We start from the raw sequence: 115,343 nt of genomic DNA on the forward strand, positions 1-115,343 counted from the left end.
CTTCAGGGAACGTATCCAGCACGAGCTGATCATCTATCGCAGCTGCGACATGGTAATCGCCACGACGCCGGTGCAGCTCGATGTTCTGATCGAGGATTATGGCCTGAAGCGCAAGCACATCCACATGATCCCGCCGGGTTATGATGACAACCGTTTCTTCCCAGTTTCCGATGCGACGCGGCAGATGATCCGCCAGCGCTTCGGTTTCGAGGGCAAGACGGTGCTGGCGCTTGGACGCCTCGCCACCAACAAGGGTTACGACCTGCTGATCGACGGTTTCTCCGTTCTTGCCGAGCGAGAACCGGAAGCCCGGCTGCATCTGGCGGTCGGCGGCGAGAATATGGACGAGCAGGAAACCACGATCCTCAACCAGCTGAAGGAGCGGGTGAGAGCGCTCGGTCTCGAAGACAAGGTGGCCTTTTCCGGCTACGTCACGGATGAGGACCTGCCGGACATTTATCGCGCCGCCGATCTCTTCGTGCTCTCAAGCCGTTATGAACCCTTTGGCATGACGGCGATCGAGGCGATGGCGAGCGGTACGCCCACCGTCGTCACCACCCATGGCGGATTGTTCCGGGCCATCAGCTATGGCCGCCATGCGCTGTTTGCCGATCCTTTCGACAAGGAAGACCTTGGCATCACCATGATGAAGCCGTTCAAACATGAGCGGCTTTACGGGCGGCTCTCCCGCATGGGGGCGCATAAGGCGCGCAGCCTGTTCACATGGACCGGCATCGCCCAGCAGCTTCTCGCCCTTGTGGAAGGCAGGACCATGATGCCGGTTCTGGAAGAAGCCGATTGGGCCGAACCATGGAATGATGGCGATTGAGACCGCTTCGCCTTTTTTCCACAGATCTCGACGGAACCGTCGTCGGCGATAACGACGCCACGCGCCGGTTCCGCGATTTCTGGTATTCGTTGCCGAACGGTCAACGTCCCCTTCTGGTTTTCAACAGCGGCAGGCTGATCGACGACCAGCTTGCGCTGCTCGAAGAGGTGCCACTGCCGCAGCCCGACTATATCATCGGCGGCGTCGGCACCATGCTGCACGCGAAAGAGCGTGGCGAGCTCGAAAGCGCCTATAAAACCTCTCTCGGCACCGGTTTCGATCCGCAGAGGATCATCGACGTGATGGCCGGCGTGCCTGGCGTGACGATGCAGGAGGAGCGCTATCAGCACGGCCTGAAATCCAGCTGGTTCCTGCATGGCGCTGATGATGCGGCGCTTGGCGAGATCGAAGCAGCGCTTGTGGCGGCCGATATCGATGCCCGCATCGTCTATTCCAGCGACCGCGATCTCGACATATTGCCAAAGGCCGCTGACAAGGGTGCGGCGCTTGCATGGTTATGTGGACAATTGCGCATCGGCCTCGACGAATCAGCGGTCGCGGGCGATACTGGCAATGATCGGGCGATGTTCGAACTGAATGATATTCGCGGCGTGATCGTGGGCAATGCATTGCCGGAGCTTGTCTCACTGGCGGGCCGCGGCAATCGCTTCTTCCAGGCGCGTGCGACGGAAGCCGATGGCGTGATCGAAGGTCTCCGACATTGGGGATTAAATCCCGACAGGCGCAATATCGGCAATTATTCATAGCGGTTTTGCGTTTCAGGACCTGAAAGCAGACAAAACCGCGATTGCCGCAATCGGCTGTTTGCCCGGGAAGCTGCCCGGTCGAAGCCCTGTTCGCACATCTTCCGTATTTTTTCCGGGCCTGCAGGCTTCATCAGCATGAAGACAGTAGTGGGTTATGGGTGATGAGGGATTGGCGGAATTTACGGAGTATCTATATTAGCAATTATCATTAGCGGGCAAAGAAGGACCTATTCGGATTGAAGATTTTGAATCGATTGGCGACAGATGTTGGCTTGATGTTGCGCAGACCGCCGCGACAGCAATATGCGGCACTGTGCTATCGATTGTCCAAGAAGAATCCGGGACCGGAAGTGTTGCTGCTGACCAGCCGGGATACGGGACGTTGGGTCATTCCCAAGGGCTGGCCTATGGCCAACAAGAAGGCCCATGCCGTGGCCGAGCAGGAAGCCTATGAGGAAGCCGGCGTCAAAGGCACGGTGGAAAAGGCGCCTTTCGGTTATTACGAATATGAGAAAAAGCTGAACAGCGGCGTCAATGTGCCGTGCAGGGTTCAGGTGCATCTGCTCGAAGTCTCGGAGATGCAGGAAAGCTTTCCCGAGAAGGAATCGAGGCGGCTGGAATGGGTCAGCCCCCAGGAGGCGGGAAAACGTGTCAACGAGCCGGAACTGAAAGCACTGATGCTCGCTTTCGACAAGCGGATGACGCATTCGAAATAGTGCGACCGCCCTTGACATGGCAATGAGCAGTTTGTTTTTCCAACCTGGCCTTTATCGTCTTTCCTTTTGGAAAGATGTGCGAGATGTAACAGTCTTTCTGTAAAATTGCCTTCAACCTGCGACGCTGCCGGACGAAAGGGAATGCTGGCAAACGAGGTGTGAATGGCAATCAAGCCGCCATTGAACATGAAACAAACGCTCGATAAGGATCTCGACAAGATTACCCGTGTCGAGGAAGCGACGCTGCACGTCACGCAGCAGCTCGCCGGCCTTGGCGCAGGGTTCATGTTCGTTGTTCTGGCGGCCATCTTCGCCGACGTCTTCGTCACCGGCACCGCGGGTTCGGTCATAATTATCGCCGCCGTCGCCATCGGCGCGTATATGGCGATCAACATCGGTGCGAACGACGTTACGAACAATGTCGGCCCGGCGGTGGGCGCCAAGGCCATGCCGCTTGCCGCCGCCCTCATCATCGCCGCCATCTGCGAGATTGCCGGGGCGCTTATAACTGGCGGCAACGTCGTCGAGACCATTTCCAGCGGCATCATCAACATCGGCACCATTCCCGACAGGACCGCCTTTTCATGGGCCATGCTCTCGGCGCTTCTCGCCGCCGGCCTTCTCGTCAATGTCTCGACATGGACAAGGGCGCCGATTTCCACCACCCATACGGTGGTGGGCGGGGTTGCGGGCGCTGGAATGGCGGCCTATGGAGCGAAGGCGGTCGACTGGCTTTCGCTCGGCAGCATCGCCTTCGCATGGGTGCTGGCACCCTTCATCAGCGCCATCATCGCCGTCGCCATCCTTGCTTTCATCAAGGAATTCATCATTTACCGCGAGGACAAGCTCGCCGCCGCCCGGCTGTGGGTACCGGTTCTCATCGGTTTGATGGCGGGCGTCTTCATGGCCTACCTCATCTGGGTCGGATTGCGGCAGCTGATGCATGTGTCGCTTGGCCATGCCAGCCTCATGGGGCTTGTGACCGGGCTCGTGGTCTGGCGGCTCTGCGTGCCGATCATCCGAAAACAATCGGAGGGATTGGAAAACCGCAACCAGTCGCTTCGGACGCTGTTCCAGTGGCCGCTGGTTCTCGCCGCCGGCCTGATGTCCTTCGCTCATGGGGCGAATGACGTTTCGAACGCCATCGGTCCGGTCGTGGCCATCGTGCGGGCCCTGCATGACGAGGCGGTGCAGACATCCGCCCGTGCGCCGCTATGGGTAATGCTGGTCGGCGCCTTCGGGCTTTCCTGCGGCATTCTTCTTTATGGCCCGCGCCTCATCCGCCTCGTCGGCGAGCAGATCACCAAGCTCAATCCGATGCGCGCCTTCTGCGTTTCCGTGGCCACGGCGCTCACCGTGCTCATTGCCTCGCGCTTCGGTCTGCCGGTCAGCACCACCCACACGGCAATCGGCGCGGTGTTCGGCGTTGGTTTCTTCCGCGAATGGTACACGCAATCGTCGCGGCGGCGACAGGAACTTGTTCAGGCTGGTGACGGTAGGCCCCGCCGATCCGAAAGATATGTCGACAATCCTTCCGAGATACGCCGCCGTTATCTCGTCCGCCGCTCCCACTTCATGACGATCATCGCCGCCTGGCTGGTCACCGTTCCTTCCAGTGCAACGCTTGCGGCGCTGCTCTACTGGCTCATGTCCTCTCTCTTTCTCTGAACCTGAAACAGAACCCCATGCGCGCAAATTTCCGGATGCAACGCCTTTATATCGAAGCCAGCCTTGCCGAAGGCGTCGCACAGGAGGCAACAGCCGAACAATTCAACTATCTCGCCAATGTGCTGCGCATGACCGACGGTGCGGAAATCCTTTTGTTCAACGGTCGCGATGGCGAATGGAAAGCGAAACTCGCGTTTCCGAGCCGCAAGAAGATCGTTCTCGTCCCCATCGAGCAGACACGGCCCCAGCCGAACGCCCCGGACCTGCATTATCTTTTCGCGCCGCTGAAAACCGGGCGCATGGATTATCTGGTGCAGAAGGCGGTGGAGATGGGCGCCGGGCTGTTGCAGCCGGTGATGACGCAGCATGTTCAGGGCAAGATCCACAATACCGAAAAACTGCGCGCCAACGCTATCGAAGCCGCCGAGCAGTGCGGCATACTGTCCCTTCCCGAGGTAGCCGAGCCGGTGAAACTGAAGGACATGCTCGAGACCTGGCCCCACGACCGGCGCATCGTCTATTGCGACGAAGGCGATGCGGGGCAAAATCCGCTGCCGATCCTGCAAGCCGTGACGGAGCGCAAACTTGCCCTGCTGGTCGGTCCGGAAGGCGGATTTTCCGAGGAAGAAAGGGAGCTTCTGCGCGGCCTTGCCTTCGTTACCCCCATTCCGCTCGGGCCGCGCATCCTGAGGGCCGATACGGCCGCCGTCGCCGCGCTCGCGGTCATTCAGGCGGCGATCGGCGACTGGAATTGAACGGCCCCGTTGCGCTTCATGCATCTTTAAAAGAAATTCATTTGCCAGCGGATACGATCCGGCCCTATCTGCCAATCATATGCCTCGCCGCAACAGAGACGTCATAACAAGGTAAGCCATGGCACGCGACACGACCGACCAGACCCCCCTCTCCTCCGTCACGGAGCTTACAGACTATCTGGCGGGCGGTTGCAAAGCTGAAGCCGACTTCCGCATCGGCACCGAGCACGAAAAATTCGCGTTTTTCCGAGAGGATAACAGTCCCGTCCCCTATTTCGGCGAGGCCAGCATTTCCGCGCTCTTGAAGGGCATGCAGGAAAAGCTCGGCTGGGAGCCGATCATGGACGCCGGGAACATCATCGGCCTTGGCGAGCAGCACGGCATGGGCGCCATCTCCATCGAGCCGGGCGGCCAGTTCGAGCTATCGGGCGCGCCGCTCGAAAACCTGCACCAGACGTGCAAGGAATCCAACCAGCATCTGGCGATGCTGCGCGAAGTAGCCGAGCCCATGGACATCCGTTTCCTCGGCATCGGCGGCAGCCCGCTGTGGAGCTATGACGAGACGCCGCGCATGCCGAAATCGCGCTACGCGATCATGACGCGCTATATGCCGAAGGTCGGGACCAAGGGTCTCGACATGATGTACCGCACCTGCACCATTCAGGTTAATCTCGACTTCTCCTCTGAAGCGGACATGCGCCGGAAGATGCGCGTTTCCATGAAGCTGCAATCGCTGGCAACCGCGCTTTTTGCCTCGTCGCCCTTTACCGAGGGCAAGCCGAACGGTCTTCTTTCCTGGCGCGGCGATATCTGGCGCGACACCGACAATCGCCGCGCGGGCGTGCTGCCCTTCACCTTCAACGATGATTTCGGCTTCAAGGATTATGTCGAATGGGCGCTTGATGTGCCGATGTATTTCATCGTGCGCGACGGCAAATATCACGATTGCACCCATGTCACCTTCCGTCAGTTCATGAATGGGGCTCTGAAGGGCGAAATCGCCGCATGGGAGCCGACCATGGGCGACTGGACGAACCACCTCTCCACGCTTTTCCCCGATGTCCGCCTGAAGCGTTTCCTCGAAATGCGCGGTGCGGATGGCGGCCCGTGGAGACGCATCTGCGCCCTTCCCGCTTTCTGGGTCGGTCTTCTTTACGATGACGAGGCGTTGACCGCTGCCGATGCGCTGACCGCCGGCTGGAGCTTCGATGAGGTGATCGCGCTTCGCAACGCTGTGCCGGCCAAGGGGCTCAATGCCGAGATTTCCGGCAAGCCGCTTCTCGGCATTGCCCGCGAGGTTCTCGACATTTCCCGCACCGGCCTCAAAAACCGCAAGCGGCTGAATGGCGAAGGTCAGGACGAGACCGTGTTCCTCTCGTCGCTGGACGAGGTGCTGGCCAAGAAGACCACGCTCGCGGAAGACCTGCTTGCGCTTTATCACGGCCGCTGGGGCGGCTCGGTGCTACCCGTCTTCGAAGAATATCAATATTGAGGTATTGGTGCTGAAGCTGCACCACAATTAAAAAAGCCCGGCGCGGCCGAGGGGGCCTGACACCGGGCAAAGGCAGGGCTATTGGCAAATCACCCTGCGGGGAAAACCTTGCGGCTGGAAGCCACGTCCGGCAGCTGGAGGTCTGCCGGAGGCGGAATTTCAAAGCGTCTTGAAGCGCGTGACCGCACGTTTGCGCGCGGCCCGGGTGAGATGTGCCGTCGGATCTTCCAACAGGCCGGTATTGAGAGCATCGCTGACATCCGACCGCGCCAGACCGATATCGGCAAGAAGACGGTCATCAAGTTCCGTGAGACCATTGGCCACGATACGATTGTAGATGCGCTGCACGAAGGTTTTAACGCCGGAAACACCCAGCACAGCGGCGCGACGCCAGGCGTCCCCCGGCCGTGCGGTTACAAGTTCCAGTTCCATTCTCCGTTCTGCCGTGCGCATGATACTTATCCTTTCGTAACGGCACGAGGCGGCACCGCCCCCGACGCACCACGCGCGAGAAGCTGCCTTGGGTTAGGGCCCGACATCCCGTCGGCCCGGGTTGATCCTGATTTGCTTGGTGTCAAAATGTCGCAAGACTATTGATCAGTCCAACGAATGTTTCTAATGTGAGACATCAATCATTCTGATGGATCACTATCCATGTCCGCACCTCTCGACATAGACCAGCTGCATACCTTCATCGCCATCGTCGATACGGGCAGCTTTACCAAAGCCGCTGACCGCGTTTTCAAGACGCAATCCGCCGTCTCCATGCAGATGCGGCGGCTGGAAGAGCGCATCGGCAAGCAGCTTTTCGCCAAGGACGGGCGTGGCAACCGTCTGACGGCGGAGGGTGAAAAACTGATGAATTACGCCCGGCGTATCATCCGTCTGAATAATGAGGCGATCGCCGCCTTCGACGACAACCGGCTGGAAGGCACGCTACGCATCGGCACCCCTGACGATTACGCCGACCGCTACATGCCTGAAATCATCGGGCGCTTCGCAAAGACCCACCCGAATGTCGAGCTTTATATCGTCTGCGAACCCTCAGCCAGCCTTGCCGAAAAAATGAACCGCGGCGATCTCGATATCGCGCTTGTTACCCATAATCCGCGCGCCCGTTCCTCCGATGTGGTGCGCACCGAACCGCTCTGCTGGGTCGCCTCCGCCAACCACCCGCTGAAGGACGATGCACCCGTGCCGCTCGCCGTCGGGCGGCGCGACTGCCACTGGCGTCAGCTTGCCTGTTCGGCGCTCGATGCCGATGGGCGGGACTATCAGGTGCTGTTCACGAGCTGGTCCTCGACCGTCGTCGCCGCCGCCGTGCTGGCCGGCATGGCCGTCTCGGTCCTGCCTGAATCGGCGCTGCGCACCGGCATGAAGGTTCTGACCGCCGCCGACGGTTTCCCGCCCCTGCCGCCAGTGCAGATCGGCCTGATGAAAAGGCCGGGCCTCTCACCGTCACTGGTGAATGCCATTACAGACCACATCACAGCCTGCCTCGACAACATCTCACCGATGGCCGTGGTTGACGAGATGGATAGCGACGTGAAGACGTTCCCCAAGATGCCGCGCCTGCGCGCCGGGCATATGCTGCCGGGATGGTGACTCTCTTGAAGGCCGGGCAAACCCGGCCTTTCTCACCTACCGTGCTCGCAACGTTGCGACCGCCAGCAGCGTGTCGCCGCTGATACCCGCCGAGCCGCTGCCGTTGAACAGCGTCATGATGGGATCGGCGACGTTCTGCTGGTTGTCGTACATGATGGTGAAGCGGGCGATCAGCTTCTTGACCTTATCCGGATCCTGAAAATCCTTGATGTCGAAATATTTCTTCATCATCGCCACCTGGGTATCGACGCCCGCATTGCCGAGTTCATCGGGAATGCCGAAGGTGGTCTTGATGAAGTTCTGGATCGCAGTATCGGCAAGGATCGAATAATAGGACGTCGTCCCCGCCGCCATGCGCTTGAAATAGAGCGCCAGTCGCACACCGGCGTTTTCTTCACCCGCCTGCGTTTCCAGCGTCTGGGTCAGATAATTGTCGAGCGTTTCATAAAGTCCGCGCCGTGTCTGGATCAGGCTGCGGTCTTCATGAAGGAGTTTGCCCTCCTTGTCGAAATTGAATGCGGTGACGAGGCGGCGGAAGACCGGGTCCATCTCCTTGTTGACGTAGCTGTTCTTGTCATCGAGGTCGGACGTGAAGATTTTCTGCAGCTGTTCCTTGGTCACGCTTTTGGGATCGATACCGAGCGATTCCATCGCGAATTTGGTCAGGCGATCATTGGCGAGGAATTCACTCAGCGTCTTGATCTTCTGCATCTCGCCCGAGAAATATTTTGCCTCGGTCGTTGCCGCTTCCTTGTCCTTGTCGGTGCCGAAAGCCGATTTCTTCTTGATGTAGTCGGCTGACATGGTCTGCAGCTCGATTTCGGACTGCGCCAGAATGGGTGTGCCGACCGAACCGTCCTTGGCGAAGTTGAAGAGTTCGGCAAGCTTTACATACCGGTCGTCCTTCAGCGTATAAACGTAGCTCTTCTTGTCCTGAAGGTCGCTGGTCAGCACCTTCTTGATATCGGAGATGTTCACCTTGGCAGGATCGAGACCGACGGCTTTCAGCGCATAGGTATAGACGGCATTGGTTCCAAGAAAATCATTGACGCTTCTAACATTGCCAATACTACTCTTGAACAGCGTGAGCGCCTTTGCGTCAGCTGCCTCGTCCGCATCGTTGTAATGTGTCATGTAACCGCCGGTGGTCGTCGCGGTCTGTGTTGTTGTCTGCGGCGTCGCGCCGGCCGCGAGCGTCCCATCGGGGAGAAAATTGAATGCGTTTTTCAGGGCGAGGTAACGTTTGTCGTTCCTGCCCAGGGTCGCGATGTAATTGTTCGGATCGCTGAGATCGCTGGTGAGGATGTTCTTGATCGTCGCTGGCACGATGGTCAGGTCGTTCAGGTCGAAGGCCGTTCTGATGTAATTGAGAAGCCGCGCATCCGACACCAGTTCCTCTACCGTCGTGATGGACCCAATCTTGGATTCGAAATAATCCCGATTCAGCGTCGCGACGGTCGGCGTCACACGCGGCGCGCTGCCGATATAGGAGTCCGTGACGGCTTTCAGATTTTCGGCTGTCATTGCCCCGCCGGCGACGACCGTACCGTCATTCCCGAATTCGAAGGCATTGGCCAGTTGCGCCATCTTGTTATATTGGTTGACGGTGTTCGACAGCGTCGTCTGTTCCGCCTTGATTGCCGCGAGCTTTGCCTCCCACTGATCCTGCGGCGGCAGAACGGCCTCCAGCTGGGTCAGCTGGTCCTGACGCGTCACCTTCTCCGCCTCGAGTTTGGAGCGCTCATCAGCCGTCAGGCCGGTCCCGGCAAGTTCGGTATCGATTGCCGTGATACGCGCGGTGACCTGCCCGTGCAGTTCGATATTGCCCTTCATCGCCAGCTTTTCGACCGCGTCATTATAGGCCGCGCCGAATTTCTGGTTGATGTAGCTGTCCGGATCGGAAACGTCGCTCGTCATCAAGCCCTTGATGTGGGCATAGGAATAGGTCTTCTCATCAATGCCGAAGACCTGGAAGATATAGGCGCGGGTGCGGTCGTTGCGAAGCAGCTGATCGGCATTGGTGACCGTGCCGATGATTGCCTTGTAATAACGCGTCTCTTCCGCAAGGCTGTCGTTCAGATTGGTGATCGACGTATCATAAAGCCCGATCATCTTGTCGAGCTGCGCGTCCGTCTGCACGGTCTTCGTCGAAGAGCTGAAATTGAAGGCGGCAGCAAATTCCCGATAACGCTCGTCGGTCAGCTTGTTCGCGAAGCTGTTCTGATCATTCAGGTCGCTATCGAGCACCTTTTTCATGAAGGCCTTGGCATAGGTCATCTCGCCGAGACCGAAGGCATCCATGGCATAGGAATAGAGCTGGTAATTATCGAGGAACTCATCGACGCTTTTCACATTGCCGATGTTTTCCTTGTAATATTTCGTCTGCCGCTCCACGAGTCCCTGCTGCGACACGCGCGAAATGCTCGTCTTCATATCGCGGTTGATGAGGTCGTAGCTGAGAAAAGTCGATACCATCCGAATGCCCCCTGGAGCGCAGTGCATCCCTTAGGGCACCAAAAGCTCCGGTTTTAAATCCACCCCTCGCACGTCCCATCCGGGCGCACGGCAAGCCTTGGCGCGACTATGCGTGACGCGCCTTGCCCGTAGCTTGAAAGAGCACATTTTCGGCGGGCATAAAAATCGCATTGTCTCGATCTCTTTTACCTACGCGAAACCATGCCACAGTGGGTTTTGCTAACCATCTGGGAATGCAAAGTTTTCTTAACCGCGATTTTTAAGCAGTCTCGAACAGGCGGCGGATAATCTCCTGACATCAGAGGATGAAAAGTCCCGATGAGAAGACCGGAAACCGGCTCTCAGGTAAAACAAGGGTAGATTAAACATGACCAAGACCGTTCTGAAGCCCGACTGGGCCGTCGCCACTCTCAGGTTAGACCCGGCACGTTTTCCGCAACAGGTCACCTATGGAAAAGGCAATGGCGCGACCGATGTTGCCGTCACTCTCGATGAACGGGGCGCCGTTCTGAGAAAGGTTCTCTCCTCTTCCGGCCTGCCTTTGTCCTTCGCTTTGCCAGCCCGCGCCTTCAAGGGTGTCGCCGCCCGCGCTATCGACCATGGCGATGGACAGGTCACCGTGACGCTGGAACTTCACCATGACGATCCGGACCTCTGCGTTCCGCTTCTCGTCGCCCACGATCTCTGCGACATCGCCGCCGACTGGCGCAGCTGGTCCGAGGCCTACCGCATTCCCATGCTGATGGTGGAGGCCGATGGCGTTGCCCGTCCGTTGGAAGAACATCTCGGCAAGGTGCGCACCCAGAATACCCGTCCGCGGCGCCGCCATTCCTATTTCGCGGATCGCCGTCCGCGCTTCCTCGTTCGCCGCTCCACCGGTTCGCTGGGCATGAGCATGAAGATCGAGGGCAAGGAAATCATCGCCCGCAGCTGATAAAAGTCAGCAAAAACAAATCAAAAGCCCGGCGCGCACAATGCGGCCGGGCTTTTTGGCGTCTTCCATTCCGGTGATTTCAGGCAAGCAGAAGCGGCAGGATGAGACCCGCGAAAATCATCACACCGACGCGGTTGTTGGATTTGAACAGCACCAGGCATTGGTCGACGTCGTCGATATCGAGCACCCAGACCTGCCGGAACAGCATGATGGCCGCAGCGGCGAGGCCGCTATAGGCAATGATGTTAACGCCCGCCATCCAGAAGGACAGGAAAATCATGACAAGGGCTGTGCCATAAAGGAAAACCAGCCAGCGATGTGTGTTTTCTCCAAACAGCAGAGCGGTCGAGCCGATGCCCACGGCGGTATCGTCTTCCTTGTCCTGATGGGCGTAGATTGTATCATAACCGATCGTCCAGGCGATGGAGCCGACATAAAGCAGAACTGCCGGCCAGGCGAGCGAACCGAACTGCCCGGCCCAGCCCATCAGCGCACCCCAGGAAAAGGCGAGCCCGAGGAAAAATTGCGGCCAGTTGGTGAAGCGCTTGGCGAAGGGATAGATCGCCACAAAGACCAGCGAGGCTATGCCGGTGACGATTGCGAAGCCGTTGAACTGCAAAAGCACGACAAGCCCGGCAAGCGCCTGCAGCATGATGAAGAGCTTGGCCTGGCCGCGGCTGACCCGGCCCGATGGCAGCGGTCGCGAGCGGGTGCGCGCCACGGCCATGTCGATCTTGTGGTCGGCAAGATCATTATAGGTGCAGCCCGCGCCGCGCATTGCCACCGATCCGATGAAGAACAACACGAGATGCCAGATCAGCGTGACCCAGGAAAAGCCGCCACTCGCCACCGCCGCATTGGCCGCGAGGGCTGCGGCCCAGAAACACGGCCACATCAGCAATTGCCAGCCAATGGGACGATCCCACCGCGCCAGCTGCGCATAGGGCCAGAGGGGCCTCGGCAAAATCCGATAGACCCAGTTGTTGGATGGCGCGTCGGAAACGCGGTCTGACAAATCGCTGTGGTGAACCATGGGATGGTTCTACAGCATTGGCAAAAAAATCGGAATGGATTTCAGCATCGGCCCCGCATGCGAAAAAGCCCCGCTGCGGCTTGGCAACGGGGCTTTGCAAGACCTTATTGTCCGCCCCTCAGGGCAGCGAGAAATTGAATTTGTAGCTGGCCTGAACACCGACGATGAACTGGTTCTTCGAACCGCGTTCGCGCACCAGCGAACTGTCGGCGGCGTCACCGGTCAGGCGGCGATATTCCGCAAACGAACCGACTTCGGCGTTTTCGGTGACCTTCCAGGTGATGGCTGCGCCAACGCCGGCCGAATGCAGGCCGCCCCCGGGGCTGTAGGGCGATGGCGCGCCGGCAGCCGTCTGGGCTGCGCTTACGCCGTAATAACGCTCATTATATTTGCTGCTCACCCATGTCGCACGCGGACCGGCGGAAATCTGGATGCCGGGGGCGATGTCGGTGAAGGCATCGACGGCAACGTCGCCGACAACGCCGCTATGGCTGCGAATACCCTGACGGACTTCGCCGCGAACGCGCAGCCAGTCGGTCGGATAGGCCTCGGCGAAACCGCCAAGCTCGCCGCCGCGCTTGATGCGGGTCATGCCCTTAAGATCGGACGAGTCGCCCTCGTCGCGCGGGGACACCAGCTTTCCAGCAAGACCCATGCTGATCGGGCCATTGTCCAGAAGCGAAATCGAGGCGCTGTCGTTGCGCGAGGTGAAACGCGCACCCTGCCCCTGACGGCCGAGCGAAATGATCGGCGAGAAGCCGAATTCATTCTTGTTGTCGCCCTGATATTTCGGTGCGGTGAAACCCGCGCCGCCGAGCTTCAGATACCAGTCGCCGGAAAACCAGCCTTCAGCATGGGCATTACCCACGGCAAAAAGCGACACGACACAGGCGGCAATGGCCGCTGATGGCTTGAACATGAAACAACCCCAGAAACGCAATACAGACAGGTGCCCGTAGAATTAGAGGGATTGTCTTTCCATTCCATTAACCAGCGTGGGGAGAAGCAGAACACCACTGCGAGGCGCGCGACAGGGCGCCAAACCTATCCTTTGTGATGCTCGGGCCTGTCCCACTGCTGTCCGGTTTAAATCTCTGGACAGCAGTGGGACAAGCGCGAGGATGACGCCGCGAGTGCGGAAGCGTTCGTCCGCCGTCGTCAGAACGTCACCGTCTCCAGTGGTGCCCGGGTCTTTTCAAACTCCAGCAGCCTTGCCTCGTTCTGCGCGATGTAATCGCGATTATGCGGCACGGCATCGCGGTCCTTGGCAAGCTGGATCTGGAAAATATGGAAGTTTTCGTGGGTGAAAGCCATTTCCGAGCCCGCCAGATAAAACTCCCACATGCGGAAGAACCGTTCGTCGTAAAGCGCGACCGCCTCTGCCTTTCGCGCCACGAAACGTTCCCGCCAATGCCGAAGCGTATGGGCGTAATGCATGGGCAGTATTTCGATATCTTTTACCAAGAGCCCGGACTTCTGGATCGCCGGCAGAACCTCGGCGAGCGAGGGAATGTAACCACCGGGGAAAATATATTTTTCGATAAAGGGATTGGTCGCCAGCGCCGGGCTGGGCTGGCCGATGGAATGCAGCACCATCACACCCTTGTCATCAAGCACCTCCGCCACCTTGTCGAAATAATCGCGGTAATGGGTCGGCCCGACATGTTCGAACATGCCGACGGAGACGATGCGGTCATATTTCTTCGAGGCCGGCAGATAACGGTAATCCTGCAATTCAAAGCGGACATTGCCTGCAAGCCCGCGTTTTGCCGCCCGGTCACGCGAGACGCGCAGCTGTTCTTCGCTGAGCGTGATGCCCGTCACATCGGCACCGGCACTTTCGGCGATATACATCGCCATGCCACCCCAGCCGGAGCCAATTTCCAGCACGCTCTGGCCCGGATCGGTCATCAGCTTGGCGGCGATGTGGCGTTTCTTGGCGACCTGTGCCTCATAAAGGCTGATGCCTGGCGGATTAAAATAGGCGCAGGAATATTGCCAGTCCTCATCGAGGAAGAGATCGAACAGCTTGGCGCTCAGATCATAGTGATGGGCGACATTGCTCTTGTTGTGATTGACCGGCAGATGCATCTTGATGCGGGCGGCGATGATGCGGGCCATGCCGCGCCAGATCATGCCGAAGGACAGCGCTTCGCTCAGCGTATTACCCTTCACCAGCGCCAGGAAATCGTAGATGTCGCCTTCCGTGACCTGCGCCCGGCCTTCCATGTACATTTCAGCGAGCTTGAGCGCCGGATCGGCGGCAATCTCCTGCATGGCGGCTTCGTCAGTAAAATTCAGAACCACTTTTTTTCCCGTGCCGTCGCCAAATGTGCGACTGCCGCCCGGGCTGTTGACGGTGAGATCACCGATCTTGATTATCTTTTCGAGAAGAACATGCAGAGACGACGCCATGGCACCCCCAATTGCTAAGTCTCACTTATCAATTTTGCTGACCGTATTCCTTTCAGCACAAGTTTCAAGATAGTCTTATTTCAAAAAAATTGAACGATTTCATCAAGCAAAAAGCCCCGCCGGCGTGTCCGGCAGGGCCTTTTTGTCAAAAAACATTTCAACCGGAGGTCAGCGTCGCTTCATGGCTTCGGCCAAAGCGGCGGCGAGAGCACCACCGGATTGCGACCCCTCGTTGCGCTCTTTCGGCTTGGCTGTGGCATGGCGCATAGCGCCCGCATTGTTCTTTTCACGCATCGGCTGCGGCGCCGCCTCACCGCCATCCTTGCGCATGGTCAGCCCGATGCGCTTGCGCTTTACATCCACTTCCACGACTCGCACCTTAACGACATCGCCCGCCTTGACGACCTCATGCGGGTCCTTCACGAAACGGTCGGCGAGCTGCGACACATGCACCAGGCCATCCTGATGCACGCCGATATCCACGAACGCACCGAAGGCGGCGACATTGGTGACGGTGCCTTCCAGCAACATACCGGGTTTCAGATCGGTTATCTCGTCCACACCATCGGCAAAGGTCGCGGTCTTGAAGCTCGGGCGCGGGTCGCGGCCGGGTTTTTCCAGTTCGGCGATGATGTCTTTGACGGTCGGCAGGCCGAATTGCTCGTCGATGAAGCGCTTGGGGTCAAGCGCTTTCAGCGCGGCACTGTCACCCATCAGCGAACGCAGATCACGGCCGCAGGCAGCAACGATCTTCTTTGCCACGCCATAGGCTTCCGGGTGCACCGATGAGGCATCCAGCGGCTCTTTGCCGTTCGGGATGCGCAGGAAGCCGGCACATTGTTCGAAGGTGCGCTGGCCGAGGCGCGGCACTTTCAGCAAATCCTTACGGCTGGCGAAAGGACCGGTCTGATCGCGATGGGCAACGATGGCATCGGCAATCGAGCTGCCAAGGCCCGATACCCGTGCCAGAAGCGGCGACGAGGCCGTGTTGAGATCGACGCCGACGGCATTCACCGCATCTTCCACCACAGCATCGAGCGAGCGGCTGAGGCGGCCCTGATCGACATCGTGCTGGTACTGTCCGACGCCGATGGATTTCGGCTCGATCTTCACCAGTTCCGCCAGCGGGTCCTGAAGACGGCGGGCGATGGAGACGGCACCGCGTAGCGAAACGTCGAGATTGGGGAATTCGGCGGCCGCCCGTTCCGAAGCGGAATAGACCGATGCGCCGGCTTCCGAGACGATGACCTTGGTGGGCTTTGCGCCGGAAGCGGAGGCTGGCATTTGCGCCAGAAGATCGGCGACCAACTTCTCCGTCTCGCGGCTACCCGTGCCGTTGCCGATGGCGATCAGCTCGACATTGTGTTTGCGGATGAGCAAGGCAAGTTCGGCCTGCGCGCCGCGCACGTCGTTCTTTGGCTGGAAGGGGTAAACCGTGCTGGTATCCAGCAGCTTGCCGGTGCCATCGACCACGGCCACCTTGACGCCGGTGCGGATGCCGGGATCGAGGCCCATGGTGGCGCGGGAGCCGGCGGGAGCGGCCAACAGCAGATCTTTCAGGTTACGGGCGAAGACATTGATCGCCTCTTCTTCCGCCCTCTCGCGCAACTCGCGCATCAGATCGAGCGACAGCGACATGGAAAGCTTCACGCGCCAGGTCCAGCCCGCCACGTCCATCAGCCATTGATCGGCAGGTCCGGCATTGCGGATATCGAAAGCGGCAGCAATGGTGCGCTGCGACGGCTTCACCGGCGAGGGATCATCCGCATCGACATCGATCGTCAGTGTGAGAATTTCCTCGTTCCAGCCGCGCAGCATGGCGAGCGCCCGGTGGCCCGGCACCGTTGCCCAGCGTTCGGAATGGTCGAAATAATCGGAGAACTTCTCGCCCGCCGCCTGCTTGCCATCCACGACCTTGGCGCGGAAGGTGGCGTTCTGGCGCATGTAATCACGCAGGCGGCCGAGAAGATCGGCGTTTTCCGTCATGGTTTCGGCAACGATATCGCGCGCGCCCTCAAGTGCGGCCTTCACATCGGCCACATCGCCCTGCACATAGGCTTCCGCCAGCTTCGCCGGATCGGCCGCACGGTTTTCCCAGATGGCTTCGGCGAGTGGACCGAGGCCACGTTCGCGGGCGATTTCGGCACGGGTGCGGCGCTTCGGCTTATAGGGCAGGTAGAGGTCTTCCAGCTCCGCCTTGGTGCCCGCCTGCATGATCTTTACCATCAGCTCATCGGTCATCTTGCCCTGACCGGTGATGGACTCCACGATGGAGCCGCGGCGTGCATTCAATTCGCGCAGATAGACTAGGCGTTCCGCGAGTGTACGCAGTTGGGTGTCATCGAGGCCTCCGGTCACTTCCTTGCGGTAACGGGCGATGAAGGGAACGGTCGCGCCCTCGTCCAGCAAGGCTACCGCCGCCTTCACCTGATCGGGGCGGGCGTTGATTTCGGAGGCGATGAGCGTGGCGAGGCGGGCATTATCTGCGGTCATGAGGTTCTCTGATGTCACATCTGGAGCGGCGAACATAATGTCTGATTGTGGCGTGACAACAAGAGGCGGCAACGATTCCACAGGAAAGGCTGAGTTCAAGGGAAAGACAGGCATTGACGGCGCTTTCTCCTTGACCTTTCGCCCCCCTGCCCTTAACGCCCGTGCCACAAGGTTACTGGCGAATTTGCAGGGGTGTTGACCATGAAAGTTCTGTTGATCGGTTCCGGCGGACGCGAACATGCGCTGGCGTGGAAAATCGCCCAATCTCCCCTGCTCGATGCGCTTTATGCCGCCCCCGGTAATCCCGGCATTGCCGACCACGCAACGCTGGTAACGCTGAACGTGGAAGACCACGCAGCCGTCATCGCCTTTGCGAAGGAAAAAGCAATCGACTTCGTCGTCGTCGGCCCGGAAGCACCGCTGGTGGCGGGTCTTGCGGATGATCTGCGCGCCGCCGGCATCGCCACTTTCGGCCCCTCGAAAGCCGCCGCCCAGCTGGAGGGATCCAAGGGCTTCACCAAGGATCTCTGCGCGCGCTACGATATTCCGACCGGCGCTTACCAGCGTTTCAAGACCGCTGAACCGGCCAAGGACTATGTTCGCCAACAGGGCGCGCCCATCGTCATTAAGGCCGACGGGCTTGCCGCCGGCAAGGGCGTAACGGTTGCCATGAGCGAGGCGGAAGCGCTTGCCGCCATCGACGACTGTTTCGACGGCGCTTTCGGCGCGGCTGGCGCCGAGGTTGTGGTGGAAGCTTTCCTCGACGGTGAGGAAGCGAGCTTCTTCTGCCTGTCCGACGGCAAGACCGCGTTGGCGCTCGCCACCGCGCAGGATCACAAGCGCGTCGGCGATGGCGATACCGGTCCGAATACCGGCGGCATGGGCGCTTATTCCCCCGCCCCTGTCATGACACCTGATATGGTGGAGCGCACCATGAAGGAGATCATCGAGCCGACGATCTCGGGCATGGCCAAGGATGGCAATCCCTTCTCCGGCGTGTTCTTCGCCGGGTTGATGATTACCGCCAAGGGTCCGGAACTGATCGAATATAACGTCCGTTTCGGCGACCCCGAATGCCAGGTGCTGATGATGCGCCTGAAAAGCGATCTGCTGCCGATCCTCTATGCCACCGCCGCCGGCACGCTGGACAAGGTTGAGGCCGAATGGCACGACGATGCGGCGCTGACCGTCGTCCTCGCCTCGAAGGGCTATCCCGGCGCTTACGACAAGAACACGCCGATCGCCCATATTCCCGAGGCCAGCGAAGAGGCGAAGGTTTTCCATGCCGGAACCGCGCTGAAGGATGGCGGGCTGGTGGCCACGGGTGGACGCGTACTGAACGTCACCGCCCTTGGAAAGACCGTGACGGAAGCGCAGGCCCGCGCCTATGCGCTGGCGGAGAAGGTGGAGTGGGAAAACGGCTTTTGCCGCCGCGATATCGGCTGGCAGGCCGTCGCGCGCGAAAAGACCTGATCCTTAAGGCAAACTGGATTGGACACGAATATTTCGTTCAATTTTTACCAAGTTTACTGACCCGATGGAAACGAAACATCGGTAATACTTGCCGGAACATTGAATGGCGCACTGTGTCTCGACCACGAGGCCGCGCCGTCATTTCGGGGGTTTTTCGATGCGTCGTCTTTTTCTGACAGCTGTTATCGCGCTGACCGGCGGGTCGGCGATGGCGTCTTCCATCGAATATATAAACGGCGTGCATGTGGCCAATGGCAGCTTCATTCGTCGCGATTGCGCGGGCTGCAAACCCATGAAGGCAAAAGCCGTGGCGCAAGGTTATGCCGTTCCCTCCATTGAGCCGGGCACGCAGCACACGGAAATGCGCGAAGTCGACGGCAAGCGCACCCTGGTGCGCACCGAAGCCTGGCTTGGCGGCGCGCCCGTCACCTTCGTCAGCACCAATCCGGCATGGATGGCGGAAACCTCCAGCACGGCGATTGCGACCTATGACGAGGCCGAGCCCGCGGCACATCCGGTTGAGACGGTTTCGACACCGGCCGGTATCGACGTGACGACGACCACGGCAGCCGTCAAGGAACTTTCCACCGAAAACGCAGCCAAGCCGGCCAGCGCCTCGGTAATCGGCGCGCCCCAGTTCCCGGATTTCAAATTGCGCGGCAACTGACCGGCCGATGACGCTTGATCATGACGAATGTCAAGTAATCGCGTCATCGCTGCATTCCCAAAACGACGCCGCAACCATGCGGAGAATGTTGCTTTCTCCGCCGCTTATTCTGCGCACGAAGCCTCATAAAGCCTTCGCTAATTAAATATTTATTCAAATTTTTAGCCGCTAAGTGATTTTATAGTGCGATGCAGCACAGGATGAGGCCACGGCGCGGATACGCGCTTTCGGCCCTTTTTATCGCGCATCATGCGCCTCTCCCCTCTCCGAAACATCGGTACCGCGCGGCATTTTCAGGCGCGCGATTCCAAACGCTTGTGAGCGCCCATGAAGAACCTTTCCATTTCCCGTCAACTGATCGTTCTCGTGTTGGCCCTGATGGCCGCCTTCGCCGTGGCGACGTTTTACCAGCTGAAATCCGCCACCGATGCTATCTATGAGGAACGCTACGGCATGCTGCGGACGCAGGTGCAATCGGCCATTTCCATCCTGCAATCTTTCCACGACAAGGAAACGGCCGGAACACTTTCGCGCGACGAAGCCGTGAAACAGGCTTACGCCACTGTCAGCGCCATGCGCTTCACGCCGGACGGCTATCTGTTCGGTTACGACTATGACGTGACGATGAAGTTCCATCCTGATGCAAAACGGGTCGGGGAAAGCTACAAGGGCAAACCCGACAGCAAGGGTTTCGCCTATCGTGACGAACTGGTGCGGCTTGGCCGCAATGGCGGCGGCCAGACGGATTTTTACGGTCCGAAGCCCGGCATGGAAGGCAATGACTACGCCAAGAGCGCCTATGCGCTTGCCTTCGACCCCTGGCAGGTAGTGGTCGTGACAGGCGTTTACATCGACGACCTGAACGCACAAGTGCGCGGCGATGTGATGAAGGCGCTGTCCATGGGCGTCGCCATATTCGTGCTGGCGCTTGCCGCCGCCTTCTATGTCATCCGTGGCATTTCGAAGCCGCTTGGCGATATTCACCGGGCGCTCGGGGAAGTGGCCAATGAAAACGTCTCGCTCGCCATTCCCCATACCGGCCTGACAAACGAAGTAGGCATGATGGCCAAGGCCACCGCCTCGCTTCAGGACAAGGTGCGCGAGCGCCACGCCATGCAGCGGCGTGAGGAAGAGCAGCAGCGGCAGCTCAATGCCGAGCGCCAAAACAATCTCGACATGCAGCGCGACGAGGCGGAACTGCAGGCGCGCGTCGTCACCACCATTGGCGAGGCGCTGGAGAAGCTCGCCGGCGGCGATCTGACCGTACGTTGCGGCGATCTCGGCAACCGTTACGCGGCGTTGCGCGACAATTTCAACGAGGCCCTGATCCATCTCGATGCCGCCATGGCCAAAGTGAACTCCAAGAGCATCGACATCGGCGGCTCCAAGGAGGAAATCCGCAAGGCCTCCAACGAGCTTTCGCAGCGCACCGAACGGCAGGCAGCAAATCTGGAAGAAACCTCGGCCGCTCTTGATGAATTGACGGTTGCGGTGCGCCAGACGGCGGAAGGGGCGGCCGACGCCGCCAAGCGCGTCACCACCGTCAGCTCCGAAGCCATCCGCAGCGACCGGGTGGTGGAAGAAGCGATCACGGCGATGAGCGGTATCGAACAGTCATCCGATCAGATCTCAAACATCATCGGCGTGATCGACGACATCGCTTTCCAGACCAATCTTCTGGCGCTGAATGCCGGTGTGGAAGCGGCACGCGCCGGTGAGGCCGGCAAGGGCTTTGCCGTGGTGGCGCAGGAAGTGCGCGAACTGGCGCAGAAATCCGCCGCCGCCGCCAAGGAGATCAAGGCCCAGATCGCCCGCTCTTCCGCCCAGGTGGAAAACGGCGTGAGGCTTGTCGGCGAAGCCGGTGACGCGCTGAAACGCATTTCGGACCAGATCAAATCCGCAAACGAGATCGTCAGCAAGATCGCCCATTCGGCCGCCGAACAGGATACGACGCTGCGCTCGATCTCCTCGTCGCTCAACCAGCTCGATGTCGCCACCCAGCACAATGCAGCAATGGCGGAGGAGACCACGGCTTCGGCGGAAGCGCTGGCCGTCGACACCGAGGAACTGTTGAACCTCATCCGCGGCTTCCGCGTCTCTTCCGGCCACCAACTGCATGGGATGGCAGAGCGGATGCGCATGGCGGGGTGATTGGCCCGAGAGCTATTGATGAAAACGGCGCCGGGGGGAACTCCGGCGCTCTTTATTTCAATGGCTCAGCGCATCCAGCCGGTCGATATCGGCCGGGGAAAAGACCGCAATACCGGCTTTTTCGAGCAGCGCCGCCGTCACGCCATTGCCCGCATGTTTGACGCCCGAAAACGAACCGTCGTAGATCGCAACCGATCCGCAGGACGGACTGCCGTCGATCAGCAGCGCGTAAGTACAGCCATTGGCCCTGGCGAAGGCCAGCGCCCTTTCCGCACCGGCGATAAATTGCGCCGTGACATCGCCGCCGGTCACCTCCAGCACGCGGGCGCGACCCTCCAGCACATCGAGGCCGGAGGCACCGTTCTCGATTTCCGCCGGCGGGCGCGGCACGGGCATGCCGCCCGCCATTTCCGGACAGATGGTCACCAGCCTGCCCTCCTTCCGCCAGCGTTCGATTGTCGGGTGGGACAGAGGTTTGCCTTTGCCGTCATAGCGGACGGGTTGGCCGAGGAGGCAGGCGCTGATGAGGATTTTGGGAGGCGTGTGGGTCAATGGGAACTCATCCTGCGGCAGTCGAGACCGTGGATTACCCCCCTCTGCCCTGCCGGGCATCTCCCCCTCAAGGGGGGAGATCGGCGAGAGGCATGCTCCCCGCTCTTCCCGAAACGTTCAATGTGGCTAAGAGGTCGCGACTGGTCGATCTCCCCCCTTGAGGGGGAGATGTCCGGCAGGACAGAGGGGGGTGAAACCCAGCATTCTGCAATGCCCGTTTACCCCCACGTTCTCACCCGGTAATCTTCGAGAAATCCGCAACCGTACCAGTGGCCTCGCGGATAGCCTTCAGCAGCGCCAGACGGTTAGCGCGGATGGCCGCATCTTCGTCGTTGACGAGCACATCCTCGAAAAACTTGTCGACGGGCGCGCGAAGCGTCGAAAGCGCCTGCATGGCCGAGCGAAAATCCTCGCCTTCGACGGCCTTTGCGGCATCCGCAGAAGCGGTCTTGATCACCGTGTAAAGCGCTTTTTCAGCATCGAGCTTCAACAGCTCTTCCGAAACGCCATCGGCCACCACGGTACCCTTCTTTTCCTCGGCGGCAAGAAGCTGCGTGGCGCGCTTTGCACCGGCCAGTAGGTTCCTGCCATCTTCACCGGTAATAAAGGCGGTCAGCGCCTCGACACGGCGGGCGATCATCAGGAGATCATCGGATTCGGGCGTCAGGACGGCGTCGATCAGATCGTAACGGGCGCCAAGATCGCGCAGATAGACCTTCAGACGGTCGTGGAAGAAGGAGAGGAGATCCGGGTCCTTCGCAACGCTCAGCAGCGGCAGGCGCACGTTCTTCTCAAGCAGAATACGCACCACGCCCAGCGCCGCACGGCGCAGGGCGAAGGGGTCCTTCGAACCGGTCGGCTTTTCATCGATGGCCCAGAAACCGACGAGCGTATCGAGCTTGTCGGCCAGAGCCACCGTGATCGCCACCTTGTCGGCCGGCAGGCGATCCGATGGGCCTTGCGGCTTGTAGTGGTCTTCGATGGCGGCGGCCACACTTTCGTTTTCGCCCTGCAAGGCCGCGTATTTGCGGCCCATCAGGCCCTGAAGCTCGGGGAATTCGCCGACGGCTTCAGTGCGCAGGTCGGCCTTGGCCAGCACCACGGCGCGGTCCACCAGATCGGCATCGGCACCCACGACGGGGGCCAGCGCCTTGGCCAGTTCGCGAATGCGAGCCACACGCTCGCCCTGCGTGCCGAGTTTAGCGTGGAAAGTGACGTTGAGCGCATCGAGCTTTGCCATGCGCTGGTCGAGCGGCTTCTTCAGATCGAGGTCGAATTTCGCAGCCGAATCCTTGAGCGTTTCCAGATCGGGCAGATCGCCCTGGTCACGGTTCCAGAAATGGCGGGCATCCGACAGGCGGGCGCGAACGACCTTGCCATTGCCATGGATGATTTCCTTGCCGCCGTCACTTGCCTCGATGTTCGAGATCAGAATGAAGCGGTTGGAAAGGCCCTCTTCCGCACCTTGATTGCGGGTGACGAAGCACTTCTGGTTGGTCTTGATGGTGAGGCGAATGATTTCCGCCGGGATTTGCAGGTAATCCTCTTCGAAGGTGCCCATCAGCACCTGCGGCCATTCGACGAGGCCGGAGACTTCTTCGAGCAGGCCCTCGTCTTCCACCAGTTCAAGACCGTTGGCGAACGCCAGATCTTTGGCGTCGTGCAGGATGATGTCCTTGCGGCGCTCGGCATCCAGCACGACCTTCGCCTTTTCGAGGCTCGAGACATAGTCCTCGAAACGGCGCACGGTGATGGGACCCGGTGCGTGGAACCGATGGCCATAGGTGACGTTGCCGGCGACGATGCCGTCGATGACGAAGGGAATGACCTGCGTTTCGTCATGTTCGGGGCCGAACAGGCAGACGATGGATTGCAGCGGACGCACCCAGCGCAGGCTTTCCGAGCCCTTGCCTTCGATGCCGCCGTAGCTGGAACCCTTGGGCATTGAGGCCGGGCCGGAGCGCATGGATTTCGGCCAGGGGAAGGAGCGGATGATACCGGGCATAACCTCGGCGATGATCTCTTCCGCCGGGCGGCCGGGCTTGTTGATGATGGCGACATAGAAATCGCCCTTCTTCGGATCGGAAACGACCTGAGCCTGCGAAATATCATTGAGGCCGGCGCCGCGCAGAAAGCCCTCGATGGCCTTTTCATTGGCGTCGGTGCGCGGTCCCTTCTTTTCCTCGCGCACATCGGCGGAGCGGGCGTTGAGGCCGCGAATATCCAGCGTCAGGCGGCGCGGCGTCCAATATTCGCGCGCACCCTCATAGGTCAGCCCTCTCTCCACAAGCGCATCGGTGACGAGTTTCTTCAGATCGCCCGCCGCCTTGCGCTGCATGCGGGCGGGGATTTCCTCGGAGCGAAGTTCAAGCAGAAGATCGGGCATGGGATAAGGACTTTAATCTGTTGCAAAAGAGTGTCGCGGACTTAGCAAGACCAGCGGCAAAAGTCACCAGCTATCGGTTAAATTAGCGCCAGCGGGCGTTACCAGCCGCCGCCGCCACCGCCGCCGCCGCCGGAGCCAGAAAAACCGCCGCCGCCACCGCCCGAAAAGCTGGAGCCGGAAGAGCTGACGGGCTGGGGAATGGTGGAGGCGATGGTATTGGCCATGGAGGTCGAAAAGCCGCCGATCCTGTCGCCAAAACTGCCGTAATTGCTGCCCGCATACCAGCCGGGCGCATAACTTGCAGCCGCGGCCCCGGCAGCGGCGGTCGCAAGCCAGGCCTCGAAGGTGCGGCTCCACGGTTTTTCGACGCCGAGCGCCACCGCATAGGGCAGCAATGTCTCGAAATGCTGCGGCGACATGGCGGGCGCGCCGGCCATGTTCATCCGGTCTTTTTCCGCCAGCGTCAGATAGGTTCTGAGACCTTCGATACCGTCCATCAGCTTGCGGCCGAGCGGCGTCGGCGCGCCCATCAGGAACAGGAACAGCGCATTGGTGAGCACGATGCCGCCGATGGCGGCCAGCGCCAGCGACTTGGTGTCATGGGTGACATCCAGCAGGATTTGCGTGGCGATGCCGCCAATGGCTGAAAAGGCCACGAAACCGGCAAAGGCCAGCATGACGATGCCGCCGATCCGCTTGCGCAGCGGGGCGCCGCGCGAGAACTGCCGGCCGATGCCGATCGACAGGATGCTGAAGAAGAAGGCGAAAAAGCCGAAGACCAGCACGGCGGCAATGGCGCTTTCATCCAGATCGCCAAAGATCAACGTCGCGACGATGAGGGCGATGCTGAGGAAGATGCCGAAGACGGTGTAACCGGCATTGCTGCGGTAATATTTGCCGCGATGTTCTTTCTCTATCGCCGCGCGGAACTGTTTTCCGACCTTTTCCACCTCCGCCCCATGGGCCTTGTCGATGGTCAGCGCCTTCCCCGAACCGCCGATGGAGGCAAGCAGCGTCTTCTGCCCGCTCGGCAGATCGGCAGCGGTTGCCTTTTCCGTGCAGCGAATGACGATGGCGTTCTTCAAATCCTCCAGAACGACATAACCCTTGACCGCAAGATCAAGGGCCGAGGCAGAGAGCGCCGTCCAGCCGGCACCTGAGAAACCCCTGTTATCAACGTAATTGACCAGAGCCGGCGAAAGCCCCTCCGGCGCATCCCAGCGCGGCACGACTACGCCCTTGGCCGGATCGCGGCCGACGGCGAACCACGCCCTCAGGTAATAGAGCAGCACGGCAAAAAGCCCGCCGCCCGAAAGCAGGATGGCGAGATTATCCCGCAGCCACCAGCCTGCCTCCTGTGAGGCGTCCGGCGCGGCAATCGCACCCTTGGGCAGCTTCACGGCAACCGTCATGCCCTCGCCAACCGAAAACGGGCGGGTGGAGGCGAAAAACACCTCGTTGCCTTCGCTCAAAATGCGCGCATCCTTGCCTTTCGCGCCAAGCGGGCCAGTGAAGACGGCGGTATCGGTGGCCTTCACACCCTGCGGCAGCGTGATGGTGGCGGAAATTTCGCCCATCGGGAACTGCCAGCCATTGCCCGTGACATTCCAGGTGAGTTCGTCATAGTCGCTGAAATAACGGATCTGCCGGGCGGTGGTGTAGGTGATCTGGAAGACATGCTCGCCGGTCGGCAGAAAACGCTCGGCGCTGCCGGTATAGATGCGGATGCCGCCATCGATATTTTCGGTGCGCCAGTTCTCCGGGGCACCATCGCGCTCCACCGAAACGACGTTGAAATCCACCTTGGTCCGGCGGTTATTCGCATCCATCGCGTAAAGCGGGAAATCGCGGAAGATGCCGCGCTTGATGTTTCGTCCTTCGGCACGGGCGGTGATGGTTTCCGTCACCGTCAGTTCGCCACTCTTCGCAACCTCGACGACGGAATGATAGGAGCGGATAAATTCTTCCGCAAAGGCCGGGCAGGCCACGCCCAGGAAGACGAGCAGCGCGAGAAGTCTTGCGGCGGTGGTCTTCACAGGCGATCCCTCCTTGATGGCTTCAGTGCTGCGGCTCGGCAGCGCTTTCCTTTTCGCTATAGTCGACGCCGAGCGAGGCGAGCGCCTTCCAGTAGCCCGGATAGGTCTTGGCCACGCAGGCGGGGTTCTGGATGGCGATACCGCCGATCTTCAGGGCCGCCAGCGCAAAGCTCATGGCGATACGATGATCGGCAAAGGTATCGATGGAGGCATCGACCGTCTGCCCGGCGAGCGCTGGATCGGCATGCACGATCAGGTCGTCGCCTTCCTCATGCGCCAGACCATCACGGATTTCGTTGAGGCCGAGCGAAACGGCGCGGATACGGTCACATTCCTTGACGCGCAGATTGGCGATGCCGACGAAACGTACCGGCGTTTCGTTGAAGGCGGCGAGAACGGCAATGGTCGGAATGGCATCCTGCATCTGCGAACCGTCGATTTCGGCGGGCAGATGCGGAAACTTCGCCATGACCTCATGGGCCTTGGCATCCGGCTGGGTGAATTTGTCCGCGGGCGTGCCGATATCGATCGCGCCGCCGGTCAGAAGCTCCGCGCCCCAGAGATAGGTGGCGGCGGAGGCATCCGGCTCGATATGGAAATCGGTGGCCATGTAACCGGTCGGATGCACACGCCAGATGGCGTTGCTCACCCGCTCCACCTTCGCGCCAAAGGCTTCCATGGCCGATGTGGTGAGATCGATATAGCCCTTCGCGCCGATTTCCTCGCCCTTGAGGATGATATCGACAGGCTTGTCGCCGCAGGCGGCCGCCATCAGAAGCGCCGACACATATTGGCTGGAAAGATTGGCGTCGATGGTGACGCTGCCCTTCGGGAACCCAGTACCCTTGCCGCAGACGGTGACGGGCGGGCAACCGGTCGGCGCTTCCGCTTCGACACCGAGGGAGCGCAGGGCTTCCACCAGCGGCATGATCGGGCGTTTGCGCATGTGCTCGTCGCCATCGATGATGACGGCGCCGTCCACAAGCGCGGCAGCGGCAGTTAGGAAGCGCGTTGCGGTGCCGGCATTTCCAAGGAAAAGCGGCTTTTCCGGCTGCTGAAGTACACCCGTGCCTTCCACCACGAAGGTAGTGGCGTCAGGTTCGGTCACCTTGACACCCATCTCGCGCAGGGCTTCGGCCATATAAAGCGTATCGTCGCTTTTCAGCGCGCCGGTCAGGTGGCTTTTGCCCTTGGCAAGACCAGCCAGGAGAAGCGCGCGGTTGGTGATGGATTTGGAGCCGGGCGGCTCGACCTTACCGGAAAGCGGGTGGCCGGGCGGGGCGATGGTCAGTTCGATCATGATTGTCGTCTTGTCAAAGAATGCGGCGAAGAGCCGGATTATCGGAATTTGAACGGGTGGTTTTAAGCCGCCGGAAGAACAGTGAGCTTAGAATTTCACCGTCGGCACGGCGCGGTCGGCCGGGTTTTCGATCTCGAAATAAGGCGCCTTCGCAAAACCGAACTGGCCGGCGACCAGATTGGAGGGGAAGCTTTCCACCTTGACGTTCAGATCGCGCGCGGCGCCATTGTAATAACGGCGCGACATCTGGATTTCGCTTTCGATGGTTTCCAGCGACCGCTGCAATTCCAGAAAGTTCGTATTGGCCTTCAGATCGGGATAGGCTTCGGCGAGCGCAAAAAGCTTGCCAAGCGCCTGCGACAGCAGGCCTTCCGCCTGGGCGCGGCCTTCGACATCACCGGCCGGCACGGCCTGCGCCCGGTTGCGCATGGCAATCACCTCCTCGAAGGTGCTCTTTTCGTGCGCCGCGTAACCCTTCACGGTCTCGATGAGATTGGGAATGAGATCGGCGCGGCGCTTCAACTGCACGTCAATGCCCGACCACGCCTCTTCCTTCATCTGCCGCGCCTTGACGAGGCCGTTATAGATGAAGACGACATAGAGCGCGATTGCCGCGATGATTGCCAGCGTGATGAACATTCCCGACCCCTCCTCAAGAGGCGCGGACACCATGGTGACGTCCGCACGTTAGACTGTTGCCCCGCCTTACATAGACGTTCAGGCGGCCCTGTTCCAGTTCACCCCGCCCGCATCCGTCAGCAGGAAGGCTTCGCCGCAGGCTTTCGCCAGCGTGCGCACGCGCAGGATATAGCTCTGGCGTTCCGTAACCGAAATTACGCCGCGCGCATCCAGAAGGTTGAAGACATGGCTGGCCTTGATACACTGGTCATAGGCCGGGAACACGCATTTGTGCAGGCGCTGATTATCATTATCACCCGGCGCACCGGCGGCGAGAAGCGCCTGGCATTCCTTTTCGGCGTCGATGAAATGGCGATGCAGCATGGCGGTATCGGCAAATTCGAAGTTGTGGCGGGAATATTCCTGCTCGGCTTGCAGGAAGACATCGCCATAGGAAATCTTCTCTTCGCCCTCGCGACCGTTGAAGTTCAGGTCATAGACATTGTCGACGCCCTGAACATACATGGCCAGACGCTCCAGACCATAGGTCAGTTCACCGGCGACAGGCGAGCATTCGATGCCGCAGACCTGCTGGAAGTAAGTGAATTGCGAGACTTCCATGCCGTCACACCAGCATTCCCAGCCGAGACCCCAGGCGCCGAGCGTCGGGCTTTCCCAGTCGTCTTCGACGAAGCGCACGTCATGCAACAGCGGATCGAGACCGATGGCCTTCAGCGAACCGAGATAGAGTTCCTGAAGGTTGGACGGGTTGGGCTTCAGAATGACCTGATACTGGTAATAATGCTGCAAACGGTTGGGGTTTTCACCATAACGACCATCGGAAGGGCGGCGCGACGGCTGCACATAAGCGGCCTTCCACGGCTTCGGGCCCAGCGCGCGCAGCGTCGTTGCCGGATGAAACGTACCAGCGCCCACTTCCATATCATAGGGCTGCAATACCGCGCAGCCCTTGTCGGCCCAGTAATTGTGCAGCGTCAGGATCAGTGCCTGAAAGGAACGCTTGGGGTTCATATGGTCGGGAATATCGGTCATTTCAGTCATCGCGGCGTTAGGAGGATAAGTAAGCAGTGACTTACTTCGGATGCGGACTGGTGCCACGGCATGGCGTGGGGGTCAAGGTTTTATGCGTGAAGACACCGGCTTACGTCTCATCCTCGCGCTTCACCCGATACTCGCCGGTTTCCGGGTCCTTGATCAGCGTGCCGATGGCGCCGGTTTCGCGTTCCTTTTCGCGCTGCTTGGATTTCGCCGACAGCTTTTCCGCATCGCGAACGAAGCGGCGGTAAAGGATGACGGATCCCACCACCAGAAGAAGAATTGTAATGAGCTGCGCCATAAGGCCCTATTCCCGCGACATCATAGACCGAAACGCGACCACAATGCCTTTTCTTCGGCGACTTCCGCAAGTCCCGAGACGGCGCCTGCCGCAAGCCTTTCGGCGTTGAGGCCGAGTGCCGCATTCACGCCAGGCACTTTTTTGCCGAACAGCGAACGCCCGCCGCTGACGAGTTGAAGCTTGACCTTTGTCCCGTAACGGCGGCGCAGAACTTCCCGCATGTCGCCAAGCCCGTCGATCAGGCCGAGGTCCAGGCCGCGCATGCCGGTCCAGAACAGGCCGGAGAAGATCGTCTCGTCGCCCTTCAGCTTCGAGCCGCGGCGCATCTTGACCATATCGATGAAGACATTGTGGATTTCGACCTGCAACGACTTCAGGTAGTCGATATCGCCTTCCTTTTCCGGCTGAAAGGGATCGAGGATGACCTTGTTCTCGCCCGCCGTATAGACACGGCGCTCCACGCCGATCTTCTTCAGCATTTCCGGAAAACCGAAACCGCCGGAAACGACGCCGATCGAACCGACGATGGAGGTGGGATCGGCGATGATCTCATCGCCGGCAAGCGCGATCATGTAACCGCCGGAGGCTGCAACATCCTCCACGAAGATCAGGACTTTCTTTTCCTTTTCCTCGGCGAGCTGGCGGATGCGGTTATAGATCATCCGCGCCTGCACCGGCGAACCGCCGGGCGAATTGAGCGAAATGGCGATAGCCGGCGCATCCTTGACGGCGAAGGCCTTTTCCAGAAGCGGCGCATAGGAAGCGAGATTGAGGGCGGGGCGGAACTGGTTGCCGCCGGCCATGATTGCGCCCTGCATGCGCACAACCGGGATGACGAGTTCTTTTTTACGAAAGCGTTTCGGCACCAGATACTTCAGAAAACCCACTACTCAATCCTCGCAGCATTTATCCGTTCGTCAGGGATGTATGTATCGCCCCGGAAAACACAATGGTTTGCGGCCGGCGGAACGGCGATATTTATGACGCGGTCCGGATTGCCCTTACATTACGCGAATAGGCGGCGCGGCCATTGTTCAGGTCATCGACGAAGGGGGTGAAGGCATGGCTGCCGGTCTCATGCATGATGAGCGGCGCGCGGAAGGACAGCCGCGCTCGCGAACCCTTGATGGCGGTGACGAGCATGCGCACCGCGTCCTCGCCAGGGCGCGGGTGGATGAGGGTGATTTCGAGGCCGCCGAAACGGCTGCCGCAGGCGGCGATAATCTCCGCCACCGATTGCGGCCTTGAAATCAGGGAAAGCTGCCCGCCCGGCACCATGATCGCGCCCGCCGTCCTGATCCAGTCTTCGAACAGGCCATCGGTCATGGCGTGCGCTTCGGCTTTCAGGGCGTCCGGCGTGCGACGGTCGCCCGCATCATTATAGGGCGGGTTCATGATGACGTGATGGAAATGATCGTCGGGCAATCCGGCCGCGACACGCGCTTTCGCACGCAGCGTCACATCCGCCTCGCACACATTCACCCGCGCGGAAAACGCGGCATTCTCGGGCAATTCGAGGCTGCGGCGAGCAAATTGAACCATTTCCGGCGAGCGTTCATAGAGCGTCACCTGCGCCTTTTCGAGCCGCGCCGCAACCGCCATGCCGGCCGCACCCGCACCCGCGCCGAGATCGGCGATCCGGCAGGCGCGGTCATCCGCCACCAGCGAGGCCAGAAGCATGGCATCCATACCCGCCCTGTGCCCCCTGCCCTTCGGCTGAACGATGTGAAAGCGACCCCGGTGAAAGGCGTCGATGGTTTCGGAAATGCCGTCGCTCACCGCCGTTCACGCCTCTTCGTTGCGCAGCTCGTCGCCGAGCCCGGCATCGATGAGAATGCGGCGGGCCTGATCGGCCCGATCTTCCTCCACCAGAAACCTGCGCGGCAAAAGACCGAGCGATCCCTCCAGAATGCTCATCGCCTGATCGGCGATGAGGCAATGGATGCCGGCATCCCTCATCAGGCTTTCAGCGAAGGAGAGCAGCACGGCGTCGTTGGTTCGGATCAGTTCACGCATGGATAGACCTAAATTCCCATCTTTTTGAATGGCTAGCGGCAATTCGCCCCTTGCCGCGCAAGGCGTCAGTTTTTATTGTCGACTTCAAATTCGAACTGGAGTCCTGTCCCTTGGGCGTCGTCATACCGCTTGAAGAAAGCAAAAACAAACTCGCATCCGTCAAGCCGCTTGTCGATCTGACCCGTCCTGACATGGAACGGGTGAACCAGCTTATCCTTTCCAAGGCCGGTTCCGATGTCCAGATGATACCCGAGGTAGCCAACCACCTCATCTCGTCAGGCGGCAAGCGCCTGCGGCCAATGCTGACGCTCGCCTCGGCCTCGATGTTCGGTTACGAGGGCGATCATCACATCAAGCTCGCCACCAGCGTGGAGTTCATGCACACGGCGACGCTGCTGCATGACGATGTGGTGGATGAAAGCGATCTGCGCCGCGGCAAATCCACCGCCCGCACCATCTGGGGCAACCAGGCGAGCGTTCTCGTCGGCGACTTCCTGCTCGGTCAGGCGTTCCGCATGATGGTGGATGTCGGTTCGCTGGATGCGCTCGACGTGCTGTCCACAGCCGCTTCGGTGATTGCCGAAGGCGAGGTGTTGCAGCTTTCGGTCGCCAAGAACATGGAAACCACCGAAGACGATTATCTGCAGGTGATTCGCGCCAAAACGGCCGCCCTTTTTGCGGCGGCGGCGGAAGTCGGCCCCATCGTCGCCAAGACCGACAAGGCGACCCGCAGCGCGCTGAAATCCTACGGCATGAATCTCGGCCTCGCCTTCCAGCTGGTCGACGATGTCCTTGACTACGGCGGAAAGTCCGCCGATCTCGGCAAAAATACCGGTGACGATTTCCGCGAAGGCAAGATCACCCTGCCGGTCATCCTCTCCTATCGTCGCGGCACGCAGGATGAGCGCGCTTTCTGGCGCACGGCCATCGAGAAGGGCGAAAGCAGCGACGCGAACCTCGAAAAGGCGCTTGGCCTGATCACCAAATATAACGGTCTTGGCGACACGATCGGCCGCGCCACGCATTACGGCACCATTGCCCGCGACGCGCTGGCGCCCCTGCCGCAGAGCCCCTGGAAAGATGCGCTTCTGGAAGTAATCGACTTCTGCATCGAGCGTCTGAACTGACGCCGCAGGCCGAACGAATGGCGGATGGAAAAGACCGTCCGCCCAATGTTCCAGGCCAGCTTCTTCGCAAGGCGTGATTGTGGCCGGGGCCATAATTTCTTGCGGGGCTGCTTCAAAAAAGCCATTCTATCGTGACCAACAATGGAAACTGATTTTTCCGTGCTTCTGCACAAAGGCAAAGGTTCCCTCATGCGGCGTAAACCAGCACTCCGTCTTCTCTGCAGCGCGGCTCTTGCCGCTGCTCTCGCAATCGGCGCGGGTGCAAGCCCCGGCTTTGCGGAGACGAAGGCGACACCGGAAAACAAGGCTGTTACGTTCGATCCGGCCAAGGTGAACACCTTCTCCGGCGCCTTCCTCGCCGGGCGCAATGCCGATGTCGATCAAGATTATCCCACCGCGATTTCGCTTTATAAAAAGGCGCTGGAATTCGATCCAGCCAATACGGAAATCCGCCAGCGGCTGATGATCGCCGAACTTCTGAGCGGCAATTTCGAGGCTGGCGCGAAGATCGCCGATTCGATGAAGGACGATACCTCGGTGGAGCGCGTGACGACCATCGTGCGCGGTCTCGACGCCATCAAGGACAAGGAATTCGCCAAGGCCGAGAAAATTCTGAAATATAACGGTCCGAACGATCTCGACCGCATGGTCAATACGCTTTTGACGGCATGGGCGCGCGCCGGTTCCGGCAAGCCGAAGGAAGCGCTGGCGCTGGTCAATAATATGAAGGGCCCGGGCTGGATTTCGATCTTCCAGAAATATAATGCGGCGGCCATCGCCCTTGTTTCCGGCAACAATGAAGCGGCCCGTAAAAGCCTCAACGAAGCGGTAACGGACCGCGAAGGCGGGGCAACCGCCTCCGATACCTATATGCGCGCGGTGATGGCGCTTGCCCGGCTGGAGGCTTCCGCCGGCAACAAGCAGAAGGCGCTGGATGCGATTGCGGTCGGGGACACTTTCGCGCCGAATTACGCGCCGCTGAAGGCGCTTCGCCAGTCCATCGAAAACGGTGAAAAGCCGGAACAGCAGATCACCAATGCCGTGGAGGGCGCCGCCAGCGTCATGTTCTCCATCGCCGGCGCGCTGAACCGCGAAGGCGCCGAAGAGATCGTGACGCTTTATCTGCAGACGTCGCGCGCGCTCGATCCGAAAAGCCCGGATACGCTCATCCTTCTCGGCGGCCTTTCAGAAGCGCTGAAACAGCCTGACCGCGCCATTGCCTTCTATCGCGAGGTGCCGAAGGATTCGCCGATGTATCGCATCTCCGAGCTGCAGCTCGGACTGACGCTCGCGCAGACGGGCAAGGTGGACGAGGCGCGCAAGCATCTCAAATCGCTGCTCGAATCCGACCCGAAGGACATCCGTTCCTATCTCGCCTATGGCAGCGTGCTTTCGGACGCCAAGGACTACAAGGCGATGGCCGAGAACTACGACAAGGCCATCGAGGTCATCGGCTCCGTGCCGCAGAAATCCGACTGGTCCATCTTCTTCCAGCGCGGCATCGCCTATGAGCGGCTGAAGGAATGGGACAAGGCAGAACCGAATTTCAAGCGGGCGCTGGAACTGAACCCGGAACAGCCGCAGGTTCTGAACTATCTGGGTTATTCCTGGGTGGACAAGGGGATCAATCTCGATGAAGGCATGAAGATGATCAGCCGTGCCGTCGAGCTTCGGCCGAATGACGGCTATATTGTCGATTCTCTCGGCTGGGCGCATTATCGCCTTGGCGATTTCGATGAAGCCGTGACCGAGCTGGAACGGGCGATCGAACTGAAAGCTGGCGATCCAACCATCAACGACCATCTGGGCGACGCCTACTGGCGAGTCGGCCGCAAGATCGAGGCGGTCTATCAGTGGAACCGCGCATTGATCGGCGACAGCGACGACGTGGACAAGGCCAAGGTGAAGGAAAAGATCGCCAACGGCCTGCCGCCTGTCGAAAAGGATGCCGAAAATACCGCCAAGAAGGAAGTCGCGCCGGTGCCGCCGGCTCCTCCGGCGCCAGCGCCGGCTGCCACTCCGGACAAGAAATCCTGACGCCGCATGCGCGGGCATGAGGTTTCCGGGGCCGCTGAGACCATCGAGGCGGCCCCGGCCAAGATCAATCTGGCGCTGCATGTGACCGGCCAGCGAGCGGATGGGTATCACCTGCTCGAAACGCTGGTGACCTTTACCGAAGCCGGCGACACTATCCGTATTCGCAACGCCGATGCCGACAGTTTCTCCATCTCCGGCCCCTTCGGCGATCTTTTGCGTGCGGGCGATGGCGGCGATAACCTCGTCACCCGCGCCAGGGACCTGTTGCGCGATGCGCTCGCATCGACAGGTCAACCGGCACCCCCGGTTGCCATTCATCTTGAAAAGAACCTGCCGGTGGCTTCCGGCATAGGCGGCGGCTCGGCGGATGCGGCGGCGACACTGCGGGGGCTTTTGCGGCACTGGCGTGCCGCTATCGCACCGGATACGCTTGCACCAATGGCATTGACGCTCGGCGCGGATGTGCCGATGTGCCTTGAGAGCCGATCCTTGATCGCTCGCGGCATCGGCGAGGACATCGAACCGCTCACTGATCTGCCGGAACTATCCATTGTTATGGCCAATCCGCTGAAAGCGGTTTCGACGCCGGAGATTTTCCGGCGATTGCAGAACAAGACCAATCCGCCGCTGCCCGACCCTGCGACGATTGGCTGGATGGATTTTCTTGCCCAAAGCCGTAACGATCTTCAGCCGCCGGCACAGGCGTTGCTGCCGGAAATCGCGGAGATAACCGGGCTGCTGTCTGAAGAAGGGGCGGCCCTTGTTCGCATGTCCGGTTCCGGGGCAACCTGTTTCGGGATTTTTCATTCCTTCGATGCCACCAAAAACGCGGAAACATCGCTTCGGAAAAAACGTCCCGGCTGGTATTTTCACGCAACGCGGACCATTTGAGGGCCGGATATTTCGAGGATAAGGCCATGGCAGGCGATAGACCCTTCATTCCCCTTGGCATTGCGGTTCTGACTGTTTCGGACAGCCGCACGCTGGAGAACGACAAGTCCGGCGATACGCTCGTCGCAAGGCTGGAAGAAGCGGGCCACAGGCTCGCGGCCCGCGCCATCGTGCCTGACGATAAGACGGCGATCGCAGACACGGTGCGCGAATGGACTTTGTCTGAAGGCGTGGACGTGGTCATCACGACCGGCGGCACCGGCTTTACCGGCCGCGACGTGACGCCCGAGGCACTGGAGCCACTGTTCGAAAAACGCATGGACGGGTTTTCCGCACTTTTCCATCGCATTTCCTATGAGAAGATCGGCACCGCCACCATCCAGTCACGTGCGACCGGTGGCGTGGCGAACGCCACCTTCATCTTCGTGCTGCCGGGGTCACCGGGGGCTTGCAAGGATGCGTGGGACGGTATTCTCAAGGCGCAGCTCGACTATCGTCATCTGCCGTGTAACTTCGTGGAAATCATGCCGAGGCTGGATGAGCATTTGAAGCGTGGGGCTGGCGGCGTTTAGATCAACGGATCGAGGGTATGCGGGGCTTTACCCCCCTCTGCCCTGCCGGGCATCTCCCCCTCAAGGGGGGAGATCGATCTGCGGCGATGTCTCGTCCATCTTGAAGCTTGAGAATGAAGCGACAAGAGAGCCTCTTGCCGATCTCCCCCCTTGAGGGGGAGATGCCCGGCAGGGCAGAGGGGGGTAAAGCCCCACGCACATCCGGTTCGCAGACGATGCACGACAAAAAAACCATCACCCCAGATATTTTTTGAAAAACTCCACCGTCCGCTCCCAAGCAAGATCAGCCGCCGCCTTGTCATAACGAGCCGAGGACGTGTCATTATTGAAAGCATGGTTGACGCCGTCGTAAACGAAGATTTCGAAGGTCTTGCCGTTTTCCTCCAGCGCCTTCTTATAGGCGTCGATACCGGCATTGATGCGCTCATCGAGACCCGCATAGTGCAAAAGCAGCGGCGTCTTGATGGCAGGTACATCGGCCGCCGGGGCCTGCTGGCCGTAATAGGCGACGCCGGCATTCAGGCCTGCCGATTTGGTGGCGAAACGGTTGACCAGCCCGCCGCCCCAGCAGAAACCGACAGCACCGACCTTGCCATTCGCCCCCTGCCGCGCCGCAAGCCATACCCGGCCCGCTTCGGCATTGTCGACGGTCGCATCCATGTCGAGACCGCTGAACATCTGCCGCGCCTTCTCCTCATCGGCGGGCGTGCCGCCCTGCGGTGAGAGGAAATCGACCGCAAGCGCCCGGAAACCGGCGAGCGCCACCCGTCTTGCCACGTCACGAATATGATCGTTCAAGCCGCGGTTTTCGTGGATGACGATAACTGAGCCGATGGGACCGGAAGCGGATTTCGGCGTAACGAGGTAACCCTTCATCTCACCGCCGGGGGCGAGATAGGTCACCTCTTCGGCAACGATCCTGTCGTCATCGGCCGCGATGACCGCCGCATGGGCGCTGTTGGCCGAAAGAAGCGGGGCGATGGCCGCCGCAGCAGCACCTGACCCGGCCAGCACGGTGAGCTTTTCCATGAATTTGCGGCGGTCGAGGCTGAGATGGGTATATTCATCGTAAGCGTCGATCATGGCCTGCGTGATCTTGGGCTTGTCCATCGCTCTATCCTCCTTGAACGCGCGGATGCGGAAAGATAGCGCAGATCGCAGGGCGAGGAACGAGGCGGGGGCGAGCGGCGCCACACATTTGCGTGAGCGCCCCCTCCGGTTTTTCACATCAGGCGGCGAGATCCACGACAATACGGCCGTCGATCTTGCCCTCTTCCATGCGGTGGAAGATGTCATTGATGTTTTCGAGCTTGTCCCACGAGAAGTGGGCGGCCACCTTGCCTTCGCCGGCAAAGGTCAGCGCTTCCTCCAGATCCTGCCGTGTGCCAACGATGGAACCGCGTACCGTGATGCGCTTCAGCACCGTGTCGAAAACCGGAATGGAGATGAAGCCCGGCGGCAGGCCGACAAGCGCCATGGTGCCCTTGGAGCGCAGGAAGCCGTAGGCCTGCTCCATGGCCTTTGGCGACACCGCCGTCACCAGCGCGCCGTGGACGCCGCCGGTCGCCTTCTGCACCTGCTCCACCGCGTCAGGCGCGCGACCATTGACGACGACATCGGCTCCGAGCTTTTTCGCAAGCGCCAGCTTGTCATCGAAAATATCGGCGGCAACGACATGCATGCCCATGGCCTTGGCATATTGCACGGCCATGTGGCCAAGCCCGCCAATGCCTGAAATGACCACCCACTCACCGGGCCTGACCTCGGTTTCCTTCAGCCCCTTATAGACGGTAACGCCGGCGCAGAGCACCGGTGCAGCCGGGCCGAAATCGAGATTATCCGGCAGGCGGCCAACGAATTTCGGATCGGCAAGGCCATATTCAGCAAAGCTTCCATTGACGGAATAGCCGGAATTCTTCTGGCTTGGGCACAGCGTTTCCCAGCCCGTGCGGCAGGGAATGCAGCATCCGCAAGCGGTGTAGAGCCAGGGCGTTCCGGCACGGTCGCCTTCCTTGATGCCGGTGACGCCAGCGCCGATCTTGGCGACGTAACCCACACCTTCGTGGCCGGGAATGAAGGGCGGATTGGGCTTGACCGGCCAGTCACCCGTTGCGGCGTGCAGGTCGGTATGGCAAATGCCCGTCGCCTTGTAGTTGATGAGAATCTCACCGGGACCAGGATCCGGTATCGCCACTTCCTCAATGGTCAGCGGTTTTCCAAATGCGCGGACAACCGCCGCCTTCATTGTCTTAGTCATGACATACTCCCTAATCTCTGTCCGCCAGAAATCCTCGACGGCAAGCGGAGATTAGCGGGGATGGGGCGTCATGGAATTGACCCATCGCAAATCGGAGCATTTTGCAAGGCGGGATTGTCTCACTTATGAGGCAACCTCACGGTGCTGATTTATTCCAGTGCCAACCATATGGCGAGCCATGCCCACAGGCAGACGACCAGCGCAAAGCCGATGCCGAACAACGCGCCGCGTTGACGCAGGCGATTGCTGGTGACATGGACATAGGAATGAGCATAACGCGAGAGCACGAACAGCCATGCCAGAACGACGGTGACGATATTGTCCGCATCCGTGATGTAAAGTAGCAGGCACGCAATGTGGAACAGGACCGGCAGCTCGAACTGGTTGGCGATATTGCGGTTCACCAGATAGCTTTCGCGCGCTTCCTCGCCGCGGTCGCGCAGCTTGATCGCGGATTCGCGATCCTTGAAGGTGTATTTGTTACGCCGGACGATCAGGAGCGCGTAAAGCCAGAAGACCAGAAAGACATGGGCGATCATCGGCCAGAACATTGCGGTCGTGGGTGACATGCTTTCTTCTCCAATCATCAAAACGCTCCCCGATCCGGCATGAATCGGGGAGCGCCAAATACTCAGTATCCTTTTACGGATTCGCCTCGAAAGATCAAACCGCGCCGGGGTAGTTCGGGCTTTCGCGGGTGATCGTCACGTCATGGGCGTGGCTTTCGCGCAGGCCCGCGCTGGAGATGCGAACGAAGGTGGCGCGTTCCTGGAATTCCTTGATGTTGCTGCCGCCGACATAACCCATGGCGGCCTTCAGGCCACCGGCCAGCTGGTGCAGCACGCCGGAAACCGGGCCCTTGTAGGGAACCTGACCTTCGATGCCTTCAGGCACGAGCTTCAGTGTATCGCGCACTTCCGCCTGGAAATAACGGTCAGCCGAGCCGCGCGCCATGGCGCCAACGGAGCCCATGCCGCGGTAGGCCTTGAAGGAACGGCCCTGATAGAGGAACACTTCGCCCGGGCTTTCATCCGTGCCGGCAAGCAGCGAGCCGATCATGACGGCGGAAGCGCCAGCAGCGATCGCCTTGGCCAGATCGCCCGAGAACTTGATGCCGCCATCGGCGATAACAGGAATATCAGCCGCATTGGCGACTTCGACCGACGACATGATGGCCGCGAGCTGCGGAACGCCGACGCCAGCAACGATGCGGGTCGTGCAGATGGAGCCGGGGCCGATACCGACCTTGACGCCATCGGCGCCGGCATCGATCAGCGCCTTGGTGCCGTCGGCTGTCGCGACATTGCCGGCGATGATGCGAACCGAGTTCGACATCTTCTTAACCACTGAAACGGCATCGAGCACGCGCTGCGAATGGCCATGCGCGGTATCCACGACCAGAAGGTCGACGCCGGCATCGATGAGGCGCTCCGCGCGCTCGATGGCGTCAGCGCCGACGCTGATAGCGGCGGCGGCGCGAAGACGGCCCTGCGCATCCTTGGTGGCGTTGGGGTTCAACTGCGACTTCTCGATATCCTTGACGGTGATGAGGCCGACGCAATTGCCTTTTCCATCCACCACCAGCAGCTTTTCGATGCGGTGCTTGTGCAGCAGGCGGCGCGCTTCCTGCTGATCGACGCTGCTTTCCTTGACCGTGACCAGATTTTCGCGGGTCATCAGTTCGTAAATCTTCTGCTGCGGATCGGAGGCGAAGCGCACGTCGCGGTTGGTCAGAATGCCGACGAGGCGACCGTTCTTGTGGCCGCCGGACCCGCCGTTTTCAACCACCGGAATACCGGAAATGCCGTGCGCCTTCATCAAGGCCTGTGCTTCTGCAAGCGTCGCATCCGGGCCGATGGTGACCGGGTTGACGACCATACCGCTTTCGAACTTCTTCACCTGCCGGACTTCTTCGGCCTGTTCGATGGGGGTCAGGTTGCGGTGGATGACGCCGATGCCGCCGGCCTGGGCCATGGCGATGGCAAGACGGCCTTCGGTCACCGTATCCATGGCGGAAGAGAGGATAGGCAGGTTCAGATCGATATCGCGGGCAATGCGGGTGGCGATATTCGTCTGTCCCGGCATAACCTCGGAATGTCCGGGTTGCAGCAACACATCGTCAAATGTGAGAGCGTCCAAACCAGTGGGTGTTTGAATGATGCGTGCCATGACCAAATTCCTTCATACTGAAAATGCGTGGCCGTTCCGGAACGAAAAGTTCACCCCGGCGCCCTGCAAGGATTGCTTGGAAGTTGGCGAGGGCTGGTAACACGTTCATGACAGGAAGGGAATAGAAAAAACCCGGAATTGCCTTCCGGGCTTTCTTTGTTGCTGCATTGCAGCAGACGTTATAGCGCGTCGTGTGGGTCCTTGCCCCACACGACGCGCTATAACTGCTTGTTTTTATGCATGTCGTTATCGCAAAACCGCTGAACACTTTTGCGCGACATGCATTAGATGTCGAACTGATAGGATTTCGGCACGAAACGATAGCCCGTATCCAGCTTTTCCGCGTAACCCACCGCCGGGAAAGGCATGTGATACCCAAGGAAAGGCAAGCGGTCAGTGGCGATCATGTCATAGACCTTCTTGCGGGTCGCAGCGGCTGCCGCCTTGTCCATGTCGAACTTCACCTCCCAGTCTGGCTTCTGAAGGGAAAGGACGAAATGGTTGGCCGTATCCGCCGTCAGGATGAGTTGTTTGCCTTCCGATTCGACACGGAAGATCATATGGCCCGGCGAATGACCGAAGGCCGCCACACCGGTAATCCCGGATACGACACTGGCGCCGTCGCCAATGAAGGTCGCCTTGTCCGCCAGCGGCTTGACGTTCGTGAGAACGCCCTTGTGACCGCCTTCCGCGGGCGTGCCGACGCGCTTGTCGTCTGTCCAGAAATCATATTCCACCTGGCCGAACACATAGCGGGCCTTGGAAAAAGCCGGTACGCCCTTCTCCATCAGCCCGCCAATATGATCGCCATGCATATGGGTCAGCACCACCACGGTCACATCTTCCGGCGTATAACCGGCGGCCGCCATGCCTTCGATCAACCGGCCATTGCCCGCACCGCGCCCGGCTTCTCCGAAGCCGGTATCGAACAGCACGAGATCGGTGCCGGTATTGACGAGGACCGGCGAGAAGGAATTGACGAATTGCTCTTTCGGCAGAAAATTGTCTTCCAGCAATTTTCCAACCGTCTCGGGCGATTGATCCGTGCCGAAGGTCTCGCCGGGATTGGGGGCCGCGCGTGCGCCATCCTTCACCACCAGCACTTCGAAATTGCCGAGCTTGAAGCGGTTGGTTTCAGGTGGCATCGCGTGTTCTATCTCCATGGAAGTCTGCGGCTGGCTGGTCTGGGCATTTGCGCTGCGCGCCATCAAAATTGGCGCACCGAGAACGCTTGCGCCCGCCGCACCGATGAGGCCACGTCTGCTCATGCTGAAGGATTTGGTCATTATCTTACTCCCGATATCGCCAACTGGCCGTGATTGCCAACTGAACTCACCCAACTGACAATAGAGCGAGAAAGTTGCAAGAAAACCGGCCTCACGCAGGTTTGATCGGAACTTGAAAAATTGATAATTAACGTGTTGGCAAGCCGGGTTATCAGGCGTAGGAGGAACGGCGATATCCTTTGTCGCAGCGGAAAGCCGCAGGCAGCCTCAATGAACCGCATCATTCCACTCATCCTGGCAGTCGCTCTCTTTATGGAGCAGATGGACTCCACCGTCATCGCCACCTCGCTTCCGGCAATTGCCGCCGATCTTCATGTCGGCCCGATCACGCTCAAGCTCGCATTGACGGCCTATATGGTGGCGCTGGCGATCTTCATTCCCATCAGCGGCTGGATGGCCGACAAATATGGCGCGAAGAAAATCTTCCGTTTCGCCATCGGCGTTTTTGTGGTGGGGTCGATCTGCTGCGCGGTGTCGTCCTCGGTGTTCGAATTCGTACTTTCGCGTTTTTTGCAGGGCATGGGCGGGGCCATGATGACGCCCGTCGGACGTCTCGTGCTTTTGCGCACGACCAAACGCAGCGAACTCGTCTCCGCCATGGCGCTGCTGACGATCCCCGGGCTCGTCGGACCGCTCACCGGACCGCCCATCGGCGGTTTCATCACCACCTATTTTTCATGGCACTGGATTTTCCTCATCAACGTGCCGATCGGTATCATTGGCATCTGGCTGTCGACGATCTTCCTGCCGGAAATCGAAACGACAAATCCGCCGCCGATGGACGGTAAGGGCTTCGTGCTTTCAGGCATAGCCGCCTCCGGCGTGGTGTTCGGCCTCTCCGTCGTCAGCCTGCCCGCGCTGCCGCCGGCAATCGGCATCGCCTCGACCATCATCGGTTTCATCTGCGGTTTTCTTTATCTGCGCCACGCCGCACGGCACCCTGCCCCCATTCTGGATTTTCGCATCTTTCAGAACGCGACCTTCCGGGCGGCTTCCGTCGGCGGCACCGTTTTCCGCATTTCCACGGGCGCCATACCCTTCCTGATGCCGCTGATGCTGCAGATCGGTTTCGGGCTGAACCCGTTCCAGTCGGGCATGATCACCTTTGCCGGCGCAATCGGCGCGATCACCACGAAATTCATGGCCAAGCGAGTGTTTGCGGCAACCGGATTTCGCTCGACGCTGATCGGTGCCGGCATCGTCGGCGCCTGCACGACGCTTGCCAACAGCTTCTTCACCCCGGAAACGCCTTATCCGCTGATCATGATCTTTCTGGTGACGGCAGGATTTGCCCGGTCCTTCTTCTTCACCGGGTCGAATGCGCTCAGCTATTCCGATATCGAGGACAGGCAGGCCAGCCAGGCGACCTCGATGGCGTCGGTGCTGCAACAGATCAGCCTGGCAGTGGGCGTGGCTTTCGCCGCCTCCATTCTGGAAGTCAGCAGCACGATGTCCGGCACGCACCTGCAGCTCGCCGATTTCCACATCGCTTTCACTATCGTCGCACTGGTATCGCTGTTCGCCATAGTGCCGATCATCCGCATGGACGGCAATGCCGGGGCGGCCGTCTCCGGCCACCGCGGCAAGGTCTCGCAACCGGCGGAGTGATTAAAGCGTCCTTTGTGCGCCCGTTTGGGCGTACAAAGGACGCTTTAACTCTTTGAATCTGGGCACCGTTACGGACAAAAATCGAATATGGCTTTCTGTCCGATGCGCTAGTCTTCGGAAGCCTCTCCGGCCTCCATATCGACCTGCGGCGCGTTCTTGCGGCCCTTGAAGTGTTTGGCAAGCAGGAACATTTCCACCGACTCCGAACGTGACGAGGCCGGTTTGATATGCAAGACCTGCTTGAAGTTCTTCTTGAGCATGTCCAGCAGCTGCTTTTCCGTGCCGCCCTGGAAGGTCTTGGCAAGGAAGTGCCCGCCCTCCGCCAGCACCTGAACGGCAAAATCGGCCGCGACTTCGCACAGATGCATGGTGCGGATGTGGTCGGTCTTCTGGTGCCCGGTGGTGGGCGCGGCCATATCCGACAGCACCAGATCAGGCGTACCGCCGACGGCCTCCATCAGCTTTTCCGGCGCGCTCGGATCGAGGAAGTCCAGCTGCAGGATTTTCACGCCGGGAATAGGATCGATCTCGAGGAAATCGATGGCCGCAACGCGAATGTCATCTTCTGTCGAATCCGTCACCTTTGAGGCGATCTGCGACCAGCTGCCGGGTGCGGCGCCAAGATCGATGATGCGGCGTGCGCCCTTCAGAATCTCATGCTTGTCGTTGATTTCCAACAGCTTGAAGGCGGCGCGGGCGCGATAGCCCTCAAGCCTGGCGCGCTGCACATAAGGGTCATTGATATGACGTTCCAGCCAGCGGCGCGACGAGGCCTTTAGCTTGGTCTTCTTGACCTTCTGGCCGATCTTGCGGCCGGTGCGGTTGTTGCTTGTCGGCGCCTTGCTCATGTCAAACCTTCCGTCCTGTCCTGCCGTGCCATCTGCATGCGCCTTATCCGGTTGCGCCGCCATGCGCCGTCATCCGCCATCATATCCGTCAGCAGGCCTTCGCGAAGGCCGCGATCCGCCACGCGCATGCGCCGCGCCGGCCAGCGGCGGCGAATGGCCTCAAGGATGGCGCAGCCGGCCAGAACCAGATCGGCCCTGTCAGGCCCGATGCAGGCATTGGCAGCGCGGCCCGCGAAATCCCATGCCAGAAGCTTGTCCTGCATGGCCGTCACCTCGGCATCGGAAAGCCAGAGGCCATCCACCTTGCGGCGGTCATAGCGTGGCAGATCGAGATGGACGCCGGCAAGCGTCGTCACGGTGCCCGAGGTCCCGATCAGGTGAAAATCCTCGTGATGGGTCTGCGGCGCGAGAGGCGGGCAGTGGAAGGCGTCGAGCAGCCCTTCGACTTCCCCCACCATGGCGGCGAAAACATCCGGCGTCACATCGCGCCCGCCATGACGTTCCGAAAGCGTGACGACACCGACCGGCAACGAGGTCCAGTGGGTGATGTGATTGGCGAGCCGGTTCGAGCGATTTTCCCCGACCTTGATAACGGCGATTTCCGACGATCCGCCACCAATATCGAACAGCACGACAGAGCGCGCTTCGCGCCCGACAAGCGAGGCGCAGCCGGACACCGCAAGGCGAGCTTCAGTCTCGCGGCTGATGATTTCGAGCTTCAGTCCCGTCTCCCGCGTAACTCGCGCCAGAAACTCCTCGCCATTCGACGCAGCGCGGCAGGCCTCGGTGGCAATGAGCCGCATGCGCCTGATCGGACGACCGGAAAGCTTCGCGGAGCAGACTTTCAGCGCCTCGACAGCTCGATCCATGGCGTCGTCGGAAAGCCGGCCGCTCGACACCAGCCCCTCGCCCAGCCGGACGATGCGCGAAAAGGCGTCGACGACCCGAAACTGGCCGGGCCTCGTCGGCTGCGCGATTAGAAGCCGGCAATTATTGGTGCCGAGATCGAGCGCCGCATACATATCCGCCGGCGGCTCCTGGCCATGCTCGTGCTGGCGACCGGCATGGCGGGCGGATAGTTCGGATTGCCGATGCGGGTCCTGCCCGACCCCTCCTGCCCGGCCGTTCTGCTTGCCAACGTGTTTCGGCGCATGGGTGGGAACGAGCGGACGACCCTGTGGATCGCGATGACCACGCTTGCGGTGGCGCGACTTTCGCCCTGCGCCCGGCGGCACGGAGGATGGATTGGCAGCATCTGTTGCAGCTGAACCCTGCGCCTGCACGGTGGAAGCTGGGGCAGCCTGCTGAGAAGCACCCTTGCCGCGAGAGCGCCTGCGACGCTTTCTCTTGCGCGGCTCGGCATCCGGCTCAAGAGCCGATACGTAGGAGGAACCGGCCGGAACATCTGCGGCAACATCATGCGACAGCACAGCAGCGTCACGGGGCTGACCGTCACGCTTGTGTTTCTTGCCACGACGGGATCGCTTCGCTTTCCCTTTGTTCGCCACCGACGCCCCTTGTTCCGACGGCTTTGGGCCGTTTCCGGGGTCGATCACTGTCTTGTCCATTTCGCCGCGCACAAGCGTAGACGCTATGCTGCTGGCTTTCATAAGGTTTCGTTGGGCCGACAATACCAGCGCAAGCGATTTTAGCCAAATGGTTTTTGGCAGGCGTCTTGTGGGAAGGGCTGATGCCTCGCCAAGGCTGGGCGAGCATCGTCACGATCGCGGCTATGATTTCCGGATGCTTTCGAAATCGGAAGGCAGGTCAGCTCGTCGCCGGGCCTTGCGCGGACACCCACAAGTCATGAAACGTCACCAATGTGGAGAAAATACTCCCCTCTCCCGGTAAGTCCTTGTGACATATAAACTTACTGGGAGAGGGGAATGGTACGGTTGAGTGGGGTCGAACCACCGACCTCAGGTGCCACAAACCTGCGCTCTAACCAACTGAGCTACAACCGCACATGAAACGCCGAAGCGGCGTCACGGGGGGTGACATAAAAGGTGTTTTGCCCATTTGCAAGTGCCTGTTCGAATTTTGCGAAAAAAGGCGAAGAAAGGCAAGCTCTTTTCAATGGGCCGGATTGTCACTAAGAGGCCGCGGCGGCCTGTTGACGTTAACTCTATTTGGCGATTCATCCGGCGGATGGTGGACCGGATCGCCCTGTGAAGTTATTTAAAATTCTGTTAACGTGATGCCTCGGCGGGTTTACGTTTAGAGCTTCATGAGGAAGCCGAAAGCCCGCGAGGTCCGGTAGTGCCAGAATAGGTTTCGACATGCCCGCCGTCCAGTATCCCTTTATCGATATCGCAGTGCATGAACGGGTGCGTGACGGTTTCGGGCGCGGCGAGGCCATGGCGTTGTTCTCGCTCGACCTTAAAAACGCCCTTTGGGCCAATGGCCGGGGTGCGGCGCTGTTTGGCACGCCGATGGTCTATGATTTTCTGGAACAGGGCCCGAAACCGCAGGACGTGACCTTCCGGCAACTGGCGGCCGCGGCGGCGCGGCTTTCCAAAGCGGGCGACAGCCTGCCGTTTACCATTCGCATCACCTCGGGTTTCCGCAGCCTTGCCGTTACCGCGCGCGCGGAAGTCATCGAGGCCGAACCCGGCCAGCCCGCCATCCTGTTTTCCGCCCTCACCGATCAGGCCGCACCCGACACGGCGGAATGCGCCCGGCGCATGATCGAAGGGTTCGACGACCCCGATATCCATATGGCGGTTCTGAACGGCGAGAACGAGATTGTCGCTGCTTCCCCCGGCTTTTCTTCTCTCGGTATTACGCCCCACACAGCGCGGACGCTGGTGAAGATGGCGGCCGGACAGCCCGGCCATCTCGTCAAGCGGCCAGTGCCGACCGGCAAGGGTTATCTGCCCGCGGCCACCGGCCAGATCGCGACATCGCCCGAACTGAACCTGATGTTCGTGGTCGAAACCGCGCTGGGCACACTCGATCCCGTCAATGGTTTTTTCGAAGACAGGCCGCAGGAAGCGCCAGCCCTGCCGGTTGCGGAGACCAAGACTGTTGCCGCTGCAACCTCCTTCGATTCCGTGCTCGACGCTGTTGCCGGCATTGAGGATGTGGAAGAGGTACAGGAACTGCCGGCCGATCCCGAAGAAGAAGCGCCAGCGCAGCAGGATGACGACAGCGTCCTGTCCCTGCCGGAAGACGAAACGGAAACCCCGGCGGCGCTTTCCGCACAGGACGCCGACACCGCTGCGAATGTGGCGATGACGGACGACATCGCCGATCTTTTCGAACTCGATGAGGATGAAGCAGAAGCGCCCTTAACCGAGCGGGCAATCGCCGATGCCCCTGCCGAAGAAGCCCGGGCCGAAGAAAACGCAGTTGCTTACGATGAAATCGTCGAAACCGCGCCCTCAGAAGCTGCTCCTGCGGCGGATGAGGAGGTAGCGGCGGAGACGGAGACCGAAGAGACGGATGTCGGCGCTGGCGCAGAAGCGCAGCCTTTTGTTTTCAATGCCGGTGCGCGCGCTTCCCGTTTCGTCTGGAAAATCGATGCGGAAGGACGCTTCAGTTCGATCTCGCATGAATTCGCGGAGGCGGTGGGCGCCAAGGCGGCTGCCGTTGAAGGCATGGGCTTTGCCGATGTCGCGGCCCTGTTCAATCTCGATCCGGACGGCAAGATCCGCGAGCTTCTCGGCCGACGCGACACATGGTCGGGCAAGACGATCTACTGGCCGGTGGAAGGCACATCGCTGATGGTGCCGATCGATCTTGCCGCCCTGCCCACCTATACGCGCTCCCGCGAATTCGACGGTTTCCGCGGTTTCGGCATCGTGCGGCTTGCCGACGCCGCCGAAGACCCGCATGCCACCGGCCTGACCTTCCTCAACGGCGAAGAGGCAGATCCGGCGGAAGCCCTGCCGCAGCACGCCATCGAGGATGAAAGCCACGAATTGCTGGCCTTTATCGATGAGGATGACGACGCGGCGCAAGACGCAAGTTCCACCGCTGATGATGAGGCCCCGGTAACGCAAGCCGATGCGGCGGATGGTGCATCGGACGTGGTTTCGGCAGAAGAACAGCACCATGATTATACCCCGCCGGAATTCGAAGCGCCGGTTGCGGCGCCCGCTCTGGAACCGGACTATTCCGACAAGGTCGTCCATCTGGAGGAGCGCCGCTCGCGCTCCCGCGAGGGGCTGACCGCAGGCGAGCAGGCCGCCTTCCGCGAAATCGGCAGAGCCCTTGCGCCGGCCGATGCTGCTTGCGAAAAAGACCGGGAAACGGATGAGGAGGCCATTTCCGCTGAGCCGATCATGCAGGATATCCAGCGGAATATCGATGCGGATGCTTCGGAAAGCGCACCCTCCGAAACGGAAAATGACGGCAATAAAACCGAGCCCGCGGAGGAAGACGATCTTTTCGCCGATTATGTTCGTGGCGAGCAGCCTGCGGCCATTCTTGCACCCGCGGATGAAAGCGGTTCCGACGAAAAGCAGGAACCTGCGGCTGACGAGCGGCCGGCTGCCGATATTGCCGCCGCCATGGTCAGCCCGTCCGTTCGCCCCGCGAATGCCTTGACGGCCGAGACGCTGGACCAGATGCCCGTGGCGCTTCTGGTGCATGCCGGCGACAGGCTGATCCACGCCAATCCGGATTTCCTGCGCTTGACAGGCTATGGTTCTCTCGACGAACTCGAAGAGGTGGGGGGTCTGGAAGCGCTGCTGCAGCGGCAGGAGCTGGAAGAAATGCCGGACAATGAAGGCGGCATGGTGGTCGTGAGCGCCGAAAACGACATCATTCCCGTCAAGGCGCGGTTGCAGTCTATCCGCTGGGAAGAGACCAAGGCGCTGATGCTGTCTTTGGTGCCGCTTGAGGAAAAGCAGGCGCCGGTTGCAGCAGCCAACGAAAATATTGCCACTGGCGACGCCGAAGGTGCGGAAGCAGGCAGCCTCTCCCTGTTGCAGGGGGAAGTGGAGGAGCTGCATTCCATTCTGGAAACAGCCACCGACGGGGTTGTGCTTCTGGGAGACGAAGGCGAAATCCGCTCGCTCAACCGTTCCGCCAGCGCGCTGTTCAACTATGACAATGCTGAAATCGCCGGCAAGCCTTTCGTCACCCTCTTTGCCCATGAGAGCCAGCGCGCCGTGCTGGATTATCTCTCCGGCCTTGCCAATAACGGTGTCGCCAGCGTGCTGAACGACGGCCGCGAAGTGATCGGCCGCGAAGCCTCCGGCGGCTTCCTGCCGCTGTTCATGACCATCGGCCGGCTAAAATCCTCGCATGGCTATTGCGTGGTTATCCGCGATATCACGCAGTGGAAGCGCACGGAAGAAGAACTGCGCAACGCCAAGCGGGCTGCGGAAACCGCCAATGCCCACAAGACTGATTTCCTGGCGCGCGTCAGCCATGAAATCCGCACGCCGCTCAACGCCATCATCGGTTTCTCCGACATGATGGCGACCGAGCGTTTCGGGCCGATCGGCAATCCGCGTTATGTGGAATATGCCAATGATATCGGCCGTTCGGGCCGGCATGTGCTCGACATCGTCAACGATCTGCTCGATATCTCCAAGATCGAGGCCGGGCAGATGGATGTGGATTTCATTGCAGTGCCGCTTAATGAAACGGTGGCCGAGGCGGTCTCGCTGGTGCAGCCGCAGGCCAATAACCAGCGCGTCATCATCCGCACCGCGCTTGCGCAATCCGTGCCGCAAATCGTCGCCGACCTGCGTTCGATCAAGCAGATCGTGCTGAACATCCTGTCCAACGCCATCCGCTTCACGCCTTCCGGCGGCCAGATCGTGGTGTCCACCGCCTATGAGGCCAATGGCAGCGTGTCGCTGCGCATTCGCGACACCGGCATCGGCATGACCCGGGCGGAACTGGAACAGGCGATGAAGCCGTTCCGGCAAGTGGCTTCGTCCGGCAAGCGTGTACGCGGTGACGGCACCGGACTCGGCCTGCCGCTGACCAAAGCCATGGTGGACGCCAACCGGGCGAATTTCTCCATCACCTCCACGCCGAATGAAGGCACGCTGGTGGAAATTACCTTTCCGTCGCAGCGGGTTCTTGCCAACTGAGGCCATGCGGGCGTAGCAATGCGAGAGCCGCCGGCACCATGGTCGCCGGTTGAGGCCTTTGCACGACAGTAGACTGGCATGTCCATGACGGTTTCCCTTCCGGCAACAAGACGCTTCTCGGTGTTGCCCATCACGGCGGTCATCGTCGCGGCCATTGCCGCCATGCCCATTCTGGCGATCTTCTGGCTGGCGCTGACGGGCACCACGGAGGGATGGCAGCATCTTCTCGTCAATGTCCTGCCGCGCGCCGGGTTTCGCACCTTCATGTTGCTGGGGCTGACGGCCGCGACGACGGCTTTCTTCGGCATCGTCTGCGCCTGGCTTGTCACCACCTTCGAATTTCCACTGCGGCGGTTATTGTCCGCGGCGCTCGTCCTGCCGCTCGCCATCCCTTCCTATCTCGCCGCCTATGCGTTTGGCGAGTTTCTCGACTTTACCGGCCCGGTGCAGAGCGCGTTGCGCGCCGCTTTCGGGTATCACAGCATCCGCGATTACTGGTTTCCGGACATACGATCGCTTGGCGGCGCCGTGATCGTACTGAGCTCGGTCCTCTATCCTTACGTTTATCTCTCGGCCCGCGCCGCCTTTTCCATGCAGGGACGGTTTGCGGCCGAAGCGGCCCGCACGCTTGGCGCAAAACCGCTGAACGTGTTCTTCTCCGTGCAATTGCCGATGGCCCGGCCGGCCATCGCCATCGGGCTGTCTCTGGTCCTGATGGAAACGCTGAACGATATCGGCGCGGTTGAATATCTCGGCGTTCAGACGCTGACTTTCACCATCTACGAAACCTGGCTCAATCGCGGCAACCTCGCCAATGCGACGCAGATCGCCGCCGTCATCCTCGTCATCGTCGGTGCGCTGATCGTCATCGAGCGCAATGCGCGGGAAAAGCAGCGTTTCGGCGCGCCGAAAGCGACAAGCATGGCGCAGCGCCACCGGCTGAAGGTGCTTGCCGGCTGGCGGCGCTGGGGCGCGAGCCTTCTATGCTTCGTTCCCGTGGCGAGCGGCTTTTTGATTCCCGTCATCGTGCTGGGCGGTTACGCCACCAGAAGGCTCGATGCGCTGTTTGCGCCGAAGCTTCTGAAAGCACTCGGACACAGTCTCGAAGTCTCGCTTTCTGCCGCCTTCGTGACCCTGATTGCCGCTTTCGTGTTTTCCTATGCCATCCGCACCGAGCGCTCGCGCCTCTCAAAAGTGGCGGCGCGCCTCGGCTCCATGGGATATGGCGCGCCGGGAACCGTGCTTGCCATCGGCGTCCTCATTCCGCTGGCCAGCCTCGACAATGGCGTCGACAGCTTCATACGCGCACATTTCGGCTTTTCCACCGGGCTGCTGCTCTCCGGCACCGCCTTCGCCATCATCTACGCCCATGCCGTGCGCTTCATGACCATGGCGGAAGGCACGCTCGATGCCGGTTTCCAGAAGCTTTCGCCGCATATCGACATGGCCTCGCGGACGCTTGGGCGCAACCGGACACAGACGCTGTTCAAGGTGCTGTTGCCCAACATGCGGCCCGCAGCGCTGACGGCTTTTCTGCTCGTCCTGATCGAATCCATGAAGGAACTGCCGGCCACCATCCTGCTCCGGCCTTTCGGCTTCAACACGCTGGCCACGCTGGTTTATGAGGATGCGTCGCGCGCAAGGGTGCAGGATGCGGCCGTGCCAGCGATCATCATCATCATTGCCGGACTTATTCCCGTGCTTCTCGTCTCGAAATCCATGGATCATCCCGAAAATCGCTGAGTGGCGCGAGCCTTTGCGGCAAAAAGAAAGGCGGCCTTGCGGCCGCCTGAATGAGTTGTGCTTTTCAACGAGAGAAAGGGGGACAATCTCGCCATATGGAAATTATCAGTCCCGGCTATCAAAAATTTGACGGCCCTGCGTTGGGTTTACTTTCCGCCAACTCCTATTAACAAGCGGTTAAAACCAAAATCGATCAATTACCCACGAAAATTCCTATTCTGAGACCGTAAAACGCCGAAACTAAATTAACAGCTTCTACTTTTCTCGCGATTTCAACAGTAACGCGTAAAAATTGACGCAGGATATTCGATCAGTTCCGTGCCGCCGCATGTTCATCCCGCATCCGCTGCAATTCCGTGCGTTTGGAAGCGATGGAGGCGACAATCACGCCGATGGTGACGAGCCCGATCAGGATCGTGCAGATGGCGTTGATTTCCGGCGTTACGCCGAGGCGAACCTGCGAATAGATCTTGATCGGCAGCGTGGTTGCGCCGGGGCCGGTGGCGAAGCTGGCGATCACCAGATCGTCCAGCGACAGCGTGAAGGCCAGCATCCAGCCGGCGATGACGGCGGGAAAAATGAGCGGCAGGGTGATGCGGAAGAAGGTCTTGACCGGTGGGCAGCCAAGATCGAGCGCTGCTTCCTCAAGACTGCGATCGAAGGTCAGGAGCCGCGACTGCACGACAATCGCCACGTAACACATGGTGAAAGTCGTATGGGCTATAACCACCGTCCAGAAACCGCGATCCACTCCGACGGCCACGAAGAGCAACAGGAGCGACAGGCCGGTGATCACTTCTGGCATGACGAGCGGCGCATAGATCATGCCGGAAAACAGCACCCGGCCCGGAAACCGCGCGAACCGCGTCAACGACAGCGCCGCAAGCGTTCCGAGAATTGTGCCGATGGTGGCGCTGAGGATACCGACGCGCAACGTCACCCAGGCCGCATCCATCAGCCCCTGGTTCGACCACATGGAGCGATACCATTGCAGCGAAAAGCCGCCCCAGACGGTGACGAGCTTCGAGGCGTTGAAGGAATAAACGATCAGGATGATGATCGGGATATAAAGAAAGGCAAAACCGAGGGTGAGGACGGTAGTGTCGAATTTTCCACGCTTCATGGCCTCACCCCGCCTTCTTCTGCTGGTTCTGGAAGATGGCGATGGGCACCACCAGCAAGATGAGAAGCAGCACGGCGACGGCGGATGCCAAGGGCCAGTCGCGGTTGCCGAAGAATTCCGTCCACAACGTCTTGCCGATCATCAGCGTCTGGGCGCCGCCAAGCAGATCGGGGATGACGAATTCCCCTGTTATCGGAATGAAGCAGATCATCGATCCGGCCACGACGCCCGGCAGCGACAGCGGGAAGGTAATCTTCCAGAAAGCTTTCCATGGCGGGCAACCGAGATCGGCCGCCGCTTCCAGCAGTGTATTGTCGAGCTTTTCCAGCGCCGAATAGAGCGGCAGCACCATGAAGGGCAGATAGGAATAAACGATGCCGATGAAGATCGCCGTCTCGGTGCGGAAGATGTTGACCTGCTGGTCCGGCCCCAGAAACCCGAGCCACTGAAACAGCACCGTCAGTAGACCTTCGGGCTTCAGAATACCGATCCAGGCGTAAACGCGGATCAGGAACGAGGTCCAGAACGGCAGGATAACCAGCATTACCAGCGTCGGGCGGACGGATGATGGCGAACGCGCCATGGCAAGCGCCATGGGATAACCGATCAGCAACAACAGGAAGGTGGAGATGAGTGCGATGCGCAACGACGAAAGATAAGCGTCGATATAGAGCGGGTCTTCCGTCAGAAACAGGTAGTTTTCGAAATCCAACTGCGAGAAAAACGCGCCGAGCTTCGAAAACCCTTCGAAGACCGGCGTATAGGGCGGCATGGAGATTGCCGTATCCGACAGCGATATTTTGAAAATGATGAAAAAGGGCGCTGCGAAAAACAGCAGCAGCCAGACATAGGGAACCGCGACGACCAGCCAGCGCCAGAGGCTTTGCCGGTTTTCAGGAGTGGTGATCGCCATCGAAACCTCCCTCAGCGCGTCAGGACGAGGCCGGAATCCGGCTTCCAGTTCAGCCACACCATATCGCCAAAGGTGATCGGGCGATCCACGAGACGCGAGACATTCGCCTGCGCGGCGCGGATGACGCGGCCATCGGCAAGCTTGACGATGAAGACGGAGAAGTCCCCGAGATAACCGATATCCCAGACCTCGCCATAGGCGGAATTGATGCTGCTATCGGCGGGCTGGTCGAGCGAGATGCGGACTTTTTCGGGGCGGATGGCGAAAGCCACCTGGCTGCCGATCGCGGCAGCACATTCCTGCTCCACCGCCACCTTCAGCCCTTCGCAATCCAGCGTCACCGGGCCGGGCTTGCCGATATCGGAGGCATTGGCGACGACATTGGCGTCAAAAATATTGATATCGCCGATGAAATCCGCCACATAGCGGCTATTCGGCGCTTCATAAATCTCGGCTGGTGTCGCCACCTGCACGACATTGCCCTTGTCCATGACCGCGATGCGGTCCGAGACCGTCATCGCTTCTTCCTGATCGTGGGTGACGATGAGGAAGGTAAGGCCGAGATTGGTCTGGATATCCATCAGTTCGAATTGCGTTTCCTCGCGCAGCTTCTTGTCGAGCGCACCGAGCGGTTCATCCAGCAGAAGCACCTTGGGCCGCTTGGCAAGCGAGCGGGCAAGCGCCACACGCTGGCGCTGGCCACCGGACAGCTGGCTTGGCTTGCGTTTGGCAAATTCACTGAGTTTGACGAGCCGCAGCATTTCCTCGACGCGGGCGGAAATGTCCGCCTTGGGCAGGCCGTCCTGCTCCAGACCGAAAGCGACGTTCTTTTCCACCGACATATGCGGGAAAAGCGCGTAGGACTGGAACATCATGTTGGTGGGCCGCTTATAGGGCGGAACGCCGGAAATATCCTTGCCCTGCAGCAGGATGCGGCCCTCGGTCGGTTCCTCGAAACCGGCCAGCATGCGCATCAGCGTGGTCTTGCCGCAGCCGGAGGGGCCGAGCAGCGAGAAGAACTCGCGTTCATAGATATCCAGCGTCAGATTGTTGACGGCGACGAAATCGCCAAAACGTTTGGTGACGTTTTCAAAGCGGATGAAGGGCACCGCATCGGGATTGTCCCAAGGGCTAAATTTGCGTTTGACCGGTCCAAGTGTCTTTGCCATGCCCGCCCCGTTTCACCCAAGAACCCATCGACAACCTATACGACCAGGAGGCCGTATCGATGCCATTCCACTGTCTTCATTCCTGTTCCCCGGAACAAACCCGAGGATGTCACAGGGAACCAGCCAACCCAAGTCCTTGGGCTGAAAAGACTTCATCTGACCTGACAGACGTCAGGTCGCTGGCAACTGTGGCAAGCACAGGAATGGGGGTGGATAGAATCCACCCCATCCCAAATCTGCTTAGCTACCGGTCTTTATCTGCGTCCAGACGCGGTTCAGGACACGCTGTTCCTTCGGTCCATAGGGCGAGATGGTGAAGAGCTTCTTCAGCGTCTCGGCATCGGGATAGACCGCCGGGTTCTTGACGACGGACTCATCCATCACCGCCTGCGCCGCCAGATTGCCATTCGCATACTGAACATAGTTGGAGGCCTTGGCGATGACTTCTGGCCGCATCAGATAGTTGATGAAGGCGTGGGCTTCCTCGACATTCTTGGCATCCGCCGGGATGGCAAGGTTGTCGAACCACATGTAGGTGCCTTCCTTCGGAATGACGTAGTTCACCTCGACGCCGTTCTTGGCTTCCTCGGCGCGGCTCTTCGCCTGCAGGATATCGCCCGACCAGCCGATGGTGATGCAGCTGTCGCCGTTCGCCAGTTCATCGATATAGGCGGAGGAATTGAAGGTCTTCACATAGGGGCGGATCTTCATGTAGACGTCGCCGCCCGCCTCGAGATCGGCGGTTTCCTTGCTATCCGGATTCTTGCCGAGATAGTTCATGGCGATGGCGAAGGTCTCGTCCGACGCATCGAGAATATTGATGCCGCAGGATTTCAGCTTTTCGGCATTTTCCGGCTTGAAGAGAATATCCCAGCTGTCGACCGGAACATCGCCGAGGGCCGCCTTCACCTTGGCGACATTATAGCCGATGCCGGTGGTGCCCCACATGTAGTTCACGGCATATTCGTTGCCGGGGTCGTATTTGGCCAGACGCTCGGAAACCTCGGGCCACATGTTCTTCAGATTCGGCAACTTGGACTTGTCGAGTTTCTGGAACACGCCGGCATTGATCTGGCGGGCGAGGAAGGGGCCGGTGGGCACCACGACATCATAACCGGAGCTGCCGGCCAGAAGCTTGGTTTCCACAAGCTCGTTGCTGTCGAAAACGTCATAGACGACCTTGATACCGGTTTCCTTGGTGAAATCGGTAAGGATCGATTCGTCGATATAATCCGACCAGTTATAGACGTGGACGACCTTCTCCTGGGCCATTGCCGAGCCTGCTGCAACGAGCGCGGTGGTGAGAGCCAAGGTCAGACGGAGAGAGCGGTTTTTCATGATGTCTCCTGTTAACGCATCCTCACGGTGGAAGCGTGATCCCCTTTTTTTGGAGAGACTAGAAAGGAAAACAAAAGGGAGCAAGCGGGAAATGTGCAGCACAGCATTTTCAACCAAATGTGTTCCGGCTGCAAAAATGCGAATGGAAACACCTACTGGAAGTCGAAAACACTAAGACCGGTGACCATTTCATCGAGCCCCAGCGGCCGCGTCAGCGGCGCTTCCGCCCGCGACAGACAGCCCTGCCTTTCGCACAGCCGGCACGAAGGCCCGACGGCGACGGGCGCAGCACCCGAGGCGGCCGGGCCATAGACGGTGTCTCCGGCCTGGGCGAGATCGCAGCCGAGAAGCACGGCCGTTCGCCGCACCCTTTCGCCGAAACCCGCCTGCGGGCCTTCCAGCGTGCGCGACACAGTGAGGAACGCGTCGCCATCCGGCATCTCAACTGCTTCCACCAGCACCTGTCCCGGCTGTGCGAAGGCGGCATGGATGTTGAGCCGCGGACAGAGGCCGCCAAAACGCGCCCGTGGAAAACCGCTGGCCCCTGCAAGGCGGAAACGGTTGCCGGCATTGTCGATTTCCATCAGGAAAAACGGGATCGCCGCTGCTGACGGCCGTTGCAGGCTGACAAGACGGTTTGCCGCCTGTTCGAAAGAAACGTTGAAGCGCGACCGCAAAACCTCGAGATCGCATTTCGCCCGCTGGGCGGCGTTCAGGAACGCGCCATAGGGCATCATCAACGCATGGGCGGCGTAACGCGCCAGTTCGAAGCGGGCGATGCGCCTTGCCTCTTCCCCTTTCAGGCTCAGCGCCTCCAGTTCCCTGCCGATTTCTTCGCGAAGCGCCAGAAGACAGGTCTCCATGGCCATTTCCCTCAGCTGATCCGGCTGGGACAGGCGTTCGGATAAAAACAGCCGCATCGAATGGCGGTCATAACGCCGCCTGAGGTTCGGCATGGCATGAACCGGCAGAGTGCGGACCACGATGCCATGGTTTTTCTGAAGCCATGCCCTCAGCCCCGAAGCCAGATCGTCGCCCGCCGACAGGTGTTTGTGGAGTTCTTCGGCCGCCGCATCGATGGTGTGGAAATAGGCCGGCCGGTTTTCAAAGACATGCCGTACCTCGTCGATCGGCAGACGGGTGGAGGAAAGCGCCGTCTCATGCCCTTCCCGCGCCAGAAGATCGGAGAGATCGGAAAGGCGCTGCGCCTGTTCCCGGTAGGCCCGGTAAAGCTTGAGGACGCCGCTTGCCGCATTGGGCGCGGCATCGGCAACCTCGATCAGTTCCTGCGGCGACGGCACCTCGCCCGCAAGCAGCGGATCGGCAAAGACCTCGCGCAGCTGCCCGGCGGAACCGGCACTCTCTCCCTGCAGGTCATCCAGATCGACCTTGTAGACGGAGGCAAGCTTCAAAAGCAGCTGCACGGTGAGCGGCCGCTGGTTGCGCTCGATGAGGTTGAGATAAGACGGCGAGATCGCCAGCGCCTCGGCCATCGCCGTTTGCGTCAACGCCAGGCCGTTGCGAATGCGGCGCACACGCGGCCCGGCAAAAATCTTGTTTTCCGACACAGCCTCACCTCCCCATCCGCGACTCATACAAGTGTGTTACAAACTCGTGGGGCCAAAGTCTTTTACAAAATTTACAATTTTACAGCTCCACCCTGTCACGCATCCTACAGGATAACCTCTTTCAAGTCACTGTTTTTATGTTTGTTCTGGCGCTCAAATCTCGAAAAATGTAAATGTAGTCACATCGAACGGCGGCGCACGCAATGCACAGTCGCCCGTTCTTGAAACTGTATTTATCTTGGGAGAGAGAAGTATGACTGATTTTTACAAGCTTGTTCCGGGTGCACCGCAGGGACGTTTTGACGGCATCGAGCGTACCTATACCGCCGCCGATGTGGAGAGGCTGCGCGGCTCCGTCGACATCCGCCATTCGCTGGCCGAAATGGGCGCAAACCGGCTGTGGAAGCTGATCAACGAGGAAAATTTCGTCAATGCGCTCGGCGCGCTTTCCGGCAATCAGGCCATGCAGATGGTTCGCGCCGGGCTGAAGGCGATCTACCTCTCGGGCTGGCAGGTTGCAGCGGACGCCAACACGGCATCGGCCATGTATCCCGACCAGTCGCTTTACCCCGCCAATGCGGCACCGGAGCTGGCAAAGCGCATTAACCGCACTTTGCAGCGCGCCGACCAGATCGAGACGGCGGAGGGCAAGGGCCTTTCGGTCGACACCTGGTTTGCGCCGATCGTTGCCGATGCGGAGGCCGGTTTCGGCGGGCCGCTCAATGCTTTCGAGATCATGAAGGCCTTTATCGAAGCGGGTGCGGCGGGTGTTCATTATGAAGACCAGCTGGCATCGGAAAAGAAATGCGGGCATCTCGGCGGCAAGGTGCTGATACCGACGGCGGCACATATCCGCAACCTGACGGCGGCGCGGCTCGCGGCTGATGTCATGGGTGTACCGACGCTGGTAATCGCCCGCACGGATGCGGAGGCCGCCAAGCTTCTGACCTCCGATATCGATGAGCGCGACCGTCCGTTTGTGGATTACGATGCCGGGCGCACGGTCGAGGGCTTTTATCAGGTCAAGAACGGTCTTGAGCCCTGCATCGCCCGCGCCGTTGCTTATGCGCCCTATTGCGACCTGATCTGGTGCGAAACGTCAAAGCCGGATCTCGAACAGGCGCGCCGGTTTGCGGAAGGCGTGCACAAGGTGCATCCCGGCAAGAAGCTCGCTTATAATTGCTCGCCGTCGTTCAACTGGAAAAAGAACCTCGACGACGCGACGATTGCCAAGTTCCAGCGGGAACTCGGCGCGATGGGCTACAAGTTCCAGTTCATCACGCTTGCCGGTTTCCACCAGCTGAATTTCGGCATGTTCGAACTGGCGCGCGGTTACAAGGACCGGCAGATGGCGGCCTATTCGGAGCTTCAGGAAGCGGAATTCGCAGCGGAAGTGAACGGTTACACCGCCACCAAGCACCAGCGCGAAGTCGGCACCGGCTATTTCGACGCCGTATCGCTCGCCATTTCCGGCGGCACGTCGTCCACGACAGCCATGAAGGAATCCACCGAGCACGACCAGTTCCGCCCGGCGGCCGAATAAACAAGCAAAACGGCCCTTCCCGATATCGGGAAGGGCTTGCAAACCGGATCAAAAACCCCTGACAATAATGAGAGGAGAAATGCCATGAATGCCCACAACCCCATCAAGACCCACGTCAAGGAACGCGCCGAGGAGCAATCCTCCGCCATGACGCAGGATCAGCAGGCCGCCATCCGCATGCTGGCCAATGATCTGCACCGCCTCAACCAGGCCGTCATGAAAGCTGTCGAGGCCGGTGTTTCCGTCGAGCTCGTCCGCTCGGCCCGCCACCATGGCGGCGGCGGCAACTGGGGCGATCTGCTGATCCCCGTCATCGTTGCGCAGGGAAGTGCCGCCGCCTGACCGGCAGCCATTCTTTCATGCCGGGCGGCTCTTGCGCCCGGCATAAAGATCGGAATGCCCCTTGATGAGACGGGTCATCCGATCCGCCACGGTCCTGATATCGCGGCGGTGGCGATCGTCATTGTTCATGACGATCCATTGATTGTGGCGGAGTGGTTCGATTTCGCCGCCTTCACGAAGAAGCCGCGCATCCGCATCGCCGACGAAACAGGGAAGCACGGCGACCCCGGCCCCGGCCAGCACCAGATCGAGCAGCGCCACCGGCCGGTTCACCGTCACGGCAATATCGTTGCGGCGGTTCTCATGCGGCCAGCGCAGATAGGTGGAAATGGCGCTCTCTTCCGCCACCGCCAACCAACGGTCGGTTACAGTGGCGGCAGCATTGCGCAGCCTGTAGGGCGCATAGGCCACCTCCCCCGTCTTGATGGCGGCAAGGTTACGCTCCTGCGGCTCAAAGGCGCGGATGCCGATGTCGTTTTCGCGATGCGCCAGAGAGGCCCGCTGTTCGGCAATGAAAAGATCGATGCGGAAATCATCGCGATCCGTGCAGATGGCGGAGAAATTCACTGCCAGCAGCCAGGCATTCCAGGTGCCGACGGCAATACGAACGATGGAAGACGCCAACGACGCCTTCTGCCATCCCTCGATGTCCTTGGCTGCATTCTCCATCGCCTGAAGACGGTCGAGCAGTGCACGGCCATCCCCCGTCAGCGCATATCCCGTCTGGCTGCGCTGAAACAGGGCCTTGCCGATGCGCTCCTCCAGCTCGACCATGCGCCGCCCGACGGTTGCCGGGCTCAAACCCGTCAGCGCGGCAGCACCCGTCAGGCCGCCGCTGCGTGACACATCGAGGAAAAGCTGATAGGAATCCCAGGTGACGTTTTTCATCGGTGAAAAACGTAGCGCATTTTCTTGCGCAGATAAAACAAAAAACGGCGTGCATCATGGCCTTCCGTAACAAGGAGAGCGACATGGACGATCTGCACGCGTTTTATGCAGCACAGATTATCATTGATAATCTAAAACCACGCACGCGGCGGGAAGCCATCCTGCAGGAAGACAAATTCTATACGGACATGGCTGCGGCATCGCGTCTGTCGCGGCTTTTCAGCGCGATTGCGGGAATGGTAAGAGCGAGACGCCGGACTTCAGTGAAAAAGAGCGATCAGGGCAGCCAGAGCACCGGCTGCGATTGCAGTTAGGCGAAAGGTCAGCTGCCTGCTCTCGTTGTCAGTGCGGGCGATGGCAATGGCGCGAGGGCGGCGATGTGCGGATCTGTTCATGCGCGGGTTCCTGACGAAAAACTCAACCGACCCATGCCCTGTTGAGGGCCTCCAGCAGGACATCATGTGCAGCGGGATCATTGAGCGATCCGGCTTTGCTGGCATTTGATCAGGATGACTCCACGCCCCTTAACAAGGTCTTAACGGGCGCGGCGTTACGCGAATTCACCGGCCGCCTGCCCGGACGCCCAGGCCCACTGGAAATTGTAACCGCCGAGCCAGCCGGTGACATCGACACATTCGCCGATGAAGTAGAGGCCGGGCACGGATTTTGCCGCCATGCTGCGGGAATCGAGGCCGGTCGTGTCCACACCACCAAGCGTGACTTCCGCCGTGCGGTAGCCTTCGGACCCGGCGGGTTTGATCTGCCAGTCCTGCACCTCATTCGCCAAACTCGCCAGAGCCTTGTCTGATATATCGGCAAGATTGCCGGTCAGGCCCGATTTTTCGACGACATGCTGGGCCAGCCGTTTCGGCAGGATTTCCGCCAGAGCGGTCTGGGCCGACTGGCGGCCGTTCTTCTGTTTCGCTTCCTTTAGCAAGGCGAGGATATCGCGCGCCGGCTCCAGTTTCAGGCGGATGACATCGCCTTCGCGCCAATAGGAGGAGATTTGCAGGATCGACGGGCCGCTTAAACCACGATGGGTGAACAGCAGCGCTTCGTTGAACGAGGTCTTGCCGTGGAAAATCTCGGCCGGAACCGCGACGCCGGCAAGCGGGCTGAGCTTTTCCAACGAAGCGGGATCGAGCGTCAGAGGTACAAGGCCGGGGCGCGTTTCGATGAGCTTGAGGCCGAATTGTTCGGCGATCTGATAGGCAAAACCGGTCGCGCCCATTTTCGGGATGGACTTGCCGCCCGTCGCGACGACAATGCTTTCGGCCTCGATGACGCCCCCGGATGTCGCAACGCGAAAACGGGCGCCATCATGGGTGACATCAGAGACGGCAGTTTCGAGCCGCAATTTCGCATTCACTGCCTGCATTTCGGCCAACAGCATGCGGATGATGTCCTTGGCGCTGTCGTCGCAGAAGAGCTGTCCGAGCGTCTTTTCGTGCCAGGCGATGCGGTGTTTTTCGACGAGAGCAATGAAATCGCGCGGCGTATAACGGGCGAGTGCCGATTTGGCGAAATGCGGATTGGCGGACAGATAGTTCTTCGGCCCGGCATGGATGTTGGTGAAGTTGCAGCGGCCGCCGCCGGAGATGCGAATCTTTTCGCCCGGCGCTTTCGCATGGTCGAGAACGACGACGGAGCGGCCGCGCTGGCCGGCGCGGATGGCGCACATCATGCCGGCGGCGCCCGCCCCCAAAATCAGCACGTCACATTTCTCTGTCATCATTCCATCCGATCCGTTTCCTTTCCTCTTTTCCAAGTGCCGCCGCTTGTCAATGGCGCTTTCCCCCTCGCCAATTGCCAAACTACGGTTATGATGGCTCCACCAGAAACACAGACCCGGTGATACATGCCCGCCAAAAAAACCATGCTCCGCCCGAAGAAACAGGCAACCATGGCAAAGAAGTCCCCTCCCCTCGATCTTTCCTCCACCCGTGGCGTTTCCTCCTGGCGCGAAGCCGCGCAATGGCTGCGCGCGCGCGGGATCGAAGACATAGAATGCATCACGCCAGACCTTGCCGGGGTTGCGCGCGGCAAGATGATGCCGACGGCGAAATTCACGGGCGACACCTCGCTCGCCCTGCCGTCCGCGCTCTACCGCCACACGATATCAGGCGAATATCCTGATGAGACGGCGAACTTCCGCTACGAGCCACGCGACAGCGACCTGAAACTGGTGCCGGATCTTTCGACGCTGTCCGTCGTGCCTTGGGAAAGCGATCCAACCGCGCAGGTGATCTGCGACGTTGTCGATGCCGAGGGCAATTTCGTGCCCTACACGCCGCGCAACGTTTTGAAGAACGTCTTGTCGCTCTATACCGAAAAGGGCTGGAAACCGGTCGTGGCGCCGGAAATCGAATTCTACCTCGTCGCCATGAATGACGACCCTGACTATCCGCTGCATCCGCCGAAGGGCCGGTCCGGACGCTCCATCGTTGGCGGTCAGAGCTATTCCATCGCCGGCATCAACGAATTCGACGAGCTGATCGACGATATCTACCATTTCTCCGAAAAACAGGGCCTCGAGATCGATACGCTGATCCATGAGGAAGGTCCGGCGCAGCTGGAAATCAACCTGCGCCACGGCGATCCGATCGAGCTTGCCGACCAAGTATTCCTGTTCAAGCGCACCATTCGCGAGGCGGCGCTGAAACACGGCATCTACGCCACCTTCATGGCCAAGCCGATGCAGGGCCAGCCGGGTTCGGCCATGCATATCCACCAATCGGTGGTGGAAATCGACAGCGGCCGCAACATCTTTTCCAATCCTGATGGCAGCCCCTCGAAAGAATTCTTCTCCTTCGTGGGCGGCATGCAGCGTTATGTTCCGAACGCTCTCGTCATGCTGGCGCCCTATGTGAACTCCTATCGCCGCCTGACGCCCGACATGGCCTGCCCGGTCAACAATGCCTGGGGTTACGACAACCGCACCACGGCTTTCCGGGTGCCGATTTCCGGCCCGCAGGCGCGGCGTGTCGAAAACCGACTGCCGAGCTCGGACGCCAACCCCTATCTGGCGCTTGCCGCCTCGCTCGGCTGCGGCTGGCTCGGCATCGTCAACAATATCGAGCCGACCGAACCGACCGCCGATACGGCAAATGAAGGCTCCATCGACCTGCCGCGCGGCCTGCTTGAAGCCGTTGCCCTGCTGGAAGGCGAGGAGCAGTTCGACCGGGTGTTCGGCCATGAATTCGTGGGCCTTTATGCCGGCCTGAAACGCGGGGAATTCGAGACCTTCATGCAGGTCATCAGCCCCTGGGAGCGCGAGTTTCTGCTTCTCAACGTGTGAGGAACCACGAGCATGACATGGCAAAGCCCGATTGCGCCGGGACTATCCTGGTATCAGGCAACCGTCGGCGAGCGGCCTGACTATCCCACCCTCGACGGGTCGAAGCAGGTGGATGTCGCGATCATCGGCGGCGGTTATACCGGCCTTCAGGCCGCCTGTAACCTCGCCGAAAACGGTGTCTCCGTCGCCCTCATCGAAGCGCATCGTTTCGGCGATGGCGCTTCGGGCCGCAATGGCGGGCAGTTCGGCACCGGCCAGCGTTCCTTCCCCGACGAGATGGAAGAAGAGATCGGTTTCGAGCAATCGAAGCTGCTGTTCGACATTGCCGAGGACGCCAAAAACTACCTGCGCGGCTTCGCCGTCAGCCGCGGCATCGACATGGAATATCTTCCCGGGCAGCTCTATGTGGCGCACAAGGCCGCCTACGAGGATGATTATCGCCGCAGCGTCGATGCGATGAACAATCGCTACGGCTATCCGCATGTTTCCTACATGGAACGCGGCGAGGCGCGTAAACGCGTCGGCTCCACCCATTACTTCGGCGGCACGCGCGATACCGGCACCGGCCATATCCACCCGCTGAAGCTGCTGGTGGGGCTGGCTAAGGCGGCGAAAGATGCCGGCGCCGACATTTATGAAATGACGCCGGCGAAATCCATCCGGCAAGTGGGCGGCAAGACCATCATCGAAACCCCTTTCGGTACGATCACCGCGCCACGGGTGTTGATTGCGACCAATGCCTATATCGGCAATCTGGAACCGGTAACAGCCGCCCATATAATGCCGATCCGTTCCTTTATCGGCGCCACCGCGCCGCTGGACGCGTTTCCTGACATCATTCCCGACCGGGAGGCCGTGGCCGACTCCCGTTTCGTGGTGCGCTACTTCCGCAAGACGGCCGACAACCGGTTGCTGTTCGGCGGGCGCGAGGCCTATACGGCCGATGCGCCGCGCGATATTTCAAGCCATATCCGTCGGCAGATCGCTGAAATCTATCCCGAACTGAAGGCCGTCGAAGTCACCCATTCCTGGGGCGGCTCCGTCGGCATCACACTTCCACGGTCGGTCTTCGTGCGCGAGGTCATGCCCGGCGTCACCTCCATCGGCGGATATTCCGGCCACGGGGTGATGCTGTCGAATTATTGTGGCAAGCTTTATGCCGATCTGGTCCTCGGTAAAAAGGACATGCTGGCGCCCTTCGCGCGGCTGAAAGTGCCCGCCTTCCCCGGTGGGGCGTCGCTCCGCGCGCCGCTGCTCTTTCTGGCGTTGTCGTGGTTCGCGTTGCGGGACAGGTTTTGATCCTTCAGTATGAAACAAGGAGGTTCGATGCAAAGAGCGGATGACGGGCTTGTCACTGTTGCAACAGGCTACGGGCTAGCAGAAACCGTAGTGACGGCGTCTTTCCTGCGGGCATATGGAGTGCCAACGCTTGCGCTGCCGAGCCACTTCGCCTCGATATTCTGGCATTACACTGTCGCTCTCGGTGGAATAGAAATTCGCGTAGCTGCACGACAAGTCGAGGAAGCGCAGATGTTATTGGATAGCATCGAGCAAAGCCACGACCTCGGAAGGACGGACGCCATCCATCCGTTCTGGCGGGGGATTGCCGCTCTCATGGTACTGTTCTTCTTTTCGGTGCCGCCGCCGGCAAAAGGCATCTTCCGAAACGCAACCCATTCCACTTACGGCCTACGGCCGAACCAAAATTCATAATTTCACATAACTGAGTCTGGCATTTTTAAATCGATTAGATTATTGATGCCCCAACCTTTGAAGATCGAGAGAATCGATATGAGCAGTCAGATCATTCCTGTTGAACCTTTTGATTGTGTCGTTTTCGGCGGCACGGGCGATCTTGCCGAGCGCAAGCTTCTGCCGGCCCTTTATCACCGGCAGGTCGAAGGCCAGTTCACGGAGCCGACCCGCATCATCGGCGCATCGCGTTCGGTTATGACCCATGAGGAATATCGCAAATTCGCGCAAGACGCGCTGAAGGAGCACCTGAAGACCGGCGAATATGACGACGCGCAGGTTGCCGTGTTCCTGAACAGGCTTTTTTATGTGCCTGTTGATGCCAAGGGCAACAATGGCTGGGATGTGCTGAAGAAGCTGCTGGACGAGGGCAAGGAGCGCGTGCGCGCCTTTTATCTGGCCGTAGCGCCGGGCATTTTCGGCGATATCGCCGACAAGATCCGTGAGCACAAGCTGATCACCCGTTCGACCCGCATCGTCGTGGAAAAGCCGATCGGCCGCGATCTCGCCTCCGCCCAGGAACTCAACGACACCATCGGCCACGTCTTCAAGGAAGAGCAGATCTTTCGTATCGACCACTATCTCGGCAAGGAGACGGTGCAGAACCTGATGGCGTTGCGTTTCGCCAATGCGCTTTACGAGCCGCTGTGGAATTCCGCCCATATCGACCACGTTCAGATCACGGTTGCCGAAGCGGTCGGTCTGGAAGGCCGCGCCGGGTATTATGACAAGGCCGGGGCGCTGCGCGACATGGTGCAGAACCATATCCTTCAGCTGCTTTGCCTCGTGGCCATGGAGCCACCCGCTTCGATGAAATCGGAAGCGGTGCGCGACGAAAAGCTGAAGGTTCTGCGTTCGCTGAAGCCGATCGATACCAGCAATGTCGAAAAGCTGACCGTTCGCGGCCAGTACCGCGCCGGTGCTTCCGCCGGTGGTCCGGTCAAAGGCTATCTGGAAGAGCTGGAAGGCGGCGTTTCCAACACCGAAACCTTCGTCGCCATCAAGGCTGAAATCGCCAACTGGCGCTGGGCGGGCGTTCCCTTCTACATCCGCACGGGAAAACGCCTCGCGACCCGCGTTTCGGAAATCGTCGTCACCTTCAAGCAGATCCCGCATTCGATCTTCGACGATGCGGCGGGCAAGATCGAGGCCAACAAGCTGGTCATTCGCCTGCAGCCGGATGAAGGCGTCAAGCAGTCGCTCCTCATCAAGGATCCCGGCCCGGGCGGCATGCGCCTGCGTCAGGTCTCGCTGGATATGAGCTTTGCGGAAGCCTTCAACGTGCGCAGCCCCGATGCTTATGAGCGGCTGTTGATGGATACCATCCGTTCCAACCAGACGCTGTTCATGCGCCGCGACGAGGTCGAGGCCGCCTGGGACTGGATCGATCCGATCCTCAAGAGCTGGGAAGAACTTGGCCAGGGCGTACAGGGTTACACGGCCGGCACCTGGGGTCCGAGCGGCTCGATCGCACTGATCGAGCGCGACGGCCGCACCTGGCACGATGCCGACTGAGGGCCGCGCGATGAGCGAAACCATTCACGTCTTCGACACTCCCTCAGCGCTGGCGACCGCGCTTGCCGCGGAGGTTGCCAAACGCCTTGATGCGGCAACCAAGGAACGGGGGACCGCGAGCATTGCGGTCTCCGGCGGGTCGACACCGAAGCTGTTTTTTCAGGCGCTTTCCAAACACGATCTCGACTGGCCCAATATCAGCGTGACGCTGGTGGACGAGCGTTTCGTGCCGCCCGAAAGCGACCGGTCGAACCATCGTCTCGTCGCCGAAAACCTTTTGCAGGACAAGGCGAAGGCGGCTTATTTCGTGCCGCTGTTCCAGCCGGCGGCCTCGCCGGAAGATGCCGCAACCCTTGCGACGGTCAAGACCGAAGCGATCTGCGATCCCTTCGATGTCGTCATTCTCGGCATGGGAACGGATGGCCACACGGCATCGTTCTTCCCCGGTGGAGACAATCTCTACGAAGCGCTCGATCTCGATGAACCGCGCGGCGTTCTGACCATGGCGGCGGAAAATGCCGGCGAGGAGCGGTTGACCTTCAACTTCTCCAGCCTGCACGATGCCGAGTTTCTGGTGCTGCATATCGAAGGTGCGGCCAAGAAGGCGACGCTGGAGAAAGCACAGTCCGGTGAGGATGAGGATGAAATGCCGATCCGTGCCGTGCTGAACCGGGCGGAAACGCCCGTGGATATATACTGGGCGCCATGAGCCAGTGCGGTTGCCGCCTCTGCGGCCCGCGACACGCGCCCCGAAGACATGAAGACTGAACCACGACAACCGGCCGCTCACCTCCCGGAACGCCGGTTGCCGACCAACGAACAGGATGAACGCCCATGTCCGCCGATTCCCGCATTCAGGCCATTACCGCCCGCATCGTCGAACGCTCCAAGCCCTACCGCGAGACCTATCTCGAGCGGCTGCGGCTGCAGGTTTCCAAAGGCGTTCACCGTTCCGTGCTTTCCTGCGGCAATCTTGCACATGGATTTGCCGTCTGTTCCCCCGCCGACAAGGACATCCTTGCCGGCGACCGGGTTCCCAATCTCGGCATCATCACCGCCTATAACGACATGCTGTCGGCTCACCAGCCCTATGAGACCTTCCCGGCGATCATCCGTGATGCGGCCAGGGAGGCCGGCGGCATAGCGCAGGTGGCAGGCGCGGTTCCCGCCATGTGCGATGGCGTGACCCAGGGGCAGCCCGGCATGGAGCTTTCGCTGTTTTCCCGCGATGCCATCGCCATGGCTGCCGGTATCGGTCTGTCGCACAACATGTTCGATGCGGCTCTCTATCTCGGCGTATGCGACAAGATCGTGCCCGGCCTCGTGATCGCGGCCCTCGCCTTCGGTCACCTGCCCGCGGTCTTCGTTCCCGCCGGCCCGATGACGTCAGGCCTGCCGAATGACGAGAAGTCGCGCATTCGGCAGCTCTATGCCGAAGGCAAGGTCGGTCGCGCCGAGCTGCTCGAAGCGGAATCCAAATCCTACCACGGCCCCGGCACCTGCACCTTCTACGGCACCGCCAATTCCAACCAGATGCTGATGGAAATCATGGGCTTCCACATGCCTGGTTCGTCCTTCATCAATCCCGGCACGCCACTGCGTGACGCGCTGACCCGCGAGGCCACCAAGCGAGCTCTCGCCATCACCGCGCAGGGCAATGAATTCACGCCCGCTGGCGAGATGATCGACGAGCGGTCGGTCGTCAACGGTGTCGTCGGCCTGCATGCGACGGGCGGCTCCACCAACCACACCATGCATCTGATCGCCATGGCGCGTGCCGCCGGCATCATCCTCACCTGGCAGGATATTTCCGATCTTTCGGACATCGTGCCGCTGCTCGCCCGCGTCTATCCCAACGGTCTTGCGGATGTGAACCATTTCCACGCCGCCGGCGGCATGGGCTTCCTTATCAAGCAGCTGCTGAAGCAGGGCTTCGTGCATGACGATGTTCGCACAGTCTTCGGACAGGGGCTTGCAGCCTACACCGTGGATGCCCTGCTGGACGAGAAGGGCGCCGTCACCCGCCAGCCCTCACCCGAACAGAGCCACGACCCGAAGGTTCTTTCCAGCATCGAAACCCCGTTCCAGCCAACGGGCGGCCTGAAGATGCTGACGGGCAATCTCGGCAAATCGGTCATCAAGATTTCCGCCGTCAAGCCGGAACGCCATATCATCGAAGCACCGGCGATCGTTTTCCACGACCAACAGGAACTTCAGGACGCCTTCAAGGACGGCAAGCTCAACCGCGATTTCATCGCCGTCGTCCGCTTCCAGGGACCGAAGGCCAACGGCATGCCGGAGCTGCACCGCCTGACGCCGCCGCTTGGCGTGCTGCAGGATCGCGGCTTCAAGGTGGCGCTGGTGACCGACGGGCGCATGTCCGGCGCCTCCGGCAAGGTGCCTGCCGCCATCCATGTCACGCCTGAGGCTTCCGATTGCGGCCCGATCTCGCTCATCCGCGACGGCGATATCATCCGTCTCGACGCCATTTCCGGCTCGCTCGAGGTGCTGGTTTCCGCCGCCGAGCTGGCAAAACGCGAACCGGCGCGGGCCGATCTTTCCGGTAATGAATGGGGCATGGGTCGCGAACTTTTCGCCCCTTTCCGCCGCAATGCCGGCCCGGCCGATCAGGGCGCCAGCGTGCTCTTCCATTGATTTTGTGGAGGCGAAGGCCGGATGCGGCTTTCGCCTTTCAACCCTGCTTTGCGGTGTCGCCGGGATACCGACAGAATCCGCTTTATTTCCCACATCCTAAACGTCAGACTTGTCATGCGGCTGTGACGATCGCCCTATAGGGCCTTCTCCAGCCGACCGTGGACGACGGCGCAGTTTCGGATGATGGGGCAATGACATGACGATTTTTTCAAGCAAACGCCGCGACGTGCTGAAGCTTATGGCAGGCACCGCCATGCTGCCGCTGCTGGTGGCGGCGACGCCCGTTATGGCGCAGGATGTAGCCCTTCGCGCCATCGTCATCTCCGACCTGCACTCGGCCTATGAGCGTATCGGCCAGCTTCTCGCGGCCATTGAAACGCGTATCGCCGCCGACAAGACGCCCCACATCATCCTGTTGAATGGCGATCTTTTCGAACTCGGCAACGCGGTAGCCACACGTTCGGCCGGCGAAATCGAATGGACCTTCCTTGCGACGCTCGCCAAGCTTGCCCCCACGGTCATCAATATCGGCAATCATGAACCCGATATCGACAATGATCTTGCCAATTTCGTCAGCCGCGCCCAGGCGCTCGGCATAACCGTGCTTTCCAACATCATCGACAAGCGCAGCGGCAAACTCTATGCGGCTGATAGCGCCGAGGTGAGCTTCGGGGAGCAGCGGGTCGTCGTGGCAGGCTTCGCCACCAATGCGATCAACACCTACCCGAAGGCCACGCGCGAAATGCTCGACATTCCGCAGCCCGTGGAATGGGCCAAGGCCAATCTTCCTGGCATCGTCAAACCCGGTGCGATCAACATTGTTCTCAGCCATGCCGGCGTCGTCGCAGACCGTGATATCCTGCCGCTGCTGCCGGATGGCACCCTGCTTGTCGGCGGCCATGACCATCTGAGCTTCGTGCATGAACAGGGCGCCACCCGCTATGTCCATACCGGCTCATGGTGCACCTCCATGACGGTGGCGACCATTGCGGCTCCCGGCAAGGCTGCGGCCATCGAGACGATCTCCATCGATCGCGGCGCTCCCGCATCCCCTGCCCTCAAGGCCCTGATCGAGCAGACGCTTGATAAACACCTGACTGCGGAAGAACGGGAAGTTGTCGGCAAATCGGCGAAGGCGATGACCGTCGACGAGGCGGGCCGCCATGTGGCGCAGCTTATCGCCGCCAAAACTGGCGCGGATGTCGGCTTCGTCGGCCACACCTCCTTCGGTGCGGGCCTGCCCGAGGGCGAGATTCGCCGTTACGATTTCAACGCCTCGCTGCGTTTCGACGGCAAGCTGATGGTGACGGAAGTGGACGGCGAGGCGCTAGCGCAAATCCTCAAGCGATGCAACCAGGATGGCGACATTCCGCTCACAGCGCGCACTGGCGACTATCTCTACGCCATGCCGGAAAAGCCGGAGAAGAAAGGGCGCTACAAGCTGGTCTGCAACGACTGGTCCGCGACCAACCAGAAATCCTATTTCGGCCGCGGCGACCTGACCTTCACCGAGGTGCCGGATGTGAAACTGAAGCAGACGGTTCTGGGCGGGCTTTCTTAAGCTCACAGGCATCGAAGGCAGAGACAGTCGGCAAGAGCCTGCAAATTCTTAATTCATGCCGCGTTTTCGGGATCGATGTGTGAATCAGTCTTGCGGGAAGAGGAAGGATTCGTGATCCTATGCACCGTTCAGAATGTGCAGAATTTCAACCCGTGTTCCGGTAACACGATAAAAACAAGGTAGTTTTCATAGGGACGGCGACGAACACCGGTTTGCTCGTAACGGGCCACCAGCGGATAAGCACGAGGCATCTCCGCCAGCCTTGAACATCGGTCCAGCAATTCGACAACGAATGTTTCTGCGCGTCGCGGATTATCAGCCGCAATAAAATCACCGATGCGGTCAAGGTCTGCCTTGGCCTCGTCGGTGAGAACGACGATCACAGCCCGCTTTCTTCCGCAATTTTTCGGTACTTCGCGCTAAGTTGCGATGCAACGTCCTTGATTGGCGTCACGCGTCCCGCATCTGCGTCTGCAAGTCCGCGCGCAATTGCCAGATCAAGAGCGGCGAGTTTCTTCTCACGCTCTTCCACCAGCCGAACACCCTCCCGCAACACCTCGCTGCGAGAATTATAACGCCCCGACTTCACAAGGTCTGAAACATAAGTTTCCAGATGACGACCGAGATTTGCACTGCTTGCCATAGCCATATCCTTTCCACCACCTATATCATCCCGTGATAATAGTTAGCAACGGCTGGATATGACACGGGGTGATGCGGAGGGTCGAAACAGCCGGTTAAACCATTTTCGCCGATCCGCAGATGGTCTCAGAACGACCTGATATCGAGCTTGCGTTCCCTGTGTGCGGGATGTGTGCTGAACACGAAAATGCGGTCCAGTTCCTTCTGTGTCAGCATGCGCAGGAAGCGGACGTGGATCGTGTTATTGGCGTTGACGCGCAACATCACGCAGCCGATCTTGGTGATGCGAGCGTCGGGAATATCGAGATAGAACTGGTTCGGCAGATTGTATTTCGTCAGCAGCGCCAGCACCGCTTCGGTCTGGGAGATGCGGATGACATCGCAGCGGCGCGCCGCCATGTGCATCACGGCCTTTTCGGTATATTCGATGCGTGCCGCATTCATGGTATCTTCCATGCGGAACCGGTTTTCGCGGTCATACATGAAGGATTCTTCCTTGCTCAGGTAATGGTTCCTGATGACACCCGTACCGCTCTGCACGCCCAGACTCCCATGCTCGATCAATGGATCGAGACTAGGTCATAGTCTTTAACAATTCATATCAGCGCAGTCTTAAACAGACCGAGAGCGGGACATTTCCGTTATTTTTCCACAACCGTAAAAAGCTCCGCAAAACACCCCGGAACGAGGACGTTCCGGGGTGTTTTGGGGGTCGACTGCAATCAGACGCGGTAGGTCTTGCCCTCGGCATTAAAGAGGTGAAGCTTTTCCTGCGGCGCGGCGAAACGCAGGGTTTGCCCCTTGGCGACCGAGACAATGCCCGGTGCCTTGACGATGATGGGCTCCTGGCCCTTCGGCGCTTCGAGATACAGAAGCGTCACCTCACCCAGAGCCTCGACAATCGACACTTTCCCTTCGAAAAGATAATCATCACCGGTGACGATGCTCAGATCTTCCGGCCGCACACCGAAGCTTGCGGCCTTGCCCTGTTCGGATGCGGGGGTTGGAACATTGACGGCAAGCGTCTTGCCGCCGGCCAGCTCGATCGACGTCCGCTCGCCGGTCCCGACGATCTTCCCTTCGATGATGTTCATGGCCGGCGAGCCGATGAATTTCGCCACGAAGAGATTGGCCGGGTTCTCGTAAAGTTCGAGCGGCGCCCCGACCTGCTCCACGCGGCCGGCATTCAGAACCACGATACGGTCAGCCAGCGTCATCGCCTCCACCTGGTCATGGGTGACGTAGATCATCGTCGTATCGGCCATCTGCTCGTTGAGCTTGGCGATTTCAATGCGCGTGGCGACACGCAGCGCCGCATCGAGATTCGAGAGCGGCTCATCGAACAGGAAGACTTTCGGATTGCGGCAGATGGCGCGGCCGATGGCGACACGCTGTCTCTGGCCACCGGAGAGTGCCTTTGGCAGACGCTCCAGATATTGCGTCAGCTGCAGGATTTCGGCGGCGGCGCGAACGCGGCGGTCGATTTCCTGCTTGTTTTCCTTGGCGATCTTCATGCCGAAGGCCATGTTGTCGTAAACTGTCATATGCGGATAGAGCGCATAGGACTGGAACACCATGGCGATGCCGCGACGCGAGGGCGGGATTTCGTTGACGAGCTGGCCGTCGATGAACATCTCGCCGCCGGTGATTTCCTCCAGCCCGGCGATCATGCGCAGCAGCGTCGATTTTCCGCAGCCGGACGGACCGACGAAAACGATGAATTCGCCCTGTTCGATCGAAAGATCGATGCCGTGCAGGACTTTCACCTGCCCGTATGATTTGCGGATATCCTTGAGAACGAGACTTGTCATGGGTGTTCCTCCCTCATCTGTCAGGCGTAACGGGCGAAGAATGCGCCCCATGCCGGAAGTTCTACGCTTCTGCCTTCAAGACCGCTTGCAAAACCGTGGCCTTCAAGAACCTCCCAGTTCCCTTCCGGCAGCGTGGCCTTTGCCGGCGTTGCGGCGAGATTGAAGAGGCATAGCACGGTTTCGTTGCCGAGCGTGCGGGTGTAGCTCAGCACTTCGCCCTCAACCGGCTGGAATTCGATACCGCCCTTGGCAAAAGCGGGGTGTTTTTTGCGGAAAGCCAGAAAACGGCGATAGTGCTCAAGCACTGATGCTTCATTGCCCTGCTGGGCACTGACGGCGCGCTGCTTATGCTCGGCCGGAATGGGCAGCCAGGTCCTGTCGGCGGTCGAGAAACCGGCCTGCGCATGACCGGCATCCCATACCATCGGCGTGCGGCAACCGTCGCGGCCCTTGAATTCCGGCCAGAACTGGATGCCATAGGGATCCTGCAAATCCTCGAAAGCGATATCGGCTTCGGTGAGGCCGAGTTCTTCGCCCTCATAGATGCAGACGGAACCGCGCTGCGTCATCAGCAGCGCCGAAAGCACCTTGGCAAAGGCGTCCTTATCTTCGACATGCTCGCCCCAACGGCTGACATGGCGCACGACATCGTGGTTGGAGAAGGCCCAGCAAGCCCAGCCTTCCGGCGCGGCTCTCGCAAAATCCGCCTGCACATCGGCGACGCGCTGCGGGGTGAGCGCGTCCGGTGCGAGGAATTCGAAGGCGTAGCACATCTGCATCTTGTCATCGCCCGACGTATATTCGCCGACGATTTCGAGACCGCGCTGGCTATCGCCGACTTCACCCACGGCGGCGATGTCAGGGAATTCGTCCAGCACCGCGCGGAAGCGCTTCAGGAACGCGATATTTTCCGGGCGGTTCTTATCGTAGAGGTGTTCCTGGAAGTTATAGGGATTAACGGCAGGTGCCGTGGAGGCGTTGCGGCGTTCCGGCGCCAGCGCCGGGTTGTCGCGCAGCTCAAGGTCGTGGAAATAGAAATTGATGGTATCGAGGCGAAAACCGTCGACGCCGCGCTTCAGCCAGAAACGGGTGATATCAAGCAGCTCTTCCTGCACCTCCGGATTATGCAGGTTGAGGTCCGGCTGCGAGGTCAGGAAGTTGTGCATGTAATATTGCATGCGGGTCGGGTCCCACTGCCAGCCCGAACCGCCGAAAATCGACAGCCAGTTATTGGGCGGCGTGCCATCCGGTTTGGCGTCAGACCAGACGTACCAGTCCGCTTTCGGATTGTTGCGGCTGGCGCGGCTTTCCACGAACCACGGATGCTGGTCGGACGTGTGCGACAGAACGAGATCGATCATGACGCGGATGCCCAGACGGTGGGCTTCGGCAATCAACCCGTCGAAATCGGCAAGCGTGCCGAACATCGGGTCGACATCGACATAATTCGAGACGTCGTATCCGAAATCCTTCATCGGCGAGGTGAAGAAGGGCGAAATCCAGATCGCATCGGCACCCAGATTGGCGATATGCGCCAGCCGGTCGGTGATGCCCTTGAGATCGCCGATGCCGTCGCCATTGGAGTCCTGATAGGAGCGCGGGTAGATCTGATAGATAACGGCGCCGCGCCACCAATCCTTGTTGGGCGTCAAAGCGGAAGTCACCGAAGCGGTCATGGAAGTGTCCTGTGAGGTATGGGCGTTCATGGATTGATCAGCCTCCCTTGACGGAGCCTGCCAGCAGGCCACGCACGAGATAACGTTGAAGAGCAAAGAAAACGCCAAGCGGCACGATGATGGTAACAAAGGCCGAGGCGGTAAGGATTTCCCAGTTGCCGCCACGCGAGCCGAGCAGCGCGTTGAGCGCACCCGTCAGCACGAGTTCGTTCTTCTGCGTGCCAAGGAAGACCATGGCGACGAGCAGGTCGTTCCAGGTCCACAGGAACTGGAATATGGCGAAGGAGGCGAGCGCCGGGAAGGACAGCGGCAGGATGATCTTGACGAAGATTTCGAAATCGCTCGCGCCATCCACACGGGCGCTTTCGATGATCTCCTTCGGCAGGCCGGAAATATAGTTGCGCAGCAGATAGATGGCGAGCGGCAGGCCAAAGGCGGTATGCGCCAGCCAGATGCCGGCATAGGTCTTGGACGGCACGCCGAAGATGGTGCCGATTTCGTTATAGAGCCGCAAAAGCGGGATGAGCGACATCTGCAACGGCACGACGATGAGGCCCACCACCATGGCAATCAAGAGATTGCGGCCGGAAAAGCTCATCCATGACAGCGCATAGGCGGCAAAGGCGGCAATCAGGATCGGGATGACGGTTGCCGGCACCGCCACGGTCAGCGAATTGACGAAGGATTGACCGATGCCTTCCGAGGTCAGGACCGTGCGATAATTATCGAGCGTGAAGACCGGCGGCGTGGCGACGGAAATATAGACGCGCTTGCCTCGAGAGCCCTCGAAGCTTGAGGCCTTGCTGTATTCGTAGCTGCCGTCCGAATTGACGAGAAGTGTCTCGCCATCACCGATATCGGCAGCCTCCCCGGCTTTGAAGGCTGTGGGTTCCTGCACACGGACGCCGAAGGCGGCGACCTTGCCGCCCTGACCGTTTTCAAAGACGTTGCCGGAGATCACGTAGCGGCTGCCGTCCTGCTTCTGCACGGAAGCATCGGCGAGACGAACTGCCGAGGTCTGTTCGGAACTGGAGAAGGCCGTCCACCAGCCGGATACGGTAATCTGGTCCTTGTCGCGCAGCGAGCTGACAAGAATGCCGAGCGTGGGCAGAAGCCAGAGAAGCACAACGACCAGAACACTGGCATGGACGATGAGTCGCGGCAGACCGACGCGGCGAAGACGTTTGACGATATTCATCTCAGCGGCCCTCCATCTCGCGGTTCGCCTGGCGGATGTTCCAGACCATGATCGGGGTGACGGCCGCCATGATGATGAGCGCGATGACGGCACTTCGGCCGCTGTCTCCGCCGCCGCGGAACATCCAGTCGAACATGAGATTGGCGAGAACCATCGTGTTCCATTGGCCATTGGTCATGGTCAGCACGATATCGAAGACCTTGAGCACGAGAATGGTGATCGTCGTCCAGACGACGGCGATGGTGCCCCAGATCTGCGGAACCATGATCTTCCAGAAAATCTGCCAGCCATTGGCGCCATCAATGACCGCCGCCTCGATGGTTTCTTCCGGAATGCCGCGCAGGGCTGCGGACAGGATGACCATGGCGAAACCGGTCTGAATCCAGATGAGGATCACCATCAGGAAGAAATTGTTCCAGAAGGGCATGGAAATCCACACTTCCGGGCTGCCGCCGAAAAATTCGACGACGGCGTTGAGCAGGCCGATCTGCACCTGCCCCTCGGCGCGGTATTCGTAGATGAATTTCCAGATGACGGACGCGCCGACGAAGGAGATCGCCATCGGCATGAAAACGATGGATTTGGCGATGTTGCCCCACCAGATGCGGTCGGTCATGACAGCGATGACGAGGCCGAAGAAGGTGCAGGCGGCCGGTACGACAGCGAGCCAGAGGATATTGTTGAAGATCGACTGGCGGAAACCGGCATCGAAAATCGCCCAGCGATAATTGGCAAGCCCAACGAATTCGCTGCCGGTCCGATCATAAAAGGACAGGATCAGCGTGGCGATGACAGGGTACACCAGATAGACCAGCAGAAGGATCAACGCGGGGCCAATGAACAGCCAGGGCCGGACGGCGGCGCGGCGATTGAGATTGCGGGATGCGTGAATGACGTCTCCCGAGCGGACGGGAAAGATCGCCTGCAGCGCCTTGTCGGATAGCCAATAATAGGCAGCGCAAGCAAAAACGCCCGCCACCATGACGCCGATGGCTGACACGAGTTGTTGAGCCATGTTCCCTCCCTTGATCCTCTCCGCGCCGCGCTGATTTATGCGGTCGTCGGGGCCGTTCCGTTGGTTAAGGCCCGGCAGCAAACCGCCGGGCCTGATCCGATTTTACTTCAGGCCGTCCCAGGCCTTCTGGATATCGGCGGCGACCTGGTCGGCGGACTTGCCGCCGACGAAATCGATCATGCCGGTCCAGAACGCGCCGGCGCCGATTTTGCCGGGCATCAGGTCGGAACCATCGAAGCCGAAGCTGGTCGCAGTCGTGAGGATTTCGCCCTGCCGCTTCATCTGCTCATTGGCATAGGCATCGACATTCACACCCTTATAGGGCGTCAGGAAGCTCGACTGAGCCATCCAGACCTCGTGGGCGATCGGCGTTTGCAGGAATTCAACGAATGCCTTGGCGGCAGGCGCTTCCTTGGTGATGGTGACGAGCGTGCCGGCGCCGAGAACCGGCTTGCCGAGTTCAGGCTTGGACGCGTAAGTCGGCATGTAGAAGAAATCCGCATCCGTGCCGACCTTGGTGCCCTCAGGGAAGAAGGACGGAATGAACGACGCCTGATGGTGCAGGTAGCACTTCGGCGGAATGTCGAAGAGGCCCTTGGGGCTGTCACGGAAGTCGGTGGAGGCCACGGCCGCGACGCCGCCGCTGACGTATTTTTCGTTCTTGGCGAATTTGCCGAATTCGTTGATCGCCTCGACCACGGCCGGATCGGTGAACTTGACCTCGTTGGTCGTCCATTTCTGGTAAACGTCGAGCGGCTGCGTGCGCAGCATCAGGTCTTCCACCCAGTCGGTCGCCGGCCAGCCGGTAGCGCCGCCGGAGCCGAGGCCGATGCACCAGGGCGTGCCGCCATCGGCAACGATCTGGTCCGTCAGCTTGAACAGGTCTTCCATGGTCTCGGGCACTTTATAGCCCGCTTCCTCGAAGTTCTCAGGCACATACCAGACGAGCGACTTCACATCCGCCTTGAAGGGGAAAGCGAAATAGGCCTTGTTGCCGTCCTTGCCCTTGTAGCTGCCGAGATCGACCCAGGACTGGCCAGCGCCGTAATTTTCCTTGACCCAATTGGCGGTCTCGTCGCCGAGCGGCACGAGAAAGCCCTTGGCCGCCAGATCGGCCAGAAGACCGGGCTGCGGCAGGATGGCGATATTGGGCGGCGAACCCGCCTGCGTATCGATGACGATCTGCTGCTCGTAGTTTTCCGACGAGGAATAACGGACATTCACGCCGGTCGCATCGGCGAAATAGGCAAGCACCGACTGGAACAGGGCCTCGTCTTCACCACGCCACGGACCGAAAATCGTCAGCGTCTGACCTTTCAGGTCGGCATGGGCCGCCTTGAAGTCCTCGTAGCTTTTCCAGTTGAACTTGGCGTCGCCGCCGGGTGCAAATTTAAGGTCGGCGGCAAAGGCCGCACCGGACAGCAAAGCCATGACGGCAGCTGTCGCCAAAAGAGTCTTCTGCATGTGATTTACCTCCCATCACATAAAAGGCTCAAAGCGTCCTCTCCAATCAAAGCGCTTTGGCTGCCTATTCATCTCATTGTCATTAAGACAGAGTCAAGAGGCTCTTTGTTCGGAAACGTTGCAGCGCCTTATAAATAGTCATATTTAATTCGGAAGGCGGCTATCCTTTTCGATTGAGAAATGCAGTGGAGGCTGGTAAAAATCTAAAGCGCTTTGGGAATTGAGGAGAGGCTTTGCCGTATTCTTAGGCGCGCGCATGGAGGAAATTATAGACATGAACCTGAAACAGTTGTCGCAACTGCTGGGCATTTCGCAGACGACCATCAGCAGGGCGCTCAACGGCTATCCGGAGGTCAGCGCCGAAACGCGCCGCCGCGTCATGGAAGCTGCCGAAAAGACGGGATATCGCCCGAATGCGGCAGCGCAACGGCTGGCGACGGGCAAGGTCGGCTCCATCGGACTTGTCATGCCGATTGGCGAACACCACCGTTCCGACGTGCATTTCGGCGAATTCCTGAGCGGCCTCGGTGAAGAGGCGTCGCGCAGCGGCTTTCATCTCGTGATCATGCCCACCGAGCCGGAAAAGGAGCGCGAAGCTCTGCGGGGGCTCGCCACAAACGGCAGCGTCGATGGCATCTATCTCGCCTATATGAAGAAGAACGACCCGCGCATCGCCATGTTGCAGTCGCTCTCCCTGCCCTTCCTCGTCCATGGCCGCTCCGTCGGCGTGGAGGAGGACTATCCCTATCTCGACGTGGACAATGAGGGCGCGTTTCGCGATGCGACCCAGCTTCTCCTCCAGCTTGGCCACACGCGGATCGGGCTGCTGAACGGCCCGGAGGGTTATGATTTCACCTATCGGCGCTGTCTCGGGGTGGAAAAGGCGCTTTCGACACATGGCCTGACATTGCATGCGAACAACAAGAGACACAGCAGCATGACCGATGAGGAAGGTTATCTCGGCATGGAAGCGTTGCTGTCACGGCCGGAACAGCCGACCGCCATTCTCTGTGCCAGTACCGCGCTTGCGCTCGGCGCGATCCGTTCTCTCAACCAGCGCGGCCTGAAACCCGGCAAGGATATTTCGCTGATCGCCCATGACGACGTGCTGCCGCTTTTGAAGCCGGATAATTTCTCCGTGCCGCTGACCACCACCCGTTCGTCGCTCCGGGCGGCGGGGGTGCGGGTGGGCCAGCGCCTGATCAACCGGATCAAGCTCAACCAGACCGAACCGCATCAGGAACTCTGGAAGGCGGAACTGGTGGTGCGTGCCTCGACGGGGCCGGCTCCGAAAGCGTAGCCGGCCGTTTCCAACCGCTTAGAATTTCGGCGCGGTCAGGCCCAGCGCGCGATGGGCGGCGATGACGGTGTTGGCCATCAGCATGGCGATGGTCATCGGGCCGACGCCGCCGGGAACAGGCGTGATGGCGGCAGCAACCGCGCTCACCTCGTCATAAGCGACATCGCCCACCAGCTTCGACTTGCCTTCGCCCTTTTCCGGCGCGGGGATGCGGTTGATGCCGACATCGATGACGGTCGCACCCGATTTTACCCAGTCACCCTTCACCATTGCGGCGCGACCGACCGCCGCGACGAGAATATCCGCCGTCTTGCCGATGCCGGCCAGATCCTTGGTGCGGGAATGCGCCATGGTCACCGTGGCATTGGCATTCAGCAGAAGCTGGCCCATGGGCTTGCCGAACAGGTTGGAGCGGCCGATGACGACGGCGTTGAGGCCGGAAAGGTCGTCGCCGTGAATGCCGCGTACCAGCAGCATGGCACCGGCGGGCGTGCAGGAAATGAGGCCGGTGGCGAGATCGCCGGTCGCGAGCTTGCCGGCGTTGAGCACGCTCAGACCATCGACATCCTTTTCGGGTAGGATCGACTGGATGATCTCGTCAGAATTGAAGTGTTTCGGCAGCGGCAGCTGCACCAGAATACCGTGAATGGAGGCATCGGCGTTCAGTTCGCCGACAAGCTTCAGGAGATCAGCTTGCGTGGTTTCTTCCGGCAGCGTGTGCTGGATGGAGTTGAAACCGCATTGCTTGGCCATCTTGCTCTTGGAGTTCACGTAAGCATGGCTGGCCGGATCATTTCCGACAATGACAACCGCGAGACCAGGCTTTACGCCCTTTTCCACCTCAAGCGCTTCTGCCGATTTGCGGACCGCCTCCGTTACCGAAGCCGCCTTCGCCTTCCCGTCAATCACAACTGCCATGCGTCCTGCTCCTGCTGGGTTACGTCGGCTCCGTATGGTGCCCCCGCCACAGGAATGCAAGCTAAAATGCGGCGTTTTCAGGCTGTTTTGCGGTAGTCTTCGCGGCGATCGGCGTAATCGGTAAGACACTCCCTCAGGAACGCCAGTTCGCGTCGCAATTCCATCAGTTCCTCTGCTTCGGCCTGGGCATGATCGACGTGCCCGGCAAGGGCGTCAGCCAGAAGCGGCGGAAGTCCGTAAGGGGCCGGATCAGCACTCCTGACCGTGCGGTTGCCCATCAGCACCTGCCGCACGCGCTCGTCCAGCGGCATGTCGTCGTCGTCATTGACGGCCTCGCCGTAATAATCGGCAAAGCCGTCTTCCTCCGGCTCGATGTTGTCCCCTGCGGCAAGATTCTGCAGATCCTCGAACACAGCCGGTTCGATCGGTTCGAATTCGGAAATCTGCAGAGACTCAATCGACGGCTCGACGGAGGATGGATGTTCCGCGCCCTCTTCGATGAGCAATGCGCCCTCCTCTTCGTCGTCGTGACGACGATAGCTCAGGAGATAGAGACTGCCCAGCAGGCCGATCAATGCACCGCCGCCCGCCAACATGGCGGCCTGCGGCAGGTCGCGGGTCAACTCGCCCGGTGCGGCCTTCTTGGTCAAACGGGTTTCGAGCGCGGGCGTGGCGGATGAGGAGAGGTCGCGGCGTTCGCTTGCCTCCAGATAGGCATTTCGCGCCGTGTCCAGTTCCCCCTGCAATCTGGAAAACTCGCCGGGGGCGACACCCAGCTCATTGAGGCGGTCGAGATACTTCTTTTGCTCGCCATTTGCGGCCGCGATCTCCTGAGAGATGCGCTTTTCATCCGCCCGCAGGCCTTCCAGCAATTGCCGCAAGGCGGGGGCGGCAAGCGCCTGTGCGGCATCCACCGCATTCTGGGCGGCGATGCGGCGGGGATGTTTCGGGCCGTAATCGACCGAAACCGCAGCAAGCGCCATGCTGGCGGTCGAATACTTCTGCCTGACATCCTCAAGTACCGAAAAACCCGTACCGCCCGGCAAAGGCTTCGCAAATACATCATTCGGCTTCAGGGCCGAAGCCGCTGTCAGATCGGCCTGGATGGACAGTTGCTGCCGGGTGCTACGCGCCAGACTGTCGTTTACGTCGCGCAGCTGCTGCTCGAGTTGCTGCGCCTCGGCCATCACCGCGTCACCGTGGCGCATCTGGAAACCGTTCAGCGCCGCTTCCGCCTCATCGAGCCTTGCCCGCGCCCTTTCCGTCTCGCGCATGGCGGGCGTCATAGTGCCGGCCTTGCCATCCGCGATGACGCGCATCGAAAGATAATCGGTCAGTCGCATGGCGGCGTCCGGCGTCGCGGCCTTGCCGGTCACGATCAGCGTGTTTTCATCCGGGGTAAGTTCCAGCCGGATCGCTTCTCCCACCGCGCCGTTCAGCGCCTCACGCTCAGACAGCGGACGCGCATCCGCGCCGGTCAGAAGGTCGAAAAGCAGGCCAAGCTCGCCCTGATTGCGAACGCCGATCATATCGGCCGACTCCAGCTTAAGATCGGCGGTTATACGGTCGAGCCCGGAGGGTGAAAGCAGCGTACGACGCGCCATCGCCAGAAAGCGGACGGCATCCGGGGCATCGTAAGCGGTCTGGATAACCTCGATCCGGGCTTGCGAAACATAACCGCGAAAGCCCGAATCGACGAGCAGAAGCGGAAGGGCAGCACCGACAACGGCGGCGGCGGCGATGCAACCGGACGTCATGAGCCGACGGCAATGTCTGCGCCATTGCGATACGGGCGTAGCGACATCATCCTCGTCAAGGCGGATCGCCATCATGTCCGGATTGTCATCAACCATCTGAAGCCGTCTGCCGCCCTCGGCGCCGCCCGCCACGGGCGACTGTTAAAACCTTACGAGAGGTTAAAGGATCGTGGCAAACAAATGGTTAACGCAACGCCTGCGAGAACGGCCTCAGCTCTTGCCGAGCGCAATGTGCCAGGGTTCGGCGCAAAGGCTGTAGAGCCAGCTCATGTGAAGCTTGCGGAAAATTTCCGGCATGCCGGCCACTTCCGAAGACAGGACCTTGAACAGTTGCCCAACCGCAATCGTGACCCGCGCATTCTCGCTGCTGACGGTGCGGTGCAGCCATGTTTCCTGGTTTTCCTTCAACATTCCCGCGAGCAGAACATCCACCTTAACAGCCGAAGCATCGCGGTTCAGCATGACGAAATCGTGCCAGGGCGCATGCGCCCGCAACCTGGCGAGAACCTCGCCGATCTGCGCCGAATCATCTCCCGCCACACCGATACGCTTCGGCACGGCCATATAGGTCAGAAGCGCCATGGTGAAGGCGACGCCGTCGATGGGTGCAGACAAAGGCTCGCCATTCTCGTTGCGCGCAGCGGCCCTCATTGCCTTTCCCTGCGGCAAGAGCAGACAGCTCTCAAGAATCTGCCGGTAGGCGTTGTCCCTAAGCGAAAGCTTCACCTTTTCGATGGTGAGAAAGGACAGCATCGTATGCCCCTCACAGGCAGACGCCCTGCCGCTGATCAATTCCAGCGCCCCATTCCAATCGAGATCACAGACGCGCAGTCCGTGGATATTCCGTTGCGATCCCGACCGCGCGAGACCTGACGCGAAACTCATTGCCAACCCCCAAATGCCAAAGCCGTCGCCACCGATCCGACGCATGGCCTGCGGGATGGTGGTTCATGGGTTTGTTATACAGGTGCTGGTTGAATTTAGCCTGAAAGCAATCTCTCGAATGCCTGGGGATGCGGCAAGAGACAATTAACCAGAAGGATGCCCCACATCCCCTATCTGGCCGACGCCCCTCGCCCCCCGGTCGTCAGTGGCTTGGCGTCGCTTCTTTGCCGGCTTCGGCCTTCTCGCCCTCGACGAGCTTGACCGAACGGGGCGTGCCATTGCCGTCCTGCTCGCGGATATCGGCTTTCGACAGATAATCCAGCTGTTCGATCAGCACATCCTCGACCACCTCGTCATCGAGCCTTTTGTTCAGCCCCTCGCGGATGCGCTGCTTGAAGGCTTCGGGATCGAAGGTGGAAATATTGGCGATATTGACCATGGAAGAACCCGCAAGTAGCGTGAACAGTTCGTCCGTCATCAACTGCGTTGCCGGCAGCTCGATCTTCGCCATCTTGGTCTTGTCGACGCGCAGCGAAATACGGCTGAGGAAATAGCCGTTCACCCCGCCGTCATTGATGACGGGGATCGTGATGCTTTCGCCCTTGACCAGTTGCAGATTGGCCTTTTTTGCCCCCGCCTCACCCGGTGCGGGCGCCGTCGCCAACTGGACGGAGAAATACACCGCGCCGAGCGTGACGGCGCAAACCCAGACGCCGGTGACAAGAAGCTTCAACATCAGGAGGCTGCGCCGTACATGAACTGTTCCTGCGAATAGGTGCCGTCCGTATCGGCTTCCTGGAGCGCGTTCTTGAGCAAATCCGCAACGGCGCGAACCGCATTCAGATGCGCCTCGACGCGGCTGGCATTGGTGGCGAGCTTGGACTTGATGCCCCTGACCTGTTCCATGTAACCGGCGGCGATTTCCTCGCGCGGCGTATCGCGAAACAGCATCGTCAGCTCATAGAGGCAACGGCTCTTGTGGGCGTTGGATACCTTGAAGTCGAACTTGGGGTCTTTACCGATATTGTCGTTCTCATTGTCGATGATCATCTCAAGGCGGCCGAGAACGGATTGGATACGGTGGTCGTTCGACATAAGGTCCATGCTTGTCTCCTCGTTAGGGTTTTTCATTCTCAAGCCTCGTCCGTTTTCTCATTGGAAACGCCGAGGACCTGCCGCTCGAACTCCGCCACCATCCGAATTGCAGCATTATGGTCTTTTTCATTCATCGATACGTCGGTAATGCCTTTGCTTTCGGCTTTCCGCAACGCATCCTTGTAAGCCTGCTCCGCAATGCCGACGCCGCCATTCCTGGAGATCGTGTCAGCAAACTGTTCGGCCATCATGCTTTTCCAGATCTCGCCGGCATTGCCCTTGCCGTAAACTTCCTCGCTGTCTTTCGGCAGCATGTTGGCCACGAAGGTCTGGAGTACCGAGGCTTCATATTTGCGGTAGGTTTCCGGGATTTCGGTGCGGGCCGCGCGAATATTGGTGTCGCCGAGGCCAGCCTTCGAGGAAGCGCCATCCAGCATATCGACCGCGGCACCGAAACCCTTGCCGGCATCGGCAAGGCTGGTTGCGGCAAAAGCCGCCTTGTTCGCCTTGAGTTTTTTCTGCGCGACCTGAACTTCCTGGGGGTCCGCAGCGCGAACCACATCCATCACCAGATCGCTTATCACCGATATCGCCACGTCCAGATCTCCCGAGCTGACGAATGCTCGGCGCAAAAGCCGGCGCATTCGCTCAATCAAGAAACATCGCCGGAAACGTCCTCAAGAACGCCCGCGATGCAACAATGGGACAGATTATGGATCGCCAACCTTGCTGGAGGCTGGTGTCTGGGAAACATTCGTAATTTCTAACAAATCATAGATTGCATTATCGTCGGCCTCGCGCTGCTCAAGATCGCGCGCGAGGTGCATCCTGTCCTCCAGCCGGTCTGCCTTGGTCTTTTCCTTCAGAACTTTGTTTTCCTGAAATTGCTGAACGCCCTCAAGCTGGCGGTCCTGGACGACGAGACGGCCGTAGCGGTCCGAATAGTGCCGGGAGAATGTCTGATGCACCGGCTCCATGGAACTCATGGCCTCCAGCACGCTCTCCATGGATTGCGCCACTTCGGTACGGGCGCGGGTGGTGTCGGCCAGTTCCACCTCGGCCATTTTTTCCATGTGCCGCTGAACCGTTACCAGACGTTTGAGTTTTTCCGAGCGTTTGTCCGAAGCCATAATGTCTTCTCCCGATCAAAAGCCGATAAAGACGGGGCCGAAACCATCCACGAACTGACGGATAAGGGCTGCGACCGACAGGTAAAGCATGAAAATACCCCCCGCGAGCACGAAGGGCGTCGATATAAAGAAGACCGGAATCTGCGGCGCGAGCTTGTTGATGAGGCCGACCGCGACGTTAAACATCAAGCCATAGATCACGAAGGGGCTGGCAAGGCGCAGCATGATGGAAAAGGAAGCCCTGAGCGTGTCGGTCAGCGTAATCAGCATTTTCTGGCCGCTGATCAGCGCGCCGACCGGTGTGGCGGTATAGGAATCCACCAGCGCCTTGAGGACGATATGGTGGAAATCGAATATGAACAGAACCAGCAGGCCGCCGAAAGTGATGAAATTGGATATCTGGTTTTCCTGCACGTCTTCAATGACATCGGCGCCACCCGGCGCACTGAGGCCAATGGAAGCGCCGATGACCGCGCCGGTAAACTGGAAGCCGAGCGTGTAGAACCGCGCGATCAGGCCATACATCGAACCGATGACGACCTCGGTGAAGATGAGGCCGACGACCGTGCCCTGGCTTGCGCCGGAAACTTTCGGATAGATCGTGTCCCATAGCACAGGCAGGAGCGCCATGGACACAGCAACGCACAGAAGCATGCGAATCTGCGGCGAAATGCGCGAGCTTGAAAAGCCCGGCATGGTCATGAAGCATGCGCCGATACGGCAGATGGCAAGGAACAATGCAATGATTGTCCCCTGCGGGTCGGTTATCATGAAATGGCGCCCAGAATCTTGATCTCGAGACCCTTGGCCAGTTCCACATGCGAAAGAACCGGCAGGGTCGCAAAGAGTCGCTCGATAATCATGCGCACATAGGACCGCGTTTCCGGCGAGGTTACAAGGACAAAGGGCAGGCCGCGATCCATGAATTCACGGATAACTTTCGACGCCTGCTCGGAAAACTCCTCGAGATGGCGGGGATCGATATCGAATTCGACAATTTCGCCCTTCTGGTCGCGCTTGAGCGCCTGATGGAAGACCATGTCCCATTTGTTGCCGAGGCGCAGGACGCGCAGCACGCCATTGTCGGCCAGATCGCCGCAGAGCTGCTGCGACATGCGCACCCGAACATGTTCGACGATCTGTTCCGTCTTGCGCACATGCGGCGCGAGTTCTGCAACCGCTTCGAGAATGAGATGCAGGTTGCGTATCGACACGCGTTCGGCGAGCAGCAGCTTCAGAACCGCCTGCAGGCCGGAATAGGACATGTGTGACGAGCAAATCTCGTCGGCCAGCTTTTTGTACTCGGGATCGAGCCTGTCGATGAGGATTTTGACATCCTTGTAAGACAGAAGCTGCGGCAGGTTGTTGCGGATGACCTCGCTCAGATGCGTCAGCACCACGGAGACGTTATCGATCGGATGGAAGCCTTCGCGCTTGAGATCTTCGGTGAAGGTTTCGAGGATCGAGACCGCAGGCATGCCGAAAGCGGGTTCGCGGATTTCGTCGCCGGGAATGCTCGGCTTGCGCCCTGCCCCAGTCACCACGAGGACATCCCCCACACGCAGGTTGCTGGAGGCGATCGTCGTGCCATGGACGCGGATCTGGTAAGCTTTTTCCTGGATCATGATGTCGTCGGAGACCTTGATCTCCGGCACGACGAAACCATACTGGCTCGCGAATTTCTTGCGCATCTTGCCGACACGGAAAGCCAGTTCCTGATGCGCGCCAAGAAGGCGGGTGGAAACCTGCTTGCCAAGCGCGAGCTCGATCTCGGCGGTCTTCAGTACCTGCTTGACGGAATCCTTCTCCGCCTCGGTGTTCTGGAGAACCTTGTTCTCCTCTTCCTGCCGACGAAGGGCGCTTTCGGCTTCGGCCTGGCGTGGAATATACCAGCTGCCAAAAGCCATGATGCCGCCGAGGAAGATGAAGGGCAGGAACGGCAGGCCTGGAATGATGGCCAGCAGGCCCATCAGCATGGCTGAAACCATCAACGCACGCGGATAGCCGCTCAGCTGATTGACAACGGCCTGGTCCGTCGAGCCGGCGGTGCCGCCGCGCGAGACCAGAAGGCCGGCGGCGAGCGATACGATCAGGGCCGGAATCTGCGAGACAATACCGTCGCCGACCGAAAGTTTGACGAAGACGTCGGCCGCTTCGCCGATGGGCATGCCGTGGCGGAAATAACCGATGATGATACCGCCGAAGATATTGATCGCGGTGACGATGAGGCCGGCGATGGCGTCGCCACGAACGAACTTGGAGGCGCCGTCCATCGAGCCGAAGAAGGAGCTTTCTTCTTCCAGTTCGCGGCGGCGGCGCTGGGCTTCCTTTTCATCGATGATGCCGGCGGAGAGATCCGCGTCGATCGACATCTGCTTGCCGGGGATGGCGTCGAGGGTGAAGCGCGCGCCGACTTCCGCGATACGCGTCGCACCCTTGGTAATGACGATGAAGTTGACCGTGATCAGGATCATGAAAACGATCAGACCGATCACGAAATCGCCGGACATGACGAGACTGGAGAAACCCGCAATGACGCCGCCGGCCGCCGTCGGCCCCTCGCTGCCGTGCGAGAGAATGACGCGCGTTGTCGCGATGTTCAGCGACAGGCGAATCATGGTCGCTATCAGCAGCACGGTCGGGAAAGACGAGAAGTCCAGGGGCCGCTGGATCCAGAGCGCCACCATGAGGATAAGGACCGAGAGCGCGATCGAAAAGGCAAGGCCAATATCGACCAGCATGACCGGAATGGGCAGGAAGAGGACGCAGAGGATCGCCACAATGCCGAGGGCGAAGCCGATATCACGCGCGCTCGGACTGACCTTCGGTAAGGAAATGACTGGTGGTTGCGCCATGATTTCGTCCTGTCTCTTCATGAGAAGGGCGACGGAAAAGCCGCCGCACGGTTCCGAAGCACCGGTTTTCGAAAAGCGCACACAATCCGGACCGATGCTTCGCCCCTATCCCTAGCCGCTGAAGCTTGCGCGAGGGTGGCATCGGGATCGAACGGAGGTCAGAAGCCGGACTGGATGCGGGAAAAGACGAGATTGGAAAAGAGCGATATCTGCGCGCCCACAAAGGGGGCGGCGACGCCGAGAACGATCATGATCGTTACGATTTTGGGAACGAAGGTCAGCGTCATTTCCTGAACCTGGGTCAGGGCCTGAATGAAGGCGATGACGACACCGACGATCATGGCGGCGAGAACCGCCGGACCGGCCGCGACGAGAACGGTCCAGACTGCCGCCTGCATGATATCAAGCGCATCGGCCTCGTTCATCGTCGCATCCTTGTTTCATAAAGGCGGCGTCATACCGCCTCTTCAATGTCAGGAACCAGTCGCGCTATCCGAATCGGTTCCGCTATCAGATGTACTCGTAATCGGGCCATTGGAGAAGGTCACGCCAGCCTGCAGCAGCACCTTGTCACCAGCTTCGGTGATGGCCACAACACCGTCCGAATAGACCTCGACTTCCTTCACCACGCCGGTGACGGTGTCGTCGGCGCTCTTGACCGTCTTGCCAACCAGATCGGAGGCGCGCGTCAGGGCTTCCGCCTGCAGCATGCTCTTCAGATGGGTGTTGGTCTTGATGGTCTGCTCGACCTGCGAGAAGCTTGCGAGCTGCGACATCTGCTCGCCGGCATCCATCGGGCTGGTCGGATCCTGGTTCTTCATCTGCGCGATGAGGAGCTTCAGGAAGCTGTCATAGTTCAGCGAAGCCGCGTTCTTGTCGCTGCTGCTGGCGCCGGCATTCGCCCAGGGGTTTGCCGCTGCCGAATTGACTGCATCTACCGCCATGGTGCGATCTCCTTGCGAATCTGTTCGATCGTTGCGGGGGTCATTTCCTGATTGTTGAGGATTTTCTCCTCGATCGGGTAGAGACCGCGAATGGCTTTCAGCGCTTCGAAAGCCTTGCCGGATGCGACAAGCCCGTCGATCCGCTTCAGTTCCGCCAGAACCTCGTCGTGCTGGAAGCAGTTCAAGAGCATGCTGACCGACTTGCGGAACATGTTGGTGGACTGCTCGCGCCCTTCCGGGTTGATGAGGATCATCTGCGCGATGAAATAAAGCTGTCTGAGCGGCGTCGTCGCCTGATCGGGCTGCAGAACGTGGTTTTCGAGCAGGAACGTGACATCGTTCAGGAATTCGAGCGCTACCTTGCGATCCACACGCAGAACTGCGCCGTTGATGAAGATCTTTTCGCCCGATTTCAGCGAAATCCGAAGTGTACTTTTCATTTCAGTCCATCCCTGATGATGGTTGTCACGTCAATTATGCCCTGGAAATTCGTCGATTGACGTTTCCGGATCAGTTCGCACTCTTTCAAAATCCAGATCGCGATGGAGATCAGATTGGCTCTGAGCTCGATGGCAAGCTGGTTGTCCGGCTGTTTGAGATCTTCAATGAAGCGTATCCAGACACGGCGAGTGTAAAAAAGTGCCTCAATCGTCGGCCGCTGCGAGGAGGAGTCCCTCGCCTCCACCAGAAGTTCGATCGATTTGGTCAACGCCTGCCGCTCGCGATCTTTCGCGTTGGCGACACCATCCTCCATGATTTCGGCGTAGGAAAACTGGTACATTCATGTATCCTTTATCTGCCGCCACCCCTGATCATCAGAGGTAGTTGACCAGACTCATTTTTTGCAGACGCGACGTGAGGCTGTATGCGATTTCAATCTGCTGCTGCAGCAGGTCGAGGCGTGTCTTCGCCTCATAGGTATCGATCCCCTCGATATCCAAGAGATGCGTTTCGATGATCTTTTTCTGGGCCTCCAGCGAATCATTGGCTTTCGAGACACGGCTTTCGGAAAGACCGAGCTGGCTTTGCTGCTGGTTCAGACCGTTGATGGCGGTGCCGATATTGGTCACCGACTTCATCGCCACCATTTCGCGGACGCCGCTGTCCACCTTCGCGTCGAGGAAGGTCATTGACGTCATCGCGGTCAAGGCGAAATAACGCATGCCCTGCGAGTTGCTGTTGCTCGACGTTTCGACAACCTCGTTCTGGCTGATGCGGCTCGTCATGTTGGTGTCGCTCGCCTTCGAACCGAAGGTCGTCCAGAAATCATAGTTCTGGCCGGCCGTCAGGCTGCTGTGTGGCGGGTTCGTGACCGTGGTCGTACCGTTGAACACGCCTTCGATATGCGTCATGAAGGCTTCGACCTGTGTTTTCGACAGGCTGGCGAAATCACCCACCGGCGGCGTCTGCGCCGCCATGAACGCGTTCAGTTCCGTCTCATAGGCTTCCTTCAGCGGAGATCCATCTGCGAAATAGTCATCGACGGGCTTCACATCCGTATTGATGCCGGAGAACAGATATTCGCCATTGACCGCCGTATTGGCGAAGCTGGTGAAGTTGTTGAACGCATTCGAGATGGTCTGGGCAACCGTCGACAGCGTCGGTGCTTCACTGCTGGTATTGGGGACCAGAACCTTCTGAATCTCCTGCGCGGCCTTCGCCATACCGTCCAGCGCCGTCTGCGAGGATTTGAGGCGTTGTGTTGCAATCGAATTGACGCTGACCAGCGAGGTAATGCGGTCGATATCGCGATTGAGATCGAGGCTGCGGGCGGTGTTGGCGCCCAGTGTCACGCCAAGATCGGCATGCTTGCCCGTCGTCAACTCGGTATTGAGATTGGTCATCTCAAGCTGAGCCTTGAGGATGGTGCTGCGCATGCTGTTCTGCATCGCCAGCGATGAAATGAATGACGTTTTCATCGTTTACCTCACCATGTCCATCAGGGACTTGAGCATTTCATCAACGGTCGTCACCAGTTTGGTCGCGGCCTTGTAGGATTGCTCGATATCCATGAGCAGCGACAACTCCTCGTCCAGGCTGACCGCCGTGTTGTTCGAATAGGACGTGGCGGAGCGCTCATAAAGCGCGCTTTTCGCTTCGTTCGCCGAAGTCGCACCGGAACGTTCCTGTTCAAGCCACCCCATCGAGTTGGTGCCGTATTTCAGGATGCTGGTATTCGTATCGATACGTGTCGACGCGGCAAAATTCATGGGCGCGTCAAAAGCAGTAACATAGCTGCGGATCAGCTCGGAGAAGCCGGTTCCCCCCGAGGTTGCGGTATTGATCACGTAATCGGTACCGTTGATACCGCCGTCACGCAACAATTCCGGATTGCCACCTTTGGAAATAATTAACGCCGGGTTGACGGTAATGCTCGCTGCGAGCCCAGGAGAGACAATCCCGTCTGCCGGAATGGTGGTCGCCGCCGGCGAGCCGTAAGTGAAGAGACCCGGCATGTCCGGCAGGCCGCTGGTGGAATCCGCCGGCTTTTCCGCAAACATGGTAATGAGGCCTCGGGCGATTTCATCGAGCTGGCTCTGCATCGTCGGAGCCAGATCGTCACGAACCTGCATCAGGCCCTGAAGCGACCCCTCCGCCGTCGTGTTGCTGCCGCTGCCAGCCTTCAGCGCTACGCCATCGACATAGATTGCGTTGCCCGTGGTCGTCGCATCATAGCCCGGCTGCGTTTTGAAAGTGACGCTGCGCGGCACGATTTCGAACAGCGTCGCGCCATCCGTCGTATAAAGCGCTACATCGTTGTTGGGACGATTGACGACATTGATGCCGATAATGGAGGAAATATCCTTGAGAAGCGTCTCGCGCTGGTCGAGTGCGTCGCTTGGATCGCCGCCGATCGCCGTCTGCGCTTTGACCTCGTTATTGGCTTCCTCGAACTTTGCAAGCAGCCCGTTCAGCTTGTCGACCTGAAGGGCGATTTCCTTGTCGGCGCGCAGACGCATCGACTGCAATTCGCTCGAGGCCTTGTTCAGGGAACTGGCGACATCAATAGCCGAGGTGACCGCCGTTGCGGCCAGAGCGGCATCGCTCGGCTTGGCGGCGTAAGCGTCCAGGCTCTTCAGCAGTTCCTTCATATAGGTGGCCGGCGAACTCTCATAATCGTTGCCGCCGAAAATGCTCTTCATTTCCTCAAGACCGGTCAGAACCGTATTCTGGCCGGAAGCGAGAGAAGAAGTGGAAATCGTCTGCCTGAAAAGACTTTCATTCTGGGCACGGCCATTGGAGACGATACTCGCTCCGGCCATGGTCGTGCCAAGAATGGCGGTTCGCTTGACGTAGTTCGCATTACCGACATTGGCAATGTTTTTCGAAGTAACGTCGGTCTGCTTACCTGTGTTATTGAAAATCGATTGCGCAGTATTCATTGCTGACGTGAGCGACATTCATCTGTCCTCGTGAGAAGTATTATCTCTTCAGATTGATCAGGACGTCCATCAAATCCGATCCAGTCTGGAAGACTTTCGAATTCGCTGTGTAGATACGCTGGGATTCAATCATGTCGGTGAGTTCGCTGGCGATATCGACGTTCGAGCCTTCCAGCGCACCCTTCTGGATGTAACCGAAGCTGCCCGATTGCGGGAAGCCGATGGTAACGACACCCGACTCGTTGCTCGGCAGATAGACGTTGCCGTTCTGCGGGCTGAGATTGTCGACGCTCGGTACCGTGGCCAGCGCCAGCTGGTAAATGTTGCGGCGACCACCATCCTGATAGACCGCCGTTACCACGCCATCCTTGCCGATTTCCACATCCTTGATCTGGCTTGGGCCGTTGCCGTCCAGAATTGCGGTGCCAGGCGTAAACTTGGTCGAGAATTGCGTCATTTCAGACAGATCAATGTTGATCGCCTGCGCCACACCGCTGTTGCTGTCATTAATCGTGATTGACGTGGGCGACGTGGTCGTGAGCTTGTTGGTGGCGGGATCGAAAGTGAGGGTCACCGTTTCCTGGACAAGCGTCGCAGGCGCAGTTGCCGTGTAGGGGAATCCACCATTCGTCGACTGATCCTGACGATAAACCGCAACTTCCCAGGTATTGTCTGCGGTCTTCGTGTAATAGAAATCGTAAAGTACCTTCGCACCGCCGCTATCGAATGCCGTCAACGAAGTCTTGTTGCCGAACGTCGCAGTCGCGGAGTTGGTGCTTGGAAGCGACGCAGCCGCCACAGCCGTATCGTCACGGTTAAGATTGGCCGGGAAACTGCCCTGCGTGGAGGGCGATGCCGTCAGGCCGAAATTATTGACGTTGATGGCCTCAAGACCCGTAAAGCCGTTAACGACAGCCGCCGGCGGATTGGAACCGTAAGGATAACCCATCAGCTGAAAACCAGCCGCGTTTTCCAGATAGCCTTCCGAGTTCTTCACGAAAGAGCCGGCACGCGTGAGATAGGGCGTGCCTGCGCCGTCCTGAACCACGAAAAAGCCGTTGCCCTGAACAGCAAGGTCGGTGCTCGAGGTGGTGTAGGAGAGGTTGCCCTGCTCCGAAATGCTGTAGCGAACGTTGGACTGCACGCCGCCGGAAGCATAGCTGCCCGACGAGGAGGGCAGAACGAGCGAGGAGAACGACGTCGATGCGCGCTTGTAGCCGGTGGTGCTTGCGTTGGCGATGTTGTCGCCCACGGTGCCCAGCTTGTTCGCCTGCGCATTCATGCCGGAAACACCGGTTCGCATAGTGCCGAAAATACTCATTCAAAAACCCTCGTGGTCATCTTTCAGGGAGAAGGTAAAGCGTTTGGCTTGCGTGAAGCTGTCTGAAATACCGCGTTTGAAAAAGACCACGCGGGTCAATGAAAATCACTGCCAGTCGATGCTGTAGCCGAGGAACCGCTTGGAATCGACCGGATCGTAGCCAAGCTTCTTGCGCAGCTTCTTGCGCAGCTTGCTGATATGGCTTTCGACGACGTTCTCTTCGACGTCGTCATCGAAGATGCCGTAGATGGCATTGAAAATCTGCGTCTTGGAAACGCGGCGTCCGCGATTGGCGATCAAGTATTCGAGGATGCGGCGCTCACGGCGCGGCAAGGGGAACACTTCACCACCCACCTCCGGGTCGCGGCCATCAGAGAAAACCCGGATCGGCCCCGCATCGGTAAAATTCGAGATGACCTGCAATCGGCGACGGATCGCCGCTGCACGCGCAAGGATCTCACGGGGGTGCACCGGCTTGCGCACGACATCGTCAACGCCGCTGTCGAAAAGCGCCAGCGTCGATTCCAGCGAGGGCTGGTCGCTGACCGCGATCACCGGGGCCGTCGTGCGATCCCTGATCGCCTTCGGCAAAGAAAAGCTCCGGTCGCCCTGGCCGATCAGGAAGGCTTCAACAGCCGCAAGATCGCTTTCCGCCGCCGTCGAGACCCACTCCCCGAATTCGACCGGATCGAACCCGGTCGAGGGAATGCCCTCACGCCCAAATAGAGATGTATAGCCGTCTTTAACGAGCTCGCGCTCATCAACCACTACGATCATTCGTCCGCCTCCGAATCAGTGTGGTGTTTTCCAATGTGGCATTGGTACGAATCGGGGGATTCACGAACAACTGTAGAAAATCATCGATAGATATTAATAATTGATTAACCATTTTGTGCCGATTTGATCTATATATAGTGGGTATTAACCATATATGGCACAAAATTTTTGTGTAGAAATTTCAAAATTCCGAAAAAACCGCTTGAAGCGCCTTTTTTCGATCAATCTATCGCCACATTTCGAAATACGAGTCCCGCAACGTCTGAAGGCAATTTCAGGTTGTTATCCGTCACAGAAACTTTTCGCATTGGGGGTCCATTTCCCGTAGCCTGTCGCCACCAGATTGGCGATGACACGGCAGACATATTTCTTCTGTGCCGGATCATTGTTCGGGCCGGCGTGATAACGGGCGACCGCCATGGTCCAGGTTTCATGCCTGTTGTGAAGGTTGCGCAGGAACATGGCGGCATATTCCACATTGCGGCGCGGATCGAACATTTCCCGCGCGGATGCGAAGTTTTCGCCATGAAAATAATGATTGATCTGCATGCATCCGAGGTCGATTAGCTTCGCGCCGTTGCGCTTCGCCGCCTCGAAAGTGGTCAAAGCCTCCTCGGTGGAGGCGGCAAATACCGGTTTTCCCTCAATATTCATGGCGTTAGGGTCGAGCCGTCCCTTGCGGCCCGTTTCGGTCAGCCCCACCGAATAGAGAATTCCCTCCGGCACGCCATATTTGCGTGCCGCCGACTGAATCTCTCTTTCGCAGACACCTGATGTTGCCGAAGCGGACGCGTTGTCAGAGGTAGACGCCATTGTCAGCAGAAGTGCGGGCAGACCCAAGAGCGCCATCCATGCCTTCATTATGCACCCCCAAATTATTGCCATTGCCTTGCCGGTCGCCGCGCGCCCCGGACTCGTCACGGTTGCGCCCGGCGGCGGCTTGCTGCCCCTGCTGCTGCGCCTGCTGATTTTGCTGATTGTTGCCTTGTGTGCCCGTTTGGTCACTCTTGTCGGAAGAAGCGACGCTGATAGTGATGTTGTCGACCGTCAGCCCCTGGGCCTTGAGGCCGTCAAGGATGCTCTTGCTGTCTTCCTGCAGCTTTTTATAGGCTGCAACACTCTCCACCGTCATGTGAACGGAAAGCTCGTCACCGGCAAGACGCAGTGACATCGTCACCGACCCAAGCTCGATCGGCGTCATGTGCAGCTTCAGCGTATGGACGACCTTGCCTGTGCTGCTCTGGGCCGCCGCATTGGACAGCGACGAACCGGGCTGCATGGCGCTCACCCATTCCGGATCATTGACGATCAGGCCGGTCAGAGCCGAGGCGTTGGTCGAAGGCGCGAGGCCAATGAACCGCCGTGAATCGAGAACCGTTATGGTGTCGGTCGTCTTGCCGGTGCTTTCCCGCGCGTCGAACTCGACACGGCCGTCACGCTGAACCGTGCTCATATCCAAAGCCCGGGCCGCGCCCGAACGCGGCGAGGAAAAACGGAATGCCGCGGCGTCGCCCTCGTTTTCCGAACCCGAACCCGCCTCGTTACCGGCGGGTGCAATCCCTGTCGGCATGTCCTTGATCGAGTGCTCGGCCTTGCTCCGGACGGGTTCACCCCGGTCTGATTTAACCGTGTCGGCCTTGCCGGCAATCGCCTGGGCAATTTCCTCAAGCGGTGTCTTGGCGGTCGCCATATCGGCGGCAGCGGCCGTCGCCAACTGCAGTTCCGTCAACTTCGGATCGATCGCATCGTCCGCCGCTTCGGCGCCCTTTTCGACGTTGTCTTTGAGCTTCTTGCCCGTCTTGCCGTTTTCCGGCGTCGCGCGGACCGTTTTCACAGCGTTTTGAAACTCGGCCACGGCCTCCTGGGCACGACCTTCGCCGGCATGCTCCTTGACCATCGCATTGAGAAATGTTGGGGGGCGCTTGACCGGGACATCCATCTTTTCCGCCTCGCCATCGGGCTGCGACTGCTGTCCTTCAGCCGGATTTTCGTCCTGCTGACGCCGCGAATGCAGCGCGTGCGGCGGGCGCTCGTCCCGGACCGTGGAAAGGGCATCACCGAAACTGCCGCCTTTGGCGTCGTCCCTGACACTGGCGCCGCCGGCGCGCGGATCGGATGGCGGCGCATTCACTATCGTGTTGATGGTTGCGTCGATCATGGTGCCCCCTCGCCTTTCTTCAACAGGCTGTCGATTTCATCGAGCTTGCTGCGGCCGCTCGTCACGAGCTGCCGCACATTATCGCCCTCGTCGTCAACCTTCTGGGTTTCGACCCGCCATATGCTTTTTGCATCGGCAGCGCCCGCCTCATTTTCGGGCGGATCCCGCCCGGTCTCATTCGCGGCCGCAGTCTCGGCCTCAACACCGGTCTGCGGGGAGGGAGGACGAACCACCTGGTCGGCAATCGTCCTTGCCGCCTCCCGCAAGGCCTTGTCCCGATCCGAAAGCTGCGCTTCGGGAATTTGCCCGATTGTCTCGATCGCGCTCACCACATCGGGCGTGCCGATATTGGAAAGGCTTTCATAGAGATTGGCCTGCACTTCCGGCTCACCCGGCAGTGCCGGAGACAGCGCCTTCGCCTTCAACGCCGCCATGCGCGCCAGTGAATCCTTGCCGCTGATCGCCGCCAGCCGCGAAAGCCGCAGATAGGCTTCCTTCTGCCTTTCCGTATCCATCATGGCAAAGGTTTCCTGTATCGCCTCATGGCCGATGGAATCGGCGCGCTTGACCACCAGCGAAACCAGAAGGTCTGCGAACTGGCTGGCATAGGGCGAATGCAGGAACCGCCGCGCATAACGCTGCGCATAATCGACGCCGCGCGCCGCATCGCCGTCCTCGACCGCAATGGCGAGCGAGCGGCGCAATGCGGCCTCCTCGACGATGGTGCCCGGCGCTTCGAGCCGGGCGATGTCGTAAAAGCCGAGCGCAGCCAGCGGATCGCGCGGGATTGTCACATTCCCGCTGATCAGCGCCAGATAGGCGCCAATCCGCTTGCCGCGATATTCCGGCACCATGGCCGCAATGCTCTGCGCGACAAGGGTTCCCTTGCCGGAGAGGTATTTGCGCAGGACATCGGCGACGCGGCTGTCGAAATTGCCATCCACATCGCGCGCGACCAGAAATTCCAGCGTGGACGGATTGCCGCCGCTCATCGCATAGATGAGCGCCGCATCGACATTGCGCGGATCCTTGAAGATCGCCGAAGGCGCGCTCTTCAGCCGCTCATCGATGGTCTGGAGTAGAAATCGCTGCATTTCCGAGGCGGAATGGTCGCCCATGGCGACCGAATCCTGCACGAATTGCAGGGAGCGCAGCATGGAATAGGGCATGAGATTGTCTTGCGACTGCGACAACGCCCTGCCCGGCTCGGAGCCGAGACCGCAAAGCGTCGCCGCAAGAAGAAGCCAGCGTTTCGAGGTTTTCGTCACTTTCACCCCCGATCGGCCTCAAGCAGAATTTCGATGCGGCGGTTGGCGTCCGCCATAGGGTCTGCCGGCACCTGCAATCTGCGGTCCGCAAAACCCGAGACCTGCTTTACCCGCTCTTCCGACAGACCACCGCGCACCAGCATGTAATAGGCGCTGTGAGCGCGATCCATGGAGAGCCGCCAGTTGTCATTGGCCTCGCCCTTGAACTGCCGTCCGTCGGTATGGCCGCGGATCACCACGCTGCCGCCGCGCTCCTGAAGCAGTTTACCGATTTTTTCCATGGCCAGAACCATTTCACGCCGGGGAACGGCCGATCCGATATTGAACATCGGCGTTTCCGTCTGGTCGGAAATGGTAAGCAGCAACCCGCCTTCCGCCGGCGTCACCACCAGACCTTCGGAAAGCCTGCCGGTGATGCCTGAGATTTGCTTTTCGATCTCCTCACGCAGCGTGTCGGCCTTTTCCCAGTCGGCATCGCTCACCTTTTGCTCAACATCGCTTGCCTGTCGCGGCTCATCCGGCTTCGGCTGCGCAAGCGCTGCCTGCTCTGCGGCGTCCGGACGCTGCTGCGGCACCACGGCGGCGACTTCCATCGACTTGCCGTCTTCCGCCTTGTCGGCGGGTGTCTCGGACGCCTTAAGTGCGACCGCCTGAGCGTTTTCGGTCGCATCCTCTTGCTTGTTCTCGGCGAGTTGCTGCTGTTCAACCGGTTTTTGCGATTGATCGGCGCGGGTGATTTTCACCTGCTGGGTCCAGAAATCGGGATCGAAGGGATCGCGATAGGCTTCACCGCCGCTAGCGCCCGTCGCCGGGCCGGAATCAGCAGCGCCGCCCTCGCCCTTGGCGCTGACATTGGCCTGCTGCCCCACCTGCTGGGCAATTTCGGCGAGCACGGAGTAGGGATTTTCGAAAAAGTCCGCTTCGGAGAAATTCGACTGTTCACCGGTCTGGGAGGTCAGATCTTCGCCCGTCGCCGCAGCGGAGCCTTTGGTGACTTTTTCCGCCTGGATGTTGGACTGATCCTTCTTCTGGACGCCCTCTTCCTTATCGACAGGCTTTTCCAACCCCTTGGACGAGGGTTTCTCATCGGATAGCTTGATAGGGTTAAAGTAGCTCGCGACCGAGGCCTTGGTTTCCTCGTTGGCGGCATTGACCAGCCACATCACGAGGAAGAACGCCATCATCGCCGTCATGAAGTCAGCATAGGCGATTTTCCACGCACCGCCATGGGCGCCGTCATGCCCGCCCTTGTGGCGCTTGACGATGATGATCTCGTTCTTGCCGTGGTGGTGATTTTCGCCTTCACTCATTTCATCACCTTGCGAAGACTGGACGCCCAGGCGGACATGCGCGTCACAAACACGCTTTCACCCAGCTCGACGGAAAGATCGATATCGGCGGTCTCGGTAAATTTCATCGTTTCTTCTTCAAAGCCCGGCTGCGTCTTCAGCCGCTCGAACAAATCTTTCGGGCCTTTCACGACAAGCGTGACCTCTTCGCCATCCGGCATGGCGCTACGCACCACATCCGCCAGCGCGGAGACCGCCTTGAGCGACAGCTTTTCCGTCAGGACCGGAGCAAGGATATTGGCGGTCTGCTCGCTGAGATTGGCCGCAATCGCGTCGATGCCCTCGCGCAGCCCCCGGGACAGGGAAGCTGCGATTTCTTCAAGATGGCCCGAACGCAGGGTTTCCAGCTCGGCCGAATGGGCAGCGATCAGCTCTTCCCTCTCCGCCTGCATCTTTTCAGTGATCTCGCGGGTGGCGTCTTCGCGACCGCGGGCGTAAGCCGCCTGTTTTTCACCTTCAACATCGACGGTTTCGAAGTCATCCAAACCCGTTGCGAGATCGACAAAAGCGGATGTGGCGTCGACATCCGCCAATGGATCGCCAAAGGCCATCCCGGCAGGCTGCGTGTCACCGAAGTCCTTGAGATATCGTGCAATGGACGCGCTCATGCCCGCCCCCAGCAAAACAGGCCAAAGGGGCGGTACATGTTTCGCTGCCTGCGATCTGACGCGTTCTGTCGCATTTCCGGACGGAAAACCGGAACCCACTTTTCCTGGAAATGCTCTAAGCCGTTTGGCGGCACCACCGTCATCCTTGCTACCCTGCCCGTCTCTTCCACGTTTCCCGGCCAGATCACGCCATGCAATCCGCCCCATATTGACCCGACGTTAGGTGTTCAAACTTGTGCGAAGATGAAGGCGGGCTCGATCAGCAAGCCTGCGCCCCTCCATCCCCTCGTGCCCACGCCAGCCAGACCCGTTACTTGAAGAGCTGGAGGATATTTTCCGCATTGGCGTTGGCGATGGAGAGCGCCTGGATGCCGAGCTGCTGCTGCGTTTGCAGCGCTTTCAATCTGGTCGATTCCTCGTTCATGTCAGCATCGACGAGACGGCCAACGCCCTTGTCGATCACATCCATCAGGCTGGAGACGAAATTGTCCTGCATGCTGATGCGGCTCTGCAGCGAACCCAGGCTGGAAGCCGTACTAGTCATCGCCTCAAGCCGCTTGTCCACGAAAGACATCATCATGTCGATGGCGTCGGCATCGGTATAGGTCGTGCCGCCGCCTGCAAAACCGCCCATGGCTGCCGCGACGACGTCAAGCTTGGCGAGATCGAGGGTGGAGACGGAAAACTCGAGGGAACGACCGGTCGAAACCGTTCCACTGCTGGTGTCGTAAAACCAGTCGTTGCTGCCGGTGTCACGATAGGCTGGGGAAACGGTGACGCTGCCGCTCGACGGATCTGTCGCCGTCACCTTGACCCATACATTTTCGGCGAGTCGCAGATAATTGTCGGTTCCGTTGCCGTAGACATTCGGATCGGTATTCGTATCCGCCGTCGCGGCATTCAGCGCGCCGATCTGTGCATCGGTCAGCTTCGGCACGACATAACCCGTATCCGTCGTCGTGCCAGCAGTCGTTGACGTCTGGGTGACTTCATATTCCGTCTTGCTGACAAAAACGGCGTTCTTGTCGAGAATCCCGAGCTTTCCGCCACTGAGGTCGAAAAGCACGGTGCTGCCGTCGAGCGTGTAGTCGACGGTGGTGACCCCGACATTGCCCGAGCCCGTGCGCGTGAAGGATGCAACGACCTTTTTGATGATCGCTTCTTCAACCGGCGGCGTGCCGCCGTTGCTGATGCTGGCCTGCAGCCAATTTTCACCCGAGAAGGAGGCCGATTCGGAGATGCTCTTCAGCTGTTCCTGAAGCTGTTTGATTTCATCCTGAATCTTGCTGCGGTCGGCGCCCACGCCGTAAGCCGCAACGAGCTTGGCCTTGATCTGCTTGACAACCTCAATCGTGCTTTCAAGCGCATCATAGGCGGTATCGACCTTGGCGGCTCCCAGACCCAAAGCATCCTGCACGGCCGAAAGCGCATTATTGTCGGAGCGCATCGTCGTTGCAATGGACCAGTAGGCCGCATTATCCGCGGCCGTCTCGACACGGTAGCCGGAAGATACGCGCGCCTGTGTTGTCTCGAGGCTCTTGTCGATCATGCGCAGGGTTTGCAGCGCGGCCATCGCCGCCGCATTGGTCAAAATGCTGGTCATGGGGTCCACCCAACTCAAAATTTAAAAAGAAATCCGGCGCGGTGCCGACAACGAGCAGAAGCATCATGCGCATCGCCAATGGTCTGAACCGACCACCGCGACCTGCCGTTCGTTAACAAATCGTTAATGCGATAGGTAACAAACAACGAGACTGATTTGCAAGGCGTTCCTGACCTTCGCAGCCGGGTTTCGCATAAACCGGCAGGCTTCGGGCAAGCCCGGATCAAAACGCACCGGAAAAACGCGGTTGCGCCCGTGATATGAACGAGCGCAACTTACTTGATGAAAAGATGTGGCGGCTGATACGGTTAAGCCGCTTCGCCCTGACGGGTGGCCACGAATCGGGCAGCAGCCAGGCTGTGGCGGAGAAACTCGGTATTCTCGTCCGGGTTTTCGGAAGGGTTCTGAAACGAGACGTGATTGATCTCGATCGCCGCATGCTCGTTGGCGAGTGTCAATCGCGCATAGACCGTGGCGCCCTTCGGCTTCAGCTCGAGATCGAGAACGATCTCCGGCGCGCCTTCCCATTCGAGCTTATATTCGCCGCCGGTGCCGAAATTGATCGTACCAGGATGGTAATAAAGCTCCGCCGCCGAGGAAACGAGGTCGGCGATGCTGCCGTAGCACTCGAATCGGAGCAGCGAAATCAGGTCGGCCGGGTCTAACAAGCGTAATTCGGTGGCGATCGGGTTGATCGCCTCTGCGACGATCATTTCCCGCTGTTCGGAATAGGCGGATTTTTTCATTGGTTTTATTGAACCCGTATTTTCGATGACTTCATGGCGTAAACCCGATGAACGAGCTCCGCCACAGCCTTGTAGAAGGCTGGTGGAATCACACTATCTACCGAGACTTGCGCAAACATGGAGCGTGCAAGCGGTGGGTCTTCAAAAACAGGGATATTGTTTTCTTCCGCAATCTCGCGGATTTTCAATGCGATAAGGTCCTGACCCTTGGCAACGACGACAGGTGCGTCTCCTTCTTCGCGCACGTAACGCAGTGCTACCGCAAAGTGTGTCGGGTTGGCGATGACGAGTGTCGCGCGCGGCACGTTGTTGATCATGCGGCGGCGGGCACGGTCGCGGGCGATCGAGCGCTGGCGGGACTTGACCACCGGGTCACCCTGCGACTGCTTGTATTCTTCCTTCACCTCATGCTTCGTCATTTTCAGCTGGCTGAACCAATGATGGCGCGTCCACAAGACGTCCACGGCAGCGAGCAGCGCTGTCGAGAGCAGGATGACCACCATCATTTTCTTGACGATTTCAACCAACCGGACGAAAATCACCTGCGGATCGGAAAACATCAGATCGATGAGGCTATAGAAATCACCGCGAAGCGCGAAGAACATGATGACCGAAACGATCATGATCTTGAACACCGATTTGGCGAATTCCACAAAGCCCTGCTTGCTATAGATACGGGTGAAGCCTTTTGCCGGTGAAATGCGTGACCATTGCGGACGCACCCGCTCCAGCACCGGCGACGGCAGGTTCTGCAGGAAAGACGAGGCAAGCCCGAAAACGATGAACATGATCATGGCCGGCATGAGCAGGTAGGCAACGGACGTGCCAAGAAAATAGAGCAGCGACAGGGCATCCGGCCGGGTGCTGAGGTTCCATTGTTCGGGCTGGCCGAACAGGTCCTTCAGGGTGACACCGAGACGGCCGGCACCATCGGGCAGGAAAAAAACCAGATAGCAGTAAAAGGCGAGCGACGACGCAAAGATCGGCACTTCGCGCGAAAATGGAAGATTGCCTTTTTCCGCCGCATCACGAAGTTTTTTCTCCGTGGGGTCTTCTGTTTTACTGTCCTTGTCCTGATCGTCTGCCAAGGCACGTTCCCGAAATAAAAAAGGCCCGCCGATCCCGGCAGGCCGTCATCCCGAAACTAGCGCCCGTGAGCGGCCATCGCAATGGCCGGTTTCGGCGTAAAAGCCGGTTATCAACCGGCTTCCGCTTAAGCGGCGGCCGACTGGTCGTCCGCGGCGGCTTCCTTCAGCTGGATCTGGCCGGAATTGGCGAGCCGGATCGCTTCTTGAGCGACGGCGCGGCGTGCGATCGCCACTTCGCGGGTATTGATCGAGGCTTGCGGCACGGAAAGGTCCGATTCGATCATACGGCGCTGGCGCGGGCTGATGCTGGAAAGCACGCATTCCTTGATTTCCATCGTGGCGCCGCGTAGCGCCATGGTCAGAACATCCGCCGAAACATCGTTGAGCAGCAGGACGCGGCTGCGCTGCGGCATGAACATGAGGTCGTCGAAGAGGAAGATCTTCGGCTTTACCTTGTTTGCGGCTTCCTTGCTGAGCGTTTCGAGCGAGCTGAGCAACGTGTCGACCTGCGGCTTGTCCAGTTCGTTCATCAGATCGGCAACCTTTGTCGAGCCGCCGGCATTGCGCTCGGCCTCGATCTCGTTGATGAGGTTGACCACGCGCTTCTCGATGATCTGCGCGGCGGTCGGGCTGACTTCCTTCATGTTTACCGTGCGGTTCATGATGTCGGCGCGTTGCTCTTCCGGAATGGTCAGGAGAACCTTGGCGCCAAAAGAGGAAGGCAGCATGGAGAGAATATAAGCGATGGTCTGCGGATGCTCGCGCAACAGGAACTTGCCGACGAATTCCGGCTCGGCTTCCTGAAGACGGTCCCAGATCGACGCTTCATAGGCCTGGAAGGCCGCGCGGCGACCGAGAAGGCTGTCGACTTCTTCCGGTGTCAGCCCTTCTTCGAGAATGCTTTCGATTGCCTTGGCATTGTCCATCAGGCCCGTTCCTTCCGTGAACAGGTCTTCGAATTCCGCCACGATCTGCGCGAGCTCATCCGGAGGAATGACGCGCAGGGTCTGAGCCGAGGAAATGATCATCTGCAATTCGTGCTGCGTGAAAAACTTCAGCAGCTTGCCGGCGACGCCCTTGCCCATGGCAAGAAGCACCGCGGCCGCCTTGTCGGCCTGAGACAACGGCTTGCCCGCAATGGGGTTACCGAAATCCTCGAAGTCCATCATGGTCTTTCCTCTCCGTCCCCACAGGGATCAGGCTTTCTTCGTACTCAGTACTTCAATCAATTTTACGCCGAAGCGCGTATCGTCGTCTTCCAGAACCGTTATCTCACCGCGCGCAATACGGCGGCCATTCACCATGATTTCAACCGGCTCGCCGATCTTGCGGTCGAGTGCGATCGTTGCTCCTTCTTCAAGGCTCATCAGCCCCGAAACGAGCATTCTGCTAGTGCCGAGAACGATCTGGACATCGATCGGGATGTCCATGATCATTTCCATATTTTCGGACAATCCGCTGCCAAGCGGCGCCTTCACACCCGCAACCTGCGGGGCGGCGGCAAAATCGTCCATAGCAAAATCGTCCGTTCCGCCACCGAAGGCGGAAAGATCGGTGTCCGTCGAAACCTCGTCCGCCGTTCCGAAATCGCCGAAGTCGCCGAAATCGGAGAGCGAGCCTTCCGCATCCGTCTTGAGGACGCCACGCAGATCGCCGATAGCCTGGTCGAGGTCGCCGTCGTCTTCAAACGACGGCAGCGCCGCATCATCGGTCACAGGTGTTTTCTTCGTAGCCATGCGCTGATTATTCCCTTTGAAACTTGCGTCAACCTGCCCAAATCCTCGAAGGCCGGGCAGGATTTTAACCCATCAAATGTCGTAAGATCTCGTCGTCAGTGCTGACATTGTTCTTCACCCGAACCATGTAGCGGTCGCCGGACTTGCCGAATTCGCAATTGTAGAGCTTGGAACCGTTGGCGCTGACCTCAACGCCGATATCGTCCTGCTTCAGAGCCTGAAACGGAATGACATCGCCGGCCACCAGTTTGGAAATCGTCCTGAGCGTCAGTGTTTCGAGCTTGATTCGCGCCTCGAGCGTGACCTGCGATCGCTTCACCTGCTCCGAAATCATTTCCATCCATTCCTCCTGCTTCTTCAGCGCCTGGGCTGAAGCCTTGGGGGCGACGATGGAAGTCTTGAGCAGGGCGCGCTGCGGCACGATCAGCGAGAACTCCGACGATACCTTGCCAATATCGACCTTGAGGCGGATGGTCACGCCGTAAAGGCCGGCGATCATCTCGTCGAAGGCGCTTTTGCCGTTGGAATTGAATGGCGGATCGATGGTTGCCTCAAATCCGCCCGGCGCGTTGACACCGGAGCGCAGGACACCTGCGATGCGGCCAAGAACCATGGCCGCGAGATCAAGCTCGATATGGGAGAGGCTGCGCTCGTCCGGCTCGCCAATCATGTCCGGCGACGCGCCCAGCATGCGCTCCATGAGCGCGATGACGAAACCGTTGCCGACCGTCATCATGAAATTGGGGCACCAGTTGCGCAGGGAACAATCGGCAACCGCGACATTGCTCCCGACATTGGCGATGAGATCGGTCATCAGTCCCGATTCGGAACCGACATATTCGACGTCGATCGCGATGCCGGTCTCGCTGTGGAAGATGTCTGGCAGGAACTCGCTGTAGAGATGGCCGATATCGGAACCGATCTTGGCGATCGTCTTGCGATCGGATAATCCGCCCGTCAACTTTGCCAGAAGGGCCGTGTCGATGGCCGGTGCTTGTTGCGCTGCAGCTTTTGCCATCGTCATGCCGCCTTGTTTTCGCCGCCGGGGTTCATCATCTCCTGCTCGACGGCGTCAATAGATGGCCGCTCGTAGTTGGAGATGGTCTTGCGGCCATATTCGAGTGCGACCTGCGGCACCGAGCCGTTCATGTAAGCGATCAGCGTCTGCTTGACGATGATGTAGAGGCGGTGCTGCTTGGTGCGGACGATCTTGACCTGGGACGCCAGCGGGTTGCAGATCGAATAGGACAGGATGATGCCGAGCATGGTGCCGACGAGCGCGGCGCCGATGAGGCCGCCCAGCACTTCCGGCGATTCGTTGATCTTGCCCATGGCCTTGATAACGCCGAGAACCGCCGCGACGATACCGATGGCAGGGAAGGAATCCCCCATGGTGGTAATCGCGTGATAAGGTTTCAGCTTGTCGTTCAGGATGGTTTCGATTTCCTCATCCATCAGCGCCTCGATTTCGTGGCTTCGGGCGTTGCCGATGATGATGAGGCGAACATAGTCGCAGATGAACGAGGTCAATTCCTTGTTCTTCAGAACCGATGGCGCGCTCTGGAAAATCGAGGATTCTTCCGGATTGTCGATATGGGCCTCGATCTCGTTGCGCGATTTCGTGCGCAGGTCGCGCATCAGCGAATAGAGCACGCCGAGCACGTCGAGATAGTTTCGCTCCTTCGGGACCGAATGCTTGAAGGCCTCGCCGAGCGCCTTGCCCGAATCCTTCACGACTTTCATGGGGTTCGCCATGATGAAGCCGCCGAGACCGGCGCCGCCGATGATCATCAATTCGAACGGCTGAACCAGCACGTCCAGATGACCGCCCATCGCCATGTAGCCGCCGATGATGCAGCCGAAGGTGATTATAAGTCCAATTACAATATTCATTGATCGACCACGCCCGAACAGTGTTCCATGGCGCCATGTCTAAAAAATGTGGCTTGCGTGAACCTGTCCGCAAAGCCGCTCTCGCATTCCTGTCTCCAGCCAGTTTCGCACAAGCAAGCCACGGCAATATGCCGACAAAGGCGGACGTGCGCCTTGAGATCGGGATCAAACGAGAGCGGCGGTTCAGTGACTTCCACCTACACCAGCTACAGACTGATCAGTCAGGATATCGGCAAATCGCTTGAGCGGGTCTCGGAACAGCCCGACGTGGCGCGCGAGACCGAATATTATCGCGCGAAGATCGGCGACGTGAAATCCATCGACGACTTCATGGCCGATACGCGCCTTTACAATTACGCGCTGAAGGCCCACGGCCTTGAGGACATGGCCTATGCGAAGGCTTTCATCCGCAAGGTGCTGACGGAAGGCGCCTCGGACAAGGACGCTTTCGCCAACAAGCTTTCCGACAGCCGTTATGCAGATTTTGCGAAGTCGCTGGACTTTGCCGGCCTGGGCGCAGCGGCGACTTCGGTCGACGCGGCCCAAACGGGCGTCATCAGCAAATACACGCGCCAGACCCTGGAACAGGAAGCCGGTGATGACAATAACGGTGTCCGGCTCGCCCTTTATTTCGAACGCAAGGCATCAACCATCACATCCGGCCTCGATTTTCTCGCCGACGACGCGCTCGCGCAGGTGTTTCGCACAACGTTCAACCTCCCCGACGCATTTTCCGCGGCCGACATCGACAAACAGGCGGCGCTCATCGAAAAGAGCATTAATATCAAGGATCTGCAGGACCCCGAAAAGGTTGGAAAGCTGCTCGAGCGTTTCACCATCATGTGGGAAATGCAAAACCCCTCGACGACCTACGACCCTTTGGCCGTTTTCGGCTCCTCCAGCGGCTACGGCATTTCCCCTGACCTGCTGATCTCGATCAACTCCCTGAAACTCGGAGGCAAATGATATGCAATCCGGACTATATGTCGCCCTCTCCTCACAGATAGCGCTGGAGCGCCGTCTCACCACCATTTCCGACAATATGGCGAATGTGAACACCGTCGGTTTTCGCGGTTCCGAAGTGAAATTCGACGAAATGGTCGCCAAGAATCACAATGACATGAACGCTCGGGTGGCCTTCGTTTCGCAGGGCAACGACTATCTTTCCACTCGTCAGGGCGCTTTCGAGCAGACTGGCAATTCCTTCGATTTTGCCATCAAGGGCGACGCCTGGTTTTCGCTGGATACCCCCGATGGCCAGATTCTGACCCGCGACGGCCGTTTCACCATGCGTCCGGACGGCGCGCTCATCTCCTCGAGCGGTTATCCCGTTCTCGATGCCGGCGGCGGTCCGATCCAGCTCAATCCGAATGGCGGCCCGATCACCGTCGGTCTCGATGGAGCCATCCGGCAGAACGAAAACATCGTCGCTACCCTCGGCATCTTTCAGGCGGATTTTTCGCAGGGTTTCCTGCGTCATCCCAATAGCGGCGTGAAGCCGGTGGCCCAGCCGGTTCCGGTGGTCAACAACCATGAAGTCGGCGTCGTTCAGGGTTACCTCGAGCAGTCGAACGTCAACGGCATTTCCCAGATGACCCAGCTCATCCAGGTCAACCGCGCCTTTGAAAGCATCTCCTCGCTGATGCGCGATACCGAATCGACCTTCGGCGAGGGCATCAAGACGCTTGGCGGCGCGCGTTGAGGAACTGACTGATGACAATGCCGGAATCCATGCTCTTGGCTGATGCCATTTCACCGAAGCTCGCGCAGCTGGCGAGCCTCGCCGGGCATTATGCCGATCCGGAGTTCTCGGTTGCGCATGGCGGTCATGTCCGCACCATCGCCGCCGGGCACTATACGGTTTCCGGCCTGTCGCGGCATGTGCGGCTCGGTGAATTCGTCGCCCATCGCAGCGCGACCGGCATTCATCTCGGCGAAGTGGTGCGCGTGGAGCCGGACATCTGCTATGTCTGCCCCATCGAGCCCGGCGAGCCGATCGGCATTCACGACACCGTCATCCGCAAGGGCGCTTTCCGCGTCGCGCCCGACAACAGCTGGTGCGGCCGCACGATCAACGCGCTGGGCGAACCCATCGACAATCAGGGGCCGCTTGCGCCGGGCATTGAACGCCGCTCGATTTCAAACAACGCACCACCCTCGATGACCCGCAAGCGCGTAGAGACACCCTTTAAGACGGGTGTTCGCGCTATCGATATCTTCTCGCCGCTTTGCCTCGGCCAGCGCCTCGGCATTTTTGCTGGCTCCGGCGTCGGTAAATCCACGTTGCTGTCAATGCTCGCCAAGGCAGATGCCTTCGACAAGGTGGTGATTGCGCTTGTCGGCGAACGCGGCCGTGAAGTGCGCGAATTCATCGAAGACACGATGGGCGAGAACATGAGCAAGTCCATCGCCGTCGTTGCGACAAGCGATGAAAGCCCGATGCTGCGCAAGATGGCCCCGCTTTCCGCCGTTACCATCGCCGAGCATTTTCGCGATCAGGGCGACAATGTTCTTCTCATCATCGACAGCGTGACGCGATTTGCCCATGCGATCCGCGAAGTGGCGGTCGCTTCGGGCGAACCGCCTGTCGCACGCGGTTATCCCGCTTCGGTCTTTACCGAACTGCCGCGACTGCTGGAACGGGCGGGACCGGGCGCCGAAGGCACCGGCACCATCACCGCCATCGTCTCCATCCTCGTGGATGGCGACAATCACAACGATCCGATTGCCGATTCGACCCGCGGTATTCTCGACGGTCATATCGTGCTTGACCGCAGCCTTGCCGAAGAAGGCCGTTACCCGCCGATCAATCCGCTCGCCTCGATCTCCCGTCTCGCCAAGAAGGCCTGGACACCGGATCAGGAAAAGCTGGTCTCGCGCCTCAAGGCGCTGGTGCATCGCTTCGAGGAAACGCGCGATCTTCGCCTCATCGGCGGTTATCGGCCCGGTACCGACCCCGATCTCGACATGGCGGTGAAGCAGGTGCCGATCATCTATGAAACGTTGAAACAGCTGCCGAGCGAGCCGGCAGCGCTGGATGCCTATGCCGACCTGGCGACCGCATTGCGCGGCGGCGCGCAGAACGGTCAGCCGCAGGTAACCCCGAGAATGAGAGGCTGACCCGTGAGGAAAAAGCGGAACGACAATAGCCACGATGAAGACGTGCTGCCGAAGCCGGTTTTCTTTACACCCGACCGTATTCTCGCATGGACGGGCATCGGGCTCGCCGCTGCAGCAGCCTTTTTCCCCTGGTACGTGTTTTTCAACGAAGAAAAATTCGGCATGAAGGTGGCGGGCGGCGATCGCACGCGCGATCTGCCCCATACCGGGCCGCGGGAAGTCTTCAGCGTTTCGCCGATGGCCATGACCAACCGCAACAAGGAAGACACCCCGCCGCCGGCGGAGCTGCCCGACATGCTAACGACGGCCACCGTGAACGCAGGCGGCAAGGAAAAACAGAACGACCTGGCAGCGGGGATCGAAGACCAGCCCTTCCCCGGCCAGACATCGTTCCGTCTGCTGCATGTCTCCAATGGCCGCGCCCTAATTGAGGACGGTTCGGGCATGTATATGGTGAGGGTCGGCTCGACCCTGCCTGACAATGCGCTGCTGACGAAGATCGAGCAACGCAACGGCGAGTGGTTGATAGAGACGTCCTCCGGAAGAACCTATCATCCGGAAAAATAGTCCGGCCACCCATGAGCGGAAGGCCGCGTTGCGCATCTCGGTGACAACACTCCCAAAGCAAAACTTCCCGATGACCGCCGCAAAGACCCCTTTGCGGCGTCATTCCATCGGTAATCTGGGCTGTCCCCGCAGTTGCCGTCAGGGACGGCTACTGCGAGTCCCGCGGTTTATTTTCTCTGGTTGCCGGCAAAAGCCGCCGTCACACCGAGACCGATATAGACGAAACCGCTAACCCAACGTTCAGCGCTGAGATAAACCGGGCTGCGCTTCAGCCAGTTGCCGGCCGTTCCCGCCACAAGGGCATATGTCCCATCCGTCAAAACGCCGATCACCGTGTAGAGAATGCCGAGAAAAGCGATCTGCATTGCCACATGGCCCCTTCCGACCTCAACGAACTGCGGCAGGAAAGCCAGAAAGAACAAGGCCGTCTTCGGATTGAGGAGGTTGACGATGAAGCCCTCGCGAAAGATGCGCATGCGGCTGCGCGTCGGCAAACCGCCCTCGATATCGGGAATGTCCGACGAGCCGAAGAGCTTTTTGAGGCCAAGCCAGATCAGATAGGCCGCACCGGCATATTTCACCACGCTGAAGGCGAGCGCAGACGAGGCGAGCAGCGCCGACAATCCGACAGCGGCAGCGACGACATGAACGAGTGTCGCCGTATGGATGCCAAGGATTGAAACAAGACCGGCGGAACGACCCTGTTCGACCGAGCGTGCGAAGATATAAAGGACTGCGGGGCCGGGCACGAGAAGCAGCACCAGCGTGGCGCTGACGAACAGGCCGAGATTGGCGGCACTTGGAATTACCAGATCCATGATTGTCTCCCATCGTTCTCACCACTCTAGCGCTAATATCGGGCCGCGTTCAAGGTGAATCGAATCCGCTTCCGAGCCACCCTGCACGGCGCTCTCTGGAATGGGCGTGACAGCCGCATTTGGTCATTCAAAGCGACGCGTGCCGCAATGGAGACATGCGCTTTTATCTTCGGCAGACCCTCTTCCGTCCCGCTTCCGGCCTTTGGCCAGCGCCGTCTCCCCTCCCCGCAAGTCTGACGCAAGATTAGCCCCGTAGGTTCGGGGCATACGAGATGGAGAAGTCTATGCAACCGATTCAACTGTTCGAACTGGCATCCCGCCAAGCGGAATGGCTGAGCGTGCGGCAGGAAGTCGTGGCGACCAACATCGCCAACGCCAACACACCCAAGTTCCACGCCAAGGATGTCAGCCCTTTCGAAGCGGTCATGCAGGCCACCAGCCAGCAAGTCGGCATGGCGAGGACCAACCCTGCCCACTTCGGCGAGAGCACCCTCAGCGACAATATCGCAGTGCGCGACAACCCGATCAACAACGAGATCGGCATGCAGGAGTCCGGCAATTCCGTCGCGCTCGCTGAAGAAATGACCAAGACCGGCGAGATCAAGCGGCAGTACGAGCTGAACGCCAATCTCGTCAAATCCTTCCATCGCATGATGCTGATGACGGTTAAGAGGTAAGCCATGGATCCCTTGAGTGCGGCGAGCAAGATCGCCGGCAGCGGTCTCGAAGTGCAGTCCACGCGCCTGCGCATTGTTTCGGAAAACATTGCCAACGCCAGATCCACCGGCGACACCCCCGGCGCCGACCCCTATCGCCGCAAGACCGTCACCTTCGGGTCCGAGCTCGACCGCGTCAGCGGCGTAGAGCGCGTGACGGTGAAGAAGCTCGGCGTCGACCGTGGCGATTTCATCAACGAATACGACCCCGGCAACCCGGCCGCAGACAGCAACGGCATGGTGAAGATGCCCAACGTCAACATCCTGATTGAAATGGCGGACATGCGCGAAGCCAACCGCAGCTACGACGCCAACCTTCAGGTCATCCGCCAGACGCGCGACCTCGTCGCCTCCACAATCGACCTTCTGAAGGCATCGCAATGATCGACGGTATCAAGCAAGTCAGTTCCCTTTCGCTCACCCGCGGCGCAAGCGGTATTTCCTCGCTGACGGAAAGCGTTTTCGGCAGCGAGCAGACGACGCCCGCCCAGCAGACGGGCGCAAGCTTCGCCAGCGTTCTCGGCAATATATCGCTGGATGCGATGAACAATCTGAAGAAGGCGGAAGTCGCTTCCTTCGAAGGCATTCAGGGCAAGGCGAACACGCGTGAAGTGGTCGATGCCATGCTTTCGGCCGAACAGTCGCTGCAGACCGCCATCGCGCTCCGAGACAAGATCGTGTCGGCCTATCTCGACATTACCAAAATGCAGATCTAGCCCACAGGAATATTGACATGAGAGCTCTTGCCATCGCTGCCACCGGTATGGACGCCCAGCAGACCAATCTGGAAGTCATTGCCAACAACATCGCCAACATCAACACCACCGGCTACAAGCGCGCGCGTGCGGAGTTCACCGACCTTCTTTACCAGACCGAGCGCATGCAGGGCGTGCCGAACCGCGCCAACCAGGCGATCGTGCCCGAGGGCGCCAATATCGGCCTCGGCGTACAGACCTCGGCCGTGCGCAACATCCACACCCAGGGCAATCTGATCGAGACCGGCAACAAGCTGGACGTCGCGATCATCGGCCAGGGCTGGTTCCAGATCGAGGCGGCCGACGGTTCGACGCTTTACAGCCGCGCAGGCGCCTTCAACAAGAATGCCGACGGTAATCTGGTGACGGTCGACGGCTATAACGTCATCCCGAACATCAATATCCCGACGGACGCGCAGGACATCACCGTGACCCGCACGGGTCAGGTCACGGCCCGCATCGGCAATGCCACCGATTTCACCGAACTCGGCCAGCTGACCATCGCCAACTTCGCCAATGAAGCAGGCCTGAAGCCGCTGGGCGACAACCTCTTCGCCCAGACGCCGGCCTCCGGCGACGCGGTCGTCGGCGTGCCTGATGATCCGAGCTACGGCTACATCAAGCAATCCTACCTCGAAGGCTCGAACGTCGACGCCGTCAAGGAAATCACCGATCTGATCACGGCGCAGCGCGCCTACGAGATGAATTCCAAGGTCATCACCACCGCTGACGAAATGGCTTCGATTGTCAGCA

105 protein-coding genes and 1 tRNA gene (2 of these 106 only partly in view) are annotated in these 115,343 nt (G+C 59.6%); 37 read left to right on the plus strand and 69 right to left on the minus strand.

Going from position 1 to position 115,343, the window contains the following annotated elements:
• The 6 genes from O9X91_RS00800 to O9X91_RS00825 form a co-directional block, all read left to right on the plus strand.
• Nucleotides 1-829: the 3' portion of a glycosyltransferase family 4 protein gene (locus O9X91_RS00800; RefSeq protein ID WP_162520476.1), read on the plus strand. 518 nt of this gene lie to the left of the window's left edge; 829 of the gene's 1,347 nt are visible here — the last part of the coding sequence; the start codon falls outside the window, past its left edge; it ends in the stop codon at nt 827-829.
• Complete coding sequence (locus O9X91_RS00805) at nt 826-1,596, plus strand: HAD-IIB family hydrolase (protein WP_142912805.1); 771 nt, start codon at nt 826-828, stop codon at nt 1,594-1,596. Before O9X91_RS00800 ends, O9X91_RS00805 begins: the two co-directional genes overlap by 4 nt.
• A 275-nt stretch (nt 1,597-1,871) precedes the next feature.
• Nucleotides 1,872-2,312, plus strand: coding sequence for an NUDIX hydrolase (locus tag O9X91_RS00810; RefSeq protein ID WP_162520475.1), 441 nt, complete (start codon nt 1,872-1,874; stop codon nt 2,310-2,312).
• A gap of 162 nt (nt 2,313-2,474) precedes the next feature.
• Nucleotides 2,475-3,980 (plus strand): inorganic phosphate transporter, encoded by a 1,506-nt coding sequence (locus O9X91_RS00815; protein WP_269834266.1) that lies wholly within the window; start codon nt 2,475-2,477, stop codon nt 3,978-3,980.
• A 17-nt stretch (nt 3,981-3,997) separates the two neighbouring features.
• Nucleotides 3,998-4,735, plus strand: coding sequence for a 16S rRNA (uracil(1498)-N(3))-methyltransferase (locus tag O9X91_RS00820; RefSeq protein WP_269826034.1), 738 nt, complete (start codon nt 3,998-4,000; stop codon nt 4,733-4,735).
• 118 nt (nt 4,736-4,853) lie between these two features.
• Complete coding sequence (locus tag O9X91_RS00825) at nt 4,854-6,227, plus strand: glutamate--cysteine ligase (protein ID WP_269833340.1); 1,374 nt, start codon at nt 4,854-4,856, stop codon at nt 6,225-6,227.
• A gap of 159 nt (nt 6,228-6,386) precedes the next feature.
• On the opposite strand, the gene O9X91_RS00830 is transcribed toward O9X91_RS00825, so the two are convergent.
• Nucleotides 6,387-6,680, minus strand: a complete 294-nt coding sequence (locus tag O9X91_RS00830) for a YjiS-like domain-containing protein (protein WP_077983333.1) — start codon at nt 6,678-6,680, stop codon at nt 6,387-6,389.
• A 201-nt stretch (nt 6,681-6,881) separates the two neighbouring features.
• Between O9X91_RS00830 and O9X91_RS00835 the strand changes: the two genes are divergently transcribed.
• Nucleotides 6,882-7,832, plus strand: a complete 951-nt coding sequence (locus O9X91_RS00835) for a LysR substrate-binding domain-containing protein (RefSeq protein ID WP_077983334.1) — start codon at nt 6,882-6,884, stop codon at nt 7,830-7,832.
• A gap of 36 nt (nt 7,833-7,868) precedes the next feature.
• Here the strand turns inward: O9X91_RS00835 and O9X91_RS00840 are convergent, their stop codons facing one another.
• Complete coding sequence (locus O9X91_RS00840; RefSeq protein ID WP_077983336.1) at nt 7,869-10,307, minus strand: DUF1217 domain-containing protein; 2,439 nt, start codon at nt 10,305-10,307, stop codon at nt 7,869-7,871.
• A gap of 367 nt (nt 10,308-10,674) precedes the next feature.
• Between O9X91_RS00840 and O9X91_RS00845 the strand changes: the two genes are divergently transcribed.
• Nucleotides 10,675-11,241 carry a DUF6101 family protein gene (locus O9X91_RS00845; protein WP_046800659.1) on the plus strand — a complete coding sequence of 189 codons (567 nt, stop codon included), beginning with the start codon at nt 10,675-10,677 and terminating at the stop codon, nt 11,239-11,241.
• A gap of 79 nt (nt 11,242-11,320) precedes the next feature.
• Here the strand turns inward: O9X91_RS00845 and ubiA are convergent, their stop codons facing one another.
• The 4 genes from ubiA to O9X91_RS00865 all read right to left on the minus strand — a co-directional run bounded on the left by ubiA (nt 11,321) and on the right by O9X91_RS00865 (nt 17,182).
• Nucleotides 11,321-12,274: a 4-hydroxybenzoate octaprenyltransferase gene (ubiA, locus tag O9X91_RS00850; protein WP_269833341.1), complete on the minus strand. Its 954-nt coding sequence runs from the start codon at nt 12,272-12,274 to the stop codon at nt 11,321-11,323.
• Nucleotides 12,275-12,392: 118 nt separating this feature from the next.
• Nucleotides 12,393-13,193: a MipA/OmpV family protein gene (locus tag O9X91_RS00855; protein ID WP_269826037.1), complete on the minus strand. Its 801-nt coding sequence runs from the start codon at nt 13,191-13,193 to the stop codon at nt 12,393-12,395.
• Between the two features lie 239 nt (nt 13,194-13,432).
• Nucleotides 13,433-14,689, minus strand: coding sequence for a cyclopropane fatty acid synthase (locus tag O9X91_RS00860; RefSeq protein WP_269833342.1), 1,257 nt, complete (start codon nt 14,687-14,689; stop codon nt 13,433-13,435).
• 168 nt (nt 14,690-14,857) lie between these two features.
• Entirely contained in the window at nt 14,858-17,182 is a 2,325-nt protein-coding gene (locus O9X91_RS00865; protein ID WP_142912798.1) for a Tex family protein, read from the minus strand.
• 201 nt (nt 17,183-17,383) lie between these two features.
• On the opposite strand from O9X91_RS00865, the gene purD reads away from it, so the two are divergent.
• From purD to O9X91_RS00880, 3 genes are all read left to right on the plus strand, one after another.
• Nucleotides 17,384-18,655, plus strand: coding sequence for a phosphoribosylamine--glycine ligase (gene purD / locus O9X91_RS00870; RefSeq protein WP_142912797.1), 1,272 nt, complete (start codon nt 17,384-17,386; stop codon nt 18,653-18,655).
• 157 nt (nt 18,656-18,812) lie between these two features.
• Nucleotides 18,813-19,322, plus strand: a complete 510-nt coding sequence (locus tag O9X91_RS00875) for a plant virulence effector HPE1-like domain-containing protein (RefSeq protein WP_142912796.1) — start codon at nt 18,813-18,815, stop codon at nt 19,320-19,322.
• Nucleotides 19,323-19,649: 327 nt separating this feature from the next.
• Nucleotides 19,650-21,473 (plus strand): methyl-accepting chemotaxis protein, encoded by a 1,824-nt coding sequence (locus O9X91_RS00880; protein WP_269833343.1) that lies wholly within the window; start codon nt 19,650-19,652, stop codon nt 21,471-21,473.
• Between the two features lie 57 nt (nt 21,474-21,530).
• Here O9X91_RS00880 and O9X91_RS00885 read toward each other — a convergent pair whose 3' ends face one another.
• From O9X91_RS00885 to O9X91_RS00930, 10 genes are all read right to left on the minus strand, one after another.
• Nucleotides 21,531-22,025 (minus strand): 2-thiouracil desulfurase family protein, encoded by a 495-nt coding sequence (locus O9X91_RS00885; RefSeq protein WP_142912794.1) that lies wholly within the window; start codon nt 22,023-22,025, stop codon nt 21,531-21,533.
• Nucleotides 22,026-22,257: 232 nt separating this feature from the next.
• The gene (gene glyS, locus O9X91_RS00890; RefSeq protein WP_142912793.1) at nt 22,258-24,411 is read right to left on the minus strand and encodes a glycine--tRNA ligase subunit beta; all 2,154 of its coding nucleotides are present in this window, start codon (nt 24,409-24,411) and stop codon (nt 22,258-22,260) included.
• 98 nt (nt 24,412-24,509) lie between these two features.
• Nucleotides 24,510-26,447, minus strand: a complete 1,938-nt coding sequence (locus O9X91_RS00895) for a DUF2207 domain-containing protein (protein WP_142912792.1) — start codon at nt 26,445-26,447, stop codon at nt 24,510-24,512.
• Between the two features lie 22 nt (nt 26,448-26,469).
• Entirely contained in the window at nt 26,470-27,747 is a 1,278-nt protein-coding gene (aroA, locus tag O9X91_RS00900) for a 3-phosphoshikimate 1-carboxyvinyltransferase (protein WP_142912791.1), read from the minus strand.
• Between the two features lie 87 nt (nt 27,748-27,834).
• On the minus strand, nt 27,835-28,386 hold the full coding sequence (locus O9X91_RS00905; RefSeq protein WP_020813610.1) for a LemA family protein: 552 nt from the start codon (nt 28,384-28,386) through the stop codon (nt 27,835-27,837).
• Between the two features lie 78 nt (nt 28,387-28,464).
• The gene (locus O9X91_RS00910; RefSeq protein WP_077767818.1) at nt 28,465-29,397 is read right to left on the minus strand and encodes a glycine--tRNA ligase subunit alpha; all 933 of its coding nucleotides are present in this window, start codon (nt 29,395-29,397) and stop codon (nt 28,465-28,467) included.
• A 130-nt stretch (nt 29,398-29,527) separates the two neighbouring features.
• On the minus strand, nt 29,528-29,722 hold the full coding sequence (locus tag O9X91_RS00915) for an NfeD family protein (RefSeq protein WP_020813606.1): 195 nt from the start codon (nt 29,720-29,722) through the stop codon (nt 29,528-29,530).
• Between the two features lie 20 nt (nt 29,723-29,742).
• Nucleotides 29,743-30,609, minus strand: coding sequence for a S49 family peptidase (locus tag O9X91_RS00920; protein WP_162520471.1), 867 nt, complete (start codon nt 30,607-30,609; stop codon nt 29,743-29,745).
• Between the two features lie 91 nt (nt 30,610-30,700).
• Nucleotides 30,701-31,501 carry a tRNA1(Val) (adenine(37)-N6)-methyltransferase gene (locus O9X91_RS00925; protein WP_142912790.1) on the minus strand — a complete coding sequence of 267 codons (801 nt, stop codon included), beginning with the start codon at nt 31,499-31,501 and terminating at the stop codon, nt 30,701-30,703.
• 6 nt (nt 31,502-31,507) lie between these two features.
• Nucleotides 31,508-31,738, minus strand: coding sequence for a putative signal transducing protein (locus tag O9X91_RS00930; RefSeq protein ID WP_020813603.1), 231 nt, complete (start codon nt 31,736-31,738; stop codon nt 31,508-31,510).
• A gap of 110 nt (nt 31,739-31,848) precedes the next feature.
• On the opposite strand from O9X91_RS00930, the gene O9X91_RS00935 reads away from it, so the two are divergent.
• From O9X91_RS00935 to moaB, 4 genes are all read left to right on the plus strand, one after another.
• Complete coding sequence (locus O9X91_RS00935) at nt 31,849-32,865, plus strand: polyprenyl synthetase family protein (protein ID WP_077983421.1); 1,017 nt, start codon at nt 31,849-31,851, stop codon at nt 32,863-32,865.
• A 141-nt stretch (nt 32,866-33,006) separates the two neighbouring features.
• Nucleotides 33,007-34,902 (plus strand): tetratricopeptide repeat protein, encoded by a 1,896-nt coding sequence (locus tag O9X91_RS00940; RefSeq protein ID WP_269833344.1) that lies wholly within the window; start codon nt 33,007-33,009, stop codon nt 34,900-34,902.
• A gap of 6 nt (nt 34,903-34,908) precedes the next feature.
• The gene (locus tag O9X91_RS00945; protein WP_269823320.1) at nt 34,909-35,793 is read left to right on the plus strand and encodes a 4-(cytidine 5'-diphospho)-2-C-methyl-D-erythritol kinase; all 885 of its coding nucleotides are present in this window, start codon (nt 34,909-34,911) and stop codon (nt 35,791-35,793) included.
• A gap of 26 nt (nt 35,794-35,819) precedes the next feature.
• Nucleotides 35,820-36,365 (plus strand): molybdenum cofactor biosynthesis protein B, encoded by a 546-nt coding sequence (gene moaB, locus O9X91_RS00950; RefSeq protein ID WP_269833345.1) that lies wholly within the window; start codon nt 35,820-35,822, stop codon nt 36,363-36,365.
• Between the two features lie 234 nt (nt 36,366-36,599).
• Here the strand turns inward: moaB and O9X91_RS00955 are convergent, their stop codons facing one another.
• From O9X91_RS00955 to O9X91_RS00975, 5 genes are all read right to left on the minus strand, one after another.
• A complete protein-coding gene (locus O9X91_RS00955) occupies nt 36,600-37,475 on the minus strand; it encodes a dienelactone hydrolase family protein (protein ID WP_269833346.1) in 876 nt (291 codons plus the stop codon).
• Nucleotides 37,476-37,593: 118 nt separating this feature from the next.
• Nucleotides 37,594-38,622 carry an alcohol dehydrogenase AdhP gene (adhP, locus tag O9X91_RS00960; RefSeq protein ID WP_077983357.1) on the minus strand — a complete coding sequence of 343 codons (1,029 nt, stop codon included), beginning with the start codon at nt 38,620-38,622 and terminating at the stop codon, nt 37,594-37,596.
• A gap of 149 nt (nt 38,623-38,771) precedes the next feature.
• A complete protein-coding gene (locus O9X91_RS00965; RefSeq protein WP_162520487.1) occupies nt 38,772-39,173 on the minus strand; it encodes an MAPEG family protein in 402 nt (133 codons plus the stop codon).
• A gap of 112 nt (nt 39,174-39,285) precedes the next feature.
• Nucleotides 39,286-40,791, minus strand: a complete 1,506-nt coding sequence (gene guaB, locus O9X91_RS00970) for an IMP dehydrogenase (protein WP_020812622.1) — start codon at nt 40,789-40,791, stop codon at nt 39,286-39,288.
• Between the two features lie 284 nt (nt 40,792-41,075).
• Complete coding sequence (locus tag O9X91_RS00975) at nt 41,076-42,077, minus strand: MBL fold metallo-hydrolase (protein WP_162520468.1); 1,002 nt, start codon at nt 42,075-42,077, stop codon at nt 41,076-41,078.
• Nucleotides 42,078-42,287: 210 nt separating this feature from the next.
• On the opposite strand from O9X91_RS00975, the gene O9X91_RS00980 reads away from it, so the two are divergent.
• On the plus strand, nt 42,288-43,685 hold the full coding sequence (locus O9X91_RS00980; protein ID WP_142912783.1) for an MDR family MFS transporter: 1,398 nt from the start codon (nt 42,288-42,290) through the stop codon (nt 43,683-43,685).
• A gap of 107 nt (nt 43,686-43,792) precedes the next feature.
• On the opposite strand, the gene O9X91_RS00985 is transcribed toward O9X91_RS00980, so the two are convergent.
• The 3 genes from O9X91_RS00985 to O9X91_RS00995 all read right to left on the minus strand — a co-directional run bounded on the left by O9X91_RS00985 (nt 43,793) and on the right by O9X91_RS00995 (nt 46,497).
• Nucleotides 43,793-44,533, minus strand: coding sequence for an RlmE family RNA methyltransferase (locus O9X91_RS00985; RefSeq protein WP_077983363.1), 741 nt, complete (start codon nt 44,531-44,533; stop codon nt 43,793-43,795).
• Entirely contained in the window at nt 44,530-46,143 is a 1,614-nt protein-coding gene (locus O9X91_RS00990) for a Ppx/GppA phosphatase family protein (protein WP_162520467.1), read from the minus strand. The genes O9X91_RS00985 and O9X91_RS00990 overlap by 4 nt, the downstream gene beginning before the upstream one ends.
• Before the next feature lie 277 nt (nt 46,144-46,420).
• A tRNA-His gene (locus O9X91_RS00995) sits at nt 46,421-46,497 on the minus strand.
• Between the two features lie 315 nt (nt 46,498-46,812).
• On the opposite strand from O9X91_RS00995, the gene O9X91_RS01000 reads away from it, so the two are divergent.
• Both O9X91_RS01000 and O9X91_RS01005 read left to right on the plus strand, forming a co-directional pair.
• Nucleotides 46,813-50,586 (plus strand): ATP-binding protein, encoded by a 3,774-nt coding sequence (locus tag O9X91_RS01000; RefSeq protein WP_142912781.1) that lies wholly within the window; start codon nt 46,813-46,815, stop codon nt 50,584-50,586.
• A 78-nt stretch (nt 50,587-50,664) separates the two neighbouring features.
• Nucleotides 50,665-52,329 carry an ABC transporter permease gene (locus tag O9X91_RS01005; protein ID WP_162520466.1) on the plus strand — a complete coding sequence of 555 codons (1,665 nt, stop codon included), beginning with the start codon at nt 50,665-50,667 and terminating at the stop codon, nt 52,327-52,329.
• A 310-nt stretch (nt 52,330-52,639) separates the two neighbouring features.
• Here O9X91_RS01005 and O9X91_RS01010 read toward each other — a convergent pair whose 3' ends face one another.
• The 5 genes from O9X91_RS01010 to O9X91_RS01030 all read right to left on the minus strand — a co-directional run bounded on the left by O9X91_RS01010 (nt 52,640) and on the right by O9X91_RS01030 (nt 58,440).
• Nucleotides 52,640-53,452, minus strand: a complete 813-nt coding sequence (locus O9X91_RS01010) for an ABC transporter permease (RefSeq protein ID WP_137409791.1) — start codon at nt 53,450-53,452, stop codon at nt 52,640-52,642.
• A gap of 4 nt (nt 53,453-53,456) precedes the next feature.
• Nucleotides 53,457-54,365: an ABC transporter permease subunit gene (locus tag O9X91_RS01015; protein ID WP_077983366.1), complete on the minus strand. Its 909-nt coding sequence runs from the start codon at nt 54,363-54,365 to the stop codon at nt 53,457-53,459.
• Nucleotides 54,366-54,376: 11 nt separating this feature from the next.
• Nucleotides 54,377-55,534, minus strand: coding sequence for an ABC transporter ATP-binding protein (locus tag O9X91_RS01020; protein WP_142912780.1), 1,158 nt, complete (start codon nt 55,532-55,534; stop codon nt 54,377-54,379).
• Between the two features lie 240 nt (nt 55,535-55,774).
• Nucleotides 55,775-56,872: a polyamine ABC transporter substrate-binding protein gene (locus O9X91_RS01025; protein ID WP_077983368.1), complete on the minus strand. Its 1,098-nt coding sequence runs from the start codon at nt 56,870-56,872 to the stop codon at nt 55,775-55,777.
• A 152-nt stretch (nt 56,873-57,024) separates the two neighbouring features.
• Complete coding sequence (locus O9X91_RS01030; protein WP_142912779.1) at nt 57,025-58,440, minus strand: helix-turn-helix domain-containing protein; 1,416 nt, start codon at nt 58,438-58,440, stop codon at nt 57,025-57,027.
• Nucleotides 58,441-58,693: 253 nt separating this feature from the next.
• Between O9X91_RS01030 and aceA the strand changes: the two genes are divergently transcribed.
• Both aceA and O9X91_RS01040 read left to right on the plus strand, forming a co-directional pair.
• Nucleotides 58,694-59,983 carry an isocitrate lyase gene (gene aceA / locus O9X91_RS01035; protein ID WP_137409788.1) on the plus strand — a complete coding sequence of 430 codons (1,290 nt, stop codon included), beginning with the start codon at nt 58,694-58,696 and terminating at the stop codon, nt 59,981-59,983.
• An 84-nt stretch (nt 59,984-60,067) separates the two neighbouring features.
• Entirely contained in the window at nt 60,068-60,325 is a 258-nt protein-coding gene (locus O9X91_RS01040) for an SMc00767 family acetate metabolism repressor (RefSeq protein ID WP_003493954.1), read from the plus strand.
• A gap of 15 nt (nt 60,326-60,340) precedes the next feature.
• Here the strand turns inward: O9X91_RS01040 and O9X91_RS01045 are convergent, their stop codons facing one another.
• Complete coding sequence (locus O9X91_RS01045) at nt 60,341-61,213, minus strand: LysR family transcriptional regulator (RefSeq protein ID WP_269833347.1); 873 nt, start codon at nt 61,211-61,213, stop codon at nt 60,341-60,343.
• Nucleotides 61,214-61,296: 83 nt separating this feature from the next.
• On the opposite strand from O9X91_RS01045, the gene O9X91_RS01050 reads away from it, so the two are divergent.
• Nucleotides 61,297-61,527 carry a hypothetical protein gene (locus tag O9X91_RS01050; protein ID WP_244634897.1) on the plus strand — a complete coding sequence of 77 codons (231 nt, stop codon included), beginning with the start codon at nt 61,297-61,299 and terminating at the stop codon, nt 61,525-61,527.
• 236 nt (nt 61,528-61,763) lie between these two features.
• Here O9X91_RS01050 and O9X91_RS01055 read toward each other — a convergent pair whose 3' ends face one another.
• Nucleotides 61,764-62,948, minus strand: a complete 1,185-nt coding sequence (locus O9X91_RS01055; protein ID WP_269833348.1) for a BaiN/RdsA family NAD(P)/FAD-dependent oxidoreductase — start codon at nt 62,946-62,948, stop codon at nt 61,764-61,766.
• 123 nt (nt 62,949-63,071) lie between these two features.
• On the opposite strand from O9X91_RS01055, the gene O9X91_RS01060 reads away from it, so the two are divergent.
• The 7 genes from O9X91_RS01060 to O9X91_RS01090 all read left to right on the plus strand — a co-directional run bounded on the left by O9X91_RS01060 (nt 63,072) and on the right by O9X91_RS01090 (nt 71,994).
• On the plus strand, nt 63,072-64,511 hold the full coding sequence (locus O9X91_RS01060; RefSeq protein WP_077983374.1) for a glutamine synthetase family protein: 1,440 nt from the start codon (nt 63,072-63,074) through the stop codon (nt 64,509-64,511).
• A 12-nt stretch (nt 64,512-64,523) separates the two neighbouring features.
• Nucleotides 64,524-65,810 carry an NAD(P)/FAD-dependent oxidoreductase gene (locus O9X91_RS01065; RefSeq protein WP_269833349.1) on the plus strand — a complete coding sequence of 429 codons (1,287 nt, stop codon included), beginning with the start codon at nt 64,524-64,526 and terminating at the stop codon, nt 65,808-65,810.
• Between the two features lie 27 nt (nt 65,811-65,837).
• On the plus strand, nt 65,838-66,224 hold the full coding sequence (locus O9X91_RS01070) for a hypothetical protein (protein WP_142912773.1): 387 nt from the start codon (nt 65,838-65,840) through the stop codon (nt 66,222-66,224).
• Between the two features lie 78 nt (nt 66,225-66,302).
• A complete protein-coding gene (gene zwf / locus O9X91_RS01075; RefSeq protein ID WP_269833350.1) occupies nt 66,303-67,778 on the plus strand; it encodes a glucose-6-phosphate dehydrogenase in 1,476 nt (491 codons plus the stop codon).
• 10 nt (nt 67,779-67,788) lie between these two features.
• Nucleotides 67,789-68,487 (plus strand): 6-phosphogluconolactonase, encoded by a 699-nt coding sequence (gene pgl / locus O9X91_RS01080; protein WP_142912772.1) that lies wholly within the window; start codon nt 67,789-67,791, stop codon nt 68,485-68,487.
• 125 nt (nt 68,488-68,612) lie between these two features.
• Nucleotides 68,613-70,433, plus strand: a complete 1,821-nt coding sequence (gene edd, locus O9X91_RS01085; protein ID WP_077983378.1) for a phosphogluconate dehydratase — start codon at nt 68,613-68,615, stop codon at nt 70,431-70,433.
• A 196-nt stretch (nt 70,434-70,629) separates the two neighbouring features.
• On the plus strand, nt 70,630-71,994 hold the full coding sequence (locus O9X91_RS01090; RefSeq protein WP_142912771.1) for a metallophosphoesterase: 1,365 nt from the start codon (nt 70,630-70,632) through the stop codon (nt 71,992-71,994).
• A gap of 128 nt (nt 71,995-72,122) precedes the next feature.
• Here O9X91_RS01090 and O9X91_RS01095 read toward each other — a convergent pair whose 3' ends face one another.
• The 8 genes from O9X91_RS01095 to O9X91_RS01130 all read right to left on the minus strand — a co-directional run bounded on the left by O9X91_RS01095 (nt 72,123) and on the right by O9X91_RS01130 (nt 79,800).
• Entirely contained in the window at nt 72,123-72,377 is a 255-nt protein-coding gene (locus O9X91_RS01095) for a type II toxin-antitoxin system RelE/ParE family toxin (protein ID WP_373692759.1), read from the minus strand.
• Nucleotides 72,374-72,637 carry a type II toxin-antitoxin system ParD family antitoxin gene (locus O9X91_RS01100; RefSeq protein ID WP_142912770.1) on the minus strand — a complete coding sequence of 88 codons (264 nt, stop codon included), beginning with the start codon at nt 72,635-72,637 and terminating at the stop codon, nt 72,374-72,376. Before O9X91_RS01100 ends, O9X91_RS01095 begins: the two co-directional genes overlap by 4 nt.
• Before the next feature lie 125 nt (nt 72,638-72,762).
• Nucleotides 72,763-73,119 (minus strand): hypothetical protein, encoded by a 357-nt coding sequence (locus O9X91_RS01105; RefSeq protein ID WP_162520486.1) that lies wholly within the window; start codon nt 73,117-73,119, stop codon nt 72,763-72,765.
• 239 nt (nt 73,120-73,358) lie between these two features.
• Nucleotides 73,359-74,447, minus strand: a complete 1,089-nt coding sequence (locus O9X91_RS01110) for an ABC transporter ATP-binding protein (protein ID WP_077983382.1) — start codon at nt 74,445-74,447, stop codon at nt 73,359-73,361.
• Between the two features lie 20 nt (nt 74,448-74,467).
• On the minus strand, nt 74,468-76,123 hold the full coding sequence (bglA, locus tag O9X91_RS01115; protein ID WP_269833351.1) for a beta-galactosidase BglA: 1,656 nt from the start codon (nt 76,121-76,123) through the stop codon (nt 74,468-74,470).
• Nucleotides 76,124-76,160: 37 nt separating this feature from the next.
• Nucleotides 76,161-77,321, minus strand: a complete 1,161-nt coding sequence (locus tag O9X91_RS01120; protein ID WP_142912768.1) for a carbohydrate ABC transporter permease — start codon at nt 77,319-77,321, stop codon at nt 76,161-76,163.
• 1 nt (nt 77,322) lies between these two features.
• Nucleotides 77,323-78,336, minus strand: a complete 1,014-nt coding sequence (locus O9X91_RS01125; RefSeq protein ID WP_077983385.1) for a carbohydrate ABC transporter permease — start codon at nt 78,334-78,336, stop codon at nt 77,323-77,325.
• 102 nt (nt 78,337-78,438) lie between these two features.
• Entirely contained in the window at nt 78,439-79,800 is a 1,362-nt protein-coding gene (locus O9X91_RS01130; protein ID WP_269823335.1) for an ABC transporter substrate-binding protein, read from the minus strand.
• A 274-nt stretch (nt 79,801-80,074) separates the two neighbouring features.
• On the opposite strand from O9X91_RS01130, the gene O9X91_RS01135 reads away from it, so the two are divergent.
• Nucleotides 80,075-81,100: a LacI family DNA-binding transcriptional regulator gene (locus tag O9X91_RS01135; protein ID WP_269833352.1), complete on the plus strand. Its 1,026-nt coding sequence runs from the start codon at nt 80,075-80,077 to the stop codon at nt 81,098-81,100.
• Between the two features lie 18 nt (nt 81,101-81,118).
• Here O9X91_RS01135 and O9X91_RS01140 read toward each other — a convergent pair whose 3' ends face one another.
• The 29 genes from O9X91_RS01140 to motA form a co-directional block, all read right to left on the minus strand.
• Nucleotides 81,119-82,018 (minus strand): bifunctional methylenetetrahydrofolate dehydrogenase/methenyltetrahydrofolate cyclohydrolase, encoded by a 900-nt coding sequence (locus O9X91_RS01140; RefSeq protein WP_269833353.1) that lies wholly within the window; start codon nt 82,016-82,018, stop codon nt 81,119-81,121.
• Between the two features lie 77 nt (nt 82,019-82,095).
• A complete protein-coding gene (locus O9X91_RS01145) occupies nt 82,096-83,871 on the minus strand; it encodes a GumC domain-containing protein (RefSeq protein WP_269833354.1) in 1,776 nt (591 codons plus the stop codon).
• A gap of 114 nt (nt 83,872-83,985) precedes the next feature.
• A complete protein-coding gene (locus tag O9X91_RS01150; RefSeq protein WP_137409772.1) occupies nt 83,986-84,660 on the minus strand; it encodes a WecB/TagA/CpsF family glycosyltransferase in 675 nt (224 codons plus the stop codon).
• Between the two features lie 202 nt (nt 84,661-84,862).
• Nucleotides 84,863-85,396, minus strand: a complete 534-nt coding sequence (locus tag O9X91_RS01155; RefSeq protein WP_269833355.1) for a flagellar basal body-associated FliL family protein — start codon at nt 85,394-85,396, stop codon at nt 84,863-84,865.
• On the minus strand, nt 85,396-85,764 hold the full coding sequence (locus O9X91_RS01160) for a hypothetical protein (protein WP_077983432.1): 369 nt from the start codon (nt 85,762-85,764) through the stop codon (nt 85,396-85,398). Before O9X91_RS01160 ends, O9X91_RS01155 begins: the two co-directional genes overlap by 1 nt.
• Before the next feature lie 29 nt (nt 85,765-85,793).
• Nucleotides 85,794-86,351, minus strand: a complete 558-nt coding sequence (locus tag O9X91_RS01165; RefSeq protein WP_269833356.1) for a rod-binding protein — start codon at nt 86,349-86,351, stop codon at nt 85,794-85,796.
• 114 nt (nt 86,352-86,465) lie between these two features.
• Entirely contained in the window at nt 86,466-86,885 is a 420-nt protein-coding gene (locus O9X91_RS01170) for a hypothetical protein (protein WP_142912763.1), read from the minus strand.
• Nucleotides 86,886-86,900: 15 nt separating this feature from the next.
• Nucleotides 86,901-87,656, minus strand: a complete 756-nt coding sequence (gene fliR / locus O9X91_RS01175) for a flagellar biosynthetic protein FliR (protein WP_077983391.1) — start codon at nt 87,654-87,656, stop codon at nt 86,901-86,903.
• On the minus strand, nt 87,653-89,740 hold the full coding sequence (flhA, locus tag O9X91_RS01180) for a flagellar biosynthesis protein FlhA (RefSeq protein ID WP_137409769.1): 2,088 nt from the start codon (nt 89,738-89,740) through the stop codon (nt 87,653-87,655). The genes fliR and flhA overlap by 4 nt, the downstream gene beginning before the upstream one ends.
• Before the next feature lie 158 nt (nt 89,741-89,898).
• The gene (fliQ, locus tag O9X91_RS01185; protein WP_077983392.1) at nt 89,899-90,165 is read right to left on the minus strand and encodes a flagellar biosynthesis protein FliQ; all 267 of its coding nucleotides are present in this window, start codon (nt 90,163-90,165) and stop codon (nt 89,899-89,901) included.
• Nucleotides 90,166-90,213: 48 nt separating this feature from the next.
• The gene (flgD, locus tag O9X91_RS01190) at nt 90,214-90,684 is read right to left on the minus strand and encodes a flagellar hook assembly protein FlgD (RefSeq protein WP_077983393.1); all 471 of its coding nucleotides are present in this window, start codon (nt 90,682-90,684) and stop codon (nt 90,214-90,216) included.
• Nucleotides 90,675-91,124, minus strand: coding sequence for a flagellar biosynthesis repressor FlbT (gene flbT, locus O9X91_RS01195; protein ID WP_004432543.1), 450 nt, complete (start codon nt 91,122-91,124; stop codon nt 90,675-90,677). Before flbT ends, flgD begins: the two co-directional genes overlap by 10 nt.
• Nucleotides 91,121-91,465 (minus strand): flagellar biosynthesis regulator FlaF, encoded by a 345-nt coding sequence (gene flaF, locus O9X91_RS01200; protein ID WP_063949721.1) that lies wholly within the window; start codon nt 91,463-91,465, stop codon nt 91,121-91,123. Before flaF ends, flbT begins: the two co-directional genes overlap by 4 nt.
• 34 nt (nt 91,466-91,499) lie before the next feature.
• A complete protein-coding gene (locus O9X91_RS01205; RefSeq protein WP_077983394.1) occupies nt 91,500-92,603 on the minus strand; it encodes a flagellar hook-associated family protein in 1,104 nt (367 codons plus the stop codon).
• 3 nt (nt 92,604-92,606) lie between these two features.
• Nucleotides 92,607-94,085, minus strand: a complete 1,479-nt coding sequence (flgK, locus tag O9X91_RS01210; RefSeq protein ID WP_077983395.1) for a flagellar hook-associated protein FlgK — start codon at nt 94,083-94,085, stop codon at nt 92,607-92,609.
• A 22-nt stretch (nt 94,086-94,107) separates the two neighbouring features.
• Nucleotides 94,108-95,388 carry a flagellar hook protein FlgE gene (locus O9X91_RS01215; RefSeq protein ID WP_077983396.1) on the minus strand — a complete coding sequence of 427 codons (1,281 nt, stop codon included), beginning with the start codon at nt 95,386-95,388 and terminating at the stop codon, nt 94,108-94,110.
• A gap of 105 nt (nt 95,389-95,493) precedes the next feature.
• A complete protein-coding gene (locus O9X91_RS01220) occupies nt 95,494-96,165 on the minus strand; it encodes a response regulator transcription factor (RefSeq protein WP_046800597.1) in 672 nt (223 codons plus the stop codon).
• Nucleotides 96,166-96,447: 282 nt separating this feature from the next.
• Complete coding sequence (locus O9X91_RS01225) at nt 96,448-97,014, minus strand: lytic transglycosylase domain-containing protein (protein WP_162520464.1); 567 nt, start codon at nt 97,012-97,014, stop codon at nt 96,448-96,450.
• Nucleotides 96,962-98,323 carry a flagellar hook-length control protein FliK gene (fliK, locus tag O9X91_RS01230; protein WP_142912762.1) on the minus strand — a complete coding sequence of 454 codons (1,362 nt, stop codon included), beginning with the start codon at nt 98,321-98,323 and terminating at the stop codon, nt 96,962-96,964. Before fliK ends, O9X91_RS01225 begins: the two co-directional genes overlap by 53 nt.
• Nucleotides 98,320-99,597: a chemotaxis protein MotC gene (gene motC / locus O9X91_RS01235; RefSeq protein ID WP_142912761.1), complete on the minus strand. Its 1,278-nt coding sequence runs from the start codon at nt 99,595-99,597 to the stop codon at nt 98,320-98,322. The genes fliK and motC overlap by 4 nt, the downstream gene beginning before the upstream one ends.
• Nucleotides 99,594-100,901, minus strand: a complete 1,308-nt coding sequence (locus O9X91_RS01240) for a MotB family protein (protein ID WP_142912760.1) — start codon at nt 100,899-100,901, stop codon at nt 99,594-99,596. Before O9X91_RS01240 ends, motC begins: the two co-directional genes overlap by 4 nt.
• Nucleotides 100,898-101,548, minus strand: coding sequence for a hypothetical protein (locus O9X91_RS01245; protein ID WP_142912759.1), 651 nt, complete (start codon nt 101,546-101,548; stop codon nt 100,898-100,900). Before O9X91_RS01245 ends, O9X91_RS01240 begins: the two co-directional genes overlap by 4 nt.
• 310 nt (nt 101,549-101,858) lie before the next feature.
• Nucleotides 101,859-103,151 carry a flagellin N-terminal helical domain-containing protein gene (locus O9X91_RS01250; RefSeq protein ID WP_142912758.1) on the minus strand — a complete coding sequence of 431 codons (1,293 nt, stop codon included), beginning with the start codon at nt 103,149-103,151 and terminating at the stop codon, nt 101,859-101,861.
• A 308-nt stretch (nt 103,152-103,459) separates the two neighbouring features.
• Entirely contained in the window at nt 103,460-103,897 is a 438-nt protein-coding gene (locus O9X91_RS01255) for a hypothetical protein (protein WP_077983402.1), read from the minus strand.
• Between the two features lie 5 nt (nt 103,898-103,902).
• Complete coding sequence (flhB, locus tag O9X91_RS01260; RefSeq protein WP_077983403.1) at nt 103,903-104,985, minus strand: flagellar biosynthesis protein FlhB; 1,083 nt, start codon at nt 104,983-104,985, stop codon at nt 103,903-103,905.
• Between the two features lie 125 nt (nt 104,986-105,110).
• The gene (fliG, locus tag O9X91_RS01265; protein ID WP_142912756.1) at nt 105,111-106,154 is read right to left on the minus strand and encodes a flagellar motor switch protein FliG; all 1,044 of its coding nucleotides are present in this window, start codon (nt 106,152-106,154) and stop codon (nt 105,111-105,113) included.
• A 27-nt stretch (nt 106,155-106,181) separates the two neighbouring features.
• The gene (gene fliN, locus O9X91_RS01270; protein WP_142912755.1) at nt 106,182-106,721 is read right to left on the minus strand and encodes a flagellar motor switch protein FliN; all 540 of its coding nucleotides are present in this window, start codon (nt 106,719-106,721) and stop codon (nt 106,182-106,184) included.
• A gap of 64 nt (nt 106,722-106,785) precedes the next feature.
• A complete protein-coding gene (locus O9X91_RS01275) occupies nt 106,786-107,745 on the minus strand; it encodes a FliM/FliN family flagellar motor switch protein (protein WP_162520463.1) in 960 nt (319 codons plus the stop codon).
• On the minus strand, nt 107,742-108,614 hold the full coding sequence (gene motA, locus O9X91_RS01280; protein WP_020010426.1) for a flagellar motor stator protein MotA: 873 nt from the start codon (nt 108,612-108,614) through the stop codon (nt 107,742-107,744). Before motA ends, O9X91_RS01275 begins: the two co-directional genes overlap by 4 nt.
• 186 nt (nt 108,615-108,800) lie before the next feature.
• Here motA and O9X91_RS01285 point away from each other — a divergent pair, with 186 nt between their 5' ends.
• From O9X91_RS01285 to O9X91_RS01300, 4 genes are read left to right on the plus strand one after another with little or no spacing between them, the layout of a single operon-like run.
• Nucleotides 108,801-109,580 carry a DUF1217 domain-containing protein gene (locus O9X91_RS01285; protein WP_089153245.1) on the plus strand — a complete coding sequence of 260 codons (780 nt, stop codon included), beginning with the start codon at nt 108,801-108,803 and terminating at the stop codon, nt 109,578-109,580.
• Nucleotide 109,581: 1 nt separating this feature from the next.
• Nucleotides 109,582-110,316, plus strand: coding sequence for a flagellar basal-body rod protein FlgF (flgF, locus tag O9X91_RS01290; RefSeq protein WP_065114846.1), 735 nt, complete (start codon nt 109,582-109,584; stop codon nt 110,314-110,316).
• An 11-nt stretch (nt 110,317-110,327) separates the two neighbouring features.
• Nucleotides 110,328-111,734 carry a flagellar protein export ATPase FliI gene (fliI, locus tag O9X91_RS01295; protein ID WP_142912754.1) on the plus strand — a complete coding sequence of 469 codons (1,407 nt, stop codon included), beginning with the start codon at nt 110,328-110,330 and terminating at the stop codon, nt 111,732-111,734.
• 3 nt (nt 111,735-111,737) lie between these two features.
• Entirely contained in the window at nt 111,738-112,301 is a 564-nt protein-coding gene (locus O9X91_RS01300; protein ID WP_089153246.1) for a hypothetical protein, read from the plus strand.
• Nucleotides 112,302-112,468: 167 nt separating this feature from the next.
• Here the strand turns inward: O9X91_RS01300 and O9X91_RS01305 are convergent, their stop codons facing one another.
• On the minus strand, nt 112,469-113,119 hold the full coding sequence (locus tag O9X91_RS01305; protein ID WP_077983408.1) for a LysE family translocator: 651 nt from the start codon (nt 113,117-113,119) through the stop codon (nt 112,469-112,471).
• Between the two features lie 284 nt (nt 113,120-113,403).
• On the opposite strand from O9X91_RS01305, the gene flgB reads away from it, so the two are divergent.
• The 4 genes in view from flgB to flgG are tightly spaced (at most 17 nt apart) and all read left to right on the plus strand, a layout consistent with a single transcriptional unit that may run on beyond the window.
• Nucleotides 113,404-113,796: a flagellar basal body rod protein FlgB gene (gene flgB, locus O9X91_RS01310; protein ID WP_077983438.1), complete on the plus strand. Its 393-nt coding sequence runs from the start codon at nt 113,404-113,406 to the stop codon at nt 113,794-113,796.
• A gap of 3 nt (nt 113,797-113,799) precedes the next feature.
• Nucleotides 113,800-114,219, plus strand: coding sequence for a flagellar basal body rod protein FlgC (flgC, locus tag O9X91_RS01315; RefSeq protein ID WP_065114841.1), 420 nt, complete (start codon nt 113,800-113,802; stop codon nt 114,217-114,219).
• Entirely contained in the window at nt 114,216-114,551 is a 336-nt protein-coding gene (gene fliE / locus O9X91_RS01320) for a flagellar hook-basal body complex protein FliE (RefSeq protein ID WP_142912753.1), read from the plus strand. Before flgC ends, fliE begins: the two co-directional genes overlap by 4 nt.
• 17 nt (nt 114,552-114,568) lie before the next feature.
• Nucleotides 114,569-115,343 carry the 5' portion of a flagellar basal-body rod protein FlgG gene (gene flgG / locus O9X91_RS01325; protein ID WP_077983409.1) on the plus strand. Its footprint extends 14 nt past the window's final position, so the window shows 775 of its 789 coding nt (coding positions 1-775); it begins with the start codon at nt 114,569-114,571; its stop codon lies beyond the right edge, outside the window.

The organism is Agrobacterium salinitolerans (assembly GCF_027498475.1).
Taxonomy (GTDB): Bacteria; Pseudomonadota; Alphaproteobacteria; order Rhizobiales; family Rhizobiaceae; genus Agrobacterium; species Agrobacterium salinitolerans.

Excerpts from the sequence above, each read along its gene's own strand:
- O9X91_RS00840 (WP_077983336.1), bottom strand. The coding sequence starts at position 10,307 with ATGGTATCGACTTTTCTCAGCTACGACCTCATCAACCGCGATATGAAG.
- O9X91_RS00910 (WP_077767818.1), bottom strand. The coding sequence starts at position 29,397 with ATGAACCCCAAGCGTTCCTTTCAGGCACTGATCCTGACGCTGCACAAT.
- O9X91_RS01090 (WP_142912771.1), top strand. The coding sequence starts at position 70,630 with ATGACGATTTTTTCAAGCAAACGCCGCGACGTGCTGAAGCTTATGGCA.
- zwf (WP_269833350.1), top strand. The coding sequence starts at position 66,303 with ATGAGCAGTCAGATCATTCCTGTTGAACCTTTTGATTGTGTCGTTTTC.
- O9X91_RS00865 (WP_142912798.1), bottom strand. The coding sequence starts at position 17,182 with ATGACCGCAGATAATGCCCGCCTCGCCACGCTCATCGCCTCCGAAATC.
- O9X91_RS00860 (WP_269833342.1), bottom strand. The coding sequence starts at position 14,689 with ATGGCGTCGTCTCTGCATGTTCTTCTCGAAAAGATAATCAAGATCGGT.
- O9X91_RS01245 (WP_142912759.1), bottom strand. The coding sequence starts at position 101,548 with ATGAGCGCGTCCATTGCACGATATCTCAAGGACTTCGGTGACACGCAG.
- O9X91_RS01160 (WP_077983432.1), bottom strand. The coding sequence starts at position 85,764 with ATGGACCTTATGTCGAACGACCACCGTATCCAATCCGTTCTCGGCCGC.
- glyS (WP_142912793.1), bottom strand. The coding sequence starts at position 24,411 with ATGCCCGATCTTCTGCTTGAACTTCGCTCCGAGGAAATCCCCGCCCGC.
- O9X91_RS01005 (WP_162520466.1), top strand. The coding sequence starts at position 50,665 with ATGTCCATGACGGTTTCCCTTCCGGCAACAAGACGCTTCTCGGTGTTG.
- adhP (WP_077983357.1), bottom strand. The coding sequence starts at position 38,622 with ATGACTAAGACAATGAAGGCGGCGGTTGTCCGCGCATTTGGAAAACCG.
- O9X91_RS01125 (WP_077983385.1), bottom strand. The coding sequence starts at position 78,336 with ATGGCTCAACAACTCGTGTCAGCCATCGGCGTCATGGTGGCGGGCGTT.
- guaB (WP_020812622.1), bottom strand. The coding sequence starts at position 40,791 with ATGGCACGCATCATTCAAACACCCACTGGTTTGGACGCTCTCACATTT.
- O9X91_RS01015 (WP_077983366.1), bottom strand. The coding sequence starts at position 54,365 with ATGGCGATCACCACTCCTGAAAACCGGCAAAGCCTCTGGCGCTGGCTG.
- flhA (WP_137409769.1), bottom strand. The coding sequence starts at position 89,740 with ATGGCGCAACCACCAGTCATTTCCTTACCGAAGGTCAGTCCGAGCGCG.
- O9X91_RS01130 (WP_269823335.1), bottom strand. The coding sequence starts at position 79,800 with ATGCAGAAGACTCTTTTGGCGACAGCTGCCGTCATGGCTTTGCTGTCC.
- flaF (WP_063949721.1), bottom strand. The coding sequence starts at position 91,465 with ATGTACCAGTTTTCCTACGCCGAAATCATGGAGGATGGTGTCGCCAAC.
- flgK (WP_077983395.1), bottom strand. The coding sequence starts at position 94,085 with ATGTCGCTCACGTCAGCAATGAATACTGCGCAATCGATTTTCAATAAC.
- O9X91_RS00875 (WP_142912796.1), top strand. The coding sequence starts at position 18,813 with ATGCGTCGTCTTTTTCTGACAGCTGTTATCGCGCTGACCGGCGGGTCG.
- O9X91_RS00930 (WP_020813603.1), bottom strand. The coding sequence starts at position 31,738 with ATGCGTGAACTGATCCGAACCAACGACGCCGTGCTGCTCTCCTTCGCT.
- fliG (WP_142912756.1), bottom strand. The coding sequence starts at position 106,154 with ATGATGGACTTCGAGGATTTCGGTAACCCCATTGCGGGCAAGCCGTTG.
- O9X91_RS01045 (WP_269833347.1), bottom strand. The coding sequence starts at position 61,213 with ATGAAAAACGTCACCTGGGATTCCTATCAGCTTTTCCTCGATGTGTCA.
- O9X91_RS01050 (WP_244634897.1), top strand. The coding sequence starts at position 61,297 with ATGGACGATCTGCACGCGTTTTATGCAGCACAGATTATCATTGATAAT.
- O9X91_RS00845 (WP_046800659.1), top strand. The coding sequence starts at position 10,675 with ATGACCAAGACCGTTCTGAAGCCCGACTGGGCCGTCGCCACTCTCAGG.
- edd (WP_077983378.1), top strand. The coding sequence starts at position 68,613 with ATGTCCGCCGATTCCCGCATTCAGGCCATTACCGCCCGCATCGTCGAA.
- aceA (WP_137409788.1), top strand. The coding sequence starts at position 58,694 with ATGACTGATTTTTACAAGCTTGTTCCGGGTGCACCGCAGGGACGTTTT.
- O9X91_RS01055 (WP_269833348.1), bottom strand. The coding sequence starts at position 62,948 with ATGATGACAGAGAAATGTGACGTGCTGATTTTGGGGGCGGGCGCCGCC.
- O9X91_RS01205 (WP_077983394.1), bottom strand. The coding sequence starts at position 92,603 with ATGAAAACGTCATTCATTTCATCGCTGGCGATGCAGAACAGCATGCGC.
- ubiA (WP_269833341.1), bottom strand. The coding sequence starts at position 12,274 with ATGGTTCACCACAGCGATTTGTCAGACCGCGTTTCCGACGCGCCATCC.
- O9X91_RS01215 (WP_077983396.1), bottom strand. The coding sequence starts at position 95,388 with ATGAGTATTTTCGGCACTATGCGAACCGGTGTTTCCGGCATGAATGCG.
- O9X91_RS00990 (WP_162520467.1), bottom strand. The coding sequence starts at position 46,143 with ATGAAAGCCAGCAGCATAGCGTCTACGCTTGTGCGCGGCGAAATGGAC.
- O9X91_RS00975 (WP_162520468.1), bottom strand. The coding sequence starts at position 42,077 with ATGACCAAATCCTTCAGCATGAGCAGACGTGGCCTCATCGGTGCGGCG.
- O9X91_RS01170 (WP_142912763.1), bottom strand. The coding sequence starts at position 86,885 with ATGGCTTCGGACAAACGCTCGGAAAAACTCAAACGTCTGGTAACGGTT.
- O9X91_RS00980 (WP_142912783.1), top strand. The coding sequence starts at position 42,288 with ATGAACCGCATCATTCCACTCATCCTGGCAGTCGCTCTCTTTATGGAG.
- O9X91_RS00810 (WP_162520475.1), top strand. The coding sequence starts at position 1,872 with ATGTTGCGCAGACCGCCGCGACAGCAATATGCGGCACTGTGCTATCGA.
- pgl (WP_142912772.1), top strand. The coding sequence starts at position 67,789 with ATGAGCGAAACCATTCACGTCTTCGACACTCCCTCAGCGCTGGCGACC.
- O9X91_RS01145 (WP_269833354.1), bottom strand. The coding sequence starts at position 83,871 with ATGGTTGATGACAATCCGGACATGATGGCGATCCGCCTTGACGAGGAT.
- O9X91_RS01025 (WP_077983368.1), bottom strand. The coding sequence starts at position 56,872 with ATGAAAAACCGCTCTCTCCGTCTGACCTTGGCTCTCACCACCGCGCTC.
- flbT (WP_004432543.1), bottom strand. The coding sequence starts at position 91,124 with ATGAAAAGTACACTTCGGATTTCGCTGAAATCGGGCGAAAAGATCTTC.
- O9X91_RS00985 (WP_077983363.1), bottom strand. The coding sequence starts at position 44,533 with ATGAGCAAGGCGCCGACAAGCAACAACCGCACCGGCCGCAAGATCGGC.
- O9X91_RS00915 (WP_020813606.1), bottom strand. The coding sequence starts at position 29,722 with ATGGCGCAGCTCATTACAATTCTTCTTCTGGTGGTGGGATCCGTCATC.
- O9X91_RS01220 (WP_046800597.1), bottom strand. The coding sequence starts at position 96,165 with ATGATCGTAGTGGTTGATGAGCGCGAGCTCGTTAAAGACGGCTATACA.
- O9X91_RS01060 (WP_077983374.1), top strand. The coding sequence starts at position 63,072 with ATGCCCGCCAAAAAAACCATGCTCCGCCCGAAGAAACAGGCAACCATG.
- O9X91_RS01225 (WP_162520464.1), bottom strand. The coding sequence starts at position 97,014 with ATGGCGCTCTTGGGTCTGCCCGCACTTCTGCTGACAATGGCGTCTACC.
- fliR (WP_077983391.1), bottom strand. The coding sequence starts at position 87,656 with ATGATAACCGACCCGCAGGGGACAATCATTGCATTGTTCCTTGCCATC.
- purD (WP_142912797.1), top strand. The coding sequence starts at position 17,384 with ATGAAAGTTCTGTTGATCGGTTCCGGCGGACGCGAACATGCGCTGGCG.
- motA (WP_020010426.1), bottom strand. The coding sequence starts at position 108,614 with ATGAATATTGTAATTGGACTTATAATCACCTTCGGCTGCATCATCGGC.
- O9X91_RS01070 (WP_142912773.1), top strand. The coding sequence starts at position 65,838 with ATGCAAAGAGCGGATGACGGGCTTGTCACTGTTGCAACAGGCTACGGG.
- O9X91_RS01150 (WP_137409772.1), bottom strand. The coding sequence starts at position 84,660 with ATGAGTTTCGCGTCAGGTCTCGCGCGGTCGGGATCGCAACGGAATATC.
- O9X91_RS01250 (WP_142912758.1), bottom strand. The coding sequence starts at position 103,151 with ATGACCAGCATTTTGACCAATGCGGCGGCGATGGCCGCGCTGCAAACC.
- O9X91_RS01255 (WP_077983402.1), bottom strand. The coding sequence starts at position 103,897 with ATGAAAAAATCCGCCTATTCCGAACAGCGGGAAATGATCGTCGCAGAG.
- fliI (WP_142912754.1), top strand. The coding sequence starts at position 110,328 with ATGACAATGCCGGAATCCATGCTCTTGGCTGATGCCATTTCACCGAAG.
- O9X91_RS01240 (WP_142912760.1), bottom strand. The coding sequence starts at position 100,901 with ATGAGTGAAGGCGAAAATCACCACCACGGCAAGAACGAGATCATCATC.
- O9X91_RS00880 (WP_269833343.1), top strand. The coding sequence starts at position 19,650 with ATGAAGAACCTTTCCATTTCCCGTCAACTGATCGTTCTCGTGTTGGCC.
- flgB (WP_077983438.1), top strand. The coding sequence starts at position 113,404 with ATGCAACCGATTCAACTGTTCGAACTGGCATCCCGCCAAGCGGAATGG.
- O9X91_RS00820 (WP_269826034.1), top strand. The coding sequence starts at position 3,998 with ATGCGCGCAAATTTCCGGATGCAACGCCTTTATATCGAAGCCAGCCTT.
- O9X91_RS01305 (WP_077983408.1), bottom strand. The coding sequence starts at position 113,119 with ATGGATCTGGTAATTCCAAGTGCCGCCAATCTCGGCCTGTTCGTCAGC.
- O9X91_RS00835 (WP_077983334.1), top strand. The coding sequence starts at position 6,882 with ATGTCCGCACCTCTCGACATAGACCAGCTGCATACCTTCATCGCCATC.
- O9X91_RS01275 (WP_162520463.1), bottom strand. The coding sequence starts at position 107,745 with ATGACGATGGCAAAAGCTGCAGCGCAACAAGCACCGGCCATCGACACG.
- bglA (WP_269833351.1), bottom strand. The coding sequence starts at position 76,123 with ATGACCGCTTCGGTGACTTCCGCTTTGACGCCCAACAAGGATTGGTGG.
- O9X91_RS01105 (WP_162520486.1), bottom strand. The coding sequence starts at position 73,119 with ATGTATGACCGCGAAAACCGGTTCCGCATGGAAGATACCATGAATGCG.
- O9X91_RS01135 (WP_269833352.1), top strand. The coding sequence starts at position 80,075 with ATGAACCTGAAACAGTTGTCGCAACTGCTGGGCATTTCGCAGACGACC.
- flgC (WP_065114841.1), top strand. The coding sequence starts at position 113,800 with ATGGATCCCTTGAGTGCGGCGAGCAAGATCGCCGGCAGCGGTCTCGAA.
- O9X91_RS01040 (WP_003493954.1), top strand. The coding sequence starts at position 60,068 with ATGAATGCCCACAACCCCATCAAGACCCACGTCAAGGAACGCGCCGAG.
- O9X91_RS01020 (WP_142912780.1), bottom strand. The coding sequence starts at position 55,534 with ATGGCAAAGACACTTGGACCGGTCAAACGCAAATTTAGCCCTTGGGAC.
- O9X91_RS00825 (WP_269833340.1), top strand. The coding sequence starts at position 4,854 with ATGGCACGCGACACGACCGACCAGACCCCCCTCTCCTCCGTCACGGAG.
- O9X91_RS01010 (WP_137409791.1), bottom strand. The coding sequence starts at position 53,452 with ATGAAGCGTGGAAAATTCGACACTACCGTCCTCACCCTCGGTTTTGCC.
- O9X91_RS00940 (WP_269833344.1), top strand. The coding sequence starts at position 33,007 with ATGGAAACTGATTTTTCCGTGCTTCTGCACAAAGGCAAAGGTTCCCTC.
- O9X91_RS01120 (WP_142912768.1), bottom strand. The coding sequence starts at position 77,321 with ATGAATATCGTCAAACGTCTTCGCCGCGTCGGTCTGCCGCGACTCATC.
- O9X91_RS00965 (WP_162520487.1), bottom strand. The coding sequence starts at position 39,173 with ATGTTCTGGCCGATGATCGCCCATGTCTTTCTGGTCTTCTGGCTTTAC.
- O9X91_RS01100 (WP_142912770.1), bottom strand. The coding sequence starts at position 72,637 with ATGGCAAGCAGTGCAAATCTCGGTCGTCATCTGGAAACTTATGTTTCA.
- flgF (WP_065114846.1), top strand. The coding sequence starts at position 109,582 with ATGCAATCCGGACTATATGTCGCCCTCTCCTCACAGATAGCGCTGGAG.
- fliN (WP_142912755.1), bottom strand. The coding sequence starts at position 106,721 with ATGGCTACGAAGAAAACACCTGTGACCGATGATGCGGCGCTGCCGTCG.
- O9X91_RS00855 (WP_269826037.1), bottom strand. The coding sequence starts at position 13,193 with ATGTTCAAGCCATCAGCGGCCATTGCCGCCTGTGTCGTGTCGCTTTTT.
- aroA (WP_142912791.1), bottom strand. The coding sequence starts at position 27,747 with ATGATCGAACTGACCATCGCCCCGCCCGGCCACCCGCTTTCCGGTAAG.
- O9X91_RS00815 (WP_269834266.1), top strand. The coding sequence starts at position 2,475 with ATGGCAATCAAGCCGCCATTGAACATGAAACAAACGCTCGATAAGGAT.
- fliE (WP_142912753.1), top strand. The coding sequence starts at position 114,216 with ATGATCGACGGTATCAAGCAAGTCAGTTCCCTTTCGCTCACCCGCGGC.
- O9X91_RS01110 (WP_077983382.1), bottom strand. The coding sequence starts at position 74,447 with ATGACAAGTCTCGTTCTCAAGGATATCCGCAAATCATACGGGCAGGTG.
- O9X91_RS00945 (WP_269823320.1), top strand. The coding sequence starts at position 34,909 with ATGCGCGGGCATGAGGTTTCCGGGGCCGCTGAGACCATCGAGGCGGCC.
- flgD (WP_077983393.1), bottom strand. The coding sequence starts at position 90,684 with ATGGCGGTAGATGCAGTCAATTCGGCAGCGGCAAACCCCTGGGCGAAT.
- O9X91_RS00955 (WP_269833346.1), bottom strand. The coding sequence starts at position 37,475 with ATGGACAAGCCCAAGATCACGCAGGCCATGATCGACGCTTACGATGAA.
- O9X91_RS01155 (WP_269833355.1), bottom strand. The coding sequence starts at position 85,396 with ATGTTGAAGCTTCTTGTCACCGGCGTCTGGGTTTGCGCCGTCACGCTC.
- O9X91_RS00830 (WP_077983333.1), bottom strand. The coding sequence starts at position 6,680 with ATGCGCACGGCAGAACGGAGAATGGAACTGGAACTTGTAACCGCACGG.
- O9X91_RS01000 (WP_142912781.1), top strand. The coding sequence starts at position 46,813 with ATGCCCGCCGTCCAGTATCCCTTTATCGATATCGCAGTGCATGAACGG.
- O9X91_RS00905 (WP_020813610.1), bottom strand. The coding sequence starts at position 28,386 with ATGTTCATCACGCTGGCAATCATCGCGGCAATCGCGCTCTATGTCGTC.
- fliQ (WP_077983392.1), bottom strand. The coding sequence starts at position 90,165 with ATGAACGAGGCCGATGCGCTTGATATCATGCAGGCGGCAGTCTGGACC.
- fliK (WP_142912762.1), bottom strand. The coding sequence starts at position 98,323 with ATGATCGACGCAACCATCAACACGATAGTGAATGCGCCGCCATCCGAT.
- moaB (WP_269833345.1), top strand. The coding sequence starts at position 35,820 with ATGGCAGGCGATAGACCCTTCATTCCCCTTGGCATTGCGGTTCTGACT.
- O9X91_RS01065 (WP_269833349.1), top strand. The coding sequence starts at position 64,524 with ATGACATGGCAAAGCCCGATTGCGCCGGGACTATCCTGGTATCAGGCA.
- O9X91_RS01140 (WP_269833353.1), bottom strand. The coding sequence starts at position 82,018 with ATGGCAGTTGTGATTGACGGGAAGGCGAAGGCGGCTTCGGTAACGGAG.